Origin of the sequence: Oerskovia sp. Root918 (assembly GCF_001428945.1) — a bacterium.
Lineage (GTDB): Bacteria > Actinomycetota > Actinomycetes > Actinomycetales > Cellulomonadaceae > Oerskovia > Oerskovia enterophila.
The window spans coordinates 226713-317939 of sequence record NZ_LMJG01000014.1 but is presented as its reverse complement, the minus strand read 5'-3'; the positions used below and the strand labels follow the sequence as shown (position 1 = coordinate 317939).

The 91227-nt window shown below is 72.3% G+C and carries 86 protein-coding genes and 1 tRNA gene (1 of these 87 cut by a window edge); 62 read left to right on the top strand and 25 right to left on the bottom strand.

All coding sequences use genetic code 11. The features are described 5' to 3' along the window. Positions 1–276: 276 nt before the first annotated feature. From ASE27_RS15240 to ASE27_RS15230, 3 genes are all read left to right on the top strand, one after another. Complete coding sequence (locus tag ASE27_RS15240; RefSeq protein WP_235535452.1) at positions 277–1512, top strand: chorismate-binding protein; 1236 nt, start codon at positions 277–279, stop codon at positions 1510–1512. Positions 1513–1516: 4 nt separating this feature from the next. Beyond that, entirely contained in the window at positions 1517–2386 is an 870-nt protein-coding gene (locus tag ASE27_RS15235; RefSeq protein WP_056652203.1) for an aminotransferase class IV, read from the top strand. Between the two features lie 278 nt (positions 2387–2664). Beyond that, positions 2665–2736, top strand: a tRNA-Val gene (locus ASE27_RS15230). Between the two features lie 130 nt (positions 2737–2866). On the opposite strand, the gene ASE27_RS15225 is transcribed toward ASE27_RS15230, so the two are convergent. The 4 genes from ASE27_RS15225 to ASE27_RS15210 all read right to left on the bottom strand — a co-directional run bounded on the left by ASE27_RS15225 (position 2867) and on the right by ASE27_RS15210 (position 7559). After that, positions 2867–4312, bottom strand: coding sequence for an MATE family efflux transporter (locus tag ASE27_RS15225; RefSeq protein ID WP_056652201.1), 1446 nt, complete (start codon positions 4310–4312; stop codon positions 2867–2869). Between the two features lie 100 nt (positions 4313–4412). Further along, positions 4413–4859 (bottom strand): MarR family winged helix-turn-helix transcriptional regulator, encoded by a 447-nt coding sequence (locus ASE27_RS15220; RefSeq protein ID WP_056652197.1) that lies wholly within the window; start codon positions 4857–4859, stop codon positions 4413–4415. Between the two features lie 277 nt (positions 4860–5136). Further along, the gene (locus ASE27_RS15215) at positions 5137–6150 is read right to left on the bottom strand and encodes a hemolysin family protein (RefSeq protein WP_056652194.1); all 1014 of its coding nucleotides are present in this window, start codon (positions 6148–6150) and stop codon (positions 5137–5139) included. Continuing rightward, positions 6147–7559: a hemolysin family protein gene (locus ASE27_RS15210; RefSeq protein ID WP_056652192.1), complete on the bottom strand. Its 1413-nt coding sequence runs from the start codon at positions 7557–7559 to the stop codon at positions 6147–6149. The genes ASE27_RS15215 and ASE27_RS15210 overlap by 4 nt, the downstream gene beginning before the upstream one ends. 260 nt (positions 7560–7819) lie before the next feature. On the opposite strand from ASE27_RS15210, the gene ASE27_RS15205 reads away from it, so the two are divergent. Both ASE27_RS15205 and ASE27_RS19905 read left to right on the top strand, forming a co-directional pair. After that, positions 7820–8506: a DNA alkylation repair protein gene (locus tag ASE27_RS15205; protein WP_200955957.1), complete on the top strand. Its 687-nt coding sequence runs from the start codon at positions 7820–7822 to the stop codon at positions 8504–8506. 48 nt (positions 8507–8554) lie between these two features. Further along, positions 8555–9447, top strand: a protein-coding gene (locus tag ASE27_RS19905; RefSeq protein WP_369800610.1) for an IS5 family transposase whose coding sequence is annotated in 2 segments (ribosomal slippage) — positions 8555–8938 and positions 8941–9447 — 891 coding nt in all. Because the reading frame shifts where the segments join, the coding sequence is not laid out codon by codon here. A gap of 333 nt (positions 9448–9780) precedes the next feature. On the opposite strand, the gene ASE27_RS15195 is transcribed toward ASE27_RS19905, so the two are convergent. Together ASE27_RS15195 and ASE27_RS15190 are read right to left on the bottom strand one after the other, a co-directional pair. Beyond that, entirely contained in the window at positions 9781–10269 is a 489-nt protein-coding gene (locus tag ASE27_RS15195; protein ID WP_056652183.1) for a hypothetical protein, read from the bottom strand. 809 nt (positions 10270–11078) lie between these two features. Continuing rightward, positions 11079–11966, bottom strand: a complete 888-nt coding sequence (locus tag ASE27_RS15190) for an AMP-binding protein (protein WP_056652179.1) — start codon at positions 11964–11966, stop codon at positions 11079–11081. Between the two features lie 203 nt (positions 11967–12169). Here ASE27_RS15190 and ASE27_RS15185 point away from each other — a divergent pair, with 203 nt between their 5' ends. Genes ASE27_RS15185 through ASE27_RS15175 form a run of 3 tightly spaced genes read left to right on the top strand, consistent with a single transcriptional unit; the run spans position 12170 to position 16378 of the window. Beyond that, positions 12170–14419, top strand: coding sequence for an MMPL family transporter (locus tag ASE27_RS15185; protein ID WP_082608974.1), 2250 nt, complete (start codon positions 12170–12172; stop codon positions 14417–14419). A 1-nt stretch (position 14420) separates the two neighbouring features. Then, a complete protein-coding gene (locus ASE27_RS15180) occupies positions 14421–15710 on the top strand; it encodes a sensor histidine kinase (protein WP_056652175.1) in 1290 nt (429 codons plus the stop codon). Next, positions 15707–16378: a response regulator transcription factor gene (locus ASE27_RS15175; protein ID WP_056652173.1), complete on the top strand. Its 672-nt coding sequence runs from the start codon at positions 15707–15709 to the stop codon at positions 16376–16378. The genes ASE27_RS15180 and ASE27_RS15175 overlap by 4 nt, the downstream gene beginning before the upstream one ends. On the opposite strand, the gene ASE27_RS15170 is transcribed toward ASE27_RS15175, so the two are convergent. After that, complete coding sequence (locus tag ASE27_RS15170; protein WP_056652170.1) at positions 16356–17774, bottom strand: MFS transporter; 1419 nt, start codon at positions 17772–17774, stop codon at positions 16356–16358. The two genes, ASE27_RS15175 and ASE27_RS15170, sit on opposite strands and share 23 nt — an antisense overlap. A gap of 77 nt (positions 17775–17851) precedes the next feature. Here ASE27_RS15170 and ASE27_RS15165 point away from each other — a divergent pair, with 77 nt between their 5' ends. Beyond that, positions 17852–18544: a helix-turn-helix domain-containing protein gene (locus tag ASE27_RS15165; protein WP_082608973.1), complete on the top strand. Its 693-nt coding sequence runs from the start codon at positions 17852–17854 to the stop codon at positions 18542–18544. Between the two features lie 76 nt (positions 18545–18620). Here ASE27_RS15165 and ASE27_RS15160 read toward each other — a convergent pair whose 3' ends face one another. The 3 genes from ASE27_RS15160 to nrdD form a co-directional block, all read right to left on the bottom strand. Then, on the bottom strand, positions 18621–20213 hold the full coding sequence (locus ASE27_RS15160; RefSeq protein WP_056652168.1) for an exo-alpha-sialidase: 1593 nt from the start codon (positions 20211–20213) through the stop codon (positions 18621–18623). A 128-nt stretch (positions 20214–20341) separates the two neighbouring features. Then, positions 20342–20917 carry an anaerobic ribonucleoside-triphosphate reductase activating protein gene (gene nrdG, locus ASE27_RS15155; protein WP_056652165.1) on the bottom strand — a complete coding sequence of 192 codons (576 nt, stop codon included), beginning with the start codon at positions 20915–20917 and terminating at the stop codon, positions 20342–20344. Between the two features lie 7 nt (positions 20918–20924). Beyond that, a complete protein-coding gene (nrdD, locus tag ASE27_RS15150; protein ID WP_082608972.1) occupies positions 20925–23216 on the bottom strand; it encodes an anaerobic ribonucleoside-triphosphate reductase in 2292 nt (763 codons plus the stop codon). A gap of 355 nt (positions 23217–23571) precedes the next feature. Between nrdD and ASE27_RS15145 the strand changes: the two genes are divergently transcribed. Continuing rightward, on the top strand, positions 23572–24192 hold the full coding sequence (locus ASE27_RS15145; protein ID WP_056652161.1) for a putative glycolipid-binding domain-containing protein: 621 nt from the start codon (positions 23572–23574) through the stop codon (positions 24190–24192). A gap of 94 nt (positions 24193–24286) precedes the next feature. Next, positions 24287–24874 carry a DinB family protein gene (locus ASE27_RS15140; protein WP_056652158.1) on the top strand — a complete coding sequence of 196 codons (588 nt, stop codon included), beginning with the start codon at positions 24287–24289 and terminating at the stop codon, positions 24872–24874. Between the two features lie 129 nt (positions 24875–25003). Here ASE27_RS15140 and ASE27_RS15135 read toward each other — a convergent pair whose 3' ends face one another. Continuing rightward, a complete protein-coding gene (locus tag ASE27_RS15135) occupies positions 25004–25999 on the bottom strand; it encodes a DMT family transporter (RefSeq protein ID WP_082608971.1) in 996 nt (331 codons plus the stop codon). Positions 26000–26032: 33 nt separating this feature from the next. On the opposite strand from ASE27_RS15135, the gene ASE27_RS15130 reads away from it, so the two are divergent. Continuing rightward, entirely contained in the window at positions 26033–26647 is a 615-nt protein-coding gene (locus tag ASE27_RS15130; protein WP_056652156.1) for a TetR/AcrR family transcriptional regulator, read from the top strand. 72 nt (positions 26648–26719) lie between these two features. Here the strand turns inward: ASE27_RS15130 and ASE27_RS15125 are convergent, their stop codons facing one another. Next, entirely contained in the window at positions 26720–27310 is a 591-nt protein-coding gene (locus ASE27_RS15125; protein WP_235534398.1) for a DUF1349 domain-containing protein, read from the bottom strand. Between the two features lie 162 nt (positions 27311–27472). Continuing rightward, the gene (locus ASE27_RS15120; RefSeq protein ID WP_056652151.1) at positions 27473–27868 is read right to left on the bottom strand and encodes a DUF2255 family protein; all 396 of its coding nucleotides are present in this window, start codon (positions 27866–27868) and stop codon (positions 27473–27475) included. 223 nt (positions 27869–28091) lie between these two features. On the opposite strand from ASE27_RS15120, the gene ASE27_RS15115 reads away from it, so the two are divergent. Further along, entirely contained in the window at positions 28092–28760 is a 669-nt protein-coding gene (locus ASE27_RS15115) for a DinB family protein (RefSeq protein ID WP_056652147.1), read from the top strand. A gap of 27 nt (positions 28761–28787) precedes the next feature. On the opposite strand, the gene ASE27_RS15110 is transcribed toward ASE27_RS15115, so the two are convergent. Next, positions 28788–29639, bottom strand: a complete 852-nt coding sequence (locus ASE27_RS15110; protein WP_162259133.1) for a DUF4184 family protein — start codon at positions 29637–29639, stop codon at positions 28788–28790. A gap of 307 nt (positions 29640–29946) precedes the next feature. Between ASE27_RS15110 and ASE27_RS15105 the strand changes: the two genes are divergently transcribed. The 20 genes from ASE27_RS15105 to ASE27_RS15010 all read left to right on the top strand — a co-directional run bounded on the left by ASE27_RS15105 (position 29947) and on the right by ASE27_RS15010 (position 50087). Further along, a complete protein-coding gene (locus ASE27_RS15105) occupies positions 29947–30153 on the top strand; it encodes a hypothetical protein (RefSeq protein ID WP_056652140.1) in 207 nt (68 codons plus the stop codon). A 130-nt stretch (positions 30154–30283) separates the two neighbouring features. Then, positions 30284–32284, top strand: a complete 2001-nt coding sequence (gene thrS, locus ASE27_RS15100; protein WP_056652137.1) for a threonine--tRNA ligase — start codon at positions 30284–30286, stop codon at positions 32282–32284. A gap of 81 nt (positions 32285–32365) precedes the next feature. Beyond that, a complete protein-coding gene (locus ASE27_RS15095; protein WP_056652340.1) occupies positions 32366–32932 on the top strand; it encodes an HIT domain-containing protein in 567 nt (188 codons plus the stop codon). Further along, positions 32933–33583, top strand: a complete 651-nt coding sequence (gene pgsA / locus ASE27_RS15090) for a phosphatidylinositol phosphate synthase (RefSeq protein WP_056652134.1) — start codon at positions 32933–32935, stop codon at positions 33581–33583. Between the two features lies 1 nt (position 33584). After that, a complete protein-coding gene (locus tag ASE27_RS15085) occupies positions 33585–34571 on the top strand; it encodes a phosphatidylinositol mannoside acyltransferase (RefSeq protein ID WP_056652129.1) in 987 nt (328 codons plus the stop codon). Beyond that, on the top strand, positions 34568–35785 hold the full coding sequence (locus tag ASE27_RS15080) for a glycosyltransferase family 4 protein (RefSeq protein WP_056652125.1): 1218 nt from the start codon (positions 34568–34570) through the stop codon (positions 35783–35785). The genes ASE27_RS15085 and ASE27_RS15080 overlap by 4 nt, the downstream gene beginning before the upstream one ends. Next, the gene (locus ASE27_RS15075) at positions 35782–36453 is read left to right on the top strand and encodes a hypothetical protein (RefSeq protein ID WP_056652122.1); all 672 of its coding nucleotides are present in this window, start codon (positions 35782–35784) and stop codon (positions 36451–36453) included. The genes ASE27_RS15080 and ASE27_RS15075 overlap by 4 nt, the downstream gene beginning before the upstream one ends. A 135-nt stretch (positions 36454–36588) precedes the next feature. Then, a complete protein-coding gene (pdxS, locus tag ASE27_RS15070; RefSeq protein ID WP_369800599.1) occupies positions 36589–37515 on the top strand; it encodes a pyridoxal 5'-phosphate synthase subunit PdxS in 927 nt (308 codons plus the stop codon). Positions 37516–37548: 33 nt separating this feature from the next. After that, a complete protein-coding gene (locus ASE27_RS15065) occupies positions 37549–38184 on the top strand; it encodes an NUDIX hydrolase (RefSeq protein ID WP_082608968.1) in 636 nt (211 codons plus the stop codon). Between the two features lie 181 nt (positions 38185–38365). Then, entirely contained in the window at positions 38366–39016 is a 651-nt protein-coding gene (gene pdxT, locus ASE27_RS15060) for a pyridoxal 5'-phosphate synthase glutaminase subunit PdxT (RefSeq protein WP_056652335.1), read from the top strand. Between the two features lie 7 nt (positions 39017–39023). Next, positions 39024–39782: a YebC/PmpR family DNA-binding transcriptional regulator gene (locus ASE27_RS15055; protein WP_056652119.1), complete on the top strand. Its 759-nt coding sequence runs from the start codon at positions 39024–39026 to the stop codon at positions 39780–39782. A gap of 86 nt (positions 39783–39868) precedes the next feature. Continuing rightward, positions 39869–40432, top strand: coding sequence for a crossover junction endodeoxyribonuclease RuvC (gene ruvC / locus ASE27_RS15050; RefSeq protein WP_056652116.1), 564 nt, complete (start codon positions 39869–39871; stop codon positions 40430–40432). A gap of 167 nt (positions 40433–40599) precedes the next feature. Then, on the top strand, positions 40600–41247 hold the full coding sequence (ruvA, locus tag ASE27_RS15045) for a Holliday junction branch migration protein RuvA (RefSeq protein ID WP_056652113.1): 648 nt from the start codon (positions 40600–40602) through the stop codon (positions 41245–41247). A 52-nt stretch (positions 41248–41299) separates the two neighbouring features. Next, positions 41300–42373, top strand: coding sequence for a Holliday junction branch migration DNA helicase RuvB (gene ruvB / locus ASE27_RS15040; RefSeq protein ID WP_369800611.1), 1074 nt, complete (start codon positions 41300–41302; stop codon positions 42371–42373). 116 nt (positions 42374–42489) lie between these two features. Then, on the top strand, positions 42490–42909 hold the full coding sequence (gene yajC / locus ASE27_RS15035; protein ID WP_056652107.1) for a preprotein translocase subunit YajC: 420 nt from the start codon (positions 42490–42492) through the stop codon (positions 42907–42909). A 130-nt stretch (positions 42910–43039) separates the two neighbouring features. Then, positions 43040–44794 carry a protein translocase subunit SecD gene (gene secD / locus ASE27_RS15030; protein ID WP_235535451.1) on the top strand — a complete coding sequence of 585 codons (1755 nt, stop codon included), beginning with the start codon at positions 43040–43042 and terminating at the stop codon, positions 44792–44794. After that, positions 44794–45912, top strand: a complete 1119-nt coding sequence (gene secF / locus ASE27_RS15025; RefSeq protein ID WP_056652101.1) for a protein translocase subunit SecF — start codon at positions 44794–44796, stop codon at positions 45910–45912. Before secD ends, secF begins: the two co-directional genes overlap by 1 nt. A 5-nt stretch (positions 45913–45917) precedes the next feature. Continuing rightward, entirely contained in the window at positions 45918–46490 is a 573-nt protein-coding gene (locus ASE27_RS15020; RefSeq protein WP_056652098.1) for an adenine phosphoribosyltransferase, read from the top strand. Positions 46491–46546: 56 nt separating this feature from the next. Continuing rightward, on the top strand, positions 46547–48862 hold the full coding sequence (locus ASE27_RS15015; protein WP_056652096.1) for a bifunctional (p)ppGpp synthetase/guanosine-3',5'-bis(diphosphate) 3'-pyrophosphohydrolase: 2316 nt from the start codon (positions 46547–46549) through the stop codon (positions 48860–48862). A gap of 118 nt (positions 48863–48980) precedes the next feature. Then, positions 48981–50087, top strand: coding sequence for an ATP-dependent DNA ligase (locus ASE27_RS15010; RefSeq protein ID WP_056652094.1), 1107 nt, complete (start codon positions 48981–48983; stop codon positions 50085–50087). An 89-nt stretch (positions 50088–50176) separates the two neighbouring features. Here ASE27_RS15010 and ASE27_RS15005 read toward each other — a convergent pair whose 3' ends face one another. From ASE27_RS15005 to ASE27_RS14985, 5 genes are all read right to left on the bottom strand, one after another. Then, positions 50177–51133: a serine/threonine protein phosphatase gene (locus ASE27_RS15005; RefSeq protein ID WP_200955956.1), complete on the bottom strand. Its 957-nt coding sequence runs from the start codon at positions 51131–51133 to the stop codon at positions 50177–50179. 236 nt (positions 51134–51369) lie between these two features. Next, positions 51370–52461, bottom strand: coding sequence for a non-homologous end-joining DNA ligase (gene ligD, locus ASE27_RS15000; protein WP_056652090.1), 1092 nt, complete (start codon positions 52459–52461; stop codon positions 51370–51372). 4 nt (positions 52462–52465) lie between these two features. Beyond that, on the bottom strand, positions 52466–53152 hold the full coding sequence (locus tag ASE27_RS14995) for a hypothetical protein (protein ID WP_157257651.1): 687 nt from the start codon (positions 53150–53152) through the stop codon (positions 52466–52468). A gap of 105 nt (positions 53153–53257) precedes the next feature. Beyond that, the gene (locus tag ASE27_RS14990; protein WP_056652085.1) at positions 53258–55021 is read right to left on the bottom strand and encodes a DUF349 domain-containing protein; all 1764 of its coding nucleotides are present in this window, start codon (positions 55019–55021) and stop codon (positions 53258–53260) included. Then, positions 55018–55734, bottom strand: a complete 717-nt coding sequence (locus ASE27_RS14985) for a peptidylprolyl isomerase (RefSeq protein WP_056652081.1) — start codon at positions 55732–55734, stop codon at positions 55018–55020. Before ASE27_RS14985 ends, ASE27_RS14990 begins: the two co-directional genes overlap by 4 nt. A gap of 189 nt (positions 55735–55923) precedes the next feature. Between ASE27_RS14985 and ASE27_RS14980 the strand changes: the two genes are divergently transcribed. The 5 genes from ASE27_RS14980 to ASE27_RS14960 all read left to right on the top strand — a co-directional run bounded on the left by ASE27_RS14980 (position 55924) and on the right by ASE27_RS14960 (position 60523). Beyond that, positions 55924–56772 (top strand): MBL fold metallo-hydrolase, encoded by an 849-nt coding sequence (locus ASE27_RS14980; protein WP_056652078.1) that lies wholly within the window; start codon positions 55924–55926, stop codon positions 56770–56772. A gap of 44 nt (positions 56773–56816) precedes the next feature. Further along, positions 56817–58214, top strand: coding sequence for a histidine--tRNA ligase (hisS, locus tag ASE27_RS14975; protein WP_056652075.1), 1398 nt, complete (start codon positions 56817–56819; stop codon positions 58212–58214). A gap of 78 nt (positions 58215–58292) precedes the next feature. Continuing rightward, positions 58293–58526, top strand: coding sequence for a hypothetical protein (locus ASE27_RS14970; protein WP_056652072.1), 234 nt, complete (start codon positions 58293–58295; stop codon positions 58524–58526). Between the two features lie 62 nt (positions 58527–58588). After that, positions 58589–59731, top strand: coding sequence for an Rv2578c family radical SAM protein (locus ASE27_RS14965; protein WP_056652069.1), 1143 nt, complete (start codon positions 58589–58591; stop codon positions 59729–59731). Between the two features lie 36 nt (positions 59732–59767). After that, on the top strand, positions 59768–60523 hold the full coding sequence (locus tag ASE27_RS14960; protein WP_056652067.1) for a hypothetical protein: 756 nt from the start codon (positions 59768–59770) through the stop codon (positions 60521–60523). A 27-nt stretch (positions 60524–60550) separates the two neighbouring features. Here ASE27_RS14960 and ASE27_RS14955 read toward each other — a convergent pair whose 3' ends face one another. Then, positions 60551–61018, bottom strand: coding sequence for a PPOX class F420-dependent oxidoreductase (locus tag ASE27_RS14955; RefSeq protein ID WP_056652064.1), 468 nt, complete (start codon positions 61016–61018; stop codon positions 60551–60553). A gap of 136 nt (positions 61019–61154) precedes the next feature. Here ASE27_RS14955 and aspS point away from each other — a divergent pair, with 136 nt between their 5' ends. Next, positions 61155–62987 (top strand): aspartate--tRNA ligase, encoded by a 1833-nt coding sequence (aspS, locus tag ASE27_RS14950; RefSeq protein ID WP_056652062.1) that lies wholly within the window; start codon positions 61155–61157, stop codon positions 62985–62987. Beyond that, on the top strand, positions 62984–63829 hold the full coding sequence (locus ASE27_RS14945; protein WP_056652059.1) for a GNAT family N-acetyltransferase: 846 nt from the start codon (positions 62984–62986) through the stop codon (positions 63827–63829). The genes aspS and ASE27_RS14945 overlap by 4 nt, the downstream gene beginning before the upstream one ends. A 95-nt stretch (positions 63830–63924) precedes the next feature. Here the strand turns inward: ASE27_RS14945 and ASE27_RS14940 are convergent, their stop codons facing one another. Then, positions 63925–66168 carry an MMPL family transporter gene (locus ASE27_RS14940; RefSeq protein WP_056652056.1) on the bottom strand — a complete coding sequence of 748 codons (2244 nt, stop codon included), beginning with the start codon at positions 66166–66168 and terminating at the stop codon, positions 63925–63927. Positions 66169–66433: 265 nt separating this feature from the next. On the opposite strand from ASE27_RS14940, the gene ASE27_RS14935 reads away from it, so the two are divergent. The 8 genes from ASE27_RS14935 to ASE27_RS14900 all read left to right on the top strand — a co-directional run bounded on the left by ASE27_RS14935 (position 66434) and on the right by ASE27_RS14900 (position 75239). Further along, positions 66434–67966 (top strand): replication-associated recombination protein A, encoded by a 1533-nt coding sequence (locus ASE27_RS14935; protein ID WP_056652054.1) that lies wholly within the window; start codon positions 66434–66436, stop codon positions 67964–67966. A gap of 301 nt (positions 67967–68267) precedes the next feature. Beyond that, a complete protein-coding gene (gene rpsD, locus ASE27_RS14930; protein ID WP_056652049.1) occupies positions 68268–68894 on the top strand; it encodes a 30S ribosomal protein S4 in 627 nt (208 codons plus the stop codon). 142 nt (positions 68895–69036) lie between these two features. After that, positions 69037–69411 (top strand): DUF948 domain-containing protein, encoded by a 375-nt coding sequence (locus tag ASE27_RS14925; protein ID WP_056652045.1) that lies wholly within the window; start codon positions 69037–69039, stop codon positions 69409–69411. After that, positions 69411–69752, top strand: coding sequence for a hypothetical protein (locus tag ASE27_RS14920; RefSeq protein WP_056652041.1), 342 nt, complete (start codon positions 69411–69413; stop codon positions 69750–69752). The genes ASE27_RS14925 and ASE27_RS14920 overlap by 1 nt, the downstream gene beginning before the upstream one ends. Before the next feature lie 157 nt (positions 69753–69909). Next, positions 69910–72603 (top strand): alanine--tRNA ligase, encoded by a 2694-nt coding sequence (gene alaS, locus ASE27_RS14915; protein WP_056652038.1) that lies wholly within the window; start codon positions 69910–69912, stop codon positions 72601–72603. 11 nt (positions 72604–72614) lie between these two features. Continuing rightward, the gene (ruvX, locus tag ASE27_RS14910; RefSeq protein ID WP_056652035.1) at positions 72615–73145 is read left to right on the top strand and encodes a Holliday junction resolvase RuvX; all 531 of its coding nucleotides are present in this window, start codon (positions 72615–72617) and stop codon (positions 73143–73145) included. A gap of 55 nt (positions 73146–73200) precedes the next feature. Continuing rightward, positions 73201–74346, top strand: a complete 1146-nt coding sequence (gene mltG / locus ASE27_RS14905) for an endolytic transglycosylase MltG (protein ID WP_056652032.1) — start codon at positions 73201–73203, stop codon at positions 74344–74346. Next, positions 74343–75239 (top strand): shikimate dehydrogenase, encoded by an 897-nt coding sequence (locus tag ASE27_RS14900; RefSeq protein WP_056652029.1) that lies wholly within the window; start codon positions 74343–74345, stop codon positions 75237–75239. The genes mltG and ASE27_RS14900 overlap by 4 nt, the downstream gene beginning before the upstream one ends. Position 75240: 1 nt before the next feature. Here the strand turns inward: ASE27_RS14900 and ASE27_RS14895 are convergent, their stop codons facing one another. Next, a complete protein-coding gene (locus ASE27_RS14895) occupies positions 75241–75939 on the bottom strand; it encodes an A24 family peptidase (RefSeq protein ID WP_082608965.1) in 699 nt (232 codons plus the stop codon). A gap of 139 nt (positions 75940–76078) precedes the next feature. Between ASE27_RS14895 and aroC the strand changes: the two genes are divergently transcribed. Genes aroC through aroB form a run of 3 tightly spaced genes read left to right on the top strand, consistent with a single transcriptional unit; the run spans position 76079 to position 79054 of the window. Next, on the top strand, positions 76079–77296 hold the full coding sequence (gene aroC, locus ASE27_RS14890; protein ID WP_056652026.1) for a chorismate synthase: 1218 nt from the start codon (positions 76079–76081) through the stop codon (positions 77294–77296). 1 nt (position 77297) lies between these two features. After that, positions 77298–77870, top strand: a complete 573-nt coding sequence (locus tag ASE27_RS14885) for a shikimate kinase (protein WP_056652024.1) — start codon at positions 77298–77300, stop codon at positions 77868–77870. Positions 77871–77887: 17 nt separating this feature from the next. Beyond that, on the top strand, positions 77888–79054 hold the full coding sequence (gene aroB / locus ASE27_RS14880; RefSeq protein ID WP_056652329.1) for a 3-dehydroquinate synthase: 1167 nt from the start codon (positions 77888–77890) through the stop codon (positions 79052–79054). A gap of 113 nt (positions 79055–79167) precedes the next feature. Here aroB and ASE27_RS14875 read toward each other — a convergent pair whose 3' ends face one another. From ASE27_RS14875 to ASE27_RS14865, 3 genes are read right to left on the bottom strand one after another with little or no spacing between them, the layout of a single operon-like run. Then, complete coding sequence (locus tag ASE27_RS14875) at positions 79168–79992, bottom strand: glycerophosphodiester phosphodiesterase family protein (RefSeq protein ID WP_082608963.1); 825 nt, start codon at positions 79990–79992, stop codon at positions 79168–79170. Further along, a complete protein-coding gene (locus ASE27_RS14870) occupies positions 79989–81197 on the bottom strand; it encodes an alpha/beta hydrolase (RefSeq protein ID WP_235535450.1) in 1209 nt (402 codons plus the stop codon). The genes ASE27_RS14875 and ASE27_RS14870 overlap by 4 nt, the downstream gene beginning before the upstream one ends. 27 nt (positions 81198–81224) lie before the next feature. Beyond that, positions 81225–82706 (bottom strand): MFS transporter, encoded by a 1482-nt coding sequence (locus ASE27_RS14865; RefSeq protein ID WP_235535449.1) that lies wholly within the window; start codon positions 82704–82706, stop codon positions 81225–81227. Positions 82707–82982: 276 nt separating this feature from the next. Here ASE27_RS14865 and ASE27_RS20475 point away from each other — a divergent pair, with 276 nt between their 5' ends. The 11 genes from ASE27_RS20475 to carA all read left to right on the top strand — a co-directional run. Beyond that, positions 82983–83372 carry a peptidoglycan-binding domain-containing protein gene (locus ASE27_RS20475; RefSeq protein WP_162259233.1) on the top strand — a complete coding sequence of 130 codons (390 nt, stop codon included), beginning with the start codon at positions 82983–82985 and terminating at the stop codon, positions 83370–83372. Between the two features lie 381 nt (positions 83373–83753). Next, positions 83754–84200, top strand: a complete 447-nt coding sequence (locus tag ASE27_RS14860) for a type II 3-dehydroquinate dehydratase (protein WP_056652020.1) — start codon at positions 83754–83756, stop codon at positions 84198–84200. 88 nt (positions 84201–84288) lie between these two features. Next, positions 84289–84903, top strand: coding sequence for a hypothetical protein (locus ASE27_RS14855; RefSeq protein ID WP_056652017.1), 615 nt, complete (start codon positions 84289–84291; stop codon positions 84901–84903). After that, entirely contained in the window at positions 84900–85508 is a 609-nt protein-coding gene (locus tag ASE27_RS14850; protein WP_235534409.1) for a hypothetical protein, read from the top strand. Before ASE27_RS14855 ends, ASE27_RS14850 begins: the two co-directional genes overlap by 4 nt. Positions 85509–85704: 196 nt before the next feature. Continuing rightward, positions 85705–86268 carry an elongation factor P gene (gene efp, locus ASE27_RS14845; protein ID WP_056652011.1) on the top strand — a complete coding sequence of 188 codons (564 nt, stop codon included), beginning with the start codon at positions 85705–85707 and terminating at the stop codon, positions 86266–86268. A gap of 1 nt (position 86269) precedes the next feature. Beyond that, a complete protein-coding gene (gene nusB / locus ASE27_RS14840; RefSeq protein ID WP_056652009.1) occupies positions 86270–86686 on the top strand; it encodes a transcription antitermination factor NusB in 417 nt (138 codons plus the stop codon). Between the two features lie 292 nt (positions 86687–86978). Then, on the top strand, positions 86979–87641 hold the full coding sequence (gene pyrR, locus ASE27_RS14835) for a bifunctional pyr operon transcriptional regulator/uracil phosphoribosyltransferase PyrR (RefSeq protein ID WP_056652006.1): 663 nt from the start codon (positions 86979–86981) through the stop codon (positions 87639–87641). Next, positions 87638–88651 (top strand): aspartate carbamoyltransferase catalytic subunit, encoded by a 1014-nt coding sequence (locus ASE27_RS14830; RefSeq protein ID WP_056652003.1) that lies wholly within the window; start codon positions 87638–87640, stop codon positions 88649–88651. Before pyrR ends, ASE27_RS14830 begins: the two co-directional genes overlap by 4 nt. Continuing rightward, complete coding sequence (locus ASE27_RS14825; protein ID WP_056652000.1) at positions 88648–89994, top strand: dihydroorotase; 1347 nt, start codon at positions 88648–88650, stop codon at positions 89992–89994. The genes ASE27_RS14830 and ASE27_RS14825 overlap by 4 nt, the downstream gene beginning before the upstream one ends. After that, positions 89991–90554, top strand: coding sequence for a hypothetical protein (locus ASE27_RS14820; protein ID WP_231907732.1), 564 nt, complete (start codon positions 89991–89993; stop codon positions 90552–90554). The genes ASE27_RS14825 and ASE27_RS14820 overlap by 4 nt, the downstream gene beginning before the upstream one ends. Further along, positions 90551–91227, top strand: partial view of a glutamine-hydrolyzing carbamoyl-phosphate synthase small subunit gene (gene carA, locus ASE27_RS14815; protein WP_056651997.1) — the 5' portion only. It continues 583 nt past the right edge of the window; the window shows 677 of its 1260 coding nt (coding positions 1–677); its start codon is at positions 90551–90553; its stop codon lies off the right edge, out of view. The genes ASE27_RS14820 and carA overlap by 4 nt, the downstream gene beginning before the upstream one ends.

Here is a 91227-nt window from a genome sequence, read left to right as displayed (position 1 = left end):
GACCCTCACCTTGGCAAGGTGATGCTCTACCACTGAGCCACGTCCGCACTGCCGAACCTCGCCCGGATCTCTCCGGCGTTTTTCGGCGCGTCACAGACTTTAGTAGACGAGAGCGCTGGGCGTCCAACCGGACCAGGGCCCGCACGCGGCTCGGTAGCGTTGTGGGGTGCCAGCACTCCGAACCAGATTCCCCAGGACCCGCGCCGTTCCGCGGTTTCCTGACGCTCCGTCGGCTCGGATCGAGGTGGCGGAATGAGGCGCGGGTCACGCTCTCGAGTGGCGCAGGGCGTCTCGGAGATGCCCGACGCGCAGCGCTCTGACCTGCGCGGGGACGGATCTGACCCCGCGCTGGGCGGACCTGGCGTGGCGCCGGCGGCCGGTCCCGAGGGGAACGAGGACTCCGATGCGAGGGGGTTCGCGTCGTTCGCCGGCCGTCAGGGTCTCGGGGCCGTCGAGTGCATCGACCTCGCGGTCGACGCCGCCCGTCTCGCCGAAGGGCTGTGGTTCGTCGTCGCCGACTTCGAGGACCCGGCGCACGGGGGGCGCGCGCGGGCATGGCGCTTCGCCGACCACGAGGCACCAGACCACGGGGCGACCGGAGAGGGCCTCCCGGCGCGCGTGGCGCCGTCGGGCCGCGAGGGCGCGTGGCGCGGGCCCCACCCCGACGCTTGGCGCAGCTCGCTGTCCCGCGACGAGTACCAGGCCGCCGTGGCGGCCGTCCGCCACGCGGTGCACGAGGGGGACGTCTACCAGGCCAACATCTGCCGCGTGCTGGCTGCCCCCCTGCCCGCGGGCGAGAGCGAACCCGACGCGCGGGCGCTCGCGCGGATCCTCGCCGCGGGCAACCCCGCCCCATACGCGGGAGCGATCCACGTGCCCGCGGCGAGCGGGATCGAGCCCGTGTGGGTCGTGACGGCCTCGCCCGAGCTGTTCCTGCGGCTCGAGGGCGGTGTGCTCTCGTCGGGCCCCATCAAGGGGACCGCGGCCACCGCGGACGGGCTGCGCGAGAAGGACCGCACCGAGAACGTCATGATCACGGACCTCGTGCGCAACGACCTGCAACGCGTGAGCGCACCCGGCTCGGTCGAGGTCACCGACCTCCTGGCCGTCGAGGCGCACCCCGGACTCGTGCACCTGGTCTCGCGCGTGCAGGGGCACGTGGAGGTCGCCCGGGACGCCCCCGGTGGGCTGTGGGGGCAGGTGCTCGAGGCCACGTTCCCGCCCGCCTCGGTGTCGGGGGCGCCCAAGTCCTCGGCGCTGCGGATCATCTCCCAGCTCGAGCGTGGGCCGCGCGGCCCCTACTGCGGGGCGGTCGGCTGGGTCGACGGCGACACGGGCGAGGCCGAGCTGGCCGTCGGCATCCGGACGTTCTGGTGGGCCGACGACGAGCTGAGGTTCGGGACCGGGGCAGGCATCACGTGGGGCAGCGACCCTGCCGAGGAGTGGGAGGAGACCGAGCTCAAGGCCGCGCGGCTCGTCGCGCTCGCCTCGGGCGAGGCTGCGGCAGACTGAGGTCATGTCGATCGTCGTGTGGGTGGATGGGTCCTTCGTCGAGCCGCGGGAGCGGGCGCTGAGCGCGCTCGACCACGGGGTGACCGTGGGGGACGGGATCTTCGAGACGTGCGCCGTGTACGGCGGGCAGGCGTTCGCGCTGTCCCGCCACCTGCGGCGACTGGGCCGGTCCGCGGCCGGCATGGGCCTGCCCGCGCCCGACGAAGCGCGCATCCGCGACGGCGTCGCGCAGGTCCTGGCCGCCGCAGGGGAGGGCTCGGGGCGCCTGCGCATCACGGTCACGGGCGGGTTCGGGCCCATGGGGTCGGGGCGTGAGGACGGTGAGGAGACCATCGTGATCACCGCGGGTCCCGCGTCGCCCGGCCCGACCTCGCGGGCCGTGCGCTCGCCCTGGGTGCGCAACGAGCGCTCGGCCGTGGCCGGGCTCAAGACGACCTCGTACGCCGAGAACGTGGTCGCGCTCGCCGACGCGGTCGCGCGCGGGGGAGACGAGGCGATCCTCGCCAACACCGTGGGCGAGCTGTGCGAGGGCACGGGGGCCAACGTGCTCGTCGAGGTCGGCGGTGAGCTCCTGACGCCCCCGCTGTCGTCGGGCTGTCTCGCGGGCATCACGCGCGAGCTCCTCCTCGAATGGGCCGCGGAGGACGGGCTGCCCGTCCGCGAGGCCGAGCTCCCGTTCTCGGTCCTCGACCGGGTCGTGGCTCCAGGGCCCGACGACGGAGCCTCCTCCGGCGTGGGCCTCGCCCTCGCGGGGAGCGTGCGCAACATCCAGCCCGTGGTCGCGCTCGACGGCGTCGCGGTTCGAGCCGGCGAGCTGTCGCTCGCGGCGCGTGAGCTGTTCGACCGCCGGCGGCGGGAGCGCATGGACCCGTGACGGGGTCGGGAGCGCGATGCTGGGGTGAGGTCACGCGGTGCGTGCACGCCGGTGGCGGCCTGCCGGGGTCGACTGCCCGCCCGCTGCGGGCGTGCCCGCGGACCGTGAGAAGCTGCTGAGGCCCGGAAACAGGCCGTTGCGTGACCGGCGGCGCTACGCTGGGGGAGTCCCGTCGAGGCGGGCTGGGAGGCCGGTCCGGAGGCCAGTTCGCGATCTGGGTCGAAATACGGCTAATATCTTCCAGGACGCACGGCCCGACCGAGAGGTTGAGTCGCAGCGGGCGATTGGCGCAGTGGTAGCGCGCTTCGTTCACACCGAAGAGGTCACTGGTTCGAACCCAGTATCGCCCACCGAAAGAGAAGGCCCCTGACCAGCGGAAACGCTGGCCGGGGGCCTTCTGCGTACGTGTGACGTACGAGTCGCGTGCAGAAGGTTCGGCCCGAAAGCACGACAGGCGACTCGCCCTGGTGGGAGACACGGTCAGGCCGCGGCGGGTGCGAGAGACTGCTCGGCGCGCTCTGCGCTGCCTGTGACGAGCCCACGATCGATCGCTCGCCGGGACGCGAGCCACATCACGACCGCGACCAGGAGCACGGCCGACTCTGAGACGGTCAGTGACCAGACGATGCCCGAGAGCCCGAACCAGAGGTTCCCGAGGATCACGATCGGGATGAAGAGCACGCCCTGCGCCAACGAGATCACGATCGCCGGGGTGGCGCGCCCCGTGGCCTGGAAGAGCGAGGTGAGGAGTCCGGTGAACCCGTTCATGACCATCGCGACGAGCTGTGCCGTGAGGATCGTGACGCCGATCGCGAGCATCGACGGGTCGGCCGAGAAGGCGGAGAACAGTGGCTCACGGAAGAGGAGAACGGCCGCCGCCGAGACCAGGGAGATGCCGCCCACCGCGAGTGCGGAGACGCGCACGGCCGAGTGGAGGCGATCACGATCGCCTTTGCCGTAGGCGTAGGCGAGCAACGGGAGGACACCGAGCGTGATGCCCATGACGAGGAACTCGGGCACCTGGGCGATGCGGACCGCGACGCCCATGGCCCCGAGCGCGCTGTCACCGTAGGCGACGGCGAGGTTGTTGAGCACCAGGGACGTGACGATCAGGAAGGAGGCCTGGAGCAGCTCGCTCACGCCCACGCCGAACACGGGCCTGAGCACGGCGGGGGAGAGCGTGAACCACCGTGGAGCGAGGCTCATGTGCTCGCTGTTGCGGTGCAGCCAGCGGACGAAGTAGGCGACGAGGCCGAGGTTCGACAGGCCCATCGCGAGGGCCGCGCCGGCGACGCCCTGGTGCAGCACGAGGATGAGCAGGACGTCGAGCACGACGTTCGCGACCGTGGAGCCGACGAGCCCGATCATGACCTGACGGGCGGCGCCCTCGGCGCGCACGAGCTGTTCGAGGCAGAACGCCGCGGTCAGCACCGGCACGAAGGCGAGCATGACGCCCACGTACGAGCTCGTCGCGGGCACGGCGGCGGCATCCGCGCCGAGGAGCGACACGAGAGGGTTCAGCAGGAGCAGACCGAGGCCGCCGAACACCGCCCCGGCGACCACCGACCCCCAGACGGCGAACGACGAGACGTGCTTGATCTCGCCCGCCGTCGCGGGATCGCGGTCCACCGCGCCGAGCATCCGGGAGACGAGCGCGCCGCCGCCGACGCCGAACACGCCGCCGATCGCCATGACGAGCCCGAGCAACGGCGTGCCGAGCGTGATCGCGGCGAGGAGAGCGCTGTCGTGCAGCGAGCCGATGAATCCGGCGTTGATGACGTTGTAGACGGCGCCGACGATCATCGCGGCCGCCATGGGCACGCACAGGTGCACCAGGGCGCGGACGATGGGCGCGGAGGCGAGGTACCAGTGGTTGGTGCCGACGTCGTCCGTCGTCACCGTGGGGTCTAGGGTGTTCGAGCTCATGACGGCTCCTTTCGGGCAGGTTCGATGGCGCGGCGGCGGACACCGACGCGGCGAGGTGGGGCTGGTCGATCTGTGGGGTGGGGCGGCGGCGCCCTCGTGGCTACGAGCGGGTGGGCTGCGGCAGCTCTGCGGTGATCTTCGTGAGCAGGGCGAGCAAGGTGGCCCGCTCCTCGGGGGTCAGCGGGGCGAGGATCGTCTCGTCGGCCTCGGCCATCGCGACGTCGAAGCCGGCGATGAGCTCGGTTCCCGCCGGAGTGGCGAAGACACGCTTGCGGCGTTCGTCACCGCTCTGCGTGCGGCGCTCGATCAGGCCGCGGCGCTCGAGCCCCTGCAGGAGGCTCGAGACGCTCGCGGCGCTCGTGCGGCTGACCTCTGCGATGTCGCGCTGGATCGCCCCCGGGTTCTGCACGAGGTACCCGAGCACGAAGGCCTGCTCGTGGCTGAGGTCGCGCTCGCGGATCCAGTCCTCGCCGACCTTGCGCTGCGCCCATCCGATCCACCGGACCAGCTCGAGACTGCTGGAGAGTCTGATGCCCTGTTCGCTCATGGTTAGAACACTAACTGTTTGATCTCTAACCGTCAACTATCGAACTGATGGCTCGTACGCTTCCCGCCACCGGGTCCGACGGCGGCGACCTCCCTGACGAACGGCTGACGGCGTCGGACAGCGGCGAGACCTTCCCGGTCCACCTGGCGGCGTCCCGAGCCGTCCCGGAGGCCCGGCAACCGGGCTGCGCGCGACGACGGCGCCCCACCCGGTGCTTCGACCGGGTGGGGCGCCGTCGTCAGGATGTGGCGGCTGGCGCAGAGCAGGGCGCCTCGTGTCAGGCCGCGGCGACCTCCCGCGGGAAGAGCCGCGCCATGACGTCCGACAGCGCGATGACCCCGGCGACCGAGGCGCCGTCGGTCACCACGGCGAGGTGGTTGCGGGTCTCGCGCATCTGGGCGAGAGCCGCGTAGACGGGCACGGACCGTTCGAGCGTGAAGGGCGGCCGCATGAGCTCGGCCGCGGGACGGTCGAGGCCCACGTCGAGGGTGTCGCGCACGTGCACGACCCCCGAGATGCTGGTGTCGTCCCCGAGCAGGATCCGCAGGTGGCCGGACGCTCGCGTGGCCTCCTGCACGTCGTGGACGGTGGCGTCGAGCGGGACCATGGTGGGCCTGCCCTGACCTGTGAGCAGGTCGCCCACGGTGAGGGTCTGCAGGTCCAGTGCCCCCGAGAGCTGGGCGAAGTACGCCGGGTCCAGGGCGCCGACGTTGGCCGAGTGCTCGACGAGGTGACGCAGGTCGTCGGCGCTCTGGCCCGAGGCGATCTGCCCCGTCGGCTCGACGCCGACCTTGACCAGGCACCAGTTGGCCATGTTGTTGAGCCCTGTGAGCAGGGGGCGGGTCAGCCACATGAAGCCGCGCATGGGGATGGCCAGCAGCGTGGCCGAGGTCTCGGGGTGAGCGATGGCCCACGACTTGGGGGCCATCTCGCCGACGACCAGGTGCAGGAACGTCACGATGATCAGCGCGAGGACGAACCCGGCGGCGTCCGCGACCCACAACGGGGCGCCCCACGCCTCGAACGCGGGCGTGAGCCAGTGGTGGACGGCCGGCTTGGTGATGGCGCCGAGCGCGAGCGTGCAGGCCGTGATGCCGAGCTGCGACCCGGCGAGCAGCACGGTCAGCTCGGTCGAGCTGCGCAGCGCGGCCCGCGCCGAGCGGCTGTTGGGGGCGGCGTCCTCGAGGCGGTGCCGCTTGGCGGCGAGCAGCGCGAACTCGACGGCGACGAAGAACGCGCTGAGCGCGATGATGACGACGGTGATGGCCACGACGACCCAGGGGTTGCTCATCGTTCGCCCTCCTCGGTCTCGGGCGCCGCGTCAGGCGCGGCGTCGGGTGCTGGCAGCGGTCGGTCGTCCGTCGGGAACGTCACACGGACCAGCGACGGGACGTGACGCTCGACCTCGACCACGTCCACGCGCATCCAGGCGGGCTCCGGTTCCGCAGCGAGGGCGAGGTCGGCCGGGTCGAGCGGCAGCTCGACGACGATCCCCTCACCCGGTTCGAGCAGCGAGCCGTGCTGGTCGATCACCAGGCCCGCGATCGTCTCGTAGTCTCCCCGCGGCAGGTCGCGACCGATCGCGCGCTCGACCTCGTCGATGTGGGTGTCTCCGGGCATGACCCAGATCCCGTCGTCGTCGCGCGGGGCGATGGTGGGCGTCGCGGGGTCGTGCTCGTCGGTGATCTCCCCGACGAGCTCCTCGGCCAGGTCCTCTGCCGTCAGGACGCCGGCGAACCCGCCGTACTCGTCGATCACGCACGCGAGCTGGTTGCGGGTCTCGGTGAGCTCGCGCAGGGCGTCGGGCAGGCTCATCGCTGTCGGGACGACGACCACGGGGCGCATGAAGTCCTGGGTCGGGACGTCGTCGCCGTGCGTGGTCGTCAGCACGTCGACGAGGTGGACGACGCCCACGACCTGGTCGTCGTCGGCGAGCACCGGGTAGCGCGAGTGTCCCGCCGCCATCCGTGCCCGCACCTCCGCGAGGGTGTCGTCCGCGTGCACGACGTCGACGCGGGCGCGCGGGATCATGGCGTGCTCGACGTCGCGCTCGGGGAAGTCGAGGATGCGGTCCAGGAGGACCGAGAGCTCGCCGGGGAGGTCGCCGCTCTGCCGGGAGTCCGCGACGATGTGCTCGAGGTCACGGGCCGTCGCCGAGTGCTCGACGTCGTGGACCGGCTCGATCCGCAGCGCCTTGAGCAGGAGGTTCGAGGCCTGGTCGAAGATCTTGATGAGCCACCCGAACACGGCCAGGTAGATGGTCGTGGACCGGGCCAGCCACAGGGCGACCGGCTCGGGCCGGGCGATCGCGAGGTTCTTGGGGAAGAGCTCGCCGAAGATCATCTGGACGAACGTCGAGAACACCAGAGCCAGGACGGTGCCCACCGCGATGCCCACGCCGGTCGGGACGCCGACCCCGCCCAGGGCCTCGCCCAGGGACTCACCGACGAGCGGCTCGGCGACGTAGCCGACCAGCAGCCCGGTCACGGTGATGCCCAGCTGGGCGCCCGAGAGCATGAAGGACGTGCGCTTGGTGACGGCCAGGGCACGCTTGGCCCCCGCGTCGCCCGAGCCCGCGCGTGCGCTCAACCGTGACCGGTCGACCGCCATGTACGCGAACTCCTGGGCGACGAAATAGCCCGTCACGGCCGTGATCGCCACGATCACGACGACGCCGAGCAGGAGTGTCAGCACCCACATCAGAACCTGCACCCCCTCGTCGCAGCATCGGTGGCCGGCACAAGGGGGTTCGTACTGTCTGCGTCCATGTCTCTCTCAGATCGCGGGTGGATTCCGTCAGGTCAACGCGGAAGGAGGCCTGAGCGTTCCCAGGATCTCGCACGAGTTCTCCGCTGGGCCGCCCGCAGCCCCACGAGTGGTCGCCACGAGCGCTCGTCGCGGGCGGGAGGCAGAGACGTAGGGTGTGAGCGACGACCGACGGAGCGAGCGAGGAGATCGACATGGCTTCCACTGCCGTGGCCCAGGCGACCGTCAGCGACGTGCTGGCCGAGCTCGAGGCCCTGGAGGACCCCAAGATCCGTGCGGTGAACGAGCGCCACGGGGACGACCACGGCGTCAACCTCACCAGGCTGCGCGCGGTCGCGAAGAGCCTCAAGACCCAGCACGAGCTCGCGGAGCAGCTCTGGGAGACCGGAGACACCGCGGCGCGCCTCGTGGCGATCCTGGTCTGCCGCCCCAAGTCCTGGTCGGCCGCGGAGCTCGACGCCATGCTGCGCGACGCGCGTGTCCCCAAGGTGCACGGGTGGCTCGTGAGCTACGTCGTCAAGAAGAGCCCGCACGTCGAGGAGCTGCGCACCGCGTGGTTCGCCGACCCCGACCCGGTCGTCGCGAGCGCCGGGTGGGCGCTGACGACCGACCGCGTGGCGAAGTCCCCCGAGGGGATCGACCTGTCGGGGCTCCTCGACCGCATCGAGGCCGACATGAAGGACGCCCCCGAGCGCCTGCAGTGGGCCATGAACGAGTGCCTCGCGAACATCGGCATCCACCACCCCGAGCTGCGCGCCCGTGCGGTCGACATCGGTGAGCGGCTCGAGGTCCTCAAGGACTACCCGACGCCCCCGAACTGCACGTCGCCGTTCGCGCCGACCTGGATCGCGGAGATCGTCCGGCGTCAGACGCAGGCCTAGGGCCTGTCCTGTGAATGTTCTCGGCATGTGTCCGGCAATGTCTGGGTTGTGGGTGTTGGGCGTGGTGAGCTGACGGATGCGGCATGGGCGCGGATCGAGCCGTTGTTGCCGGTCGCAACGGGTCGTGGTGGGCGCTGGCGTGATCATCGGCAGGTGATCAACGCGATCTTGTGGCGGTTGCGCACTGGGGCGCCATGGCGGGACGTACCGGCCAAGTACGGGCCGTGGAAGACGGCCCACGAACGGTTGCGGCTGTGGACCGCGGACGGCACGTGGGAGACAATCTTGGACCATGTGCGGGTCAAGGACGACTCGATCGGGAAGATCGAGTGGACCTTCTCGATCGACTCGACGAACGTCCGGGTTCACCAGCATGGCGCCGGTGCCCGGAAAAAAGGGGCTGCAAGACCGACTGGGTCGAAGACCTCGCGGTCACTGATGAGGCGCTCGGCAGGTCGCGGGGAGGCCTGACCTCCAAGATCCACCTCGCGGTCGACGGTCGCGGGCTACCGATGAGCGTGATCCTCACACCCGGGCAGGCCGGGGACAACCCCCAGCTGCTGCCCCTGCTGGACCAGGTCCACGTCAAGCGCGAGGGGCCCGGGCGACCCCGCAAGCGACCCGACCGGGTCCTGGCCGACAAGGCCTACTCCAGCCCGGCGACCCGCCGGGCGCTGCGCGCACGCGGCATCGCGATCACCAGCCCCGAGAAGAAGGACCACGCTGCCAACCGCCAACGCAAGGGCTCAGCCGGAGGCCGCCCTCCCGCCTTCGCCCCCCAGACCTACGCCAGCCGCAACGTCGTCGAACGCTGCTTCAACCGCCTCAAACAATTCCGCGCACTGGCCACCCGCTACACCAAACGCGCCGCCTACTACCGCGCCGAACTCACCATCGCCGCCATCATCCTCTGGCTCCGCGAACCACAGGCCTCGCCCTAGGAGGGTTCCACTGGTTCGATACCGGCGCTTCGCTCAGTCGAATAGGGGGGCCATAATCGCGACAAGCCACCACCCGACTAGCACGACGAGCGGCCCACAGGCAATGGTAAGTACAAACACTCGTCGAGCTCCTCGCGATGTAAAGCCGACCACCCCCGCGAGTAGTACAAATGATCCGATCGCCAAGCTCGCGACGATCCAGTTGTACACGAAGAGGATCAGACAAGCGATGGCGAGGACTAGAGAAATCGCCACGGCCGCGAGAACGCGGCCGTCGTCCGATTCATTCGTCGGCGAGACGGAATCTGGTGATTTCGAGGGGGGCAGCATGACTCAGTTGAAGAGGACGTAGTTGGTGTGGAGCAGGTTGTTGCACGCGCCGCTCTTGGATTGAGTTCGCGACCAGGTATTGCCGCCGCCCGGGTAGCCCACGACCATCGTCTTCGTGTGATTGGTGTAGGTCGTCCCACCGCCAGGGCACGGGAAGGCGGTGTTGGCGAATGAAGCAACAGTATTGGCCGATGCCTGCGGGGTACATCCCCAAGGACTGCTGGTGTTGTACCCCGTCCGGTACCAACCGGTTCCGGCGTACGCGTACGTGCTGTGCTGAGGGTTGGTTGAGGTGATACACGTCCCGGTCGTGGTCCACTGGAGACCCGCGAAGGTTTGTGACACGACGATGAACAGTGGGTCGCGGTACTGGTTCGTCAGCGACTGGTAGAACGTTCCAGCGGCCCGGGCCACCTTGGCCTGTTGCAACGCGTCGAGGCTCTCTCTCGTATCAAAGAACGTGGCGATGGTCTTGGCAGGGACATCGGACACGGGGTACGTGGCTACCAAGTACTCGGATTCGCAGGTCGCCGGATCAAGCGACAGTTGAACACCGATCGTGACCGTCCCGGAGCTCGTGCGCTCTGAGCCGCCCGATGACGACTCGACGCACTCTCCTGACGCATTCCGGTAACCGGAGTCCGTGACGCTTGTGGCCTCGGGTAGAGCTGAGCGGTCAAACGACGGATTAGCGATCGTGCGGTCATCATCTATCGGGCCTTGTGCCCCCGCAGGAAGCCCTCCTCCCACGAGCAGGGCAAATCCCCCAAGTACTGACCGCGCGCTCCGAGCCAACATCTCGACGCCCCCTCATTGCGGCACAACTGGTGGTGATCTGGTACCGCGGACACTAGCAGTCGCCCAAGATCACGCAAGCGGGATCGGTGATATACAGGCTCATCGCAGTTGAGGGTGTAGCGCTGGGGGGCTGAGTAGGTCGGGGACGGGTCGAGGTCCCTCGATGATGGAAGTTCTCACACTGCCCATCTGGAAGACCTCGACGTGCCTGAACTTCTCTTCGATGTTCCTGATCTGACGACCTTCGCGCGGCTGGACGAGCTCGGCCTCGTTGTGGTCGGGCAGCGCCCGTTGATCACCTGACGGATGATCACGCCAGCGCCCGCCACGGCCCGTCGCGACCGGCAACAACGACTCGATCCGCGCCCACGCCACATCCGTCAACTCACCACGACCCACAACCACAACCACAACCACAACCACAACCACAACCACAACCACAACCAGGACATTACCGGACACACACCAACAACATTCACAGGACACGACCTAGCGGCCTCCGGTCACTGCCCGACGGGCGTCGTCGGCCCCTCGGTGCGGCCGCCCCCACCGGTTCGCGCGCCCACGGCCCGGCCACCGCTCGTGACCTCGCGGGCCCACGTCTGGAGCAGGCGTCGTTCGAGGGCCGTCGCGGGCTGGTCGCCGTCGGGCATGCCCGGGGCGAGCAGCGTTGCCGCCGTGAGCGCGGTCCCGCGGCGCGTCGTGCGGAGCAGCAGCGCTCCCGGGACGTAGCCGGCGTCCGAACCGGCTGCGTCCGCTGCGACCAGCTGGTCCGCGACCGTGTCCCGGAGGCGGAGCATCTCGCCGTGGGTGTAGAAGATCCCGCGTGTCTGTCCGTCGGCGTCGGCCGTGAACACGATCGCGGCGTCGGCGGACGGGTCGGCGGCGTCGGGGAGCGCCGCGCGCCGGGGCGCGTCGGGGAGGTCTGCCAGGCGGTGGGCCACCTGGAGCGCCGCGCGGCCGATCGCGGACAACGGGCCCACGGCGATCCGCGCGCGCACCGACGGGCGTCCGCGCGCCGCGCGAAGTCCGGTGACGTCGGCGATCACCACTCTCGGCTGGGCGAGCTGGTAGGCGGTGCGCCGCTGGCGGTGGGTCGTCCCGGTGGTGGTCGCGACCACGACTGCTCCGAGGTGCCAGCAGGCGTACACGACGGCGGTCCGGGTGGGCCCGGTGGGCAGGTGGACCGCGACGCGGTCGCCCGCAGCCACACCGAGGGTGCGCAGGCGCGCGGCGAGCTGGAGCGAACGGAGCGAGAGCAGGTGCCAGCTGACGGCGACCTCTCTGGCGTGGGGCGACCGGCTCCGGCGCACCGCAGGCCTGCGGTCTCCGTGGCGCAGTGCCAGGTCGCGGGGGAGGGAGTGTGCCTGCGGCTTCTCGACGGTCGTCATGAGGTGCTCCTTCGGTGGGGTGCGAGCGACGGTGCTCAGCAGTCTTTCCGCACGTCGGGGGACTCGTCGTCCACCTGCGGGAGCGGCGCCGTAACGCACCTGCGGTATGGGCGGGGGTGACGGAACACCGCGCCTGGACGACGACGTGGAGTGCTCGGCCGACCAGGCTGGGAGCGTTCCCCTCCTCGTCGAAAGGCCTCGTCATGAACTCGCTCGCCCAGTGGTGCTTCCGGAGACGCCGTGTCGTCCTGGGGGCCTGGATACTCGCCCTGATCGGGCTCGCGGTGGCGGCCCTCGGCCTGGGCACCGCGTTCAAGACCGCGGTCGCGCTGCCCGACTCCGAGTCCTCGACCGCCTACGCCCTGCTGGCCGAGGCGGGGGCCGGCGCCGAGACCGAGAGCGGCACCATCGTCTGGCGGACCGAGGGCGACGCGATCGACTCGCCGGCCGTGCAGGAGCAGGTTGCCCGCATGCTGGCGGACGTGACGGCGCAGCCGGGCGTCGAGGCGGTGGTCAGCCCGTACTCCGACCAGGGCGCCGCACAGGTGAACGCGGACGAGCGCACGGCGTTCGCGACGGTCGCCCTCGCGGACGACGCCGACCCCGAGGCGATCCGTTCGATCGCGGAGACCCTCGAGGCCGGCTCGTTCGCCGTCGGGCTCGGCGGGCAGGCCTTCACCGAGCTCCCCAGCCCGTCCGGCGGGACGGAGGCCGTGGGCATCCTGGCGGCGCTCGTGATCCTGCTCCTCGTGTTCCGCTCCGGGTGGGCGGCCTCGTTGCCCATCCTCACCGGTGTCATGGGCGTGGGAACCTCGTTGCTCCTCGTGATGATCGGCTCGCACGCGCTCGACGTCGATGCCACGTCGCTGACCATGGGAGCGCTGATCGGCCTCGGGGTCGGCATCGACTACGCCCTCTTCATCGTCAACCGGCACCGCAAGGCGCTCATGGCCGGGTCGACGGTCCCCGACGCAGTCGCCCTGGCGGTCAACACCTCGGGACGCGCCGTGATCTTCGCAGGGATCACCGTGATCGTGGCGCTGCTGGGCATGTTCGTCGTCGGGCTCGGTGTCCTGACCGGCATGGCGCAGGCCGCGGCCGTGACCGTGCTGTTCACCGTGGCCGCGGCGATCACGCTCCTGCCCGCGCTGCTGGGGATGATCGGCATGAGGATCCTGTCCAGGAAGCAGCGCGCCCAGCTCGCCTCCACGGGCCTCGCGTCGCCGGGGAAGCCGACGGCGTCGGGGCGATGGGCGCTGCTGCTCGACCGTGCCCCCCGACGCATGGTCGGGGCCTCGCTCGTGGTGCTGGTCGCCCTGGCCGCGCCCGCTCTCGGCATGCGCGTCGGCAACGCCGACGCGAGCAGCGACCCGGCAGGTTCGCCTGGGCGTGCGTACTACGACCTCATGACCCCGGCCTTCGGCGCAGGGGTCGACGCCACCCTGGTCCTGGTGGCCGAGGTGCCCGACGCGGCCGCGGCGCAGGCCTTCACAGAGCTCGCCGAGGCCCTGCCCGACGTCGAGGGCGTCGCCTCGGCGCAGGCCGCCCCCGTGCAGCCGGGCCAGAGAATCGCGATCGCCTCGGTGGTCCCGACGACGAGCGCCCAGACGCGCGAGACCCAGGACCTGGTCCACACCCTGCGCGACGGCGTCGTCCCCGACGCCGCACGAGGGACGGACCTGCAGGTCCACGTGGGCGGCGAGACCGCGACGAACATCGACATCGCGGACGCCCTGATGAGCAAGCTGCCGCTCTACCTCGGTCTGGTCGCGGTGCTCGGCTTCCTGCTGCTGGTCGTCGCGTTCCGCAGCCTCCTGGTCCCGCTCGTCGGCGCCCTCTCCAACCTCGCGACCCTCGCGGTGGGGCTGGGGGCGATCACGACGATCTTCCAGCACGGCTGGGGCAGCGAGCTGCTCGGCGTGGGCTCCGGTGCGCCCGTGATGTACATCGTCCCGGTGATCGTCGTCGGGGTCGTGTTCGGCCTCTCGATGGACTACCAGGTCTTCCTCGTCAGCCGCATGCACGAGGAGTGGAGCCAGACCCGGGACAACGATCGTGCCGTCCGGGTCGGGGTCACCGAGACCGGGCAGGTCATCGCGGTGGCAGCGTCCATCATGCTCTTCGTGTTCGCCTCGTTCGGCTTCAGCGGCGAGCGGATCGTCTCGGCGATCGGCATCGGTCTGGCCCTGGCGGTCCTGGTCGACGCGTTCGTCGTGCGCCTGACCCTCGTCCCGGCACTCATGAAGCTCATCGGCGCCCGCAACTGGTCCTACCCTCGGTGGGCCGAGCGCATCACCCCGCACCTGTCGCTCGAGGGCCCGTCCGAGCCCGTCGCGGGTGTCCCGCTCGTCGTCCCCGAGCCGGTCGCGGTCGGGGCCACCTCGACCGGACCCTTCGCGTCGACGACACTGTGGGACGGGGAGCAGCCCCGCCAGACCTCCGAGGAGCCGTGACGTGAACCACCGAGCACGCTCGTCGCGACCCGCCGGGCGTGCGCCCGCTCCCGTCCGCCGTGGCCACCGGGCACGGTGGACGGGGGCGGTCTTCAACGTCGCGGTGCTCGTGGCGATGCTCGCCACCGCCACGATCCGCCAGGGGTTCGCCGAGCGTCCCAGCCCCCTCCTGCTCGTGCTGGTCCTCGTGTCCTGGCTGCCGCTCACCGTCCGCAACCGCTGGCCGTTCGGTGCCCTGGTGGCCACGCTCGTCACCGAGTCCCTGCACCTGGCGCTCATGCCGCTGATCGACCTGGACCCGCGGAGCATCACCGACATGGGCGCGTTCCAGCCCGTGCCGATCGCGACCACGGTCGCGGCCTACACGTTCGCGTCGCGGTCCTCGCGGCGGGACGGGTGGACGGCCGGTATCGGCTCGGCGGCCGTCCTGATCGCGGTCAGCCACTTCGCCGTCCCCGGGACTGAGCTCGCCACCTCGCTCCTGATGTTCGACGTCGTGATCCTCGCCACCGCGATCGGCGCCCTCGTGGCCGGACGGCGCGAACGGGTGCTGCGCGAGGCGCTCGCCCGGCAGGAGGAGACCCGGCGCGAGGTCGCCGCCGAGCGGCTGCGCATCGCCCGCGAGCTGCACGACGTCCTGGCGCACAACCTCACGCTGGTCAACGCGCAGGCAGGTGTCGCGGGCTACCTCCTGCACACCGACCCGCCCGCGGCCGAGGAGGCGCTGCGGGGCATCACCGAGCACACCCGCCGGGCTCTCGACGAGCTGCGGGCGACCGTCGGGCTGCTCCGTCAGGAGGGGGACCAGGCCGAGGGGCCCGACGAGCCGGCGGCCGACGCCCTGCGTCCCGTCCCCGGGGTCGGCGACGTGGACGAGCTGGTGCGCGGCCTCCGGGCCGCCGGCGCGGACATCGTCAGCACGACGACGGGCACGCCTCGCGCACTGTCCTCCCGAGGAGACCTCGCGGCCTACCGGATCCTCCAGGAGGCGTTGACCAACGCCGCCAAGCACGCCCCGGGCTCACAGGTCCACGTCGAGCTCACCTGGACCGAGGACCGGCTCGTGGTCGACGTCGTGAACGGCGCCCCCGCGGTGGACGCCCGGCCAGGGACTGTCCCGGGCAGCGGGCACGGGCTGATCGGGATGAACGAGCGCGCCACCGCGGCCGGGGGGAGCGTGCGCACCGGGCGCACCCCGGGCGGGGGCTTCCACGTCGTCGCGAACCTGCCCACCACCGACGAGGGCGGGGACATCTCCCCGTCCAGCCCGACCACCCGAGGAGCCTCATGACGATCCGCGTCCTCCTGGCCGACGACCAGGCCCTGCTGCGCGGGACCTTTCGCCTGCTGCTCGAGTCCGCACCCGACATGACCGTCGCCGGGGAGGCCGCCGACGGCGCGGAGGCCGTCGCCCTCGCACGCTCCGAGCGCGCGGACGTCGTCCTGATGGACATCCGGATGCCCGGGGTGGACGGTATCGACGCCACACGCCGCATCACGGCCGACGAGTCGCTCGCCGGCGTGAAGATCCTGGTCCTGACGACCTTCGAGACCGACGAGCTCGTGGTCGCCGCGCTGCGCGCCGGAGCCAGCGGCTTCATCGGCAAGGGCATCGACCCGTCCGAGCTGCTCGACGCCGTCCGCACCGTCGCGTCGGGCGAGTCCCTCCTGTCGCCCGCCGCGACCACGGCGCTCATCGGCCGGTTCCTTGCGCGCGTCCCCGAGCCGGCCGCCGCCACGACGCGCCAGGAGACCCAGCTCACCGCCCGCGAGGAGGAGATCACGGCGCTCGTCGGTCGAGGCATGTCGAACCTCGAGATCGCCGCACAGCTCTTCATCAGCCCGGCCACGGCCAAGACGCACATCAACCGCGCCATGATGAAGACCGGCTCGCGCGACCGGGCCCAGCTCGTCGTGTTCGCCTACGAGACCGGGCTCACGACACCCGGGCAGGGCTGACGGGGCGGTCTGCACGCTTGCGGACCGCGAGAGAGACCACGGTCGCGACGGCCAGGAGGGCCGCCGCGACGAGGAAGGTCGTCTGCATGCCGGCCGAGATCGAGGCCACCGTGGCGCCCTGGACCTCGACCGACCCGGTCGCCGCCGCGAACACGGCGCCCATGGCCGAGGCGCCCGCGATGAGGCCGAGGTTGCGCGAGAGGCTCAGGACGCCCGAGACGGTCCCACGCCGTCGCGCGTCGGCCGTCGTCATGACGGCGGTGTTGTTCGCGGCCAGGAAGAGCTGGTAGCCAGGAGTCAGGACCACGAGCGCGAGCACGTAGCCGGGCAGGCCCCAGGCGGGAGGCAGCACCACGAGCAGGACGGCCCCGGCCGTCATGGTCGAGAGAGCGACGGTCGTCATGGCGCCCGCGCCGGCACGGTCGACGACCCTCCCGGCGACGACGCCGGTCAGCGCCGACACGACCGGCCCGACCGCGAGCGTGAGGCCGATCGCGGCCTCGTCGAGCCCCAGCCCGCCTGCGAGGTAGAAGGGGCCCACGACCAGGGTGCTCATCATCACAGTCGCGACGAGCAGGTTCATGAGCAGGCCACCGCCCACGGCGCGGGAGCGCAGGAGCCCCCACGGCAGGAGCGGTGCAGCCGTCCTGCGCTCGATCGCGACGAGCAGCGCGACGAGGACCGCTGCGCCCACGAGCAGCGGTCCGGCGCCGACCTGTGGGACGGCGTCAGGAGTCATCGCGAGGGCGCCCGTCACCAGGGCCGCCGTGAGCACGAGGGCGCCCGCGACGTCGAACCTCGCGCCCGACCGGACCGGGGCGGGCTCGTCGCCCAGGCCGCGCCAGGTGAGCACGAGGGCGACGCCCGCGAGCGGCAGCATGGCCACGAAGCCCGCCTGCCAGCCCGACGCGGCGATCAGCAGCCCGCCCCCGGCAGGCCCCAGCGCGGTCCCGACCGCCGAGGTCGTCCCCAGCAGCCCCATGGCCGCTCCGGTGCGCGCCTCGGGCACGACGTCCCGCACGAGTGCCAGGGGCAGCGCGATCATGACGGCGGCACCGACCCCCTGCAGCGAGCGGGCGGCGACGAGCGCCGCGAGGGAGGGCGCCAGAGCGCACGCGAGCGTCGCGGCCGCGAACAGACCGAGGCCCCCGAGGAGCACACGCTGTCGCCCGAGGGCGTCACCGAGCCTCCCCACGGCGACCGCGGTCACGGTCATGGCCAGCAGGTACGCCAGGACGACCCACTGCACCCGGCCGAAGGGTGCTCCGAGCTCGTGCGCGAGCGTGGGCAGCGCGACGTTCGCGACGCTCGTGCCGAGCGAGGCCAGGAGCGTGGCGAGCGCGAGCGCACCCACGAGTCCTGACCGGGAGCGGGGTGCGTGCGGGGTGAGGTTCATACCGCCGAGGTTGCCGGTTCGACCCGGATCCGGCAATGCTCGTTGCCAGTACTGGGACAGAGTGGTGGGATGGTGCGATGGACGACCCCACGGCAGCGATCGGACGCGCACTCGACCAGGTCGGGCCACGGCTCGGCGCCCTCCGACGGCGACGCGGGATCACCCTCGCGGCGCTCGCGGACACGACGGGCATCTCCAAGAGCACGCTGTCGCGCCTCGAGACCGGGGGGCGCAAGCCCAGCCTCGAGCTCCTCCTGCTGCTCGCCCACGCCTACCGGGTACCGCTCGACGAGCTCGTGCGCGCCCCGGAGACGGGAGACCCCCGCATCCGGCTCACCCCGCGGAGGGTCAACGGCCGGGTGGTCGTGCCCCTGACCCGGCAGCCCGCGAGCCAGCACGCCTGGAAGATCCTCGTCCCGCGCAAGGCCGCCGAGCCTGTGCTCACGACGCACGACGGCTACGAGTGGCTGTACGTGCTCACGGGCCGGCTGCGGCTCGTCGTGGGGGACCGGGACATCGTGCTCGACGCCGGGGAGGTCGCCGAGTTCGACACCCGCACGCCCCACTGGTTCGGCAGCACGGGCCAGGAGGGCGCCGAGGTGCTCAGCCTGTTCGGGCCGCAGGGCGAGCGGGCCCACACCCGCACCGACCTCACCCCGGACGACGCGGTCGGCGGCGAGGACGCGACGAGCGTCACCGCCGCGCCCGGCACCGGTCCGGAGACCCTGCCCGACGGCGCGGTGCCCGACCTCCCTGGCGCCGCGCCCTGACGCGTTGCCCGCGCTCGCCGTCCCGCCCCGCGTCCCGGGGTACGCCCGCCGCGGCCGTGACCCGGGGCACGTCCGGTCACCGCGCGACCGGCACGACCTCCCCGGTCACGGTGTCCGCGCGGAACGCCCGCTCGAAGCGGGCCTGCCCGGCCTGGACCGCGCACTGCATGCGCGCCTCGCCGCGGGCCACGTCGTCCGCGGTCACGGTGTACGTGGGCGTGAAGTACAGGGCGTCCTCGCCGGGTGCGAGGCGCACGGCCGGGAACTGGGCCGTCACGTCCCCGTCGAAGCTCCCGCTCAGCGCGGCCGTGACGGGCTCGTCGCCCTGGGGCCGGAAGCGCCCGGTGAACGCCAGGATGTCGCCGGCCCGCAGGCCCGGCGCGGCCGGGCCGTAGTTGGCGTCCTGGGCCTCGCGCGTGCCGAGCACCTGGTCGCCGTCGTACCCCTGCCCGATCTCCTTCCAGGTGTGCACGCCCCAGTCGCCGCCCTCGGCCGAGATGACGTGCGACGCGCCCACGCTGACCCACTGCGCGGGGCGCCCCGGGGTGATCGAGCGCAGCACCATGGTGAAGTCGCCGCCGTCGTCGTCCACGAACGTCTCGACGGCCTCCCCGAGGGCCGCGGGCGAGAGAGCCTCGGCCTCGACCCGCGCGAAGACGATCTCGCGGTACCCGTCACGCTCGTAGAGCACCCCGAGCGACCCGTCGGCGAGCACGGCTCCCGTCGAGTACGCGCTCGAGCCCGCGCAGATCGTCAGCGCGGGTCGCCAGCTCGCACCCTCGTCGTGCGACACGCTGAGCACGGTGTTGCGGCGCAGGTCGGCGTCGCGGTTGTTCGTCGCGAGCAGGGGAGCGGCCACGTCGGTCACGTCCCCGAGCCGCAGGACGCTCCCGTTGTCGCTCGGGTCGGGCAGGTCGTGCACGGGGTGCAGCGGCCCGTACGAGCGACCGCCGTCGGTCGAGACCGCCTGCAACCGGCACCCCTTCGCGCGCGAGCTCAGCAGCAGGCGACCGTCGCGCAGCTCGACGACCTTGTTCTCGTTGGCCCCGGGGCCCGTGGGCTCGCCCAGCGTCCAGGTGTCGCCGTGGTCGTCCGAGTACGCCGACGCGGCGCGGATCTCGCCGCGCAGGAGCAGGACCATCTGCTGGACCAGGCGCCCGGCGAACGGTCCGGTCTCGATCTGGATCCCGGCGCCTGCCGCGGCGAACAGGCCCGTGACGCCCTGCGGCTTGAGCGAGGCCGTGACGCGGCGGTGGCTCCAGGTCAGGCCGTCGTCGTCGGAGAACGACAGGTCGACGTGCTGGACGTCGTCCTCGGGCTCGAGCCCCTCGACCGCCTCGAAGAACCCCGCGTGGGTCCCCGCGGCGTGGAAGCAGAAGATCCGCCCGGTCACCCTGTCCACGAGCAGGCTCGGGTCGCCGAACCCCTGGAGCCCCGTGCCGACGCGCACGTCCTGCTGGGGCTCCCAGGTGCGGCCGTGGTCGAGGCTGCGCCGGACCAGGAGGTCGATCGTGTTCGGCAGGTCGTCGAGGTTGGGGCGCCCGTCGTAGGCCGCGAGGACGGTTCCCCGCGTGGAGACGGCCAGGGCGGGGATGCGGTACTGGCGGTGTCCGCCGAGGCCGCGAGCGGCCAGCACCTGGTGGGTGATTTCGTGGGGGTTCGTGCGCATCCTCCAGTTCTACCCCGTGGGACGCGGGGATCCACGCCGCGGCGGCCTCGCGCCGCGTCCTCGCGTCCTGCCCGACGGCGTCGCGCACCTCCGCGCGGAAGGTGCGCGACGTCGTCGGGCAGGGGAGATCAGGCGCTCCGCCGGGCCGCGCGCGCGGGCGACCACGGGACCGCGCGGCCCGCGGCGAGCGAGGCCGGGACCGACAGGACCCGCTGGTTCGTGCTCCCGCGGAAGGGGAGCGTGAGGTCGCGTCGCGCGATCTCGAACCGGCCGTCGACCAGGACGTCGAGACCCGCGAGCAGCTCGCGCTGGTCGGGGGAGCCTGCGAGCAGCTCCTCGAAGGTGTAGCCGCTCCAGCACCACACGTCCTTGGACGGGCCGTGCTGCTCGCGCAGGCGCCGCACGAGGCGCAGGCACACGCCCGTGTTGAGGAACGGCTCGCCGCCGAGCAGCGACAGACCCTGCACCGACTCGTGAGCGAGGTCCGCCAGGATGCGGTCCTCGAGCTCGTCGGTGTACGGGGAGCCGTAGCGAAAGCTCCAGGTCGCCTCGTTGAAGCAGCCCTCGCACGCGAACAGGCACCCGCTCACGTACAGGCTGCAGCGCACGCCCTCGCCGTCGACGAACACGAACGGCTTGTAGTCCGCGACGTAGCCCTGGCTGAGGCGCTCCGAGCGCCAGTGGGGCTGCGGGTCCCGCGGCACGACGGCCTCAGTCTTCCGCGGAGCTCGTGCCGGCTGCGGACTCCTCGCAGCTGGCCTCGCCGGCGACTCCGGTCATGCCGGCAGCTCCGACCTCGCCGAGGCTCACGGCCCCGGCCATGTGCTTGACGCGCGAGGAGATCTCGACGTGCCGGCCGTGCACCATGGGCCGCTGCTGCGGGTTGCCCAGGTACCCGCACGTGCGCTTGACGACGTCGCACGTGCGCGGGTCCGTGTTCCCGCAGCCCGGGCACGCGAAGCCGCGCGCGGTCGGGGTGAAGTCGCCCGCGTAACCGCACGCGTAGCAGCGGTCGATGGGGGTGTTGGTGCCGAGGTACCCCACGCGGTCGTAGGCGTAGTCCCACACGGCCTCGAGCGCCTGGGGGTTCTGCTGGAGCACGGGGTACTCGCAGTAGTGGATGAATCCGCCCGACGCGTACTGCGGGTAGTCCATCTCGAAGTCGAGCTTCTCGAACGGCGTCGGGTCCTTGCGCACGTCGTAGTGGAAGCTGTTCGTGTAGTACTCCTTGTCGGTGATGTCCGCGACCTCGCCGAACTTCTCGCGGTCCATGCGGGCGAACCGGTCCGTCAGGCTCTCGCTCGGCGTCGAGTACACGCTGAAGTGGTAGCCGTGCTCGGCCGTCCAGGCCCTGGTGTGCGCGTGCAGCTCACGGAGCACGCGCAGCGTGAGGTCCTTGGCCTCCGGGTCCTGCTCCCAGGCACCGCCGTAGAAGGCCGCGGCGACCTCGTAGAGCCCGATGTACCCGAGCGAGACCGTCGCGCGCCCGGCGCGGAAGAGCTGGTCGACGTCGTCGTCGGGCGCGAGGCGCTCGCCGAACGCGCCGTGCACGTACAGGATCGGGGCGTTGCCCGGCACGGCCTGCTTGCAGCGCTCGATCCGGTACACGAGCGCGTCGCGCACCGTGACCAGGCGCTCTTCCAGCAGCGCCCAGAACGTCTCCTGGCTGCCCTGGGCCTCGAGGGCGATACGGGGCAGGTTGAGCGTCACGACGCCGAGGTTCATGCGGCCCTCGACGACGTCGTTCCCGTCCTCGTCCTGCCAGCCCTGCAGGAACGAGCGGCAGCCCATGGGCATCTTGAAGCTGCCCGTGAGCTCGACGATCTTGTCGTAGCTCAGCACGTCGGGGTACATGCGCTTGGTGGCGCACTCGACCGCGAGCTCCTTGATGTCGTAGTTCTCGTCGCTCGGCTCGAGGTTGAGCCCGCGTCGCAACGTGTAGATGAGCTTGGGGAAGATCGCGGTGCGTCCCTCGGCCCCCAGACCCTTGATGCGGATCTGCAGGATCGCCCGCTGGATCTCGCGTTCGAGCCAGCTCGTGCCGAGCCCGAACCCGACCGAGGTGAACGGGGTCTGCCCGTTCGAGGTGAACAGCGTGTTGATCTCGTACTCGAGGCTCTGCATCGCGTCGTAGATGTCCTTGGACGTCTTGGCCCGTGCGTACGCGTCGTGCGTCGAGGCGTCCGGGAGCCACCGCTCGGCCTCGACGAGGTGCTTGGCGTGGTTCAGCGCGGCGTAGGGCGCCAGGAGCTCGTCGATCCGGTTGACCGAGCATCCGCCGTACTGGCTCGAGGCGACGTTCGCGATGATCTGCGTGATCTGCGCCGCGGCCGTCTGGATCGAGCGGGGCGGCTCGACCTGGGCGTTGCCGATGCGGAAACCCTCGGACAGCATGGTCCGGAAGTCGATCAGGCAGCAGTTCGTCATGGGCGCGTAGGGGTGGTAGTCGAGGTCGTGGTAGTGCAGGTCGCCCTTCTGGTGCGCGTTGGCGACGTGCGGGGGCAGCATGCGCAGCCCCACGGCCTTGCCCACGGCACCGGCCGTCAGGTCGCGCTGGGTGTTGAAGACGTCCGAGTCCTTGTTGGCGTTCTCGTTGACGACCGCCGAGTCCTTGCTGATCAGACCGACGATCGAGTGGTTGAGGTCGGTCGACCGGCTGCGCGCGAAGTCCCGCTGGACCCGGTAGTCGATGTACGCCCGCGCCACCTCGTACTCGCGGGACTCGAGGAGCTCGTGCTCGACGACGGCCTGGATCTCGTAGATCTGGACGACCTCGGCGAAGCGCACCGAGATCTCCGCGACGACCCGCGCGAGCACGCCGTCGAGCGTCTGCTCGACGAACGGCGTGAGGTCTCCGTGGACGTCCTCGTAGGCCTTGCGAAGGGCCGCCCGGATGCGGGCGTCGTCGAACGCCAGGCGGCGCCCGTCCCGCTTGAGCACTGTCAGGGACGTCGCTCCCCGTGACGCGACGTCCTCGTCCTGCGCGACCTCGACCGGGCTCATGTGCAACCACAACCTCTCGACGGACGCCTCGGGCCGGCACGACCTCGCCGGCACGCCGAGGCGCGATGGGAACTAGATGTAGTAGCAATTACACCCGTGTCATCCCACATGTAGTGGCCAATCCCGGGCGAGCCGGGACCTTCCTCCCTGAGGTCGGGACGTTGGTCACCCGCGTCGTCGGACCAAGGGCCCGCGTGCGAGCGGACGCCGACCGGCGGTCGCGCGCACGTCGCCCCTGGTGTCGCAGGACAGCCCGCGCGGCGTCCGGGTGTCGGGCCCGTCGGAAGCCTGGTAGACCGGCAGGAGCAGGGCTGGCAAGAGGCCCGCGCACCGCTCGTGACGAAGGAGTGCGGAGATGACCCGTCGACACGTCTCGTGGGTCGGGGAGGACGACCCCGACCGCGTGGACACGGCGGTCCTCTCGCTCGGGGCAGACCGGTTCGAGTGCCTCGGGACCTCACGGGGACCGACCTACGTGACGGCCTGGTCCCTGACCACCGGGCCGCACTGGGTCACGCGCAGGCTCGAGGTGACGGTCCGGGGTCAGGGCTGGTCCCGCGACCTGCAGCTCGAGCGTGCGGGATCAGGGGAGTGGGGCGCGGAGGTCTCGCACTCCGGGGCGGCCCCGGTCGACCTCGCGACCCCCGGCATCGAGGCCCCGTCGTCGCTCGCGGGCGCGCTCGACTGCGACCTCGCGCTGTGCCCCGTGACGAACTCCATGCCGATCCTGCGCCTCGGGCTGCTGGGCGCCCGGGCGCCGGTCACGCCGACCTTCTTGACCATGGCCTGGGTCGAGGTCCCCTCGCTGCGGGTCGTGCGCAGCGAGCAGGTGTACGCCGCGAGCTCCCCGTACGACCCGGCGGTGGGGCGCGGGGTCGTCACCTACACGAGCGCGACGCGCGACGTCACGGCCGACCTCACGGTCGACGCCGACGGCCTCGTGATCGACTACCCGCACCTCGCACGCCGGGGCTGATCGCCCCCGCGTCTCCGCGGCGCGCTCTTCGCCCGACCGGAGCGCACCTGCCTGCAGCACGAGCTGGTCGGACCGCACCCACCTGGAGGAGCTCATGGACGAGGCGACGCACGGCTGGGAGCTCATCGAGCCACCCGTCGCGGGGGACGAGGTCGCGACGCTCCTCGGCTCGCTCGAGCGTCAGCGAGCGACGTTCGCGTGGAAGGTCGGCGGCCTCGACGCCGAGGCGCTCGCGGTCAAGGTCGCGGCGTCCGAGATCACGCTGGGAGGGCTCCTCAAGCACCTCGCGTTCGTCGAGGAGCTGTGGTTCTCGACCACGCTCCACGGCCGCGCACCGGGCCGGCCGTGGGACACGGTCGACTGGGACCGGGACCCGCAGTGGCCGTGGACCTCGGCGGCCCAGGACAGCCCGCAGGACCTGTACGACCTGTGGCGCACGGCTGTCGTCCGGGCGCGCGCGGCGGTCGACGAGGCGCTCGCCGACGGCGGGCTCGACCACCGGGTCGTCTGGCAGCCCGGGAGCGACGGCGAGAAGTCCAGCCTGCGCCGCGTCCTGGTCGACCTGATCGAGGAGTATGCCCGGCACGTCGGGCACGCCGACCTGATCCGTGAGTCGATCGACGGCCTGGTCGGGGAGGACCCGCCCGGCGTGCCGGGGCTCTACCCGCTGCGCGGGCGCTGAGCCGTGTCCGGAGCGTGGGCGCGGTACTCGGCTCGGCGGGTCGGAGCGGGTGGGTGCCGTCGAGCACGCCGACACGCTCCGAAGGGCTTCTTGGTGGCAGCCCCGGGAGCGTCTTCTCGGCGCGCGGCGTCAACGCGTCAAGCGTGCGTCGGGCCGCCCCGGAGCGATCGTCTCGCCGTCGCCTGGATCCCCCGAGCACGGTGCTTGCACCGGCGGCTCGGCGTCCGGTGCCGTGGTGGTCTCGTAGGCCAGCACGACGGCTACACCGGCGCCGCAGAGCACGAACCCGACGAGAGTCGTGGCCGTCAGGGTCTCGCCGAGCAGGGTTGCGCCCCCGGCGGCCGTCGCGGGTGCGATCAGGAACAGGAGCGCATTGAGCGCCGTGACGCCGACACGACGCAGCAGCCACCAGTAGAGGCCGTAGGCGGCCAGCGTCGGGAACGCGGCCGCGAATCCGGCCGCGAGCCAGAACGTCGCCGATGCAGGGGGTGCGAGCGTTCCCGTCGCGGCAGCGAGCACGACGAGCGCCACGGCTGTCACGACGACGTGCACGGTCAGGGTCGTGAGAACTCCTGCCTGCGCCTTCGATCGGCGCTGGAGGAAGGTGGCGACGATCAGGCAGGACATGGCAAGAAGGGGCAGGAGGTAGACCGAGGGGTGCGCTGACGAACCCTCGAGCTGCGACCGCACGACCAGCAGCACTCCCACCCCACCGATGGCGAGCCCGGCCCACTGGGCCCCACGCACTCGGAGGCCCAGGAGCGGGCCCACGAGCACGGCGACCACGAGCGGTTGCACGGCGTCGATCAGCGCGACCGTGCCGGTGGCGACACCTGACGCGATCGCGGCATAGACGAAGACGCAGTAGCCGAACTGTGCGAACAGGCCGATCAAGGACTGCCGTCGGAGCACGGTCACGCTGACGCCGCGGGTGAGGCCGGTGGCGAGGGCCACGGCGAGCAGGGCGCCTGCCAGCGGGACGAACCGCCAGACGAGCAGCGTGAGCGGCGAGACCTCGACGGTGGCGAGTGCCGGGACGAGGAATCCTGAGCTCCAGGTCGCCACGAAGGCACCTGCTGCCAGCAACGTCGTGCTGCGATGTAGTAGACCGATCTGTTTACTCATTCGCCGACTATACAGATTGGTATAGTTGGCGTCATGCCGGTTCCCGAGCTCGCTCCGCTGACACCAGGTGCCCGTCGTGTTCTCGACGCTGCGTCACGACTGTTCTATGAACGCGGTATCCACTCGGTCGGTGTCGACACGATCGCCGAGTCCGCGGGCGTCACCAAGAAGACGCTGTACGACCGGTTCGGCTCCAAGGAAGCGCTCGTGGTCGCGTACCTCCAGCACAGGGACGCCAGGTGGCGGGGCCATGTCGAGGCCCACCTGGCGCTGGTGCCGGAACCGGGCGTCGACCGCGTGCTGGCGATCTTCGACGCGGCCGTCTCCTGGTCCGACGAGAACAGCCCCAAGGGCTGCAGCGCCATCAACGCGCGCGCCGAGATCGGGGACGGGCATGACGGGCACCCGGTGTTCCCCGAGGTCTCACGCCAGAAGGCATGGCTGCTCGGGCAGTTCGCCGACCTGTGCAGGGAAGCCGACCTGCAGGATCCCTCGTCCATGGCGAGGGCGATGATGCTGCTCTACGAGGGTGCGATCGTCACGGTCGGGATGGAGACCTTCGCTCACCCGTTCGAACGAGCGCGCACCGTCGCACGCATCTTGCTCGAGTCGCAGCCGCCCCTGGCCGATCAGGTCTCCACGCCCTAGCGGCCCCTGTTCCGTCCACTCCTGGCGGGCAGGGCGGCGTCAGGTTCTCCGGGGCGTGCGGAATCGGGGTGATCAGCTCCCGTCACGCAGGTCGCCCGGCGCACTGTCCTCCAGGACGATCCGGTCGAAGACCGCGGTGCACTCCTCGCCCATGGGCGCCTGTGCGAGGAAGCCGATGCTCACGGGCAGGTCGGTGTAGAGCCGGAAGAGCCGGACGAACTCCCAGGTCTCGCCGTCGCGCGAGGCGTGGAAGGCCCACGCGGGCCCCGTCCGCACGATCCGCAGGTGCACCGTCTCGTCGTCGACGTCCCACGAGTTGCAGTCGTCGGTGAACTCGTTCGTCACGGTCGATACGACCATGGCCTGCCCCTGCGGAGACTGCTCGAAGCAGAGCTTGGCCCAGTGCCGCTCGTCGGCCCACAGGACCAGCGCGCCCGCGTCGAAGGTCGTGCGCCGGGTGGTCACCCGGACCCGTGCGGACAGGGCGAGCTCGGCAGCGGCGTCGAACACCAGGGCCGGGGCCGCGTGCTGGGGCGGGGCGCCCAGGGCGTCGTCGGTCCAGTCGGTGCCGGCCGGCGCGGTGAGGGTCACGGCGTCGCCGTCGACCTGACCTGCGCCTTCGTGGGACAACCAGTGCAGCGTGGGGAGGGAGATCTTCGTCACGCGCACACCCTACCCACGTGAGCCCGCGACGTGGAAGCGCTCCCGCACCGCGCGTGTCCCGCACCGTGCGACGCCCGGAATCGTATCGTGCGACGAGGAGAGCCTCAGCTTGGTCGACGACGTCGCGCCCGCGGCGCAGGGCCCCTCGGGCGCCCCTGGCGGCTAGTTCTCGCGCGGCTCGAGGCGGAACGTCGCGGCGGCCGCCGTGGCTCCGGTCACCGAGCCGACGATCGCCGGACCGTAGCGGTCGTACTTCGCGTGGTAGGCCGCGTCGACGGCCGGGTGCACGGTGCCGGGAGGCTCGACGAACGCGACGTCCTTCTCGATGCCACCGGCGCGGACGCGGCCTCGCGGGTCGGCCAGGGCGCGGCGGAACCATCCGTTCTCGCGGCCGTAGGCAGAGCGTACGTAGACGTCGTCCCCCACGCGCACGACCCAGATCGTCACGTACGGCCGCAGCGTCCCGTCGGGCCGCGCCGAGGAGACCTGCAGCTCCTCGGCCCGGCCGATCCTGTCCAGCTCCTCGGCGGTCCAGGCCGCCGTCGTCGGTCCCGTCATGGTGATCGCTCCTCGTGTCGGTCGATGGGTCGGTGCACGTCGTGGCCCGGACCAGGGTCCGGGGCAGGCCGCGGTATCGAACCTACGGCTGGAGGGTCCCGCGTGGGAGGTCGTGCTGGTACCAGGACCGGGACGTCACGACCGCCCGCCGATCTCTGGGTGACGACAGGGCAGGGACGCCCCACGCCTTGCCACCCCTCGGGCGTGGCAGCAGACTCGACCGATGGAGAGCACCGAGACCGGCGCGGCGTCCGCACCGACCGACGCCGTGGTCCGACCCGACCACAAGGCCACCCTGCACCGGTACCTCCAGGCCGCGCGCGACGCGCTCGTCTGGAAGGTCGAGGGGCTCGACGAACGGGCCGCACGCTGGCCCTGGACGCCCACGGGGACCAACCTGCTCGGCCTCGTCAAGCACGCTGCCGGGGTCGAGTTCGGCTACTTCGGGCAGACCTTCGGGCGCGAGTGGCCCACGCCCGACGACGTCCCGTGGATGGCCGAGGACGCCGCCGACGGAGAGGACAACGCCGACATGTGGGCGACGGCCGAGGAGTCGATCGGCTCGGTCGTGGACCTGTACCGCCGCGTCTGGGCGTTCGCCGACGAGACGATCGCGACCCTGGACCTGGACGCGACCGGCCGGGTGCCCTGGTGGCCCGACGACCGTTCCGGGATCACGCTGCTCCAGGTCATGGTGCACGTCACGAGCGACCTGGCCCGCCACGCGGGGCACGCCGACATCCTGCGCGAGCTCACCGACGGGAGCGCGGGTCTCCGGGCGGACAACGACAACCTCCCGCCGCTGTCGGCGCACGACTGGTCGGCCCATGTCGAGCGGTTGCGAGCCGTCGCGGACGAGGCGCAGCACCGCGCGGACGCGCGCCGCACCTGACCGGAGCGCCCGGTGGAGCCGACGGCGTCACGCGCGTGACGTCGTCGGGCCCCCGTGGTCCTGGGGCGGGACGGGAGCGCCCACGACCACGGGCCTCCTGGCCTCCCGACGGGAGGCCGCCGTCCGCACGGCCGCCCACGCGACCACACCCAGGCCCGCGCCGAGCACCGGGTAGGTCGCGGCGAGGCGGGCGAGCGAGAAGACGGTCACCGCGTGGTCGGTCGCGAGCAGCCGCGCGACCGCTCCGAGCATCCCCGCCACGGCGCCGGCCGTCATGCTCAGGACCGCGGAGCGCAGGTGCTGCGGGGCGGCGACGGGCAGGGAGGCCCGCCACCAGCGCACCACGAGCGCCACGAGCACGACGAACCCGACGAACGAGCTCCCGTGCTGGAGGTACTTGTACACCGCGACCCCGGCGACCGGGGTCCGCAGGACGTCCCAGGTCTGGACCGCGGTCCCGCGCAGGTGCGTGAAGTCGTCCCAGAGGACGTGGGTGAGGGTCCCCGCCACGGCGAACCCTGCGACGGCCACCGCGATCACCAGGGGGCCCGCGGCGCGGGTCGACACGTCGGGGGAGAGGGGCCTCCGCCGGGGCAGCGCGGCCAGGTAGGGCCCGCGGACCACGAGGACCCACAGGGCCGTGCAGGCCACGGCGAGGGCGAGGTCGACGGTCACGATGCCCAGCAGACGGTGCGTGGCGTGGGCCAGCTCGTCGGTCCCGGGCCACAGCACGTCGAAGAACAGGGGAGCGTCCGGGACCATCGCACCGATCGCGGACGCGGGCAGTGCCCAGAGAAGGAGAGCGGGGGAGAGCGTGCGCCTCGCCGACCCTCCGGCGAGGGGGAGTGCGACCAGGGCATGGACAGGGGTGTAGGGCACGGGCGACATGATGCCTGCTCGTCGCGTCGGCCGGTACGGGCTGCCAGGAGATGGGCTGGAGCGCCAGAGTCGGACATCTCACACTTTGTGGACACTTTCTGGTTCGGAGAAAAATAGTGTGCCAAGCGCGCATCTTCCAACGGACCACCTCCATCTGCGCCTCACCACCAAGCCCAGACGAGGGGGGCTCCGGGTGATCTCAGCTCGACCGGGCGTGTCCTGCCCAGGAAGGATCTGCGGGGCGGCGGTAGTTTGCCCTGTGGTGGGGCACGAGCCCCGCCGCAGGACGTGACGCGAGGAGCCGAACATGGGTATCGACGAGGCGAAGGACAAGGCTGCGGCCGCTGCCGGCGAGGCCAAGGAGGGCCTGGGCGGCCTGCTCGACAAGGCCAAGGAGTTCCTGACCGACGACCGGATCGACGACGTCGCCGAGAAGATCAAGGGAATCGCGCCCGACTCGGTCGACGGCCACGTCGACACGCTCGCCGAGAAGGCCAAGGAAGTGAACGACTGACCGGGCGAGGAACGCACGGTACCGGCCGAGGTCGGTAACATCGGAGGGCGCCGCCGTCTGGCGGCGCCCTTTCGAATGCCCTGTTGAGCTGCTAGGAGCGCGCACCGTGTCAGACGTCGTATCGTCACCTTTGTCCATCACTCTCGACGGGGAACGGACCACGGTGGAGACGGGGACGACCGGCGCGGACCTGTTCTCGGGCCGCCGCGAGGTCGTCGTCCTCCGCGTGAACGGTGAGCTCAAGGACCTCGACACCCCCGTCGCCGAGGGCGACGAGGTCGAGGGCGTGACCATCGACTCGCCCGACGGGCTCGACGTGCTGCGTCACTCGGCCGCGCACGTCCTGGCCCAGGCCGTGCAGCAGGTCAACCCCGACGCCAAGCTCGGCATCGGCCCGCCCGTCCGCGACGGGTTCTACTACGACTTCGACGTCGAGACCCCGTTCACGCCCGAGGACCTCAAGGCCCTCGACAAGGTCATGGCGCGCATCATCAAGGACGGGCAGACGTTCAAGCGTCGTGTCGTCACCGACGACGAGGCCCGTGCCGAGCTCGCGAACGAGCCCTACAAGCTCGAGCTGATCGGCCTCAAGGGCTCCGGCTCGGCCGACGACGCAGCGGGGGAGGGCGTGTCGGTCGAGGTCGGCGCCGGCGAGCTCACCATCTACGACAACGTCCGTCGCGACGGCACGGTGGCCTGGAAGGACCTGTGCCGCGGCCCGCACCTGCCCAGCACGCGCCTCATCGGCAACGGCTTCCAGCTCATGCGCAGCGCGGCCGCCTACTGGCGCGGCAGCGAGAAGAACCCCCAGCTCCAGCGCGTGTACGGCACCGCCTGGCCCACCAAGGACGAGCTGCGCGCGTACACCGAGCGCCTCGCCGAGGCCGAGCGTCGTGACCACCGCCGCCTGGGCGTCGAGCTCGACCTCTTCTCGTTCCCGGACGAGATCGGCTCGGGGCTCGCGGTCTTCCACCCCAAGGGCGGGATCATCCGCAACGAGATGGAGGAGTACTCGCGCAAGCGCCACATCGAGGCGGGCTACTCGTTCGTCAACTCCCCGCACATCACCAAGGAGAAGCTCTACCAGGTCTCCGGGCACCTCGACTGGTACGCCGAGGGCATGTACCCCCCCATGCACCTCGACGAGGAGCGCGACGCGGACGGCACGCTGCGCCGCGCCGGGCAGAACTACTACCTCAAGCCCATGAACTGCCCCATGCACAACCTGATCTTCGACGCGCGTGGGCGTTCGTACCGTGAGCTGCCCCTGCGCCTCTTCGAGTTCGGGACGGTCTACCGCTACGAGAAGTCCGGCGTGGTGCACGGCCTGACCCGCGCCCGCGGGTTCACCCAGGACGACGCGCACATCTACTGCACGCGCGACCAGATGAAGTCCGAGCTCACGAACGCGCTGAACTTCGTCCTCGACCTGCTCAAGGACTACGGGCTCGACGACTTCTACCTCGAGCTCTCGACGCGCGACCCCGAGAAGTCCGTCGGCACCGACGACGCCTGGGAGGAAGCGACCGAGACGCTGCGCCAGGTCGCCGAGGAGTCCGGGCTCGACCTCGTGCCGGACCCGGGCGGCGCCGCGTTCTACGGGCCCAAGATCTCGGTCCAGGCCAAGGACGCGATCGGCCGCACCTGGCAGATGTCGACCATCCAGCTCGACTTCAACCTGCCGGAGAAGTTCGACCTCGAGTACCAGGCCTCGGACGGCACGCGTCAGCGCCCGGTCATGATCCACCGTGCGCTGTTCGGCTCGATCGAGCGCTTCTTCGCGGTGCTCACCGAGCACTACGCGGGTGCGTTCCCGGCCTGGCTCGCGCCGGTCCAGGTCGTGGCCGTCCCGGTCGCAGAGCCCTTCAACGACTACCTGGCCGACGTCGTCGCCCAGCTCGCCGCGCAGGGCATCCGCGCCGAGGTCGACTACTCGGACGACCGCTTCGGGAAGAAGATCCGCACGGCCAGCACCCAGAAGGTGCCGTTCGTGCTCATCGCCGGTGGCGAGGACGTCGAGGCCGGTGCGGTCTCGTTCCGCTACCGCGACGGACGCCAGGACAACGGCGTGCCCGTGGCCGAGGCCATCGAGCGGATCGTGTCTGCGGTCCGCGAGCGCAGCCAGGTCTGACGCGTGACGTCGGACGGCGCAGGGACGGGGTCGGGGTACTCCGTGGAGGGTCCGGAGGGGCATCCGCGGTTCGACGACGGGATGGACCGGTTGTGGACGCCGCACCGGATGGTCTACATCGGCGGTCAGGACAAGCCGGTCGACGACCGGTCGTCGTCGTGCCCCTTCTGCCGGATCCCTGCGCTGTCCGACGAGGACGGGCTGGTCGTGGCGCGGGGCACGTGGTGCTTCGTGGTGCTCAACCTGTACCCGTACAACCCGGGCCACCTGATGGTGTGCCCGTACCGGCACGTGTCGGACTACACGGACCTGACCCCCGAGGAGACCGACGAGCTGGCGCGGTTGTCGCAGCAGGCGATGCGCGTGACGCGTGCGGTGTCGGGCCCTGACGGCTTCAACCTGGGCATGAACCAGGGGGCGGTCGCCGGGGCCGGCATCGCGGCGCACCTGCACCAGCACGTGGTGCCGCGCTGGTCGGGAGACGCGAACTTCCTGCCGATCGTGGCCCACACCAAGGCCGTGCCGGAGCTGCTGGGGGACACCCGCGCGCGGCTCGCGGCGGCCTGGGAGGCTCATGGTGCGCCCGGCCCAGGACCGACGAACGACGACCCGGCGTCTCCTGCGACGCCCACACTCGAGGAGAGCTAGATGTTCGGGCGACTTCGCGCCGTCGTGACGCGTTTGTTCACGCCGGTCGCGGCCTTCCTGCTGCGGATCGGGGTCTCCCCGGACGCGGTGACGATCGTGGGCACGGTGGGCGTGGTGGCCTCCGCGCTGTGGCTGTTCCCCACGGGGCACCTGTTCGCGGGGACCATGGCGATCATGGTCTTCGCGTTCTCGGACGCCCTGGACGGCGTGATGGCGCGGCTGTCGGGGCGCTCGGGCCCGTGGGGGGCGTTCCTGGACTCGACGCTGGACCGGCTGGCCGACGCCGCGATCTTCACGGGGCTGATCGTGTGGTTCGTGCGCACCGAGAACACGTGGGGCATCACGGTGGGGCTCGCGTGCCTGGTCCTGGGGTCGGTGGTCCCGTACGCGCGGGCGCGGGCCGAGGGGCTGGGCATGACGGCCGCGGTCGGGATCGCGGAGCGGGCCGACCGGCTGGTCGTGACGCTCGTGGCGGCCGGCCTGGTCGGCCTGGGGCTGCCGGTGACCGTCCTGGTCGTGGTCCTGGCGGTGCTCGCGGCCGCGAGCGCCGTGACGGTGGTGCAGCGCATGGCGACGGTGCGTCGTCAGGCTGTCGCTGCTGCCGGGGCCGCCTCTGCGGGGGACGCTGCGGCGTCCGAGGGTGGTGCCTGAGGTGGGGGTGAGCGCGGACAAGGCGTTCACGTTCGCGTGGCGCAACGCGCACAAGGTGCCGGAGCCGGTGCTGCGTGGGTTGTTCACGGTGATCGCGGACGTGGCGTGGGCGACGCGGCGGGGTGGTGTGCCGCAGCTGGAGAAGAATTTGGCGCGGGTGCGCCCGGGGTTGGACGCGCGGGGGCTGCGCCGGTTGAGCCGGGCGGGCATGCGGTCGTACATGCGCTACTACCGGGAGGCGTTCACGCTGCCGGGGGCGTCGCCTGCGCAGATCGAGGCGCGGGTGCGTCTGGAGGGGTACGAGAACTGCTTGCAGTTCACGTCGCAGGGTGTGACGCCGTTGCTGGCGCTGGGTCACATGGGCAACTGGGACCTGGCGGGGGCGTATGCGACGCCGCACATCGCGCCGGTGCTGACGGTCGCGGAGCGGCTCAAGCCCGAGGAGCTGTTCCAGGAGTTCTTGGCGTTCCGCAACTCGTTGGGGATCGAGATCCTGGCGTTGGGCGACGGCGACGTGTTCCGTGAGCTGATGCGCGGGGCGCGGGGGCCGGGCAAGCTCATCCCGTTGCTCGCGGACCGTGACCTGACGGCGCGGGGCGTGGAGGTGGACCTGTTCGGTGAGCGAGCCCGGGTCGCTGCGGGGCCTGCGGCGCTGGCGGTCTCGACGGGGGCACCGTTGCTGACGGCGTCGATCCGGTACGAGCGTCTGACGGGTCCCCGTCGCCGGGCGGCGGGGACCCCGTGGGGGATCGTCATCCGGTTCTTCCCGCAGGTCGCGGTCCCGGACGGGGTGCCGCGCAGCGAACGGGTCGCGGCGGTGACGCAGGCGTGGGTCGACCACCTGGAGGAGGCCATCGCCGCGGACCCGGAGGACTGGCACATGCTGCAGAAGGTGTTCGTGGCGGACCTGGACCCGGACCGGTACGCCCGGACCCGGGCGAAGGACGCGCAGGGTGCGACTGGTGGAGGGGCGGTGGGCTCGGCATGAGCCTGAAGATCGGGATCGTGTGCCCGTACTCGTTCGACGTGCCGGGTGGGGTGCAGTTCCACATCCGGGACCTGGCGGAGGCGCTCATGGCGCAGGGGCACGAGGTGTCGGTGCTGGCCCCGGCGGACGAGGACACTCCCATCCCGGACTACATCACGTCCGCGGGCCGTGCGGTGCCGGTCAAGTACAACGGGTCGGTGGCGCGCATGACGTTCGGTCCGGTCACTGCTGCGCGGGTGCGCCGGTGGTTGGACGCGGGCAAGTTCGACGTGCTGCACCTGCACGAGCCGGTCACGCCGTCGTTGAGCATGCTGGCGCTGTGGATCGCGCAGGGGCCGATCGTGGCGACGTTCCACACGGCGTTGATCCGTTCGCGCGCGCTGCAGGTGGTCTACCCGTTGGTGCGCCAGAGCCTGGAGAAGATCTCGGCGCGCATCGCGGTCTCGGAGGACGCCCGGCGCACCCTCGTGGAGCACATGGGGGGCGACGCGGTCGTGATCCCCAACGGCGTCTACGTCGACACGTTCGCGGACGCCGCGCCGTCGGCGAAGTGGCAGGGGACCCCGGACGCGCCGACCATCGCGTTCCTGGGGCGCCTGGACGAGCCGCGCAAGGGTCTGCCGGTCCTGACGGCCGCGATCCCGCGCATCCTCGAGGCCGTCCCGGGGGCCCGGTTCCTGATCGCGGGCCGCGGGGACCAGGGTCGCGCGGACGCGCTCGAGGCGTTGGGGGAGTCCGCGAGCGCCGTGGAGTTCCTGGGGTCGATCTCGGACGAGGAGAAGGCGTCGCTGCTGTCGTCGGTGGACGTGTACATCGCGCCGCAGACGGGTGGGGAGAGCTTCGGGATCGTGCTGGTGGAGGCGATGAGCGCGGGGGCGTGCGTGGTCGCCTCGGACCTGGGGGCTTTTCGGCGGGTACTGGACGAGGGGCAGGCGGGGGCGTTGTTCCCGGTGGGGGACTCGGTCGCGTTGGCGGACACGGTGCTGCGGGTCCTGGCGGACCCGGCGGGCCGGGAGCGGTACTGCGAGCGGGCGATCTCGTTCGTGCGCCGGTTCGACTGGTCGACGGTGACCGCGGAGGTGCTCGCGGTGTACGAGATGGCGTTGGCGGCCTCGGACGCGGTGATCCCGGTGCACGAGGATCCGGCGTCGTTGCGCGGTGGTCGTCGGCTGGGGTTGTGGCCCCGTGCTGAGCAGGAGAGGAACCCGTCGTGACGTGGTCGGAGATCGCCATCATCGTGGTGGCCGTGGTCCTGGTCGCGGGGTGGGCCCTGTGGGTGGCTGCCTCGCGTCTGGACCGGTTGCACCGCAAGGTCATGGCCTCGCGCCTGGCGTTGGACGCGCAGCTGGAGCGGCGGGCGTCGGCGGCGCTGGACCTGGCGGGGGCGGGGGAACTGGACCCGGCGAGCTCGGTCCTGGTCGCGGAGGCGGCGTACGAGGTGCTGGACGACGACCTGCGCACGCGCGAGGTCGCGTCCGTGGTCCCGGGCCTGGCCGAGCTGGTGGCCTCGCCGGGGTCCGCCGCCGGGCCCGACGGCGCCTCCTCGCTCGCGCGGGCGCCTCGCCTGCTGGCGGGGGTGGGCGCCGAGCGGGCGCGGGCGGAGAGCGACCTGTCGGCGACGTTGCGCGCGGCCCTGGAGGACCCCGAGGAGGTACGGGAGATCCGTGCCTCGCCCGTGGGTGCCGAGCTACTCGCGGCGCTGGCCGGGGCCTGGTACCGGGCGCAGATCGCGCGTCGCTTCCACAACGAGGCCGTGGCCCAGACCCAGCGCCTGCGCCGCACCTGGTACGCCCGGGCGTTCTCGCTCGCCGGGCACGCGCCCATGCCGGTCACGGTCGAGCTCGACGACGCCTGGCCGCCCGCGCTCGACCGCAACCCCTGACCGGCCGGTCGGGTTCGGGGGGCTGCCCGAGGGGTGGGCGGACCTCCGTAGACTGGGCGGTGACGTGCAAGCATGTCGGCGGCGCGAGCGTGACCCCTGTTCGCGCGTCCCAACGTGAAGATGTGAGGTTTCGCGGTGTCCGTGGAGAATTCCGGCGAGAACAGCCCCCAGGTGACCGGCGACGTCGTCGGCTCGGCCAAGGTCAAGCGCGGCATGGCCGAGATGCTCAAGGGCGGCGTCATCATGGACGTCGTCACGCCCGAGCAGGCCAAGATCGCCGAGGACGCGGGCGCGGTGGCCGTCATGGCCCTCGAGCGCGTCCCGGCCGACATCCGCGCCCAGGGCGGGGTCTCGCGCATGAGCGACCCCGACATGATCGACGGCATCATCGCCGCGGTCTCGATCCCCGTCATGGCCAAGGCGCGCATCGGCCACTTCGTCGAGGCCCAGGTGCTGCAGGCCCTCGGCGTCGACTACATCGACGAGTCCGAGGTCCTGACCCCGGCCGACTACGCCAACCACATCGACAAGTGGGCGTTCGACGCGCCGTTCGTGTGCGGGGCGACCAACCTGGGCGAGGCCCTGCGTCGCATCACCGAGGGCGCGGCCATGATCCGCTCCAAGGGCGAGGCCGGCACGGGCGACGTGTCCAACGCGACCACGCACATGCGCACCATCCGCGGCGAGATCCGCCGCCTGACCTCCCTGCCCGAGGACGAGCTGTTCGTCGCGGCCAAGGAGCTCCAGGCCCCGTACGAGCTCGTCAAGGAGATCGCGGCCACGGGCAAGCTGCCCGTGGTCATGTTCACCGCGGGCGGCATCGCGACCCCGGCCGACGCGGCGATGATGATGCAGCTCGGCGCGGAGGGCGTGTTCGTCGGCTCGGGCATCTTCAAGTCCGGCAACCCCGCCCAGCGCGCCGCGGCGATCGTCAAGGCCACCACGTTCTACGACGACCCGGCCGTGCTCGCGGACGTCTCGCGCGGCCTGGGCGAGGCCATGGTCGGCATCAACGTCGACGACATCCCCGTCCCGCACCGCCTGGCCGAGCGCGGCTGGTGACTCCCGCCCCGCTGCTGGTCCGGTGACCCCACGATGACCAGCACGCCAGGCCGGCCCCCCGGCCGCGTCCCGACCGGGGCGGGCGCACCCGTCGCGCCCGCCCCGGCGGCGTCTGCCACTCCGGGGCCGCCCAGCTCCCTCGGACCCGACTGGGTCCTGGGCGCCGACGGCATGCGCCACCGGCGCGGGGCGCGCGTCCTGCTGCTCGACGACGCCGGGCGCGTCCTGCTCGCCCGCGGCCACGACACCGACCAGCCCGAGCGGTCCTGGTGGTTCACGGTCGGCGGCGGGATCGAGCCCGGCGAGAGCGACCGTGACGCCGCCGTGCGCGAGGTCCTCGAGGAGACGGGCCTGCGCCTGGACCCCGCCGACCTGCAGGGCCCCGTGTGGACCCGGTCGGCCGTCTTCGACTTCTACCGCGAACGCTGCCGCCAGGACGAGGTCTTCTACCTCGCCCGCATCACCAGCACCCAGGCCGCGGTGCCCCTGACGCGCGAGGGCTGGACCCAGATCGAGCACGACGTCGTCGACGAGATGCACTGGTGGGCCCTGGCCGAGCTGCGCGAGGTCACCATCGAGGTCTTCCCCGCCGGGCTGCCCGACCTCCTCGAGCCGCTCCTCGACGGGTGGGACGGACGGACCCGCCACCTCGGTGAGGCCACCGAGTAGCCGACCACGCCGCACCGCGCGGAGGACGCGGGTGCCGTACGGCACCCGCGTCCCGAGGCGCGCCGCGCCCGACCGGGGCGCTCGGACCCGGCCCCGCGTCCGGGCCGCACCCGCCCTCCGGCCGCGAGCGCCGTCGTCGGGCACCCCCGCACCGCGCGGCGGGCGGCGCGTACGATGGGCGATCGTGAAACCGGTCATTGGAGTCCTCGCCCTGCAGGGCGACGTCCGTGAGCACGTGGCCGCCCTCGAGGTGGCCGGTGCGCGCGCCGTCACCGTGCGGCGCCCCACCGAGCTCGCCGCGCTCGACGGCCTCGTGCTCCCCGGCGGTGAGTCGACGACGATCGACAAGCTGCTGCGGATCTTCGAGCTGTTCGACCCGCTGCGGGCCGCGATCGCCGCAGGTCTGCCGGTGTACGGCTCGTGCGCGGGCATGATCCTGCTCGCGGACCGGGTGCTGGGGGCGACCCACGACCAGCAGACCCTCGGTGGCCTGGACGTCACGGTGCGCCGCAACGCGTTCGGGCGTCAGGTCGACTCGTTCGAGTCGTCCGTGGAGATGACCGGGGTGCCGGGCGGGCCCGTGCCCGCCGCGTTCATCCGGGCCCCGTGGGTCGAGCAGGCCGGCCCGGGGGTCCAGGTCCTGGCGCGCACGCGCCACCGGGGCGCCTCCGTGCCCGCTGCGCCGGGCGCGGTGCCCGCCGCGGGCGCGGGCGAAGACGCAGGTAGAATCGTCGCAGTACGTCAGGGAACGTTGCTCGCCACCTCCTTCCACCCCGAGATCACGGGCGATGCGCGGGTGCACGAGCTCTTCGTCGCAATCGTGAAGGAGTAACAGGGGTATGTCAGGACACTCCAAGTGGGCTACGACCAAGCACAAGAAGGCCGTGATCGACGCCAAGCGCGGCAAGCTGTTCGCCAAGCTCATCAAGAACATCGAGGTCGCGGCCCGCACGGGCGGCGGGGACCTCGCCGGTAACCCCACGCTCTTCGACGCCGTCCAGAAGGCCAAGAAGTCCTCGGTCCCCAACGACAACATCGACCGCGCCCTCAAGCGCGGCTCGGGCCAGGAAGCCGGCGGCGCCGACTACCAGACGATCATGTACGAGGGCTACGGCACGGGCGGCATCGCCGTCCTGGTCGAGTGCCTCACGGACAACAAGAACCGTGCCGCCGCGGAGGTCCGCATCGCGTTCACGCGCAACGGGGGCCAGCTCGCGGACCCGGGCTCGGTGTCCTACCTGTTCTCCCGCAAGGGCGTCATCGTGGTCCCCAAGGAGGGCACCACCGAGGACGACGTGATGGAGGCCGTCCTGGAGGCGGGCGGCGAGGAGGTCACGGACGAGGGCGACACGTTCGAGGTCCTCACCGAGGCCACCGACCTGGTCGCGGTCCGCACCGCGCTGCAGGACGCCGGCATCGAGTACGACTCCGCGGACGTGGTCTTCCACCCGTCCATGGAGGTCGAGGTCGACGCCGAGGGCGCCCGCAAGATCCTGCGCCTGATCGACGCGCTCGAGGACAGCGACGACGTGCAGAACGTCTACGCGAACTTCACCGCGAGCGACGAGGTCATGGCCGAGCTCGAGAACGACGACTGACCCACCACCCGGTGTGACCAAGGGCTCCCGCGCGACCGCTCGCGTGGGAGCCCTTGGTCGTGGGTGGCGCGTGAGAAGGTGAGCGCGTGCGCGTGCTCGGAGTGGACCCAGGCCTGACCCGCTGCGGCGTGGGCGTCGTCGACTCGTTGCCCGGGCGGCGCGCGCAGATGGTCGCGGTCGGGGTCCTGCAGAGCCCCCCGGACATGTCGGTGGACCTGCGCCTGCTCACGATCTCCCAGCGCCTGGACGCCTGGATGGACGAGCACGTCCCGGACGTCGTGGCCGTCGAGCGGGTCTTCGCCCAGCACAACGTGAGCACCGTCATGGGCACCGCGCAGGTCGCGGGGCTCGCGATGGTCGCCGCGGCCCGGCGCGGGGTCCCGGTCGCGATGCACACCCCCAGCGAGGTCAAGGCGGCCGTGACCGGCACGGGCCGGGCGGACAAGGTCCAGGTCCAGCGCATGGTCGCGCGCATCCTGGGCCTGGCCGAGCTGCCCAAGCCCGCGGACGCCGCCGACGCCCTGGCGCTGGCGATCTGCCACATGTGGCGCCCCGCGGGCGCGCTGCAGGGCGGCGACCGCCACCAGCTCACCCCTGCCCAGCGGGCGTGGGCCGCGGCAGAGCAGGCCTCGCGCGGCCCGCGCCGCTAGGTGCCCGCGGCAGGGGCACGTGCCGGGGGAGCGCGGTGCGTCGAGGTGCCCGACGGCGAGGCTCACCCGGGCGCACGCCCGCCCGTTGCTAGAGTGGCCGCAGTTTCGTACAGGTGTTCGGGATCGGTCGCGCGCGGCCGGGGCCCGCGAGGATGCATGGAGGCACAGTGATCGCTTCGCTGTCGGGAACGGTGGCGAACGTCCGCCTGGACCGCGCTGTCATCGAGGTGGGCGGCGCCGGGGGAGCCGTGGGGTACCTCGTGCACGCGACCCCCGCGACCCTGTCCACGCTGCGCGTGGGCGAGGCGGCCCGCCTGTCCACGAGCATGGTCGTGCGCGAGGACTCGTTCACCCTGTTCGGGTTCGCCGACGACGACGAGCGCACCGTCTTCGAGGCCGTGCAGACCGTCAGCGGCGTCGGCCCGCGCCTGGCCCTGGCGATGCTCGCTGTCCACACGCCCGACGCCCTGCGCCGCGCCGTGGCCTCCGAGGACATCGCCGCGCTCATGCGCGTGCCCGGTATCGGGCGCAAGGGCGCCCAGCGCATCGCGCTCGAGCTCGGCGACAGGCTCGGGGCCCCCACGGGCACCGGCGACGGGACCGCCGAGGAGGCGGCAGGCACGGGCGCCGCCGTGGTCGACGACCAGCGCGACCAGGTCGTCCAGGCGCTCGTGGGGCTCGGCTGGAACCCCAAGGCCGCCGAGGACGCGCTCGCCACGGTCCTGGCCCAGGCCGGCGTCGACGTCGTCGCCCCCGACGAGATCGCCGGCGCCCTGCGCGCCTCGCTGCGCGTCCTGGGCGGCCCCCGTGGGTGACTTCGACCGGGTCGGGTACGCCGAGGGCGAGGAGCCCTTCACGTCCGAGCGGATCGTGGCGCCGGCCGCGGACGACCTCGAGCGCGCGGCCGAGGCCGCGCTGCGTCCCCGGCGGCTCGAGGAGTTCGTCGGCCAGCTCGTCGTGCGCGACCAGCTCTCCCTGGTGCTGCAGGCCGCGCTGGCCCGCGGAGCGACCCCCGACCACGTCCTGCTCTCGGGCCCTCCCGGGCTCGGCAAGACAACCCTCGCCATGATCATCGCGGCCGAGCTCGGCGCGTCCCTGCGGGTGACGTCGGGCCCCGCGATCCAGCACGCGGGCGACCTCGCCGCGGTCCTGTCCTCCCTCGAGGAGGGCGAGGTCCTGTTCATCGACGAGATCCACCGGCTCGCGCGCCCCGCCGAGGAGCTGCTCTACGTCGCCATGGAGGACTTCCGGGTCGACGTGGTCGTGGGCAAGGGAGCGGGGGCGAGCGCGATCCCGCTGGCCCTGCCGCCGTTCACGGTCGTGGGCGCCACCACGCGCGCCGGGCTGCTGCCCGCGCCGCTGCGCGACCGGTTCGGGTTCACCGGGCACCTCGACTTCTACTCGCCCGACGAGCTCCAACGCGTCCTGGTCCGCTCGGCCGGCCTGCTCGGCGTCCGGCTCGACGCCGACGCCGCCCACGAGATCGCCGGCCGCTCGCGCGGCACCCCCCGCATCGCCAACCGCCTGCTGCGCCGCGTGCGCGACTGGGCCCAGGTGCGCGGCGACGGCTCGCTGGACCTGCGGGCCGCGCGGGCGGCGCTCGAGGTCTACGAGGTCGACGAGCTCGGCATGGACCGCCTCGACCGGGCCGTGCTCGGCGCGCTGTGCACGCGCTTCAACGGCGGCCCCGTGGGGCTGAGCACCCTGGCCGTGACCGTGGGCGAGGAGGCGGAGACCGTCGAGACCGTCGTCGAGCCGTTCCTCGTGCGCGAAGGGCTGATCGGGCGCACCCCGCGCGGGCGCGTCGCGACCGCGGCCGCCTGGGCGCACCTCGGGCTCACACCCCCCGACCCCCTCGCGCCCCGCGGCCCGGGCGGCCTGACAGGGGGACGGAACGGCTCGGGACGGACGGGGCGAACCCTGTTCGACACCGGGGCCTAGACTGGGGGAGTCTGAGCGGCGGAACTCCACGGTCGTACGGTTCGTTGGTGATCCGTACGCGTGCGCCTAGACTGCCGCGCAGATCCCAGCACAGAACAGGAATCGGTTACCCCGTCATGGACTTCAGTCTCATCCTCATCCTCGCCCTCGCCGCAGGTGCGATGTTCCTCATGACCAGCCGGTCGCGCAAGGCCCAGAAGGAAGCAGCAGCCTTCCGGACCAACCTGGCCCCCGGCCAGGAGGTCATGACCGGTTCGGGCCTGTTCGGCACCATCGTCGCGGTCGACGAGGAGAAGGACATCATCACGATCGAGTCCACCCCCGGCAACCAGTCCCGCTGGCTGCGGGCAGCGATCGCCAAGCTCGTCGAGCCGCCCGTCGCCGAGGACCCGGCAGAGGACGACGAGGACGGCTCGGTCCTGGGGGACACCGACTCGACCTCGACGGTCGACGACGTGCTCGACGTCCCGGACGACCTGTCCGGACTGACGGACAAGCCGGGGGACAAGCGGGACGACGGCACCGACAGCAAGTGACACACGTCGCGCCCCGATCCCGGGGCGCGACGTCGATCCGCGTCATCGCACGCTCGATGTCGCGCGCACGAGAAGAGACGGATAGTTGGCCACCTCCAACACACGACGCGCCAGGCCCGTACGTACCCTGGTGATCCTCGCTGTACTGATCGTCGCGTTGTTCGCGTCGATCTTCGCCGGCACCAAGTGGTCGGACGCGAGCACCACGCCCGGACTCGCCCTCGACCTGGAGGGCGGCACGCAGATCATCCTGACGCCGATCGCCTCCGAGGGGCAGGTCACCGACGAGACGATCCAGCAGGCGATCAACGTGATCCGCCAGCGTGTCGACTCCTCGGGAGTCACCGAGGCCGAGATCACCAGCCAGGGCAAGAACATCGTCGTCGGGCTGCCCGGCACCCCGAGCGACGAGACGCTCGACCTCGTGCGGAAGTCCGCGCAGATGCGCTTCCGCCCGGTCCTGACGTACGGAGCACCCACCCCGGTGGCCTCCGAGACGCCGGCCGAGGAGCCCACCGAGCCCACCGCGCCCGTGACCCCCACGAGCCCCAGCGACCTGGCCCAGATCACCCCGGAGATCCAGGCCCAGTTCGACGCGCTCGACTGCACCGACCCCAAGAACCTGACGGGCGGCACCGGTGACGACGCCGACGCCCCGCTCGTCACGTGCGCCGACGACGGCACGGTCAAGTACATCCTGGGCCCGGTCGAGATCGAGGGCACCGAGATCTCCAACGCGAGCTCGGGCCTCGGCACCACGGCCCAGGGCGTCAGCACCGGCCAGTGGGTCGTCAACATCGAGTTCAACGCCGAGGGCACCAAGGCCTTCCGCGACACCACCACGCGCCTGGTCGCGCTGCCTGCCCCGCAGAACGCGTTCGCCATGGTCCTCGACGGGCTCGTCATCTCCGCCCCGACGGCCAACGTCGCGATCCAGGACGGCAAGGCCGAGATCTCCGGCAACTTCACCCGCGAGAGCGCCGCGCTGCTGGCCAACCAGCTCAACTTCGGTTCGCTCCCGCTGACCTTCGAGGTCCAGAGCGAGCAGCAGATCTCCGCGACGCTCGGCAGCGAGCAGCTCGAGAAGGGCCTCATCGCCGGCGCGATCGGACTGCTGCTGGTCGTCATCTACTCGCTCTTCCAGTACCGGGCCCTCGGCCTGGTCACGGTGGCCTCGCTCGGCATCGCGGCCGTGCTCACCTTCGGGGTGATCCTGCTGCTGTCCTGGACGATCGGGTACCGGCTCTCCCTGCCCGGCGTCGCGGGCATCATCGTCGCGATCGGCATCACCGCGGACTCGTTCATCGTGTACTTCGAACGCATCCGCGACGAGCTGCGCGACGGACGCACCCTGAACTCGGCCGTCGAGAAGGGCTGGGACCGCGCACGGCGCACCATCCTGGCCTCGGACGCGGTCAACTTCCTCGCCGCGGTCGTGCTGTACTTCCTCGCCGTGGGCGGCGTGCGCGGCTTCGCGTTCACGCTGGGTCTGACGACGCTGATCGACCTGATCGTCGTCTTCATGTTCACGCACCCTGTCTTGCAGCTGCTCGCACGCACCAAGTTCTTCGCGAACGGGCACCCTGCCTCGGGCCTCGACCCGCGCCGCCTCGGCGCGAGCGCCCGGTACGCCGGGCGCGGACGGGTCGCCCGGCCGGGCGCCGAAGGCACCCAGGACGCACCCGTGAGCGACGCGTCGAGCGACGAACCCTTCGGCAGCCCCACGCGGGAGAAGGTCGGCGCGAGCGTCGGCACCGCCACGGCGGGCGAGGGGACCCGGCAGACGATCGCCGAGCGCCGCGCGGCCGCACGGCGCGCGGCCGAGTCCGGCTCGACCACCACCGACTCCTCGACCGAGGGCGACAAGAACGAGGAGAACCTCTGATGGCGCAGGGATTCGCCCAGTGGGGCAACGACCTCTACACGGGGCGCAAGTCCTACCAGATCGTCGGCAACCGCCGCCGCTTCTACATCGTCGCGATCGTCATGGTGCTCCTGTCGTTCGGGGTCCTGCTCACCAAGGGCTTCAACCTCGGCATCGACTTCCGTGGCGGCTCCGAGTTCGTCGTCTCGAACGTCAGCGACACGAGCCAGCAGCCCGCGATCGACGCCGTGTCCGAGGTCGCCCCCGCCGAGGTGCCGCGCGTCACGACGGTCGGCGGCAGCGCCATCCGCGTCCAGACCGACCGCCTGACGGCGGACGAGGTCACCGAGGTGCGGGACGCGCTCGCCGGCGCCTACGACGTGACCGAGAACGACGTCACGACCGCGTTCATCGGCCCCAGCTGGGGCAAGGACGTCTCGCAGAAGGCCATCACGGGCCTGATCGTCTTCCTCGCGCTCGTGGGCGTGGTCATGACGATCTACTTCCGCAACTGGCGCATGGCCGCGGCCGCGCTCATCGCGCTCTTCCACGACCTCATCATCACGGTCGGGATCTACGCGGCGATCGGCTGGGAGGTCACCCCGGCGACCGTGATCGGCTTCCTGACGATCCTCGGGTACTCGATCTACGACACCGTGGTGGTCTTCGACAAGGTCCGCGAGAACACGGCCGGCATCCTCGACCAGACCCGCAGCACCTACGCCGAGCGCGCGAACCTCGCGGTCAACCAGACGCTCGTCCGGTCGATCAACACCTCGGTCGTGGCCCTGCTGCCCGTCAGCGCCATCCTGTTCATCGGCGCGTTCCTGCTCGGCGCCGGCACGCTGCGTGACATCGCGCTCGCGCTGTTCGTCGGCATGGCCGTGGGTGCCTACTCCTCGATCTTCCTGGCCACACCCCTGGAGGTCTCGCTGCGCGAGCGCGAGCCCGCCATCAAGGAGCACACCCAGAAGGTCCTGGACAAGCGCGCCGCGCTCGTCGCCGAGGCGGCCGAGGGCACGGGCGGCGCCTCGCGCGACGCCCAGCTCGCCGCGGCCGGGGTCCAGGCCACGGGCCAGCTCCAGCCGGGATCGCACCAGGGCGTCAAGGCGCAGCCGCGACGCAAGCGGGGGCACTGACCCTCATGAGCACCAGCAGCATCCTGCCCGTCGGACTGACGGGCCTGGGGTCCGAGCGCGCGGCCGAGGTCCTCGGACTGATCCGCGACGTCCCGGACTACCCCCAGCCCGGCGTCACGTTCCGTGACATCACCGGTCTGCTCGCCGACGGCAGGGCGCTGGGCGACGTGGTCGACTCCCTCGCGGCATTCGCCGCGGGGGGCGTCGACCTCGTCGCCGGTCTCGAGGCCCGCGGCTTCCTGATCGGCGCACCGCTCGCCACACGCCTCGGGGTCGGCTTCCTGCCGCTGCGCAAGGCCGGCAAGCTCCCGCCGCCCACCGAGACCGTGACCTACGACCTCGAGTACGGCACGGCGTCGATCGAGCTGCGCACGGGCACCCTCCCGCAGGGCGCGCGCGTCCTGATCGTCGACGACGTCCTGGCCACGGGCGGCACCGCCGCCGCGGGGGTCGAGCTGGTCGAGCGCTGCGGGGGCGTCGTCGCGGGGGTCGCGTTCCTCCTCGAGCTCGACGGCCTCGGCGGGCGCGCGCGGCTCGCAGGCCACCAGGTCGACACGCTCCTGCGCGTGGAGTCGTAGGATTGCCACTCCGACGGACGTCGAGATTCTCCGGCGACCAGGGAGAGGAGGCACGCATGAGCGAAGAGACACGGACGGGTCGATCGTCCGGTGAGAGCGGGCCGTCCTCGGCGGCGCGCGTACGCTCGCGCCTCGTGCGGTTCGGTGTGCGGGGGAGCCAGGGCGGCACGCCCGCCCTCGAGCCGGTGCTGCAGGCGGTACGTACCAACCACCCCAAGTCCGACCTCTCGGTGATCGAGCGGGCGTACGCGACGGCGGAGAAGGCCCACCGCGGCCAGATGCGCAAGAGCGGCGACCCGTACATCACCCACCCGGTCGCGGTCGCCACGATCCTCGCGGACCTCGGCTTCGACGGCGCGACGCTGGCCGCCGCGCTGCTCCACGACACGGTCGAGGACACCGAGTACTCGCTCGAGCGCCTCACCGAGGAGTACGGCGAAGAGATCGCGATGCTCGTCGACGGCGTCACCAAGCTCGACAAGGTGACCTACGGCGACGCGGCCCAGGCCGAGACCGTGCGCAAGATGGTCGTGGCCATGGCCCGCGACATCCGCGTGCTGGTCATCAAGCTGGCCGACCGCCTGCACAACGCCCGCACCTGGAAGTTCGTGCCGTCCTCCTCGGCCGAGCGCAAGGCGCGCGAGACCCTCGAGATCTACGCGCCCCTGGCCCACCGCCTGGGCATGAACACCATCAAGTGGGAGCTCGAGGACCTGTCGTTCGCGACCCTCTACCCCAAGGTGTACGAGGAGATCGTCCACCTGGTCGCCGAGCGCGCCCCGGCCCGCGAGGAGTACCTCGCCGTGGTCCGCGAGCAGGTCACGGCGGACCTGCGCACCGCCAAGATCAAGGCGACCGTGACCGGCCGCCCCAAGCACTACTACTCGATCTACCAGAAGATGATCGTGCGCGGGCACGACTTCGCGGAGATCTACGACCTGGTCGGCGCACGCGTCCTCGTGGACACGGTGCGCGACTGCTACGCGGCGCTCGGTGCGCTGCACGCGCGATGGAACCCGGTGCCGGGCCGGTTCAAGGACTACATCGCGATGCCCAAGTTCAACATGTACCAGTCGCTGCACACCACGGTGATCGGCCCCGGCGGCAAGCCCGTCGAGATCCAGATCCGCACGCACGACATGCACCGCCGCGCGGAGTACGGCGTCGCTGCGCACTGGAAGTACAAGGAGATCGCCAAGGCGAGCGGGGCTCCCGAGCCCGCGCAGAACGACATGGCCTGGCTGCGCCAGCTCGTGGACTGGCAGCGCGAGACCGCGGACCCCTCCGAGTTCCTGGACTCGCTGCGCTTCGAGATCGGCGGCGCGGAGGTCTACGTCTTCACGCCCAAGGGTGACGTCATCGCGTTGCCCGCGGGGTCGACCCCGGTCGACTTCTCCTACGCCGTGCACACCGAGGTCGGGCACCGCACCATGGGCGCCCGGGTCAACGGTCGCCTGGTGCCGCTCGACTCGACGCTCGAGAACGGCGACGTCGTCGACATCCTGACGTCCAAGTCGGAGACCGCCGGGCCCAGCCGCGACTGGCTCGCGTTCGTCAACAGCCCCCGCGCGCGCAACAAGATCCGCCAGTGGTTCTCCAAGGAGCGCCGCGAGGAGGCCGTCGAGCACGGCAAGACCGCGATCGCCAAGGCCATGCGCAAGCAGAACCTGCCCATCCAGCGCCTGCTCAGCCACGAGTCGCTCGTGGCGCTCGCCAACGAGATGCGCTACCCCGACGTCTCGGCGCTCTACGCCGCGATCGGCGAGGGACAGGTCTCCGCCGCGAGCGTCGTGCAGAAGCTCGTGCACGCCATGGGCGGCGAGGACGGCGCGTCCGAGGACCTCGCGGAGGTCGCGCGCCCCGGGCACACCTCGCGCCGCCCCCGCACGGGCGACCCGGGCGTGGTCGTCAAGGGCGTGGACGACATCTGGGTCAAGCTCGCCAAGTGCTGCACCCCGGTACCTGGCGACGAGATCATCGGCTTCATCACGCGCGGGCAGGGCGTCAGCGTCCACCGCGCGGACTGCGCGAACGTCGTCGGGCTGCGCAACCAGCCCGAGCGCATCGTCGAGGTCGACTGGACCACGGGCAGCAACGCCCTGTTCCTGGTCCAGATCCAGGTCGAGGCCCTCGACCGCTCGCGCCTGCTCTCGGACGTGACCCGTGTCCTGTCGGACCACCACGTCAACATCCTGTCCGCGACGGTCTCCACCTCGAACGACCGGGTCGCGATGTCCCGGTTCGTGTTCGAGATGGCCGAGCCCGGGCACCTGGCCACGGTCCTGTCCGCGGTCCGCAAGATCGACGGGGTGTTCGACGTCTACCGCATCACGGGCTCCAAGGCGGCCGAGCAGCCTCAGCTGCCGGCCTGACCCCGCGCGCTTCGAACGCCCCACCTGCCCGACGACGTCGCGCACGTGGGGCGTTCGTCGTCCACGCGAGGGGCCCGCTCGACGGGTGCCACGGTGCCCCCGGTGGCAGCATCGGGGGATGGACCTGCCCGTGCTCCCGCCTACGCTGCCCATGCTCGCCAAGTCGGTCTCGGGCGTCCCGGACCCCGCCGCGGTCGACGGCGGGCTCGTGTTCGAACCCAAGTGGGACGGCTTCCGCGCGATCGTCTACCGTGACGGCGACGAGGTCCGCCTCGACAGCCGCAGCGCCAAGCCCATGGAGCGCTACTTCCCGGACGTCGTGGCGGCCGTGCTCGGCGCGTTGCCCGAGCGGTGCGTGGTCGACGGCGAGATCGTGCTCGCCCAGGGCGGCAGGCTGGACTTCGAGGCACTCCAGCAGCGCATCCACCCCGCGGCCTCGCGCGTCGCCCGCCTGGCCGCCGAGACGCCCGCGAGCCTCGTGGTGTTCGACCTGCTGGCGCTGGGGGACGACGACGTCACGCAGGAGCCGCTGAGCCGGCGCCAGGAGCTCCTCGCGGGGCTGGGGCTCGACGGCCCGCACGTGCACCTGACCCCCCGCACGACGGACCGTGCGGTGGCCCAGGACTGGTTCGCGGTCTTCGAGGGCGCGGGCCTCGACGGTGTCGTCGCCAAGCCGCTCGCCGCGCCCTACCAGCCCAACAAGCGGGTCATGCTCAAGGTCAAGCACGAGCGCACGGCGGACGTGGTGCTCGCGGGATACCGGCTGCACAAGTCCTCGACCCCCGAGGACCCGCTCGTGGGCTCGCTGCTGCTGGGCCTGTACGACGACGCGGGAGCGCTGCAGTTCGTCGGGGTGGCGGCATCGTTCCCCATGGCGCGACGGGCCGAGCTCGTGGCGGAGCTGGCGCCTCTCGTGCTGGACCCCGGGAGCCCCGAGGCCGAAGAGCACCCCTGGGCGGGGTGGGAGAGCCCCGGGTCCGGACGCATGCCCGGCGCGCAGTCGCGGTGGAGCGGCACCAAGGACCTGTCGTTCGTGCCGCTGCGCGTCGAGAAGGTCCTCGAGGTGGCCTACGACCACATGGAGGGGTCCCGGTTCCGGCACACGGTCCAGCTCCGGCGCTGGCGCACGGACCGGGAGCCCGGCTCGTGCACGTACGAGCAGCTCGAGGAGCCCGTGAGCTACCGGCTCGACGAGCTGCTTCCGGGGGCGCCGGGGGCAGCGTGAGCGGACGCCGTCGCCGGCCGATGCACCCGGGCTCGGTGGTCACGGAACCGGAACGACGCAAGGACCGACTGCGCAGGCATCGGCGAGTGTCACTCCTGTCCACCGAGCGGCTGGGGGCTTGGTAGGGACGGGGAAGGAGCGAGCGCTGGGCCGGACCGGGTCGGGACTGCCCCGGGATACCGCGCCTGCAGGTCGCCGTCGAACAGTCGCCAGCAGAAGTCGTTCATCCGGGCCGCCGTGGGAGCGTGCCGGGCCAGGACGCGCGCCACTGCCACCGGCACCTCCGGCGGGATGTCGCCGCTCGCGCACCGACGCACGGTGGCGTTGCGTGCAGCAAGGCCGCCGCTGGCCGGCAACGGCACATCGCACACCGTGGTGACCAGCCAGTTGACCAGTCGCATCGCCGCGTAGTCGGCATCGTGGTCGACGTGGTCCGCGACGAAGTCACGCTCGGCGTCGGACAGGTCGAATCGAGGCGAGGTGGCCAGCCCGAGGTCGACGAGGTAGATCTGATCGTCGTCGACCCGCAGGTTGCCGAAGTGTCCGTCCATGTGCAGGACCTCCCTGCGACGCAGGAACGCGACGGCCTCGAAGAGCTGCCGCTCGAACGTCTCGACGCTCTCCGCCGGGTTCTCCAGCCTCTCGACCAGCCGGTCGGGGAGGTGCTCGAGAAAGAGCACGAGGCTGGAGGTCGCGTCGGCCAGCTCCTCGAAGCGGGTCCGGACTGCCGGGTCGCCTCCGAACTGGGCGACGACCGCCTCGATGTCCCGATGCTCGGGCGCGACCGGTGGGCGTCCCGGGAGCACCCGCCAGTGGTGCAGCAGGGCGAAGGACTCCGACTCACCGTCGAGGACACCTTCGGTGACGGTGACGTTCGCGGCCAGCTCGCGCCACGCGCCGAAGCCCGGGCCGGCGAGTCGGTGCATGCCGTACTGACAGAAGGTCGGCAGGTCGAACAGGTTCGCCGTGCTGTGCGGATGCGCCAGTTCACGGTCGGTGATCGGGACTCGCTTGGCGAACACCGTGATGCCGTCGACGTCGAGCACGCAGGTGCCACCGCCGACGCCCACCGCGCTGGTCGGTGCATCACGGAGGAACGCGGACAGCTCGTCGTCGTCGCGGGCGGCGAGCGAGGCTGACGCGAGGTCGTGACGGGCACGACGGGTGCTGAGCATCACGCCATTGTGCCCGCAGCTGAGCAGTGAACTCCGGGGCCAGGCGCTGGACCGGCGGCCTGGACCCGAAGAGACGTGCACGAGCGGTCGAGGCACGCGGAGAGCGGTCAAGCCTTCTCGTCGTGCTCCTCGTGCCGCGAGGCGTCCTTGCTGGGCTGGACCCGCTTGGGCTCGCCCGCCATCTTGGGGTGCTCGGGAGGGTAGGGCAGGTCGCCCAGCCCGTGGTCGCGCTCGTCGCGCGCCGCGAGCTCGAGCGCTGCCTCGAGCGAGTACCGCTCGCCCGGGCTCGTCGCGTCGAGGCGTGCATGCAGGTCGCCGACCTCGGCGAAGCGCGCCGGCATGGTCAGGACGTCGAAGTCGTCGGGCCCGACGTCGGGCACCTCCTCCCAGTGCAGGGGAGCCGAGACGGTGGCGCGGGCGTTGGCACGGATCGAGTAGGCCGAGGCGATCGTGCGGTCGCGGGCCATCTGGTTGTAGTCGACGAAGATCTTCTCGCCCCGCTCCTCCTTCCACCACTTCGTGGTGACCTGGTCCGGCAGGCGCCGTTCGAGCTCGCGCCCGATGGCGATGGTCGCCCGGCGTGCCTCGACGAAGCCCCAGCTCGGCGTGATGGGGACGAACACGTGCAGACCGCGCCCGCCTGACGTCTTGGGGAACCCCTCGAGCCCCAGCTCCGTGAGCACCTCGCGCAGGTGAGGCGCGACCCTGGCCGCGTCCGTGTAGTCGGTCCCGGGCTGGGGGTCCAGGTCGATGCGGAGCTGGTCGGGAGCCTCGACGTCGGCCCCCGTGACCGGCCACGGGTGGAACGTGAGGGTGCCGAGGTTCGCGGCCCAGAGCACCACCGCGAGCTCGGTGGGCCGCACCTCGTCGGCGGTGCGGCCGCTGGGGAACGCGATCCGGGCGGTCTCGACGTAGTCCGGGGCCCCCTGGGGCAGCCGCTTCTGGAAGAACGCGTCGCCGCTGCTGTCGGTGCGCGTGCTGAGCCTGGCCCCCTCGAACACGCCCTTGGGCCAGCGCTCGAGCGTCGTGGGCCGTTCGCGCAGCGCCGCGAGGATCCCGGGACCGACCGACTGGAAGTACGTGACGACGTCGAGCTTGGTGAGGCCGCGGCCGGGGAAGACGACACGGTCCGGGCTCGTGACGCGCACGGTGCGTCCGTCGACGTCGAGCTCGACCGCCGGGGTCGTGGAACGAGGCATCTGTTCACGGTAGACGGGGGCCGGGCTCGCCGCCTGCGGGCGCGGCCCGCAGGCGTCCGGAGAGTGCGCCCAGGACCCGGCGGGCCCTGGGCGCGCCGGTGCGCCGAGACCGCAGGTCGAGCGCGTCCCGGACCGCGTCGAGGTCGAGCCCGCACCGTGCCACGAGCGCGACCAGGACGGGGCCGCTTGCCCGCGGGTCGTGCAGGCACGCGAGGTCCAGGGCCGTGCGCTCGATCGTCGTCACCAGGACGCCGCCGATCAGCGCGACCTCGGTACGCAGGAGGGCGCTCTGCCGCGGGGCTCGTCCGGGCAGCGGTGGCGGGCGGTGGACGCCGAGCGGGTGGATCACCTCGACCGTCGAGGGAGCCGGCGTCCCGCCGTGCACCCATGCGGCGCTCAGGCCGCCGATCACGGTGCGCTCGGGCACGAGGTGAGCCAGGGAGGCCGCACGGACTGCGGGGGTGAGCGGCGTCGTCGGGCGGACGGCGACGTCTCCCCGGACGCGCACCAACGCCCCCGAGCGGACCAGGTCCGCGAACGCGACGGCACCGCCGACGTGCGCCGGCCGCACGAGCTCGGGCGCGGGCGGCACGCGGACGGCCATGGCGACGTCCGCCGGGTGGTGCGGTCCAGCAGGTCCGGTGCCCGGTGGGGCGGGCGCGTGGGCGCGGGGAGCGGTGCCGGTGGACATGGGGCCAGCCTGGCGCCTCGTCCGGACATGCGCGAGGGGCCCGGTCGGACCTGTGGAAACTCTCGTCGTCCACAGGCCCGCCCGGGCCCCTCGGATGGTGCAGGATCAGCCGCGGGAGTCCTCGGCGGCCTTCACGACCTGCTCGAGCCAGGCGCGGCGAGCCGCGATCGAGGACTCGATCTCGGCGATCTTGCGCTTGTCGCCCTTGGCGGTCGCAGCGGCCAGGTCCTCCTCGAGGCCCGCGATCGCGGACTCGAGCTGGGCGGCCGCGCCCTCGGCGCGCGCACGCGTCTCAGGGTTGGAGCGCGACCACTGGGACTGCTCGGCGTCGCGGACCGCGGTCTCGACCGCGCGCAGGCGGGCCTCGACGCGCTGGATGTCGGCGCGAGGAACCTTGCCGGCGTCCTCCCACTTCTCCTGGATGTCCCGCAGGGCCGTCTTGGCCTGCGCGAGGTCCGTCACGGGGACGAGCTTCTCGGCCTGCTCCAGCAGAGCCTCCTTGACGACCAGGTTCTCCGCGTACTCGGCGTCCGTGGCGGCGTTGAGCGCGTCCCGGGCCTCGAAGAACGCGTCCTGCGCTGCACGGAAGCGGGCCCACAGGGCGTCGTCGTCGCGGCGGTTGGCGCGCCCGGCGGCCTTCCACTCGGTCATGAGGTCGCGGAAAGCGCCGGCCGTGGCGCCCCAGTCCGTGCTGTTCTGCAGGGCCTCGGCCCGCTGCACGAGCTTCTCCTTGACCTCCTTCGCGGAGGAGTTGCGCTGCTCGAGCTCGGCGAAGTAGTGCCGACGCTCGCGGTCGAAGGCCGTGCGGGCGTGGCTGAAGCGCTTCCAGAGCGCCTCCTCGCTGGCCCGGTCGATCCTCGGCCCGTTGCGCTGGGCATCCTTCCACTGGTCGAGCAGCTTGCGCAGCTCCTCGCCCGCGGGACGCCACTGGATGCGCGCCGGGTCCGTCGAGGCGATCTTCTCGGCTGCCTCGATGATCTCGGTGCGGGCGGCGAGCGCCGCCTCCTTGGCAGCGTTGCGCTCGGCCTCGAGCTCGGCGCGGCGCGCAGCCGCGACCGTGCGCAGCGACTCGACGTGCGCGCGCAGGCCGTCCAGGTCGCCGACGGCCGAGGGCTCGGCGGTCTCCTCGCCGAGCTTGGCGAGGGTCGAGTCGATCTCCTTGACGGACAGGTCCGTACCGGTCAGCCGGGCCTCGAAGAGCGCGACCTTGGCCTGCAGGTCCAGGTAGCGACGCACGTAGAGCGCGAGCGCCTCCTCGGGGGTGACCCCGGGGAACTGCCCGACGCTGCGCTCGCCCGCGGCCTCGGTCACGTAGACCGTGCCCTCCTCGTCGACGCGGCCGAACCCGGCCGCGGACTTCGCGGCGGCGCTGTCGTCAGGGATGACCGCCGCGGCCGCGGCCGGGGCGATCGACGCGGCGGCAGGGGTCGCAGCAGCCGGGGCACCCGGGCGCGGGGGCCGGGGCACCGGGACGGCGCTCGGCTTGGGCGCGGGGCTGGGCTTGGGGGCCGGGGCCGCCTCAGGGGCGTCGGCCGCGGGAGCCTGCTCGGCCTCGGCCTCGGCCTCGGCGACGGGGGCCGGTGCGGCGTCCGTCTCGTCCGCTGCAGGTGCGGCGTCGGTGACCTCAGCGTCGGTGTCGGCCGTGGCCTCGGAAGGAGCCTCGTCCGCGACGGGCGCGGCTTCCTCGACGGAGGGGGCCTCGTCGGCTGCTGCCACGGGCGCGTCGGTCTCGACGGTCTCCGTGGCGGCGGGTGCCTCGGCGCCCTCGGCCGGTTCAGCGACCGCCGGCACCTCGACCTGCTCCGTTGCGGTGGCCTCCTCGGATGCCTGCGCCGGAGAGTTCGCGTGGTTCTCGGTGCTCTCGCTCACTGGGTCTCAACTCCTTCGATGGTGACCGGGGTCGCGGGGGAGCCGTCAGGGGCCCCGTCCGCTGTCCCCGCGTCAGCGACTGCTCGGACGACGTCCAAGCCGGATGTGATCTTGCCGAAAACTGTGTACCCACCGGTGTCGGTCGGCAAGGTGGTGTCCTCGTAGACGAGGAAGAACTGGCTGCCGTGGGAGTCCGTGGTCTGGGCACGGGCCATGGCGATGGTGCCCGCGGGGAAGAACCCGTCCTCGGGCGTGTTCTCGACGGGCCCGAACGAGTAGCCCGGACCCCCGGTCCCGGTGCCCGTGGGGTCGCCGCACTGCAGGACGAAGATCCCCGAGGTCGTCAGGCGGTGGCACTGCGTGCCGTCAAAGAACTCGCCCTGGGCGAGCGAGACGAAGCTCGCGACGGTCTGAGGAGCGGCCTGCCCGTCGAGCGTGAACTCGATGTCGCCCGCGCTGGTGCGCAGCTCGCCCGTCCACTCGCGGTCCTCTGCGGCGGAAGGGGGAGGGAGCGTGAAGGTCTTGTCGGTCGCGACGGCGTCCGAGTTCGCGGAGAGTGCCAGCACGACGACACCACCCACGACGGCGAGCGCGGCGACCGCGCCGACGATGGTCCACGTCCGCTGCTTGCGGGCGCGAGCCTGCGCCTGACGCTGGGTCCACTTCTCCTCGCGGCGGCGGGCACGCTCGCGTTCGCGCTTGCTCGTCGTCACCCCAACTCCTTCGTCTCACGTCACGGGCCGCTCCGCGTGCGGGCGCGAGGGCGCGTTCTGTGCACGGGTGATCCACGGTTTCAGAGGACAGTCTAGGCATCGGGAGCGTTCTGGCGCCGTGTCGTGCCGCCTTTCAGGTCACGGTCCGGTATCAGGTGCCCCCTTTGTGCGGGTCGTTAGTGTCGTCCCATGGACCTCTTCCTCGTGGTGGCCCCCGTGTTCGGCACCAACTGCACGCTCGTCGTACCCCGCCTCGAGGGACCGCTGCCCGACGGCGCCGCGCGCCCCTGCGTGATCGTCGACGCAGGGGCCGGGGTCGTCCCCGGCGTCGTGGAGCTCGTGCGCGAGCAGGGGCTCGCGCCTCGAGCGGTCCTGGCCACGCACGGGCACGCCGACCACACCTGGGACGCGGCCGAGCTGTGCGAGCTCTACGGCGTCCCGTTCTGGATCCACGCGGCAGACGCCTACCGGCTCGCCGACCCTCTGGGCACGATCGAGAGCGCCCCGCCCGCGGGGCCCGACGGCCGGGTCGTGCCCGGCCCCCTGGCCGCGGCGCTCGCCGCGGGCGGGGCACGGGTCGAGGACTACCGGGCTCCGCGCGACGTGCGCACCTTCGGTACGGCCGGCGAGCCGGGGGCCGGGGCCCGCGAACGGCTCGACCTCGACGGCGTCCTGGTCGACGCCCTGCACGCTCCGGGGCACACCCAGGGCTCGACGCTCTACCTGCCCGTCGCGCTGGGACCCGACCCGCGCGGCGACGGTGGCACGGCGAACGACAGTGACATGGCGAACGACGGCGACACGATGAACGACACAGACCGCGGCGCCCAGGCCGGGGTCGTGCTCGCGGGGGACGTCCTGTTCGCAGGGTCGGTGGGGCGCACCGACCTGCCCGGCGGCGACGGCGAGACGATGCAGCGAACCCTGCGCGACGTCGTCGGGCGCCTCGACGACGCCCTCCAGGTGGTCCCGGGCCACGGGCCGCTGACCACGATCGGCCGCGAGCGCCGGACCAACCCGTACCTGCGCGGTCTGTGAGCGGATTGCTCGTCCGGTCCGGGAGTCTGGAAAGATCGGGTCCCATGGCCCGACCTACACCTCTCTCCGGTTTCCCCGAATGGCTCCCTGCTGGACGCGTCGTGGAGCAGCACGTGCTCGACACGTTGCGCCGCACGTTCGAGCTCCATGGTTTCGCGGGGATCGAGACGCGAGCCGTCGAGCCCCTGGACCAGCTGCTGCGCAAGGGCGAGACCTCCAAGGAGGTGTACGTGCTGCGCCGGCTCCAGGAGGAGGCGGCGGAGGGGGCCGCGGACGAGCGGTCGGGCAAGGCCGACAAGCAGCTCGGCCTGCACTTCGACCTGACCGTCCCGTTCGCGCGCTACGTGCTGGAGAACGCCGGTCACCTGGCGTTCCCGTTCAAGCGTCACCAGATCCAGAAGGTGTGGCGCGGCGAGCGCCCCCAGGACGGGCGTTTCCGTGAGTTCGTGCAGGCGGACATCGACGTCGTGGGTGCGGGCGAGCTGCCCTACCACTTCGAGGTCGAGCTGCCGCTGGTCATGGCCGAGGCGCTGGGCGAGCTGCGCTCGATCGGTGTGCCCGAGGTCCGCATCCTGGTGAACAACCGCAAGGTCGCCGAGGGCTTCTACCGCGGGCTGGGGCTGGACGACGTCGAGGGCGTGCTGCGCAGCATCGACAAGCTCGACAAGATCGGCCCGGACAAGGTCGGTGCGCTGCTGGTCGCCGAGACGGGCGCGACGCCCGAGCAGGCGGCTGCGTGCCTGGCGCTCGCGGCGATCTGCGGCTCGGACGCGAGCGTCGCGGAGCGGGTGCGGGCGCTCGCGGCCGAGCACGGCGTGACCTCGGAGCTGCTCGAGGAGGGCCTGCGCGAGCTGTCGGCGCTGATCGACGCGGCGGCCGTGCGGGCGCCGGGGGTCGTCGTCGCCGACCTCAAGATCGCGCGCGGCCTGGACTACTACACGGGTTCGGTCTACGAGACGGTGCTGGTGGGGCACGAGCAGCTCGGGTCGATCTGCTCGGGCGGGCGCTACGACACCCTGGCCTCGGACGGTGCGAACACCTACCCGGGGGTGGGGCTGTCGATCGGCGTCTCGCGCCTGGTCTCGCGCCTGCTGAGCGCGGGCCTGGTCCGCTCGACGCGGTCGGTGCCGAGCGCGGTCGTGGTCGCGGTCACGAGCGAGGAGACGCGTCCCGCGTCGGACGCGGTCGCGGTGGCGCTGCGTTCGCGGGGCATCCCGGTCGAGGTCGCGCCGAGCGCGGCCAAGTTCGGCAAGCAGATCAAGTTCGCCGACCGGCGCGGCATCCCGTTCGTTTGGTTCCCCGCGGGGATCGGCGCGGACGGCGAGGTCGTGCCGCACCAGGTCAAGGACATCCGCTCGGGCGAGCAGGTCGCCGCTGACCCGGCGGTGTGGGCCCCGGCCGAGGAAGACCTGTGGCCGCGGGTGGTGCCCGCGGGGGAGTGAGCCCGCTGCCTGGGTGCTGACCCGGGTGGGCGCGCGTGAGGCCCGGCAGGGGTTCCCTGCCGGGCCTTGCGCGTATCGATGCTCAGCGGCATTTCGCGCACTTCCCGCTTCCTCGACGGCGTCTCGCCCGCGGGCACGACGATCCTGCCCGTCACGACGCACGCCATGAGCGGCCTCGGCCGGGCGCCCGACGTCTACGCGGCCCTCGCTCCCGACGCCGTCGTGGGGGAGGGGCTCGACGTACGCGGGGAGCAGGTCGCCGACGCCGGGCCGGAGATCGACCGCTGGGCGCGCGCGGACGGGCTCGGCTGAGTCGTCCGAGGCGGCGTGCGACCGCATCGACAACATCATCGAACATGTGTTCGAATGGTGCGATGAGGTGGGACGGGCAGGCGATCACGGCGGACGACGGCGCGCTGCCCGGGCTCGGCCGCATGGCGGGACTCGTGCGGACCGTGCGAACCCCGGAGTTCGCCGGGGTCACGTTCCACGAGGTGCTCGCCAAGAGCGCGCTGTCCAAGGTGCCGGGGGAGTCCCGCATGCCGTTCACCTGGACGATCAACCCGTACCGCGGATGCTCCCATGCGTGCTCGTACTGCTTCGCGCGGCCCTCGCACCGCTACCTCGACATGAACCCCGGCGAGGACTTCGACAGCCAGATCGTCGTGAAGATGAACGTCGCCGAGGTGCTGCGGGCCGAGCTCGCCAAGCCGTCCTGGGCGGGCGACGCGGTCGCGCTCGGCACCAACACCGACCCCTACCAGCGCGCCGAGGGACGCTACCGGCTCATGCCCGGGATCATCGACGCCCTCGAGGCCTCGCGCACGCCGTTCTCGATCCTCACCAAGGGCACGCTCCTGCGCCGAGACCTCCCGCGCCTGACGCAGGCGGCGCAGAGCGTGGACGTCGGCATCGGGGTCTCCTTGGCCTTCGTCGACGAGGACCTCCAGCAGGCCGTCGAGCCCGGGACGCCCACGCCGCGCGCCCGCCTCGACCTGATCCGCGCCGCCCGGGGTGCCGGGCTGCCGTGCGGGGTCATGATCGCCCCGGTCCTGCCGTGGCTCACCGACTCGACCGACCACCTCACGCGCCTGCTCGACGCGGTCCACGAGGCCGGCGCGACCGGCGCCACGGTTCTCCCGCTGTTCCTCAAGCCCGGCACCCGCGAGTGGTTCATGGCCTGGCTGCGCCGCGACCACCCCGAGCGGGTCGCGGGGTACGAACGCATCTACGCGGGCGGGTCGTACGCGAGCCGCGCGTACCGGGACTGGTTGTGGGACCGGGTGCGCCCCCTGCTCGTCGAGCGCGGCTTCGCGAGCGCCGGGCACCGGTCCCAGGCGCGCACGTCCGGCCACGCCCGGACCGCCTGGCACCCCGAGACCCCTGGCGAGCGAGCGCGGCCCGACGAGGGCGACTACCCGGCCGGGAGTCTGGTGACGCAGCACCGGGACAGCGGCAGACCGCCAGGACGCACGGGCACGAGCGCGGCCGCGAGCGCCGAGCAGCTGCTCTTCTAGGACAGGCATGCACCAGGACGGCTACGCTCTCGCACCATGACGCCCGCCTGGCCGACCTCTCGCGGGCTGCCCGCCCTGGAGGACGTGGCGCCGCACGTCCGGACCCCGTTCGGGGACGTCGTCCTGTCCGCCCGGTGCGCCGGACGGGTCCTGGGAACCGCTCCCGGCCCCGCGTTGGCCCTGCCCGCCGGCGGTCGGCTGCTGCACTGGAGCGGCCCCTCGTGGTCGCTCGAGCAGATCCTCACGCCCCTGCCGACCTTCGACGAGGAGGGGAGGTCTCCGGCCACGACCTGGGGTGTGGCATGGCGGGTCCGGGCGCTGGGTGCGCCCATCGAGACGGGCCTGCGCATCGAGATGGCTGATCAGCCCGTCGGCCTCGAGGTCGGGACCGCCGACGGGCAGCACCTCGCGGCGCTCGCTGTCGACGACGGTCGCACAGAGTTGGTCATCGGCGGGCCGGACAGCGAAGGAGTCTGGGGCCTCGCTCTCCGAGGGCTGTGCCCCACGCGGTGGACGTCCGACCATCCCCAGCTTGCGAGCGACCTGTCGTTGGTGGACGAGGTGCCGCGCCGGCTCGGGTTGCCAGGTGCTGCCAGCGACCGGCGAGGAGCCGCCGAGCGCCCTGGGCTCGAGTGGACCCTGCCTGCGCTCGAGGACGGCGAGGTCGCGGTCCTCGCGTGCGCCGTCTCCTGGACGCCGTACGACGCGGAGTCGGTGTGGGGGTGGCTGTCCGTGGACGTCGGGCCGGAGTACGTGGTCCGCCACGCGATGGGCACGGCCCCCGTCCGCTGAACGCGACGGCCCGGCGGACGCCCGCGCTCAGTCCTGCGCGAGCCGTGCCGGGAACCCGCCCGTGGCCACGGGGCCCCAGCCGGTGATCGTCACGCGCAGCAACGACTTGCCCTGCGCCACCATGGCCCGGCGGTACTCGTCCCAGTCGGGATGCTCCCCGGCGATCGAGCGGTAGTACTCGACGAGGGGCTCGACCGAGTCGGGCAGGTCGATCACCTCGGCCGTGCCGTCGACCTGGACCCAGGCGTCGTCGAAGTCCTCGCCCAGGACGCACAGCGAGGCGGCGGGGTCGCGCCGCAGGTTCACGGCCTTGGCGCGGTCGGGGTAGGTCGAGACCACGACGCGCCCCTCGCCGTCGACCCCGTACGCGACGGGGCTCATCTGCGGGGCGCCGCCCGCGCGCCGGGTCAGCAGCACGGCCCGCCGGTTGGCGCGCAGGAACGCGACGAGCTCCGCGCGTCCGATCCGGTCCGTGGTCGCGATCCGCCTGGCCATGCGTGCCTCCTGGGGAGAGTTCTCCTGAACGTGGTCCGCCCACAGACTAGACTCGTCCGCGTGCGTCGTCTGCGCACTCCCCACTCCCATCCCGGGACGCCACTGTGCGCCCCGGCATGTTCCGGAAGGACTCTCCGTGCTTCGCACCCACACAGCCGGCTCCCTGCGGGCCGAGCAGATCGGTCAGACCGTCACCCTCACCGGTTGGGTCGATCGTCGCCGCGATCACGGTGGGGTGGCCTTCATCGACCTGCGTGACGCCTCGGGCATCGCCCAGGTCGTCATCCGTGACGAGGCGATCGCGCACCCGCTGCGCGCCGAGTTCGTGCTCCAGGTCACCGGTGAGGTCTCCCGGCGCCCCGAGGGCAACGAGAACAAGAACCTCCCCACGGGTGAGGTCGAGGTCGTGGCGAGCGACGTCGTCGTGCTCAACGAGTCCGCCCCGCTGCCGTTCCAGGTCTCCACGGCCCTCGAGGGCACCGAGGTCATCGGCGAGGAGGCGCGCCTCAAGCACCGCTACCTGGATCTGCGCCGCCCCACCCCGGCCCACGCCCTGCGCCTGCGAGCCAAGGCCAACCAGGCCGCACGCCGCGTGCTCGACGCGCAGGACTTCGTGGAGATCGAGACCCCGACCCTGACCCGCTCGACCCCGGAGGGCGCCCGCGACTTCCTGGTGCCAGCGCGCCTGGCCCCGGGCTCCTGGTACGCGCTGCCGCAGTCGCCGCAGCTGTTCAAGCAGCTGCTCATGGTCTCGGGCATGGAGCGCTACTACCAGATCGCCCGCTGCTACCGCGACGAGGACTTCCGCGCGGACCGTCAGCCCGAGTTCACGCAGCTCGACGTCGAGATGAGCTTCGTCGAGCAGGACGACGTGATCGCGCTCGGCGAGAAGATCCTCGTCGCGCTGTGGGACCTCATCGGGTACAAGATCCCCACGCCCATCCCGCGCATGACGTTCCACGACGCGATGCGCCTGTACGGCTCGGACAAGCCGGACCTGCGCTTCGGCAACCCGCTCGTCGAGCTCACGGACTACTTCAAGGACACCCCGTTCCGCGTCTTCCAGGCCGAGTACGTGGGCGCCGTCGTCATGGCGGGCGGGGCCTCGCAGCCGCGCCGCCAGTTCGACGCCTGGCAGGAGTGGGCCAAGCAGCGCGGGGCCAAGGGCCTGGCGTACGTGACGTTCCAGGAGGACGGTACCCTCGCGGGCCCGGTCGCCAAGAACCTCTCGGAGGCCGAGCGCGAGGGCCTGCGCGACGCGACCGGCGCGCAGCCGGGCGACGCGGTGTTCTTCGCCGCGGGCCGGACCAACGAGTCGCGCGCCCTGCTGGGCGCGGCCCGTCAGGAGATCGCCAAGCGCACGGGCCAGATCGACGAGGACGCGTGGGCGTTCGTCTGGATCGTCGACGCCCCGCTGTTCAAGCCCACGGGCGAGGCCGCCGACGAGGGCGACGTCGCACTGGGCAACTCGGCCTGGACCGCGGTGCACCACGCGTTCACCTCGCCCACGCCCGAGTGGATCGACACGTTCGAGCAGAACCCGGGCGAGGCGCTCGCCTACGCGTACGACATCGTGTGCAACGGCAACGAGATCGGTGGCGGCTCGATCCGTATCCACCGCCGCGACGTCCAGGAGCGCGTGTTCGCGGTCATGGGCATCGGCGAGGAGGAGGCGCAGGAGAAGTTCGGCTTCCTGCTCGACGCCTTCGCGTTCGGCGCTCCGCCGCACGGCGGCATCGCGTTCGGCTGGGACCGCATCGTGGCGCTGCTGACGAAGTCGGAGTCGATCCGCGACGTCATCGCGTTCCCCAAGTCGGGCGGCGGGTTCGACCCGCTGACGCAGGCGCCCGCGCCCATCACGGCGCAGCAGCGCAAGGAGGCGGGCGTCGACGCCAAGCCCAAGGCCGCGCCCGCACCGGACGCCGCCACGGACGCGACCGACGCTCCTGCCGTCACCGGGAAGGCGTGACCGCCCCGGACACCCGCACGCAGGCAAGGACGCTGGGAGGCTCGACCGGTCTGACGGACCGGTGGGCCTCCCACCCCTTTGTCCTGACGGACCTCGCGGAGTGGGACGTGCGCGGGGTGTGGCAGGACGAGCAGGCGTGCGTGCTGAGCGTGGCGCTCGCGGTCCCGGCGGCCGGGATCGAGGGGCCCGACGGCGCCGCCCGCCCCGCGCAGGCCGTCGGCCTGTGGGGCGTGGGGTCGGCCGGGGCGACGGCGGACCTGCTGGCCCGCGTCGCGGGCTCGGGGGCGATCGGCGACCGTGTGGTCAGCGCGGGGCTGCCGCGCGGGACGCTCGGCCTCCTGGCCGACCGCGTCGCTGCCGAGGACCTGCCGGCCGTCCTGCGTGACGGCGACGGACGGTCGGTGTCGAGCTGGGACTTCCTCGCCACGCGCGAGGCCCCCGCCGCCCAGCCGGGCGAGGATCGGGTCGAGGCGCTGACCGGGCCGTCGGCCGCGGCCGAGGTGCGCGCGTGCCTGGACGTCGCGAACCCGCTCGCGGAGATGAGCCCCGAGGACCCGTGGGCCCGCTGGTGGGGCTGGCGCGACCCGGACGGTGCGCTGCGCGGGGTCGTCGGAGCCCGGCAGGTCGAACCGGGCACGCCCTGGGCGCTGGGCAGCATCGCGACCGACCCCGCCTGGCGGGGGCACGGCATCGCCGCGGCCACCACGGCCGTCGTGACCCGGGCCGGGCTGGCCGAGGCCGACTGGGTGACCCTGGGCATGTACGCCGACAACGCCGCGGCCCGCCGCGTATACACCCGGCTGGGCTACGCCGTGGTGCAGGAGTTCGAGAGCCGCCACTGACCCGGCCTGCCATTGGGTGCGGAGCTCTCGTGCCACACGCCCGGCGTGTCGCACGAGAGCTCCGCGCGCGACGGAGCAGGAAGGGGCAGCGCCGGTCAGTGCGTGATCGAGAACCTCGAGTACAACCACCTGAGGTGCTTGGGGGCCCACCAGTTGGCCCGGCCCAGGAGCGTCATGGTGGCCGGCACCAGCAGGATCCGCACGATCGTCGCGTCGATGAAGACCGCAACCGCCAGCGCGAACCCGACCTCCTTGATGACGAGGAGCTCGCCGAACACGAAGCCCGCGAACACCACGATGATGATGGCCGCGGCCGAGGTGATGATGCGCCCGGACCGCTGCAGGCCCAGCCGCACGGCCTCGTCGTTGGACAGCCCCGCATCGTGCAGCTCCTTGATGCGCGAGAGCAGGAAGACCTCGTAGTCCATGGCCAGGCCGAACGCGAAGGCGATCACGAGCGCCACGACGTAGGTCTCGATCCCGCCCGCCGACGAGAAGTCCAGCACCCCCTCCAGGTGCCCCTCCTGGAACACCCACACGAGCACGCCGAGCGAGGCGGCCAGCGACAGCGCGTTGGTCAGCAGCGCCTTGACCGGGATGAGCACCGAGCCCGTCATGAGGAACAGCAGCACGAACGTCGCCACCACGACGATCCCCACGGCCCACCACACCCGGTCCGCGAGCGCCGCCCGGAAGTCGACCTGCCCGGCCGCCTGGCCCGTGACGTAGAAGTCGAAGCCGGGGTCCTGGGCCCGCACCTCCTCCACGACGGCCACGGCCTCGGGGCCGCCCGCGTCGTCGGTGTCGACGTGGACCCCGACGACCGCGTGGTCGGTGCCGACGGCGACCGCCGGGTCGACCCGCTCGACGTGCTCGAGGCCCGCGATCTCCTCGGCCCAGGCCTGGGCCTGCTCGGGCGTGGAGTCGGTCACGACGCGCAGGTCGGGGGCCTCGGACGCGGGGAACTGGGCGGTGACCTCGTCGACGAACTCGCGCTGGGGCGCGCTCTGGGGCAGGAGCTCGATGCCCGAGTTGCGCATCTGCAGCCCCAGGACGGGCAGCGCCAGGACGACCAGGACCGCCACGGTGCCGAGCATGACCCACACCGGGTGGCGCTGGACGCGGCCGGTCAGGCGGGAGAACACGCCCTCGTCGGACTGGACGTCGGCCGTGCGCGCCAGGACGGCCCGCAGGCCGGGGACGCGGCTGAGGACGCTGGGGGCCACCAGCCGGTGCCCGGCGAGGGCGAGCAGCGCGGGCACGAGCGTCATGGCGGTGGCCACGGCGATCAGGATGATCGCGAGCCCGGCCGCGCCGATCGCCCGCAGGATGTCGGGCTCGAAGACCATGAGTCCCGCGATGGAGATGGCGACGGTCAGCGCCGAGAAGGCGACGGTCCGTCCCGCGGTGGCCATGGTGCGCACGACCGCGGTCGTGACCTCGGTCCGGGCCGCGGGGTCCGGGGTGCCGGCCGGGGAGGAGGCCCGCTCGTCGACGAGCCGGTGCAGCTCCTCGCGGAAGCGCGAGACGATCAGCAGCCCGTAGTCGATCGACAGGCCCAGGCCCAGCAGCGTCACGACGTTGACGACCGACGCGTCGATCGTGAGCGGGTACGACAGGGCGAGCAGGACGCCCAGGCCCGCGCCGATCGAGGCGATGGCCCCGGCCATGGGCATCGCGGCCGCGAGGAACCCGCCGAAGACGAGCACCATGACGAGCAGCGCGATGGGCAGGGCGATCATCTCGCCCGTGGTGAGGTCCTTCTCGACCTGGGACGTGATGGCCTCGACGATCAGGTCGTTGCTCGAGACGAGCCCCGTCGCGCCCGGTGCGGCCTCGGCCAGGTCCTCGGGAACGGCATCGAGGCGTTCGACGACGTCGCTCGCCGCGGCGACCGTGGTCTGCTCGTCGAGGCCCGCCTCGAGCGTCACCGACACCAGGAACCCGTCGCCGTCGGCCGCGACGAGGGACTGGGCGGCCTCGGTCTCGACGCCCCCGGGGATCACGAACGGGTCGACGACCGTCGCGACCCCGGTGATCGCGCCGAGCTGCTGGTGGACAGGGTCCATGGCCTCGGCAACCGCGGGGTCGGTCGGGTCGGCGCCGCTCACGAGCAGCGAGATCTCCTCGCCCGTCGTGTCCTGGTCCGTCAGGATCTGCGTACCGCGCTCGCTCTGCGAGCCCGGGACCGCGGGCTCACCCGTGGTCAGGCGGTCGAACAGGCTCTCGCCGTGGACCCCCACGACGGCGAGCGCGAAGCCGAGCACGGTCAGCACGACCCAGACGGCGACGGTCAGGCGGGGACGGTGGGCGACGGCGCGCCCCAGGCTCTCGAACACCCGGTCAGCATGGCACCTCGGCCGGGACCTCGCCGGGTCGTGCAGGATGTGAGCGGACCGCTCCCATGGTGCGCGACGGCACGGTGCGACAGGGCCCTCTGGGCACGGTACGGCGCAGGCTCGTCGACGGGTGCGGCAGGTGCCGCGCCGACCTGCCCGGGCCCACCCGCGCGAGCGACGGTGCGGGCCGGCACGAGGCCGCCCGAGCGGGCGCGTGTCGGTGCGTGTGGGTGGCGGTGCGTAGGCTCGGGGCATGCTTCCCGGGATGGACCTGTTCGACGCCGCGACCTCCGGCACCCAGGGGACACCCCGCCCGGGGCCGGGCTCGCCCCTCGCTGTGCGCATGCGCCCCGCGGCCCTCGAGGAGGTGGCCGGGCAGGAGCACCTGCTGGTCGCCGGCTCGCCGCTGCGACGCCTGATCGACGTTGACGGACCCGGCGCCTCGCGCGCGGCCCCCGGCTCGGTCATCCTGTGGGGCCCGCCCGGCACGGGCAAGACGACCCTCGCCTACCTCATCGCCTCGACCTCCGGCCGGCGCTTCGTCGAGCTCTCGGCCGTGACCGCGGGCGTCAAGGACGTGCGCCAGGTCATCGACGACGCCCGGCGCCGCCTGGCCACGGGCGGCGAGGAGACCGTCCTGTTCATCGACGAGGTCCACCGCTTCTCCAAGTCCCAGCAGGACGCGCTGCTGCCCAGCGTGGAGAACCGCTGGGTCACCCTCGTGGCGGCCACCACCGAGAACCCGAGCTTCTCGGTCAACTCGCCGCTGCTCTCGCGCTCCCTCCTGCTGACCCTCAAGCCCCTCACGTCCGGCGACGTGCGCGCCCTGGTGCGGCGCGCGCTCGTCGACGAACGCGGTCTGGGCGGGGCCGTCACGCTCGCGGAGGAGGCCGAGGAGCACCTGGTCCGCCTCGCGGGCGGCGACGCCCGCAAGGCCCTGACGATCCTCGAGGCCGCCGCGGGCGCCGCGCTCTCGGAGGTGCCGGACGCCCCGGTGCGCACCACGGGGCCGGACGACGACGCGCCGGACCCGGGCGACGCCGTCGGGCCGGCGGGCACGGACGGTCCGGGGGAGGGGACGGATACGCCCGACAGTGCGGGCGACGACGGGCCCGAGCCCGCCGAGACCGCAGAGGCGCCGGCGAGCACGCGACCCAGCGGCACCGTGGTCGTCGACCTCGAGACCATGGAGCGCGCGATCGACGTCGCCGCGGTCCGCTACGACCGCGACGGCGACCAGCACTACGACGTCACGAGCGCCTTCATCAAGTCCATGCGCGGATCCGACGTCGACGCGTCCCTGCACTACCTGGCACGCATGATCGCCGCGGGCGAGGACCCCCGATTCATCGCCCGGCGCATCGTCATCTCGGCCGCGGAGGACGTCGGCATGGCCGACCCCAGCGCCCTGCAGACTGCGGTCGCCGCGGCCCAGGCCGTCGCGCTCATCGGCATGCCCGAGGCCCGGATCATCCTCGCCGAGGCCGTCGTGCACCTCGCGACGGCCCCCAAGTCCAACGCGGCCTACCTCGGGATCGACGCGGCGCTCGCGGACGTGCGGGCCGGCAAGGTCGGCACGGTGCCCGCTCACCTGCGCGACGCCCACTACGCGGGGGCCAAGGAGCTCGGGCACGGCAAGGGGTACAAGTACGCGCACGACGCCCCGCACGCGGTCGCGCGCCAGCAGTACCTGCCGGACGTCCTGCAGGGCACCCGCTACTACACCCCCACCGACCGCGGGTTCGAGCGCTCGGTGACCGAGCGGCTCGAGCGGATCCGGCAGATCCTGGGCGAGTGACCAGCGAGCGACCGGCCCCGCGGGGCCGCCCGTCGCGACCCGGCCAGAGCCGTGCGTGGCCCCGCAGCGGGGCCGGGGACCGCCCCTCGCGCCCCGTGCGGTAGACTTCTCAGGTTGTCTCCGCCCGTCAGGGCAGGGACGGCCACCTGGGACCTCGGCCCCGCAGCCCCGCAGGACACCCTCGACGCACGTCGAGGGGAGTCGCATCCTCACGGATCACGGCGGCGGCTCATCGGCTGGTCCCGCACCCGGCAATCCGCACGGGTGTGACGTCAAGAACACGACAGGACAGGAACACACTGTGTCTTCAGTGACTCGTTCGCGCCGCCAGGTTCGCCTGAGCCGCGCGCTGGGCCTCGCGCTCACGCCCAAGGCAGTCAAGCACTTCGAGAAGCGTCCCTACCCGCCCGGTGAGCACGGCCGTGCCCGTCGTCGCACCGAGTCGGACTACGCGGTCCGTCTGCGCGAGAAGCAGCGTCTGCGCGCCCAGTACGCGCTCCGCGAGAAGCAGATGGCCCGTGCCTACGAGGACGCTCGCAAGGACGCCGGTCTGACCGGTGAGGCCCTGGTCGAGAACCTCGAGATGCGTCTCGACGCCCTCGTGCTGCGCTCCGGCTTCGCCCGCACCATCCTGCAGGCACGCCAGGCCGTCGGCCACCGCCACATCCTCGTCGACGGCAAGATCGTCGACCGCCCCTCGTTCAAGGTCAAGCCGGGTCAGACGATCCAGGTCAAGCCGAAGAGCCAGGCCACCACGCCGTTCCAGGTCGCCGCTGCCGGTGCGCACCGCGACGTCCTGCCGGCCGTCCCGGCCTACCTCGACGTCCAGCTCGAGAAGCTGAGCGCCGTCCTGGTGCGTCGCCCCAAGCGCGTCGAGGTCCCCGTGACCTGCGAGGTCCAGCTCGTCGTCGAGTACTACGCTCGCTGATCCTCCAGCGCGGCAGCTGCCGCGTGCCGTGCACGAACGCCTCGCTCACCGCTTCGACGGGGAGCGGGGCGTTCGTGCATCCGGGTAAGGTTTCGCGAGGCGTGCCGCTCGTCGCGTCGCGCCATCGAAGGAGGAGCAGGAGATGTCCGTAGGAGATGTGGCCGGGCTGATCGCCGCCATCGCATTCGTGCTGCTGGTCGGGGTCCTCGCGGTTCCTCTGGTCAAGCTCGGCCGGGTCCTCGACGAGGCCCGCGTGAGCATCAAGGAGGTCACGGACCACTCGGTGCCGATCCTCGACGAGGCCGCGACCACGGTCGCGACCACGAACAGCCAGCTCGTCAAGGTCGACACGATCACGACGTCCGCGGCCCAGGTCAGCGAGAACGTCTCGGCGCTGACCGGGCTGTACGCGGCGACCTTCGGGGCCCCGCTCGTCAAGGTCGCGGCGTTCACCTACGGCGTGCGCCAGGCCTTCGCTCGCGCCTCGGGGCGCTCGGGCCCACGGGCCGGTCGCTGATGCGACGGGTCTTCTGGGTCGGTGTCGGCGTCGCCATCACGGTCGTCGTGGTGGTCAAGGGGCGTCAGGTGATCGCGCGCTACGCGCCCGCCTCCCTCGTCGACCAGGCGACCGACCAGGTCAACGCGCTCGGGGAGAAGGCCACGGGCTTCGTCGCGGTCTTCCGCGAGGAGTTCCGCACCGCGCGCGACGCCCGCGAGGCCGAGCTGCTCGCGGCCCTGCTCGCTGAGGGCCAGCCGCACCCCGACGACGTGCGCGCGGCCCGCGCCGCCCGGCGCGAGCGCACAGGCAGCCCCGACATCGACGACGACGAGGACCTCCTGGGGTACTCGTTCTACTGATCCACCTGCCGGACCACCCCCGCCGGCCGACCTCCGCCCGTCGCGCAGCGCGCACGGTCCGGGAGGGAAGCCGCGCGGGAACATACTTGTTCTAGCCGGTGCCGGCCGCCCAGCGGCGTGCCCCGGCCCGTTCCATCACCGACCTCCGAAGGACATCATGCGTACCGCCGAGATCCGCAAGCGTTGGCTCGACTACTTCGCCGCCCAGGACCACACCGTCGTGCCCTCGGCGTCGCTCATCTCGCCGGACCCGTCGACCCTGTTCACCATCGCGGGCATGGTGCCGTTCATCCCGTACATGACGGGCGAGCAGACCGCGCCCTGGCAGCGTGCGACGAGCGTGCAGAAGTGCGTGCGCACGCTCGACATCGAGGACGTGGGCAAGACCACGCGCCACGGCACGTTCTTCCAGATGAACGGGAACTTCTCGTTCGGGGACTACTTCAAGGAAGGTGCCATCACCTACGCCTGGGACCTCATCACGCGGTCGCAGGACGAGGGCGGCTACGGCATCCCCGAGGACAAGATCTGGGTGACCGTCTTCCACGAGGACGACGAGGCGCGCCGGCTCTGGAAGAAGATCGCCGGTCTGCCGGACGAGCGCATCCAGGGCCTCGGCATGGGACCCAACTACTGGTCCACGGGTGCCCGCGGGCCCGCAGGCCCGTGCTCCGAGATCTTCTACGACCGTGGCCCGGCCTACGGCCCCGACGGCGGCCCCGCGATCGACCTCGCGGGCGACCGGTTCCTGGAGATCTGGAACCTCGTCTTCATGCAGTACGAGCGCGGGGACGGTGGGACCAAGGAGTCCTTCCCCATCCTGGGCGAGCTCACGAAGAAGAACATCGACACCGGCATGGGTCTCGAGCGCGTCGCGTTCGTCCTGCAGGGCGTCGACAACATGTACGAGATCGACGAGGTCTTCCCCGTCATCGCCGCGGCCCAGGAGCTGTCCGGCAAGCGCTACGGCGCGGACACCGACGACGACGTGCGCATGCGCGTGGTCGCCGACCACGTCCGCTCGGCCCTCATGATCATCAGCGACGGCGTGCGCCCCTCGAACGAGGGCCGCGGCTACGTCCTGCGCCGGCTGCTGCGCCGCTCGGTGCGCGCCATGCGCCTGCTGGGCGTCGAGGACCCCTCGCTGCCCCAGCTGTTCCCCGTCTCGCGCGACGCCATGCAGGCCTCCTACCCGGAGGTCGGCGCCGACTTCGAGCGCATCTCCCAGATCGCCTACGCCGAGGAGGAGGCGTTCCGTCGCACCCTGACCTCGGGCACCACGATCCTGGACACCGCGGTCGCGGCCGCCAAGACCACGGCCGGGGCGGGTGGCACGCCCGTCCTGCCCGGCGACCAGGCGTTCGCCCTGCACGACACGTACGGCTTCCCGATCGACCTGACCCTCGAGATGGCCGCCGAGCAGGGCGTCCAGGTGGACGAGAAGGCGTTCCGCGCCCTCATGCAGGAGCAGCGCACGCGCGCTCGTGCCGACGCGCTCGCCAAGCGCACGGGCGGGGTGGACACCGCGGCCTACGAGGCGCTGCAGAGCGAGCTCGCGCGCCCCGTGGAGTTCCTCGGCTACACCGACGCCACGGCGTCGGTCAACGTCGTGGGCCTCCTGGTCGACGGCGTGCCCTCCCCGGCCGCGACGGCCCCGGCCGACGTCGAGGTCGTGCTCGACCGCACGCCTTTCTACGCCGAGGCCGGTGGCCAGCTCGCCGACCACGGGACGATCGTGCTCGACGGCGGCGCGACCATCGAGGTCGACGACGTGCAGCGCCCCATCAAGGGCTTCTCGGTCCACCGCGGACGCCTCGTCGAGGGCGTCGTGGCGCTGGGCGACCCCGGCACCGCGCAGATCGACACGGCGCGCCGCAAGGCGATCAGCCGCGCCCACACCGCGACGCACATGATCCACAAGTCCATCCAGGAGGCCCTGGGCAAGGACGCGACGCAGGCCGGCTCGGAGAACGCCCCGAGCCGCATCCGCTTCGACTTCCGTGCCTCGAGCGCCGTGCCCGCTGGGGTCCTGTCAGAGGTCGAGGAGCGCGTCAACACCCAGCTCGCCGAGAACCTCGAGGTCACGGACAAGGTCATGCCCATCGCCGAGGCCAAGGCCCTGGGCGCCATGGCGCTGTTCGGCGAGAAGTACGGCGACCAGGTGCGCGTCGTCTCGATCGGCGGCGACTGGTCGCGCGAGCTGTGCGCGGGCACGCACGTCAAGCAGTCCGGCCAGCTCGGCCTGGTCACGCTGCTCGGCGAGTCCTCGATCGGTTCGGGCGTGCGCCGCGTCGACGCCCTCGTCGGCGACGGCGCCTACGGCTTCCAGGCCAAGGAGCACGCCCTGGTGGGGCAGCTCACGGGCCTGCTCAACGTGCGCACCGAGGAGCTGCCGGACCGGGTGAGCTCGCTCGTCTCGCGCCTGCGTGACGCGGAGAAGGAGCTCGGCGCGCTGCGTCAGGCCCAGCTCCTGGCCGCGGCCTCGAACCTCGCGGCCGGTGCGGAGACCGTGGGCACCACGCGCGTCGTGGTGCACGACGCGGGCGAGGTCGCCTCGGCCGACGACCTGCGCGCGCTCGCGCTCGACGTGCGCGGACGCCTCGCGGACTCCGCACCGAGCGTCGTCGCGGTCGGCGGCGTGAGCAAGGAGCGCCCCCAGGTCGTCATCGTCACCAACGCGCCGGCGCGCGAGGCGGGCCTGCGGGCCGGCGCCCTCGCGAAGAAGGCGTCGGGCGTGCTCGGCGGCGGCGGCGGCGGCAAGGACGACATGGCCCAGGGGGGCGGCACCGACGTGTCCGCGCTCCCGGCCGCCCTCGCGGGCATCCGCGACGACGTCGCCTCGGCGCTCTGAGCGGCGACCGGGTGACGTTCGACGAGCTCCAGGCGGGCGTCCCTCTCCCGAGGGGCGCCCGCCTGGGCGTCGACGTGGGCAGCGTCCGAGTCGGGCTCGCCACGAGCGACCCCGACGGCCTGATCGCGACCCCCGTCGAGACGCTGGCGCGCGACCTCAAGACCCCAGTCCCGGCGCCCGACGACGCCGCGTCCCCCCTGCCGAGCGACGTCGCCCGGATCGCGGCGGAAGTGGAGGAACGAGGTGCACGTGTGGTGTACATCGGGCTCCCTCGCCATCTTTCCGGGGCAGAAGGTGCCGCCACCCAGGGGGCACGTGCGTACGCTGGACTGGTGGCCCGTGCCATCGCACCCGTCCCGGTGCACCTCGTCGACGAACGGATGACGACCGTCAGCGCCCACCAGGCGTTGAGGGCCTCGGGCCGTGCCGGGCGCAAGCAGCGCTCTGTCGTGGACCAGGCGGCGGCGGTTATCATCCTCCAGACCGCTCTGGACCGTGAGCGGAGCGCGGGGGCGCGCGCTGGAGAGTACGTAGAACGTTGATCGTCGTGACGTGGCAAGGACCGCCGCGCACGCACTCGTCAGGAGGCAACCTCCCGTGACCGACCTATTCGAACGCCCGCCGGTGCAGCACGAGCAACCGACCCGGGCGTCCCGCTCGGGTGGCAGGGACCGCAGAGCCGCGAAGAAGCGCGCCCAGCGTCGACGTCGTCGCACCCTCATCGTGGTGGTGGCGCTGCTGCTCGTCGGCGGGGCCGGGTACTACCTGGTCTCGAACGCGTCGAACCTGCTGGGCTTCGAGAACCCGTTCGCCGCCTCGGACTACGAGGGCCAGGGGGTCGACCCGGTCGACGTGACGATCGAGCCGGGCTCGACGGGTGCGGCCATGGGGCAGACGCTCGTGGACGCCGGGGTGGTGAAGTCGGTCAAGGCGTTCACTGACGCCTACAAGGCCAACCCCGAGGCGAGCAAGATCCAGCCGGGCAACTTCACCATGCTCACCGAGATGAAGGGCTCGGCCGCTGTGGCGCTGCTGCTCTCCAAGGAGAGCAAGAACGAGACGAAGCTGACCATCCCCGAGGGGTTCACCAAGGCGCAGGTCATCGACCGCGCCGTGTCGGTGACGGGGAAGCCGGTCGAGGAGTTCGAGGCGGCCATGGCAGATCCTGCCGCCGTGGGCCTCCCGGCCGAGGCCGGAGGCAACTTCGAGGGCTGGTTCTTCCCGTCGACGTACCTGCTGGAGCCGGACGACACGCCCGCGACCATCGTGGCCAACATGGTCGCGGCGACCGTGAGCAACCTCGACGCGCTGGGTGTCGCGCCCGCGGACCGGCAGACGGTCATCATCAAAGCGTCGCTGGTCGAGCGTGAGGGGATCTCGTTCGAGCAGTTCGGCAAGGTCGCGCGCGTGATCGAGAACCGCCTGGCGATCGGCGAGCCACTGGGTCTCGATGCGATCGACTCCTACGGTCGAGGGAAGAAGTCCTCGGAGATCACCGTCGAAGAGTTTCAGGACAAGTCGTTCCCGTACGCGTCGAGGGTCAACAAGGGGCTCCCGCCGACTCCCATCGGCAGCCCTGGCCTCGAGGCGCTCACTGCGGCGGTCAACCCGACCGAGGGTGACTGGCTCTGGTACGTCACGGTCAACCTCGACACGGGCGAGACGAAGTTCACGAACAACTACAACGAGTTCCAGCGGTTCAAGAAGGAGTTCCAGGCCTGGGCAGCGGAGCAGGACGGATGACGCCTCGGCGGGCCGCCGTCCTGGGCCACCCCGTGGCGCACTCGCTCTCGCCCGTCCTGCACTCGGCCGCGTACCGCGCCCTGGGGCTGGACGGGTGGGAGTACACCGCGATCGACGTGACCGAGGAGCGGCTGCGCGGCTTCGTGGACGGCCTCGACGACGCGTGGGCCGGGCTGAGCCTGACCATGCCGCTCAAGCAGGTCGTGTTCGAGCTGCTCGACCACGTCGAGCCGCTCGCCGAGGTCGTGGGGGCCGTCAACACGGTCCTGTTCCAGCCCACGGGCTCCGGGCGGACCCTGGTCGGGGCCAACACAGACGTCCACGGCCTGGTCGCGGCCCTGCGCGAGGGGCTGGGCAGCGGCCCGGGGGAACGGCCGGTCGTGTCCGCCGTCGTGCTGGGGGCCGGGGCCACGGCCGCGTCGACCCTGGCGGCGCTCGCCGAGCTCGGCTGCACGTCCCCGACCGTGCTGGTGCGTTCGCTCGGGCGCACGGGCGGCCTCCAGCGGGCCGCGCACCGGATGGGCGTCACCCCGCGCTTCGAGGTGCTGGACCCGGCGAGCGCGCGCGTGCGCGACGTCGACGTGGTCGTGTCGACCCTGCCCTCGCGGGCGGCAGACCCGGTCGCGGAGGCGCTCACCGCGCACGCCGCGGCGGGGGGCCCCGCCCCGCGAGGCGTCCTGCTCGACGTGGTCTACGACCCCCGCCCGACGGCGCTGTCCCGGGCCTGGGCGGCCGGGTCGCCGGACCGGGAGGGCTTGGTCGTGGGCGGCGAGCGCATGCTCCTGCACCAGGCGGCCGAGCAGGTGCGCCTGATGACGGGGCGGGTCGCGCCGCTGGCCGCGATGGCCGCAGCCCTCGAGGAGGCGCTCGCCCCGAGCGTCGCCGGGGCCTGACTCAGCCGGTCAGGAGCACCGGGCCCACGACCCCTGCTCCCCAGAGCGCTCCGAGGGCGGCGCCCGTCAGCATGAACGGGCCGAACGGGATCAGGGTCCGTCGTCCTGCGCGCCGCGTGGCGAGCAGGACGACGGCCGCCAGGCCACCCAGGAGGAAGGCCGCGCTCGCGCCGACCACGAGCTCGGACCAGCCGAACCACGCGAGGTAGGCGCCGAGCAGCCCCGCGAGCTTGACGTCCCCGAACCCGAGCCCCGACGGGGCGAGGGCCAGGAGGAAGTACGCACCGTAGAGGACCAGGCCGCCAGCCAGTGCGCGGGCCGGTGAGCCGTCGTCGGGCCCGAGGAGGCTCGCCGCTCCCAGCAGGACGGCCAGGACCGGGTAGGCCGGCAGGACGAGCGCGTTCGGCAGGCGGTGCGTGCGCACGTCGATCACCGCGAGGGCCGAGCCCACGGCCGCGAGGAAGGTTGTCGCGGGCAGCGAGGCCGGCGGGTGGCCGACGTGCACGGCCCCCGCGACCGTCAGGATCGTCACGGGGACGCCCACGGCCCAGATCGTGGCACGGTGCGCACCGACCTCGTCGCGTGCGCGGTGCCACAACGGGACCTGAGGGCCCGCTGGCCCCCGGCCGACGCCCGGAGCCGTGCTCGCCCCGTCCTGTCCCGGCGCGACGGCCGGACTCCCGCCCCCTGCGTTCGTCATCCGGCGAACCTAGCGCAGCGCGAAGGGCCCTCACCGGCGTCGTCCACAGGCCGCGCCCGCGGTGCTGACCGGTCGGCCGACCGGTCCGCACTGCGGGCGGGTTCGGGGCGGGCGCGCGCGGCGTGGGAGGATTCTGCTCATGCTTCGTTGGTTGACATCGGGTGAGTCGCACGGTCCGGCGCTGGTCGGCATCCTGGAAGGGCTGCCCGCAGGGGTCGAGCTCGTGACGAAGGACGTGCAGGACGCGCTCGCGCGCCGCCGTCTGGGCTACGGGCGCGGTGCGCGCATGAAGTTCGAGCAGGACGAGGTCCGCATCCTCGCGGGGCTGCGCCTCGGTCTCACGCAGGGTGGCCCGCTCGCGATCGAGATCGGCAACACCGAGTGGCCCAAGTGGGTCGACGTCATGAGCGCGGACCCCGTGCCCGCGGAGGCGCTGCAGGTCGACGCCGGGACGGGGGACGTCCGCGAGATCGCGCGCAACCGCCCGCTCACGCGCCCGCGCCCCGGGCACGCGGACCTGATCGGCATGCGCAAGTACGCGTTCGACGACGCGCGGCCGGTCCTGGAGCGCGCCTCGGCGCGCGAGACCGCGACCCGCGTCGCGCTCGGCGTGGCCGCGGCCAGGTTCCTCGAGCAGGCCGTGGGGATCCGCCTGGTCTCGCACGTCGTGGGCATCGGCACGGTCGACGTCCCCGAGGACGCGGCCCTCCCGCAGCCACAGGACGTCGAGCGCCTCGACGCGGACCCGGTGCGCTGCTTCGACCCCGCGAGCTCGGCGGCGATGGTCGCGGAGATCGACGAGTGCCACAAGGACGGCGACACCCTGGGCGGTGTGGTCGAGGTCCTGGCCTACGGCGTCCCGTCGGGGCTCGGCACCTACGTCCAGTCGGACCGTCGGCTCGACGCGCGCCTCGCGGCCGTGCTCATGGGCATCCAGGCCATCAAGGGCGTCGAGGTCGGCGACGGCTTCCGCACCGCGCGCCGGCGCGGGTCGCAGGCTCACGACGAGATCGTGCGCGGCGAGGACGGCCACCTGCACCGCCTGAGCAACCGTGCGGGCGGCGTCGAGGGGGGCATGTCCAACGGCGAGGTCCTGCGCGTGCGCGCGGCCATGAAGCCCATCTCGACCGTCCCCCGCGCCCTGGCGACGGTCGACGTCGCGACGGGCGAGCCCGCCAAGGCTCAGCACCAGCGCTCGGACGTCTGCGCGGTGCCGCCCGCGGCGGTCGTGGCCGAGGCCATGGTCGCGCTGGTCCTCGCGGAGGCCGTCCTGGAGAAGTTCGGCGGCGACTCGGTCGTCGAGGTCCGCCGCAACGTCGAGGGCTACCTGTCCTCCGTACCCGAGCTGCTGCGCTGAGATGACGTCGAGCACCGGCCCCCGCGTCGTCCTGATCGGCCCTCCCGGCTGCGGCAAGTCGACCGTCGCGGGGGTGCTGTCCGAGCGCCTCGGGCTGGCCGCGCGCGACACCGACACCGACGTGGAGGTCGTCGCGGGCAAGTCCGTCGCGGACGTCTTCCTCGAGGACGGCGAACCGCGCTTCCGCGCGCTCGAGCGCGAGGCCGTGACGCAGGCCCTCGCGGTCCACGAGGGGGTGCTCGCCCTCGGCGGCGGCGCGGTCCTCGACGAGTACACCCAGGCGGCGCTCGAGGCCTACGCGGCCGCCGGAGGGGTCGTGGTGTTCCTCGACGTCTCCCTGGCGCACGCCGGGCCGCGCGTCGGGTTCAACCAGGCGCGTCCGCTGCTGCTCGGCAACCCGCGCGCCAAGTGGCAGGCGCTCATGGACGGGCGGCGCCCCGTCTACGAGCGGCTCGCTACGCTGCGGGTCCTGACGGACGCCCGCACCCCGGGCCAGGTGGCCCACGAGATCGAGACAGCACTCGGCGAGGCGCCCTCCGCGGCGCGCGCCGACACCACGAGGAGCGAGCAGTGACCGACCAGCAGGAGACCGTGAGCACAGCACCGGAGGACGAGCAGGGCCGGCCGGCCACGCCCGCCCGCGTCCGGGTGGAGGGCGACCAGCCCTACGACGTCCTCATCGGCCGGCACCTCCTGGGCGAGCTGCCCTCGATGCTCGGGCCGGACGTCCGCCGGGTGCTCGTGATCCACCCGGCCGCGCTCGCGACCTCGGCGGACACGGTCCGCGAGGACCTGCTCGCGGTGGGCTACGAGGCGTACATCGCCGAGGTCCCCGACGCCGAGGAGGCCAAGACCGCGCAGGTCGCCGCGTTCCTGTGGCAGGTCCTGGGACAGGCGGACTTCACGCGCAGCGACGCGATCGTCTCGGTCGGCGGGGGAGCCACGACGGACCTCGCGGGCTTCGTCGCGGCGACCTGGCTGCGCGGGATCAAGGTCGTGCACGTCCCCACGACGCTGCTGGCCATGGTGGATGCGGCCGTGGGCGGCAAGACGGGCATCAACACGGCCGAGGGCAAGAACCTCGTGGGCGCGTTCCACCCGCCCGCGGGCGTGCTGTGCGACGTCGCCTCGCTCGAGTCGCTGCCCAAGTTCGACTTCGTCGCCGGGCTCGCCGAGATCGTCAAGACCGGCTTCATCGCCGACCCGCGGATCCTCGAGCTCGTCGAGGAGAACATCGACGAGCTCAAGAGCTGGGGCGGGGCCACGGTGCCGGCGTCGACCTGGGCCGTCGTCGTCGAGCTCATCGAACGCTCGGTCGCGGTCAAGGCGCGCGTCGTGGGGGAGGACCTCAAGGAGGCCGGCCTGCGCGAGATCCTCAACTACGGCCACACCCTGGGCCACGCGGTCGAGCTCACCGAGCGCTACGCGTGGCGCCACGGCGCGGCCGTGTCGGTCGGCATGGTCTTCGCGGCCGAGCTCTCGCGCCTCGCGGGACGCCTCGACGACGCCACCGTGGACCGGCATCGTGAGATCCTCGGCAACCTCGGGCTGCCCCTGACGTACCGAGGGGACCGCTGGGAGCAGCTCCTGTCGGCCATGCGCCGCGACAAGAAGTCCCGCGGCGACCTGCTGCGCTTCGTGGTGCTGGACGGGATCGGCAAGCCCTCGCGCCTCGAGGGGCCGGACCCGGCGCTCCTCGCGGCCGCGTACGCCGAGATCGCGATCGATGCGCCCCGCGGTGGGCCGATCGCCCTCTGACGCGACGTCGTCGGGCCTCCTGCGGAGCCGCCACGACGCACCACGGCCCGTCCCCCCACCGGTGGGGGGACGGGCCGTTCGCCGTCTCGGTCGCGGTCCGCGCGGAGCGGGCCTCAGGCCCAGCGCCCCCGCGCGAGGAGGACCTCGCGCAGCAGGTCGGCGCGGTCCGTCACGATCCCGTCGACCCCCAGGTCGACCAGCCGCCCCATCTCGAGGGGGTCGTTGATCGTCCACACGTGCACCTGGCGGCCCGCGGCGTGCGCGGCCGCGACCGTCCGGGCGTCCACGACCGTCAACGGGCCCTGCCTCTCGGGGACCTGCAGGCAGTCGGCGCCGCGCAGCGCCCAGGACGCGAGCGCGCCGAACGGGGCCCGCGGTGCCCCGGCCCGGGCCGCGAGCAGGAACGCCGCCACCTCGCTCGTGCCCGTCGAGGTCGCCACAGGCCGGGTCAGGCGCTCGACCGTCCGTCGCCTGCGCGCCGGGGAGAACGAGGCGACGCACACCCGCTCGTGCGCGCGCGTGCGCTCGATCGCCGCAGCGACCGGCCCGACGGCCGAGTCCGCCTTCACGTCGACGTTGACCCGCAGGTCCGGCCAGGTCCCCAGGACGTCCTCCAGCAGAGGGACCGGCTCGACGCCCCCGATCCGCGCGTCGCGCACCCGAGCCCAGGGCAGGTCCGCGACCATCCCCGTGCCGTCCGTCGTGCGGTCCAGGCTCGCGTCGTGCAGGGCCACCGCGACGTCGTCGGACGTCGCGTGCGCGTCCGTCTCGACGTACCCGAACCCGAGCGCGCGGGCCGCGGCGAACGCCGCGAGCGAGTTCTCGAGCCCGTCGAGCGAGAACCCGCGGTGAGCGAGCGCCACGAACCCCGTAGGGGATTCCAGGTAGGGGTGACGCCAGGCCCCGGGGCGACCGCCGCGCAGGTCCGTGCGGCTCATCGGGGCGGGCCCACGGCACGCCCGCCGTGCCCCAGACGCCCCGGATGCGCCAGCCGGGCGTCGAGCCAGGTCAGCATCGAGGTCAGGTAGGCCTCGCGCGGTCCGTCCGCGGACAGCGTCAGGTCGTGCACCCCGCCCTCGACCGGACGGATCGTCACGTCCGGTCCCACGCGCGGGGCCAGACGCGCGATCTGCTCGACGTCCAGGACCGTGTCCTGCTCGTCGAGCAGGGGGTTGGTCAGGTCGTCGGGCCCCGAGCTCGCCGAGTGGGCCACGAGCACGGGGCACGCGACGTCGAGCCCGCGCGCGAGCCGCGCCTGCCCCTGGCGCACGGCCCGCAGCCAACCGGCCCGGACGGGCACGCCATCGGGACGCTTGAGCTCCGGGTCGAAGTCCCACCGGCCCCCGTTCGCCGCGAGCAGGTGCGTCGCGTACGCCGAGGGCGCGGCGCTGAGCACCGCCAGGGGAGACCACGGCCCGACGGCGTCGAGCACCCTGGTCGCGATCGTCCGGTTCAGCCAGCTCGAGTTGAGGTCGAGGAACGGCGAGTCCAGCACGAGCGCGTCGACCAGATGCTGCCGACGGTGCGCGTGCGCCCACAACGGTGCCACCAGGCCCCCCGTCGAGTGCGCGTGCACCACCAGGGGCAGACCGGGGTGCAGCCCGCGGACGGCCGCGACTGCGACCGACAGGTCCGTGGCAGGCTCCCGCAGGTCCTCGACGAAGTGCGGGACCTGCCCAGGCCGCAGGGAGCGCCCCGCGGCCCGAAGGTCCACGGCGAAGAACGCGTAGCCCGCGTCCTCGACCGCCCGGGCCAGGTGGTCCTGGAAGAAGTAGTCGTTGTAGCCGTGGACGTGCAGGAACACGCCCCTGCGCCGTCCGGCGTCCTCCGGCGCCCCGGGCGTGCGGCGCACGAGCGTCGCGACGGGAGGCGGACCGGGCTCGGGAGCGATCTCCGGACCCGCGTCGGCGTCGTGCCCCGTGGACTGCCCCACGGCCGCGCGGGCGCTCGCGGCCCGGCCAGGAAGGGGAGGGACGAGCGACAGGAGTCCCGCGCGCACCCCGGGAGGAGGGCCGCCCGTGGCGAGCGTCGCGGCCTCGAAGCCGGCGAGCAGGTGGTCGGGTCGCCAGGCGAGCCCTGCGCGCGGCCCCGAGGCATCCCCACCTGGGGCCCGCTCGTCGGTCGTCCTGAGGGGCTCCGTCACGCCTGGTCCTTCATCGCTGGTCCTCTGTCATCGCCGGTCCTCCGTGCTTGCCGTCCCCGCAGCGCCCGCAGCGCCCGCGGGCACGGTCACGAGGTCCTTGCCGCCGTCGACGCCGTCCCCGGCCGGGAAGCGCACGAACAGCATGAGCACGAGCCCGACGAGGATCACGGCGACGATCCCCAGGAGGCCCCAGAACTGCTCGCCCGACACGGCGACCATGGTCGCGAACGCCATCGGCGCGAGGAAGCTCGCGGCGCGCCCCGTGGTCGCGTACAGGCCGAACGCCTCGGCCTCACGCCCCTCGTCGCTGATACGGCCCAGGAGGGCACGGCTGGCGGACTGGGCCGGGCCGACGAACGCGCACAGCAGCAGGCCCCAGACCCAGAAGACGTTCGCGCCGCCGTCGTGCTGGACGAAGACGGCCGTGCCGGAGATCACCAGACCCACGAGCGAGCCCAGGATCACGCGGCGCGGGCCGATCTTGTCGTCGAGCCAGCCGGCCGCGATCGTCGAGAGCCCGGCGACGACGTTCGCGGCGATCGCGAACACGATGACCTCGCTCGCGCTGAACCCGAACGTGCCCGAGGCGATCACCGCCCCGAACGTGAAGACGCCCGCCAGGCCGTCGCGGTAGACGGCGCTCGCGACGAGGTAGCCGAGCGTCGAACGACGCGTGCGCCACAGGTGGACGAGGTCTCGGCCGAGCTTGCGGTACGCGCCCACGACACCGATCGGCGCGGACCCTCCCGGGCGCGGCGTCTCCGGGACTGCCAGGAGCACCGGGATCGCGAACACCGCGAACCACAGGGCCGAGAGCAGGACGCTCACCCGGATGTCCATGCCGTCCGTGCCCGTGACGCCGAACCAGCCGACCTCGGGGTTGATGAAGCCGACGAACAGCACCAGCAGCAGCACGATCCCGCCGACGTAGCCCGCACCCCAGCCGATGCCGCTGATGCGCCCGATCGTGCGAGGCGTCGAGATGTCGAGCAGCAGGGCGTTGTACGCCACGGAGGCCAGCTCGAAGAAGACGTTGCCCGCCGAGAGGAGCACGACGCCCAGGATCACGGCGTCGGACAGCGAACCGGGGACGGGCTGCACGAAGAACATGGCGACCATGGCCGCGACGGTCGCCGCGGTGTTGACGCCGAGCCACACCTTGCGTCGGCCCGAGGCGTCCGCGAGCGCCCCGAGCGCGGGGGCGAGCAGGGCGATGAGCGCGCCGGCGATCGTCAGGCCCCACCCGAGCCAGGCCGTGTGGTCGGCCATGACCGCGTCGGGGTCGGCAGCTCCCGCCTCGACGAACGCGTCGCTCGTGATCCAGCGCGTGAAGACGAACGTCGTGACGACGGCGTTGAACGCGGCCGAGCCCCAGTCCCACAGGGACCAGGCGAGGACCTGGCGTCTGCCGACGACGGGGGAGGGCGAGGCGGCGTCCGCGGCGGGGGCTGCGCCGATGTCGGCCCCGTGGCCGGGTGTGGCGGGCGTCACGTTCTGGTGATCTGGCACGCGCGCATCGTAGACCGTCCGACGGGCGTGAGGGTGAACGGCGAGAGGCGGGGCGGCATGTGTCAGCGCAGCCGCTTGGCGCGCGTTCTACGCGGGACAGCCGCGATCCATTGTCCAGCACGAAAGGGCGGGCAGTTGGCGACCGCGGCCAGCCGCGCCGTCAGTCGCTTCTCAAAATGCACACTAGTCACGATCGGGTCATTCCGGTACGCTCTCCCCTTGAGGGGGCGAATGGTCGTCTCTATGACAGGAGGAACAATGAGGTCTCCCAAGCGCATGGTCGCGACCCTGCTCGCGTTCGCAATGCTGTCGGTTGGCGGGGTTGCGACCGCTGCGCCTGCCAATGCCGCAGTCGCATACTGCAATTCGATCAACATCAACGATTCTGCTTTTGCGCGACCTGCATACAATTCGGTTAGCCTCAACTGCTACATGCATCAGTACAAGCAGAGCGGCTCCGGGGTTCGACGTCTCCAGGAGGCTCTCACGTTCTGCTATCGGCAGGATATTGCGTGGGACGGAGTTTTCGGTCCAGCCACGGCTGCTGCGCTCGCGAACGCCCAGCGCGCCGAGGGCATCCCTGCCGATGGGAAGTATGGCCCGCAGACCCGTGATTCAATGCGCTGGAACCTCTTCAACGGCAACGTGTCGTACTGCCCTAGCTAGTTCAGGTTTCGGGGCTGGCGCTGAGTGGAGGTGCGCCCCATTGGCAGGGCGTCTGCCATCAAGCGCGGCACTCTTGTTCAGGCGGGGCGAGGTCCTCCCATCCGAACAAGAGTGCCGCGCGTTTGTCGACCCCGTCGGTGCGGCCCGATATTGCTCTGAGGTTGGAGCACCTGAGCGCGGCAGGGTTTGCCAGGGCGCCACGGGCGGTCGATCGAGCATTGGAGCCCCGTGAGGCAACCGAAAGGGTATGGAACTTCATGGGTGGCACGGGTCCGGTCGATCTTGGGCATATGCGCATGGGCGGCGCCTTGGCGCAAGTTGCTCAACCCAAGCGGATGGACGTCAGTTCGTGCGGAAAGCGATGCCCGCTAGGCTCTGCGCATGACTCGTGTCCTCATCCTCAACGGTCCCAACCTCGGTCGCCTGGGCGTCCGCGAGCCCGACGTCTACGGGGCGGCGTCCTACGCCGACCTGGTCGCGGCGGGCGAGCGCTGGGGAGCGGAGAACGACCTCGAGGTCCAGGTCCGCCAGACGGACGACGAGTCGGAGCTGGTCGGCTGGTTGCACGGCGCGGTCGACGACGGCGCGCACGTGGTGCTCAACCCCGCGGCGTTCACGCACTACTCGTACGCTCTGCGGGACGCGGCGGCGCAGGTGACCAAGGCGGGCCTGCTGCTCGTCGAGGTGCACCTGAGCAACCCCGCGGCACGCGAGGAGTTCCGCCACAACTCGGTCATCGGCGGGGTGGCGACGGGCACCGTGGCCGGGTTCGGGTTCGACTCGTACCGCCTGGCGGTCCTGGCGATCGTGTCGCGGCTAGCGGCCTAGATCCTGCCCTATCACGCTCTGAGGCTTGATAAGAGAGAATCAAGTTCTACCCCTTGAGGATGGTGGATCAAGGGTCTACCGTGGAGGGATGTTCGTCCTGACAGTGGACCAGAGAGCCAGCACCCGCCGGGGGGACCTCGTGCCGGACCTGCTCGGCCGCCTCGCGCCCTACGAGGACCGCGCGGGGGTCGTCATCCCCTTCGACCGGACCGTCGGCGACGAGGTGCAGGCCGTGCTCGACGACGCCGCGCTCGTCGTGGAGCTCGTCCTCGCCCTGGGCAGGTGGGGAGGCTGGAGCACGGGTCTCGGCATCGGTCAGGTGCTTCCCGGGCCCGACGGGCGTCTGCCCCAGGCCTCGCGCGAGGCGTCCGGGTCGGCGTTCGTCCACGCCCGCGCCGCGGTCGAGCGGGCCAAGACCCGCGGCAGCCCCGTCCCGACGGCAGTCGAAGGACCCGACCCGGCGGCAGCCGGCGAGGTCGAGGCGCTCCTGCGGCTCCTGCTCGCGGTGGGCGCCCGGCGCACCCCGGCGGGCTGGGAGGTCGTCGACGCGCTCGCGCGTGTGGGTGGCACCCAGAAGGATGTGGCCCGGGACCTCGGGATCAGCGAGCAGGCCGTGAGCCAACGCCTGCGCGCGAGCCTGTGGTCCGAGGAAGCGGCCGTCCGGCCGGTCGTGACGAGACTCCTGCAGGAGGCAGACGCGTGAGCTTCGCATCAGGGATGGCCGTGGCGGGGGTCGTGGTCGCGACCCTCCTGCTCAGCGTGCTGGGCGGCATGCTCGTCACGCCATGGGTCCTGCGGGCCGCGGCGCGCCGCTCCGAGATCGAGGGGGAGGTCCCTCCGGCCAGGGACCCGGGCCCCGTCCCGCCGCCGCCCGGACACGTCGTCCCGGCCGCAGGGGCGACCACGGCGCCGAGCGCTCCCGTCCCTCCTCCGCCGGCCGTCGGCGTGCCTGCCGGGCCACCCGTGTCGTCCCTGTCGGCCCCGGCCGTCCCGCCCGCCGCACCCGACCCGGCGGCCGGAGCGGCGTCGTCGGACCCTGGCGGGCCCCTCGGCGACGAGGCCGTCCAGACCCTGCGCGGCGGCACGTGGATCGGGATCCTCGAGCGCCTCGCGATCACGGGCTGCCTGCTCGCCGGGTACCCCGCGGGGGTCGCGTTCGTGGTCGCGATCAAGGGCCTGGGGCGCTACCCCGAGCTGCGCGACCACCCCGTCGCGGCCGAGCGCTTCATGATCGGCACCCTGGCCTCGATGATCTGGGCCGGAGCGACCGGAATCCTCGGCGCAGCGATCCTTGGTCTCCTCCGGTAGACTGGACCGGGCCTTTCGCGGCCCCCGGGAACGCCGCAGCGCTCGAACGCTGCTGTCGGCGCGGGGAGCCCGCCAGGAAGGGCCCGCTACCGCCAGGGCGCGCACCCGAACGTGTGCGCATCAGTGGATCGCACGTGGCTCCCACCGCGAGACACCCCGACGGCAGCCCCATGACAACGCGACAGGAAGACCGAACGTGGCGACGACCAACGACATCAAGAACGGCACCGTGCTCAAGCTCGACGGCCAGCTGTGGACGATCATCGAGTTCCAGCACGTCAAGCCCGGCAAGGGTGGCGCCTTCGTTCGCACCAAGATGAAGAACGTCCTGTCCGGCAAGACCGTCGACAAGACCTTCAACGCCGGCCTCAAGATCGAGACCGCGAACGTCGACAAGCGCGACATGCAGTACCTGTACAAGGACGGCGAGGACTTCGTCTTCATGGACACGTCCACGTACGACCAGATCACGGTCCCGGCCGCGACCGTCGGCGACGCCGCGGACTACATGCTCGAGAGCCAGAGCGCGCTCGTCGCGACGAACGAGGGCGTGCCGCTCTACGTCGAGCTGCCCCCGTCGGTCGTCCTCGAGATCACCTACACCGAGCCGGGCCTGCAGGGCGACCGCTCCACGGGCGGCACCAAGCCCGCGACGCTCGAGACCGGCGCACAGATCCAGGTCCCGCTGTTCCTCGAGCAGGGCACCAAGGTCAAGGTCGACACCCGCGACGGTTCCTACCTGGGGCGCGTGAACGACTGACGTGGGTGCTCGAACCAAGGCACGCAAGCGCGCGCTCGACGTCCTCTTCGAGGCCGAGCAGCGCCAGCTGGACCCGCAGACCCTTCTCGCCGACCGGATCGTCGACTCGGGCAGCCAGACGCCCCTGCCGCAGTACACCGTGGACCTCGTCGAGGGAGTCCTGGCGCACCGCGAGCGGATCGACGAGCTGCTCGAGACCTACTCGCACGGGTGGACCCTCGAGCGCATGCCCGCGGTCGACCGCGCGCTCCTGCGCATCGGCAGCTGGGAGATCCTCTACAACGACGACGTCCCCGACGCCGTCGCGATCGACGAGGCCGTCGACCTCGCCCGTGAGCTCTCGACGGACGACTCGCCGAGCTTCGTCAACGGCCTGCTGGCCCGCATCGAGGAGATGAAGCCGACGATCCTGGCCTGAGCCAGGTCGGCCGGCAGTACCTCACGCCACCTCGGTGGCACGACGTGCCTCCGGACGCCGGTCCCGCCCTCGTGGCGGGGCCGGCGTCCGTGCGTCCGGGGCTGCGGTCGGGGCTGCACGGAGCGACCGACAGCCCGGCGGCGCGCCTGCCTGCCCCGCCGGCCGCACTGTGACCAACGACGCCTGCCCACCCCGTGAGAAGCGCCGGGGCCCGCCCCGGCCGGGCGGTAGGGTGAAGGAGTCAGATTTCCTTTAAGGCCCGTCCAGTGAGGCGGGGAAGGGGGTCGCCAGAATGAGTTCTGGGCCTGCCGTACCATCTTCCGTTCCACCCGTCACCCCCGAGGACGCCTCGGCCGGCGTGACCACCGTTCTCGGCGAGACCGAGATCGCGCGGGCGCTGACCCGCATCGCCCATGAGATCGTCGAGCGCAACAAGGGCGCGCACGACGTGGTCCTCCTGGGCATCCCCACCCGAGGCGTCCCCCTGGCCGTGCGGCTCGCCGAGCGCCTCGCGACGATCGAGCCGGGTCTCGACACCGCGAGCATCGTGGGTGAGCTCGACGTCACCATGTACCGCGACGACCTGCACAAGCACCCGGTCCGCACCATCGGCGCGACCCGCCTGCCGGCCTCCGGGATCGACGGCAAGGTCGTCGTCCTGGTCGACGACGTGCTGTTCTCCGGTCGCACCATCCGCGCGGCGCTCGACGCGATCAGCGACATCGGCCGCCCCCGCGCGGTCCAGCTCGCCGCGCTGGTCGACCGCGGGCACCGCGAGCTGCCGATCCGTCCCGACTACGTGGGCAAGAACCTGCCCACCTCCCTCTCCGAGCGCGTGAGCGTGCGCCTCGTCGAGACCGACGGACCTGTCGACGGCGCCGCCACGGGTGAGCCCGTGGCCGACGCGGTCCTGATCAGCCAGCGGCCCACCACGTCCAGCGAGGGCACCCGATGAAGCACCTGCTGTCCACCGCGGACCTCTCGCGCGCCGACGCGATCCGTATCCTCGACACGGCCGCGCAGATGGCCGCGACGCAGTCGCGCGAGATCAAGAAGCTCCCGACGCTGCGCGGTCGCACGGTCGTCAACCTGTTCTTCGAGGACTCGACGCGCACCCGGATCTCGTTCGAGACCGCGGCCAAGCGGCTGTCGGCCGACGTCATCAACTTCTCGGCCAAGGGGTCGAGCGTGTCCAAGGGCGAGTCGCTCAAGGACACGGCCCTGACCCTGCAGGCCATGGGCGCCGACGCGGTCGTGATCCGCCACCAGGCCTCGGGTGCCCCGCACACGCTCGCGCACGCCGGCTGGGTCGACTCGGCGGTCGTCAACGCGGGCGACGGGATGCACCAGCACCCCACGCAGGCGCTGCTCGACGCGTTCACCATGCGCCGCCACCTGGTCGGGCGCGGCGCCGCGGGCGCCTCGATCACCGGCGACCCTACCGGCCAGGACCTCGCGGGCCTGCGGGTCGCGATCGTCGGCGACGTGCTGCACTCGCGCGTGGCCCGTTCCAACGTCCACCTGCTGCACACGCTCGGCGCGAAGGTCACCCTGGTGGCCCCGCCCACGCTCGTGCCCGTGGGTGTCGAGACCTGGCCGTGCGACGTCTCGTACCACCTCGACGAGGTCCTCGCGGAGACCGCCCCGGACGCCGTGATGATGCTCCGCGTCCAGCGCGAGCGCATGAGCGGCTCGGGAGCAGGTGGGGGAGCGTTCTTCCCCAACCCGCTCGAGTACACGCGCAACTTCGGGCTCGACGGGCGCCGCCTGGCGCTCCTGCCCGACCACTCCATCGTCATGCACCCCGGCCCCATGAACCGTGGCCTGGAGATCTCGGCGGAGGCCGCCGACTCACCGCGCGCGGTGATCGTCGAGCAGGTCGCCAACGGGGTCGCGGTGCGCATGGCCGTCCTCTACCTGCTCCTCGCGGGCGACGCTTCCACGGAAAGGGCTGGACTCGAATGAGCGAGCAGACCACGAACCCCACCTACGTCCTGCAGGGCGCGGCACCGCTGGGCGCCGACCCGGTCGACCTGGTCCTCGCGGGCGGCGTCATCACCGAGGTCCGCGCGGCGAACAGCCCGGTCACGGACGGCGAGACCGTCGTCGACGCGGCCGGCCTGGTCGCCCTGCCCGGCCTCGTCGACCTGCACACGCACCTGCGCGAGCCGGGGCGCGAGGACGCCGAGACCATCGTCTCGGGCACGCGCGCCGCGGCCGTGGGCGGCTTCACCGCGGTGCACGCCATGGCCAACACGACCCCGGTCGCGGACACCGCGGGCGTCGTCGAGCAGGTCTGGCGGATCGGGCGCGACGCGGGCTGGGTCGACGTCCACCCGGTCGGCGCGGTCAGCGTGGGCCTCGAGGGCCACCACCTCGCCGAGATCGGCGCCATGGCCGACTCGGCCGCGCGCGTGCGCGTGTTCTCGGACGACGGCAAGTGCGTCTGGGACCCCATCCTGATGCGCCGCGCCCTGGAGTACGTCAAGGCGTTCGACGGCGTCGTGGCCCAGCACGCGCAGGAGCCCCGCCTCACGGAGGGCGCCCAGATGAACGAGGGCGTCGTCTCGGCCGAGCTTGGTCTCGCGGGCTGGCCCGCGGTCGCCGAGGAGGCGATCATCGCGCGCGACGTGCTGCTCGCCGAGCACGTGGGCTCGCGCCTGCACGTGTGCCACCTGTCCACGGCCGGCTCGGTCGAGATCATCCGCTGGGCCAAGGGCCGCGGGATCGACGTGACGGCCGAGGTCACCCCGCACCACCTCATCCTTACCGACGAGCTCGCGCGCGACTACGACCCGACGTTCAAGGTCAACCCTCCGCTACGTACCGCGGCGGACGTCGAGGCCGTGCGCCAGGGCCTGGCCGACGGCACGATCGACATCGTCGCGACCGACCACGCCCCGCACACGCGCGAGGACAAGGACTGCGAGTGGGCCGCGGCCGCGTTCGGCATGACGGGCCTGGAGACGGCCCTGAGCGTCGTGCAGGAGACCATGGTCGACTCGGGCCGCATGACCTGGGCGGACGTGGCGCGCGTCCTGTCGGCCGCGCCCGCGCGCATCGGCCGCATCGACGAGGGCCCGACGGCGCAGGGTCGCCCCCTCGAGGTCGGCGAGCCCGCCAACGTGGTCCTCGTGGACCCGGCGGCCCGGCGCGTGGTCGACGGCTCGGCGCAGGCCACGGCGAGCACCAACACGCCCTTCCAGGGCTACGAGCTCCCGGGACGGGTCGTCGCGACCTTCCTGCGCGGGCGCGCGACCGTCCTGGACGGCACCCCGGTCGAGCAGGTCGTGGGGGTCCGCTCGTGAACCTCCCCCTGCCCGTCGCGGTCGGCATCTGGGTCGTCATCGGCCTGGTCCTGCTCACGGTCGTCTTCGTGGGCCTCAAGCGCCTGACGACCCGCACGGCCCAGACCGTCCCCGCCCCGCCGGCCGTCCCCGAGGGCGACCTGGGCGAGGTGCTGGCCGGCCCCGTGACCGCGGTCTACGTCTCCAGCACGCTCGCGGGGGACTGGCTCGCCCGCGTCGGGGCGCACCGCCTCGGCTTCCGGTCGAACGCGACCGTGACCGTGCACCGCACCGGAGTCCTGGTCTCCCGACAGGGCGCACCCGACCTCTTCCTGGCCGCGAGCGCCCTCGAGGCCGTCTCGCTGGCCCCCGGGATGGCGGGCAAGTACGTGGGCAAGGACGGCCTGGTCGTGCTGACCTGGACCGTCCCCGCGGCCGGGGACGCGCCCGCCACACGCCTGGATACTGGACTGCGGACCCAGCAGACCGCCGACCGTGCCACCCTCCTGAACGCCGTGCGCGAGCTTCTTCCCGCCGCCGACGGCGCACCGAACGACGACTCGAAGGAGCCGCAGCAGTGAGCATCTCGACCCCCAGCACGGACGCCCAGGCCGACGACCGGACCGCGGTCCTGGTCCTCGAGGACGGCACGACCCTGACGGGCCTGGCCTACGGGGCCCGTGGCACGACGTTCGGCGAGATCGTCTTCAACACCGGCATGACCGGCTACCAGGAGACGCTGACCGACCCGTCCTACCACCGGCAGATCGTCGTCATGACGGCCCCCCACATCGGGAACACGGGAGTCAACGACGAGGACGCCGAGTCGACCCGCATCTGGGTCAGCGGCTACGTGGTGCGCGACCCTGCGCGCCGCGCCTCGAACTGGCGCGCGACGCGCTCGCTCGACGAGGACCTCGCGGCGCAGGGCGTCGTGGGCATCAGCTCGATCGACACGCGTGCCCTCACGCGCCACCTGCGCGAGCTCGGCACGATGCGTGCGGGCATCTTCTCGGGCGAGGACCTGCGTCGTGGCGGCTACCCGCGCCCCACGGAGGAGCTCGTCGAGCTCGTCCGCTCGGCCCCGGCCATGACGGGCGCGGACCTGGCCCGCGAGGTCAGCACGCCCGAGGCGTACGTCGTGGAGCCCTCGGGCGAGCACGCCGGCCAGGAGCCGGTCGCGACGGTCGTCGCGGTCGACCTGGGCATCAAGGCCATGACGCCCCAGCGCCTCGCCGAGCGCGGCGTGCGGGT

What these genes read in the sequence shown, in the direction of transcription:
- ASE27_RS15235 (WP_056652203.1), top strand. Translation starts at nt 1,517, where the DNA reads ATGTCGATCGTCGTGTGGGTGGATGGGTCCTTCGTCGAGCCGCGGGAG.
- ASE27_RS15225 (WP_056652201.1), bottom strand. Translation starts at nt 4,312, where the DNA reads ATGAGCTCGAACACCCTAGACCCCACGGTGACGACGGACGACGTCGGC.
- ASE27_RS15220 (WP_056652197.1), bottom strand. Translation starts at nt 4,859, where the DNA reads ATGAGCGAACAGGGCATCAGACTCTCCAGCAGTCTCGAGCTGGTCCGG.
- ASE27_RS15215 (WP_056652194.1), bottom strand. Translation starts at nt 6,150, where the DNA reads ATGAGCAACCCCTGGGTCGTCGTGGCCATCACCGTCGTCATCATCGCG.
- ASE27_RS15210 (WP_056652192.1), bottom strand. Translation starts at nt 7,559, where the DNA reads ATGTGGGTGCTGACACTCCTGCTCGGCGTCGTCGTGATCGTGGCGATC.
- ASE27_RS15205 (WP_200955957.1), top strand. Translation starts at nt 7,820, where the DNA reads ATGGCTTCCACTGCCGTGGCCCAGGCGACCGTCAGCGACGTGCTGGCC.
- ASE27_RS15190 (WP_056652179.1), bottom strand. Translation starts at nt 11,966, where the DNA reads ATGACGACCGTCGAGAAGCCGCAGGCACACTCCCTCCCCCGCGACCTG.
- ASE27_RS15185 (WP_082608974.1), top strand. Translation starts at nt 12,170, where the DNA reads ATGAACTCGCTCGCCCAGTGGTGCTTCCGGAGACGCCGTGTCGTCCTG.
- ASE27_RS15175 (WP_056652173.1), top strand. Translation starts at nt 15,707, where the DNA reads ATGACGATCCGCGTCCTCCTGGCCGACGACCAGGCCCTGCTGCGCGGG.
- ASE27_RS15170 (WP_056652170.1), bottom strand. Translation starts at nt 17,774, where the DNA reads ATGAACCTCACCCCGCACGCACCCCGCTCCCGGTCAGGACTCGTGGGT.
- ASE27_RS15165 (WP_082608973.1), top strand. Translation starts at nt 17,852, where the DNA reads ATGGACGACCCCACGGCAGCGATCGGACGCGCACTCGACCAGGTCGGG.
- ASE27_RS15160 (WP_056652168.1), bottom strand. Translation starts at nt 20,213, where the DNA reads ATGCGCACGAACCCCCACGAAATCACCCACCAGGTGCTGGCCGCTCGC.
- nrdD (WP_082608972.1), bottom strand. Translation starts at nt 23,216, where the DNA reads ATGAGCCCGGTCGAGGTCGCGCAGGACGAGGACGTCGCGTCACGGGGA.
- ASE27_RS15145 (WP_056652161.1), top strand. Translation starts at nt 23,572, where the DNA reads ATGACCCGTCGACACGTCTCGTGGGTCGGGGAGGACGACCCCGACCGC.
- ASE27_RS15140 (WP_056652158.1), top strand. Translation starts at nt 24,287, where the DNA reads ATGGACGAGGCGACGCACGGCTGGGAGCTCATCGAGCCACCCGTCGCG.
- ASE27_RS15135 (WP_082608971.1), bottom strand. Translation starts at nt 25,999, where the DNA reads ATGAGTAAACAGATCGGTCTACTACATCGCAGCACGACGTTGCTGGCA.
- ASE27_RS15130 (WP_056652156.1), top strand. Translation starts at nt 26,033, where the DNA reads ATGCCGGTTCCCGAGCTCGCTCCGCTGACACCAGGTGCCCGTCGTGTT.
- ASE27_RS15120 (WP_056652151.1), bottom strand. Translation starts at nt 27,868, where the DNA reads ATGACGGGACCGACGACGGCGGCCTGGACCGCCGAGGAGCTGGACAGG.
- ASE27_RS15115 (WP_056652147.1), top strand. Translation starts at nt 28,092, where the DNA reads ATGGAGAGCACCGAGACCGGCGCGGCGTCCGCACCGACCGACGCCGTG.
- ASE27_RS15105 (WP_056652140.1), top strand. Translation starts at nt 29,947, where the DNA reads ATGGGTATCGACGAGGCGAAGGACAAGGCTGCGGCCGCTGCCGGCGAG.
- ASE27_RS15095 (WP_056652340.1), top strand. Translation starts at nt 32,366, where the DNA reads ATGGACCGGTTGTGGACGCCGCACCGGATGGTCTACATCGGCGGTCAG.
- pgsA (WP_056652134.1), top strand. Translation starts at nt 32,933, where the DNA reads ATGTTCGGGCGACTTCGCGCCGTCGTGACGCGTTTGTTCACGCCGGTC.
- ASE27_RS15080 (WP_056652125.1), top strand. Translation starts at nt 34,568, where the DNA reads ATGAGCCTGAAGATCGGGATCGTGTGCCCGTACTCGTTCGACGTGCCG.
- ASE27_RS15065 (WP_082608968.1), top strand. Translation starts at nt 37,549, where the DNA reads ATGACCAGCACGCCAGGCCGGCCCCCCGGCCGCGTCCCGACCGGGGCG.
- ASE27_RS15055 (WP_056652119.1), top strand. Translation starts at nt 39,024, where the DNA reads ATGTCAGGACACTCCAAGTGGGCTACGACCAAGCACAAGAAGGCCGTG.
- yajC (WP_056652107.1), top strand. Translation starts at nt 42,490, where the DNA reads ATGGACTTCAGTCTCATCCTCATCCTCGCCCTCGCCGCAGGTGCGATG.
- secF (WP_056652101.1), top strand. Translation starts at nt 44,794, where the DNA reads ATGGCGCAGGGATTCGCCCAGTGGGGCAACGACCTCTACACGGGGCGC.
- ASE27_RS15020 (WP_056652098.1), top strand. Translation starts at nt 45,918, where the DNA reads ATGAGCACCAGCAGCATCCTGCCCGTCGGACTGACGGGCCTGGGGTCC.
- ASE27_RS15015 (WP_056652096.1), top strand. Translation starts at nt 46,547, where the DNA reads ATGAGCGAAGAGACACGGACGGGTCGATCGTCCGGTGAGAGCGGGCCG.
- ASE27_RS15010 (WP_056652094.1), top strand. Translation starts at nt 48,981, where the DNA reads ATGGACCTGCCCGTGCTCCCGCCTACGCTGCCCATGCTCGCCAAGTCG.
- ligD (WP_056652090.1), bottom strand. Translation starts at nt 52,461, where the DNA reads ATGCCTCGTTCCACGACCCCGGCGGTCGAGCTCGACGTCGACGGACGC.
- ASE27_RS14995 (WP_157257651.1), bottom strand. Translation starts at nt 53,152, where the DNA reads ATGTCCACCGGCACCGCTCCCCGCGCCCACGCGCCCGCCCCACCGGGC.
- ASE27_RS14980 (WP_056652078.1), top strand. Translation starts at nt 55,924, where the DNA reads ATGGACCTCTTCCTCGTGGTGGCCCCCGTGTTCGGCACCAACTGCACG.
- hisS (WP_056652075.1), top strand. Translation starts at nt 56,817, where the DNA reads ATGGCCCGACCTACACCTCTCTCCGGTTTCCCCGAATGGCTCCCTGCT.
- ASE27_RS14970 (WP_056652072.1), top strand. Translation starts at nt 58,293, where the DNA reads ATGCTCAGCGGCATTTCGCGCACTTCCCGCTTCCTCGACGGCGTCTCG.
- ASE27_RS14965 (WP_056652069.1), top strand. Translation starts at nt 58,589, where the DNA reads ATGAGGTGGGACGGGCAGGCGATCACGGCGGACGACGGCGCGCTGCCC.
- ASE27_RS14960 (WP_056652067.1), top strand. Translation starts at nt 59,768, where the DNA reads ATGACGCCCGCCTGGCCGACCTCTCGCGGGCTGCCCGCCCTGGAGGAC.
- ASE27_RS14955 (WP_056652064.1), bottom strand. Translation starts at nt 61,018, where the DNA reads ATGGCCAGGCGGATCGCGACCACGGACCGGATCGGACGCGCGGAGCTC.
- ASE27_RS14935 (WP_056652054.1), top strand. Translation starts at nt 66,434, where the DNA reads ATGGACCTGTTCGACGCCGCGACCTCCGGCACCCAGGGGACACCCCGC.
- ASE27_RS14925 (WP_056652045.1), top strand. Translation starts at nt 69,037, where the DNA reads ATGTCCGTAGGAGATGTGGCCGGGCTGATCGCCGCCATCGCATTCGTG.
- ASE27_RS14920 (WP_056652041.1), top strand. Translation starts at nt 69,411, where the DNA reads ATGCGACGGGTCTTCTGGGTCGGTGTCGGCGTCGCCATCACGGTCGTC.
- alaS (WP_056652038.1), top strand. Translation starts at nt 69,910, where the DNA reads ATGCGTACCGCCGAGATCCGCAAGCGTTGGCTCGACTACTTCGCCGCC.
- ASE27_RS14900 (WP_056652029.1), top strand. Translation starts at nt 74,343, where the DNA reads ATGACGCCTCGGCGGGCCGCCGTCCTGGGCCACCCCGTGGCGCACTCG.
- ASE27_RS14895 (WP_082608965.1), bottom strand. Translation starts at nt 75,939, where the DNA reads ATGACGAACGCAGGGGGCGGGAGTCCGGCCGTCGCGCCGGGACAGGAC.
- aroC (WP_056652026.1), top strand. Translation starts at nt 76,079, where the DNA reads ATGCTTCGTTGGTTGACATCGGGTGAGTCGCACGGTCCGGCGCTGGTC.
- ASE27_RS14885 (WP_056652024.1), top strand. Translation starts at nt 77,298, where the DNA reads ATGACGTCGAGCACCGGCCCCCGCGTCGTCCTGATCGGCCCTCCCGGC.
- ASE27_RS14875 (WP_082608963.1), bottom strand. Translation starts at nt 79,992, where the DNA reads ATGAGCCGCACGGACCTGCGCGGCGGTCGCCCCGGGGCCTGGCGTCAC.
- ASE27_RS20475 (WP_162259233.1), top strand. Translation starts at nt 82,983, where the DNA reads ATGGTCGCGACCCTGCTCGCGTTCGCAATGCTGTCGGTTGGCGGGGTT.
- ASE27_RS14860 (WP_056652020.1), top strand. Translation starts at nt 83,754, where the DNA reads ATGACTCGTGTCCTCATCCTCAACGGTCCCAACCTCGGTCGCCTGGGC.
- ASE27_RS14855 (WP_056652017.1), top strand. Translation starts at nt 84,289, where the DNA reads ATGTTCGTCCTGACAGTGGACCAGAGAGCCAGCACCCGCCGGGGGGAC.
- pyrR (WP_056652006.1), top strand. Translation starts at nt 86,979, where the DNA reads ATGAGTTCTGGGCCTGCCGTACCATCTTCCGTTCCACCCGTCACCCCC.
- ASE27_RS14830 (WP_056652003.1), top strand. Translation starts at nt 87,638, where the DNA reads ATGAAGCACCTGCTGTCCACCGCGGACCTCTCGCGCGCCGACGCGATC.
- ASE27_RS14825 (WP_056652000.1), top strand. Translation starts at nt 88,648, where the DNA reads ATGAGCGAGCAGACCACGAACCCCACCTACGTCCTGCAGGGCGCGGCA.